Source organism: Streptomyces sp. NPDC086989, assembly GCF_044745505.1.
Classification (GTDB): domain Bacteria; phylum Actinomycetota; class Actinomycetes; order Streptomycetales; family Streptomycetaceae; genus Streptomyces.
The window spans coordinates 225,360-318,408 of record NZ_JBIVAL010000010.1; the positions used below are offsets into that span (position 1 = coordinate 225,360).

At 72.3% G+C, this 93,049-nt stretch carries 88 protein-coding genes and 7 tRNA genes (1 of these 95 running past the window's edge); 66 read left to right on the top strand and 29 right to left on the bottom strand.

The window, feature by feature from the left end:
• The 3 genes from ACIPK4_RS25110 to ACIPK4_RS25120 all read left to right on the top strand — a co-directional run.
• On the top strand, positions 1-375 hold the 3' portion of the coding sequence (locus tag ACIPK4_RS25110; protein WP_402316078.1) for a TetR/AcrR family transcriptional regulator. Its footprint begins 177 nt before the window's first position; 375 of the gene's 552 nt are visible here — the last part of the coding sequence; its start codon lies beyond the left edge, outside the window; its stop codon occupies positions 373-375.
• Positions 372-1,937 carry an MFS transporter gene (locus ACIPK4_RS25115; protein ID WP_402316079.1) on the top strand — a complete coding sequence of 522 codons (1,566 nt, stop codon included), beginning with the start codon at positions 372-374 and terminating at the stop codon, positions 1,935-1,937. Before ACIPK4_RS25110 ends, ACIPK4_RS25115 begins: the two co-directional genes overlap by 4 nt.
• 69 nt (positions 1,938-2,006) lie before the next feature.
• A complete protein-coding gene (locus tag ACIPK4_RS25120) occupies positions 2,007-3,482 on the top strand; it encodes a membrane-associated oxidoreductase (protein WP_402316080.1) in 1,476 nt (491 codons plus the stop codon).
• A 9-nt stretch (positions 3,483-3,491) separates the two neighbouring features.
• Here ACIPK4_RS25120 and ACIPK4_RS25125 read toward each other — a convergent pair whose 3' ends face one another.
• Positions 3,492-4,121, bottom strand: a complete 630-nt coding sequence (locus tag ACIPK4_RS25125) for a lysophospholipid acyltransferase family protein (RefSeq protein ID WP_385186817.1) — start codon at positions 4,119-4,121, stop codon at positions 3,492-3,494.
• Between the two features lie 302 nt (positions 4,122-4,423).
• On the opposite strand from ACIPK4_RS25125, the gene ACIPK4_RS25130 reads away from it, so the two are divergent.
• The 3 genes from ACIPK4_RS25130 to ACIPK4_RS25140 all read left to right on the top strand — a co-directional run bounded on the left by ACIPK4_RS25130 (position 4,424) and on the right by ACIPK4_RS25140 (position 6,850).
• Positions 4,424-5,629, top strand: a complete 1,206-nt coding sequence (locus ACIPK4_RS25130; RefSeq protein WP_402316082.1) for a glycerophosphodiester phosphodiesterase — start codon at positions 4,424-4,426, stop codon at positions 5,627-5,629.
• A 137-nt stretch (positions 5,630-5,766) separates the two neighbouring features.
• On the top strand, positions 5,767-6,306 hold the full coding sequence (locus tag ACIPK4_RS25135; RefSeq protein WP_402316288.1) for an RNA polymerase sigma factor: 540 nt from the start codon (positions 5,767-5,769) through the stop codon (positions 6,304-6,306).
• A gap of 37 nt (positions 6,307-6,343) precedes the next feature.
• On the top strand, positions 6,344-6,850 hold the full coding sequence (locus ACIPK4_RS25140) for a GNAT family N-acetyltransferase (RefSeq protein ID WP_054226132.1): 507 nt from the start codon (positions 6,344-6,346) through the stop codon (positions 6,848-6,850).
• 55 nt (positions 6,851-6,905) lie between these two features.
• Here ACIPK4_RS25140 and ACIPK4_RS25145 read toward each other — a convergent pair whose 3' ends face one another.
• Both ACIPK4_RS25145 and ACIPK4_RS25150 read right to left on the bottom strand, forming a co-directional pair.
• Entirely contained in the window at positions 6,906-7,325 is a 420-nt protein-coding gene (locus ACIPK4_RS25145) for a hypothetical protein (protein WP_402316085.1), read from the bottom strand.
• Positions 7,318-7,686: a hypothetical protein gene (locus ACIPK4_RS25150; protein ID WP_402316087.1), complete on the bottom strand. Its 369-nt coding sequence runs from the start codon at positions 7,684-7,686 to the stop codon at positions 7,318-7,320. The genes ACIPK4_RS25145 and ACIPK4_RS25150 overlap by 8 nt, the downstream gene beginning before the upstream one ends.
• 611 nt (positions 7,687-8,297) lie before the next feature.
• Between ACIPK4_RS25150 and ACIPK4_RS25155 the strand changes: the two genes are divergently transcribed.
• From ACIPK4_RS25155 to ACIPK4_RS25190, 8 genes are all read left to right on the top strand, one after another.
• On the top strand, positions 8,298-9,344 hold the full coding sequence (locus tag ACIPK4_RS25155) for an ATP-binding cassette domain-containing protein (RefSeq protein ID WP_054226135.1): 1,047 nt from the start codon (positions 8,298-8,300) through the stop codon (positions 9,342-9,344).
• Positions 9,341-10,009: a methionine ABC transporter permease gene (locus ACIPK4_RS25160; RefSeq protein WP_402316089.1), complete on the top strand. Its 669-nt coding sequence runs from the start codon at positions 9,341-9,343 to the stop codon at positions 10,007-10,009. The genes ACIPK4_RS25155 and ACIPK4_RS25160 overlap by 4 nt, the downstream gene beginning before the upstream one ends.
• A 120-nt stretch (positions 10,010-10,129) precedes the next feature.
• Positions 10,130-10,993: a MetQ/NlpA family ABC transporter substrate-binding protein gene (locus ACIPK4_RS25165; RefSeq protein ID WP_402316091.1), complete on the top strand. Its 864-nt coding sequence runs from the start codon at positions 10,130-10,132 to the stop codon at positions 10,991-10,993.
• 154 nt (positions 10,994-11,147) lie between these two features.
• Positions 11,148-11,870: a GNAT family N-acetyltransferase gene (locus ACIPK4_RS25170; protein ID WP_402316093.1), complete on the top strand. Its 723-nt coding sequence runs from the start codon at positions 11,148-11,150 to the stop codon at positions 11,868-11,870.
• 79 nt (positions 11,871-11,949) lie between these two features.
• Complete coding sequence (gene cbiE, locus ACIPK4_RS25175; protein WP_376202633.1) at positions 11,950-13,164, top strand: precorrin-6y C5,15-methyltransferase (decarboxylating) subunit CbiE; 1,215 nt, start codon at positions 11,950-11,952, stop codon at positions 13,162-13,164.
• 288 nt (positions 13,165-13,452) lie between these two features.
• On the top strand, positions 13,453-16,689 hold the full coding sequence (cobT, locus tag ACIPK4_RS25180) for a nicotinate-nucleotide--dimethylbenzimidazole phosphoribosyltransferase (protein ID WP_402316096.1): 3,237 nt from the start codon (positions 13,453-13,455) through the stop codon (positions 16,687-16,689).
• Between the two features lie 161 nt (positions 16,690-16,850).
• On the top strand, positions 16,851-18,068 hold the full coding sequence (cobA, locus tag ACIPK4_RS25185; RefSeq protein WP_376205282.1) for a uroporphyrinogen-III C-methyltransferase: 1,218 nt from the start codon (positions 16,851-16,853) through the stop codon (positions 18,066-18,068).
• 58 nt (positions 18,069-18,126) lie between these two features.
• Complete coding sequence (locus ACIPK4_RS25190; RefSeq protein ID WP_054223519.1) at positions 18,127-18,972, top strand: RNA methyltransferase; 846 nt, start codon at positions 18,127-18,129, stop codon at positions 18,970-18,972.
• Here ACIPK4_RS25190 and ACIPK4_RS25195 read toward each other — a convergent pair.
• The gene (locus ACIPK4_RS25195) at positions 18,969-20,219 is read right to left on the bottom strand and encodes a serine/threonine-protein kinase (RefSeq protein ID WP_402316098.1); all 1,251 of its coding nucleotides are present in this window, start codon (positions 20,217-20,219) and stop codon (positions 18,969-18,971) included. The genes ACIPK4_RS25190 and ACIPK4_RS25195 overlap by 4 nt on opposite strands.
• A 558-nt stretch (positions 20,220-20,777) precedes the next feature.
• On the opposite strand from ACIPK4_RS25195, the gene ACIPK4_RS25200 reads away from it, so the two are divergent.
• The 3 genes from ACIPK4_RS25200 (at position 20,778) to ACIPK4_RS25210 (ending at position 22,704) form a co-directional block, all read left to right on the top strand.
• Positions 20,778-20,963: a hypothetical protein gene (locus tag ACIPK4_RS25200; protein WP_030157329.1), complete on the top strand. Its 186-nt coding sequence runs from the start codon at positions 20,778-20,780 to the stop codon at positions 20,961-20,963.
• 200 nt (positions 20,964-21,163) lie between these two features.
• Positions 21,164-22,330 (top strand): phosphotransferase family protein, encoded by a 1,167-nt coding sequence (locus ACIPK4_RS25205; protein ID WP_402316100.1) that lies wholly within the window; start codon positions 21,164-21,166, stop codon positions 22,328-22,330.
• A gap of 65 nt (positions 22,331-22,395) precedes the next feature.
• Entirely contained in the window at positions 22,396-22,704 is a 309-nt protein-coding gene (locus ACIPK4_RS25210) for a zf-TFIIB domain-containing protein (protein ID WP_402316102.1), read from the top strand.
• 125 nt (positions 22,705-22,829) lie between these two features.
• Here the strand turns inward: ACIPK4_RS25210 and ACIPK4_RS25215 are convergent.
• The 5 genes from ACIPK4_RS25215 to ACIPK4_RS25235 form a co-directional block, all read right to left on the bottom strand.
• Positions 22,830-22,904, bottom strand: a tRNA-Val gene (locus ACIPK4_RS25215).
• A 39-nt stretch (positions 22,905-22,943) separates the two neighbouring features.
• A tRNA-Val gene (locus ACIPK4_RS25220) sits at positions 22,944-23,015 on the bottom strand.
• A gap of 19 nt (positions 23,016-23,034) precedes the next feature.
• A tRNA-Val gene (locus tag ACIPK4_RS25225) sits at positions 23,035-23,106 on the bottom strand.
• Between the two features lies 1 nt (position 23,107).
• Positions 23,108-23,181: transfer RNA gene (locus tag ACIPK4_RS25230), tRNA-Cys, on the bottom strand.
• Between the two features lie 40 nt (positions 23,182-23,221).
• Positions 23,222-23,294: transfer RNA gene (locus ACIPK4_RS25235), tRNA-Gly, on the bottom strand.
• Positions 23,295-23,474: 180 nt separating this feature from the next.
• Between ACIPK4_RS25235 and ACIPK4_RS25240 the strand changes: the two genes are divergently transcribed.
• From ACIPK4_RS25240 to ACIPK4_RS25250, 3 genes are all read left to right on the top strand, one after another.
• On the top strand, positions 23,475-24,530 hold the full coding sequence (locus tag ACIPK4_RS25240; protein WP_402316104.1) for a chorismate-binding protein: 1,056 nt from the start codon (positions 23,475-23,477) through the stop codon (positions 24,528-24,530).
• 16 nt (positions 24,531-24,546) lie between these two features.
• On the top strand, positions 24,547-25,368 hold the full coding sequence (locus ACIPK4_RS25245) for an aminotransferase class IV (protein ID WP_402316106.1): 822 nt from the start codon (positions 24,547-24,549) through the stop codon (positions 25,366-25,368).
• Positions 25,369-25,445: 77 nt separating this feature from the next.
• Positions 25,446-26,270 carry a GNAT family N-acetyltransferase gene (locus tag ACIPK4_RS25250; protein WP_402316109.1) on the top strand — a complete coding sequence of 275 codons (825 nt, stop codon included), beginning with the start codon at positions 25,446-25,448 and terminating at the stop codon, positions 26,268-26,270.
• A gap of 30 nt (positions 26,271-26,300) precedes the next feature.
• Here ACIPK4_RS25250 and ACIPK4_RS25255 read toward each other — a convergent pair whose 3' ends face one another.
• Entirely contained in the window at positions 26,301-26,810 is a 510-nt protein-coding gene (locus ACIPK4_RS25255) for a DsbA family protein (protein WP_402316112.1), read from the bottom strand.
• 180 nt (positions 26,811-26,990) lie between these two features.
• Between ACIPK4_RS25255 and ACIPK4_RS25260 the strand changes: the two genes are divergently transcribed.
• Together ACIPK4_RS25260 and ACIPK4_RS25265 are read left to right on the top strand one after the other, a co-directional pair.
• Positions 26,991-27,449 carry a hypothetical protein gene (locus ACIPK4_RS25260; RefSeq protein WP_402316115.1) on the top strand — a complete coding sequence of 153 codons (459 nt, stop codon included), beginning with the start codon at positions 26,991-26,993 and terminating at the stop codon, positions 27,447-27,449.
• A 109-nt stretch (positions 27,450-27,558) separates the two neighbouring features.
• On the top strand, positions 27,559-27,738 hold the full coding sequence (locus ACIPK4_RS25265) for a hypothetical protein (RefSeq protein ID WP_082410120.1): 180 nt from the start codon (positions 27,559-27,561) through the stop codon (positions 27,736-27,738).
• Here the strand turns inward: ACIPK4_RS25265 and ACIPK4_RS25270 are convergent.
• Together ACIPK4_RS25270 and ACIPK4_RS25275 are read right to left on the bottom strand one after the other, a co-directional pair.
• A complete protein-coding gene (locus tag ACIPK4_RS25270; RefSeq protein ID WP_054220667.1) occupies positions 27,679-28,299 on the bottom strand; it encodes a CGNR zinc finger domain-containing protein in 621 nt (206 codons plus the stop codon). The genes ACIPK4_RS25265 and ACIPK4_RS25270 overlap by 60 nt on opposite strands.
• 265 nt (positions 28,300-28,564) lie before the next feature.
• The gene (locus tag ACIPK4_RS25275) at positions 28,565-28,978 is read right to left on the bottom strand and encodes an SsgA family sporulation/cell division regulator (RefSeq protein ID WP_030011909.1); all 414 of its coding nucleotides are present in this window, start codon (positions 28,976-28,978) and stop codon (positions 28,565-28,567) included.
• Positions 28,979-29,155: 177 nt separating this feature from the next.
• Here ACIPK4_RS25275 and ACIPK4_RS25280 point away from each other — a divergent pair, with 177 nt between their 5' ends.
• Complete coding sequence (locus tag ACIPK4_RS25280; RefSeq protein ID WP_402316119.1) at positions 29,156-29,614, top strand: TIGR02611 family protein; 459 nt, start codon at positions 29,156-29,158, stop codon at positions 29,612-29,614.
• Between the two features lie 57 nt (positions 29,615-29,671).
• Positions 29,672-29,743: transfer RNA gene (locus ACIPK4_RS25285), tRNA-Val, on the top strand.
• Between the two features lie 65 nt (positions 29,744-29,808).
• Here ACIPK4_RS25285 and ACIPK4_RS25290 read toward each other — a convergent pair.
• Positions 29,809-32,157: an SCO7613 C-terminal domain-containing membrane protein gene (locus ACIPK4_RS25290; RefSeq protein ID WP_402316121.1), complete on the bottom strand. Its 2,349-nt coding sequence runs from the start codon at positions 32,155-32,157 to the stop codon at positions 29,809-29,811.
• 154 nt (positions 32,158-32,311) lie between these two features.
• Here ACIPK4_RS25290 and ACIPK4_RS25295 point away from each other — a divergent pair, with 154 nt between their 5' ends.
• Positions 32,312-32,800, top strand: coding sequence for an SRPBCC family protein (locus tag ACIPK4_RS25295; protein WP_402316123.1), 489 nt, complete (start codon positions 32,312-32,314; stop codon positions 32,798-32,800).
• Between the two features lie 39 nt (positions 32,801-32,839).
• Positions 32,840-32,911: transfer RNA gene (locus ACIPK4_RS25300), tRNA-Val, on the top strand.
• Between the two features lie 61 nt (positions 32,912-32,972).
• Here ACIPK4_RS25300 and ACIPK4_RS25305 read toward each other — a convergent pair.
• Entirely contained in the window at positions 32,973-33,698 is a 726-nt protein-coding gene (locus ACIPK4_RS25305; RefSeq protein ID WP_054220664.1) for a 3'-5' exonuclease, read from the bottom strand.
• A 222-nt stretch (positions 33,699-33,920) separates the two neighbouring features.
• Between ACIPK4_RS25305 and ACIPK4_RS25310 the strand changes: the two genes are divergently transcribed.
• Complete coding sequence (locus tag ACIPK4_RS25310) at positions 33,921-34,511, top strand: DUF4365 domain-containing protein (protein WP_054220663.1); 591 nt, start codon at positions 33,921-33,923, stop codon at positions 34,509-34,511.
• Positions 34,511-35,755: a hypothetical protein gene (locus ACIPK4_RS25315; protein ID WP_402316125.1), complete on the top strand. Its 1,245-nt coding sequence runs from the start codon at positions 34,511-34,513 to the stop codon at positions 35,753-35,755. Before ACIPK4_RS25310 ends, ACIPK4_RS25315 begins: the two co-directional genes overlap by 1 nt.
• A 20-nt stretch (positions 35,756-35,775) precedes the next feature.
• Here the strand turns inward: ACIPK4_RS25315 and ACIPK4_RS25320 are convergent, their stop codons facing one another.
• The 4 genes from ACIPK4_RS25320 to ACIPK4_RS25335 form a co-directional block, all read right to left on the bottom strand.
• Entirely contained in the window at positions 35,776-36,981 is a 1,206-nt protein-coding gene (locus ACIPK4_RS25320; protein WP_402316127.1) for an MAB_1171c family putative transporter, read from the bottom strand.
• Positions 36,982-36,983: 2 nt separating this feature from the next.
• A complete protein-coding gene (locus ACIPK4_RS25325) occupies positions 36,984-37,535 on the bottom strand; it encodes a hypothetical protein (protein WP_054220661.1) in 552 nt (183 codons plus the stop codon).
• Between the two features lie 90 nt (positions 37,536-37,625).
• Positions 37,626-38,132, bottom strand: coding sequence for a hypothetical protein (locus ACIPK4_RS25330; RefSeq protein ID WP_402316130.1), 507 nt, complete (start codon positions 38,130-38,132; stop codon positions 37,626-37,628).
• A gap of 183 nt (positions 38,133-38,315) precedes the next feature.
• Positions 38,316-38,834 (bottom strand): hypothetical protein, encoded by a 519-nt coding sequence (locus ACIPK4_RS25335; protein WP_402316132.1) that lies wholly within the window; start codon positions 38,832-38,834, stop codon positions 38,316-38,318.
• 384 nt (positions 38,835-39,218) lie between these two features.
• On the opposite strand from ACIPK4_RS25335, the gene thrS reads away from it, so the two are divergent.
• Entirely contained in the window at positions 39,219-41,195 is a 1,977-nt protein-coding gene (gene thrS, locus ACIPK4_RS25340) for a threonine--tRNA ligase (RefSeq protein ID WP_402316135.1), read from the top strand.
• Between the two features lie 14 nt (positions 41,196-41,209).
• On the opposite strand, the gene ACIPK4_RS25345 is transcribed toward thrS, so the two are convergent.
• Complete coding sequence (locus tag ACIPK4_RS25345; RefSeq protein ID WP_402316138.1) at positions 41,210-41,899, bottom strand: potassium channel family protein; 690 nt, start codon at positions 41,897-41,899, stop codon at positions 41,210-41,212.
• A gap of 67 nt (positions 41,900-41,966) precedes the next feature.
• On the opposite strand from ACIPK4_RS25345, the gene ACIPK4_RS25350 reads away from it, so the two are divergent.
• Positions 41,967-42,527, top strand: coding sequence for an HIT domain-containing protein (locus ACIPK4_RS25350; protein ID WP_054220657.1), 561 nt, complete (start codon positions 41,967-41,969; stop codon positions 42,525-42,527).
• Between the two features lie 59 nt (positions 42,528-42,586).
• Here the strand turns inward: ACIPK4_RS25350 and ACIPK4_RS25355 are convergent, their stop codons facing one another.
• Together ACIPK4_RS25355 and ACIPK4_RS25360 are read right to left on the bottom strand one after the other, a co-directional pair.
• Positions 42,587-44,254: a hypothetical protein gene (locus ACIPK4_RS25355; protein WP_402316141.1), complete on the bottom strand. Its 1,668-nt coding sequence runs from the start codon at positions 44,252-44,254 to the stop codon at positions 42,587-42,589.
• A 138-nt stretch (positions 44,255-44,392) separates the two neighbouring features.
• On the bottom strand, positions 44,393-46,588 hold the full coding sequence (locus tag ACIPK4_RS25360; protein WP_402316144.1) for an elongation factor G-like protein EF-G2: 2,196 nt from the start codon (positions 46,586-46,588) through the stop codon (positions 44,393-44,395).
• Positions 46,589-46,830: 242 nt separating this feature from the next.
• Between ACIPK4_RS25360 and pgsA the strand changes: the two genes are divergently transcribed.
• The 15 genes from pgsA to ACIPK4_RS25435 all read left to right on the top strand — a co-directional run bounded on the left by pgsA (position 46,831) and on the right by ACIPK4_RS25435 (position 62,383).
• Positions 46,831-47,496, top strand: coding sequence for a phosphatidylinositol phosphate synthase (gene pgsA, locus ACIPK4_RS25365; protein WP_402316147.1), 666 nt, complete (start codon positions 46,831-46,833; stop codon positions 47,494-47,496).
• On the top strand, positions 47,496-48,401 hold the full coding sequence (locus ACIPK4_RS25370) for a phosphatidylinositol mannoside acyltransferase (RefSeq protein WP_402316149.1): 906 nt from the start codon (positions 47,496-47,498) through the stop codon (positions 48,399-48,401). Before pgsA ends, ACIPK4_RS25370 begins: the two co-directional genes overlap by 1 nt.
• Entirely contained in the window at positions 48,398-49,567 is a 1,170-nt protein-coding gene (locus tag ACIPK4_RS25375) for a glycosyltransferase family 4 protein (protein WP_402316152.1), read from the top strand. The genes ACIPK4_RS25370 and ACIPK4_RS25375 overlap by 4 nt, the downstream gene beginning before the upstream one ends.
• Positions 49,568-49,806: 239 nt before the next feature.
• Entirely contained in the window at positions 49,807-50,346 is a 540-nt protein-coding gene (locus tag ACIPK4_RS25380) for a hypothetical protein (protein ID WP_054224200.1), read from the top strand.
• 293 nt (positions 50,347-50,639) lie between these two features.
• Positions 50,640-51,557, top strand: a complete 918-nt coding sequence (gene pdxS, locus ACIPK4_RS25385) for a pyridoxal 5'-phosphate synthase lyase subunit PdxS (RefSeq protein WP_054224199.1) — start codon at positions 50,640-50,642, stop codon at positions 51,555-51,557.
• Between the two features lie 6 nt (positions 51,558-51,563).
• The gene (gene pdxT / locus ACIPK4_RS25390; protein ID WP_054224198.1) at positions 51,564-52,154 is read left to right on the top strand and encodes a pyridoxal 5'-phosphate synthase glutaminase subunit PdxT; all 591 of its coding nucleotides are present in this window, start codon (positions 51,564-51,566) and stop codon (positions 52,152-52,154) included.
• Positions 52,155-52,211: 57 nt separating this feature from the next.
• Entirely contained in the window at positions 52,212-52,964 is a 753-nt protein-coding gene (locus ACIPK4_RS25395) for a YebC/PmpR family DNA-binding transcriptional regulator (RefSeq protein WP_054224197.1), read from the top strand.
• Between the two features lie 108 nt (positions 52,965-53,072).
• Positions 53,073-53,603, top strand: a complete 531-nt coding sequence (gene ruvC / locus ACIPK4_RS25400) for a crossover junction endodeoxyribonuclease RuvC (protein WP_054224791.1) — start codon at positions 53,073-53,075, stop codon at positions 53,601-53,603.
• A complete protein-coding gene (gene ruvA, locus ACIPK4_RS25405; protein WP_402316158.1) occupies positions 53,600-54,220 on the top strand; it encodes a Holliday junction branch migration protein RuvA in 621 nt (206 codons plus the stop codon). The genes ruvC and ruvA overlap by 4 nt, the downstream gene beginning before the upstream one ends.
• Before the next feature lie 225 nt (positions 54,221-54,445).
• Positions 54,446-55,507, top strand: coding sequence for a Holliday junction branch migration DNA helicase RuvB (ruvB, locus tag ACIPK4_RS25410; protein WP_402316160.1), 1,062 nt, complete (start codon positions 54,446-54,448; stop codon positions 55,505-55,507).
• A gap of 163 nt (positions 55,508-55,670) precedes the next feature.
• On the top strand, positions 55,671-56,183 hold the full coding sequence (yajC, locus tag ACIPK4_RS25415) for a preprotein translocase subunit YajC (protein ID WP_402316163.1): 513 nt from the start codon (positions 55,671-55,673) through the stop codon (positions 56,181-56,183).
• Between the two features lie 153 nt (positions 56,184-56,336).
• On the top strand, positions 56,337-58,118 hold the full coding sequence (gene secD, locus ACIPK4_RS25420; RefSeq protein ID WP_402316166.1) for a protein translocase subunit SecD: 1,782 nt from the start codon (positions 56,337-56,339) through the stop codon (positions 58,116-58,118).
• A gap of 3 nt (positions 58,119-58,121) precedes the next feature.
• The gene (secF, locus tag ACIPK4_RS25425) at positions 58,122-59,180 is read left to right on the top strand and encodes a protein translocase subunit SecF (RefSeq protein WP_402316169.1); all 1,059 of its coding nucleotides are present in this window, start codon (positions 58,122-58,124) and stop codon (positions 59,178-59,180) included.
• Positions 59,181-59,245: 65 nt separating this feature from the next.
• Entirely contained in the window at positions 59,246-59,728 is a 483-nt protein-coding gene (locus ACIPK4_RS25430; protein ID WP_402316290.1) for an adenine phosphoribosyltransferase, read from the top strand.
• Positions 59,729-59,929: 201 nt separating this feature from the next.
• Complete coding sequence (locus tag ACIPK4_RS25435; protein ID WP_402316172.1) at positions 59,930-62,383, top strand: RelA/SpoT family protein; 2,454 nt, start codon at positions 59,930-59,932, stop codon at positions 62,381-62,383.
• A gap of 78 nt (positions 62,384-62,461) precedes the next feature.
• On the opposite strand, the gene ACIPK4_RS25440 is transcribed toward ACIPK4_RS25435, so the two are convergent.
• Positions 62,462-63,691, bottom strand: a complete 1,230-nt coding sequence (locus ACIPK4_RS25440; RefSeq protein ID WP_402316175.1) for a DUF349 domain-containing protein — start codon at positions 63,689-63,691, stop codon at positions 62,462-62,464.
• 190 nt (positions 63,692-63,881) lie between these two features.
• Complete coding sequence (locus ACIPK4_RS25445) at positions 63,882-64,664, bottom strand: peptidylprolyl isomerase (protein ID WP_402316178.1); 783 nt, start codon at positions 64,662-64,664, stop codon at positions 63,882-63,884.
• 164 nt (positions 64,665-64,828) lie between these two features.
• On the opposite strand from ACIPK4_RS25445, the gene ACIPK4_RS25450 reads away from it, so the two are divergent.
• Positions 64,829-65,539, top strand: coding sequence for an MBL fold metallo-hydrolase (locus ACIPK4_RS25450; protein WP_054227626.1), 711 nt, complete (start codon positions 64,829-64,831; stop codon positions 65,537-65,539).
• 10 nt (positions 65,540-65,549) lie between these two features.
• Positions 65,550-66,809 (top strand): histidine--tRNA ligase, encoded by a 1,260-nt coding sequence (gene hisS, locus ACIPK4_RS25455; protein WP_402316182.1) that lies wholly within the window; start codon positions 65,550-65,552, stop codon positions 66,807-66,809.
• A gap of 63 nt (positions 66,810-66,872) precedes the next feature.
• Here the strand turns inward: hisS and ACIPK4_RS25460 are convergent, their stop codons facing one another.
• The 4 genes from ACIPK4_RS25460 to ACIPK4_RS25475 are packed head-to-tail and all read right to left on the bottom strand — an operon-like array spanning position 66,873 to position 70,453.
• A complete protein-coding gene (locus ACIPK4_RS25460) occupies positions 66,873-67,502 on the bottom strand; it encodes a response regulator transcription factor (protein ID WP_054227628.1) in 630 nt (209 codons plus the stop codon).
• Positions 67,503-67,515: 13 nt separating this feature from the next.
• Positions 67,516-68,766, bottom strand: a complete 1,251-nt coding sequence (locus ACIPK4_RS25465) for a sensor histidine kinase (protein WP_402316185.1) — start codon at positions 68,764-68,766, stop codon at positions 67,516-67,518.
• The gene (locus ACIPK4_RS25470; protein WP_402316188.1) at positions 68,724-69,575 is read right to left on the bottom strand and encodes an ABC transporter permease; all 852 of its coding nucleotides are present in this window, start codon (positions 69,573-69,575) and stop codon (positions 68,724-68,726) included. The genes ACIPK4_RS25465 and ACIPK4_RS25470 overlap by 43 nt, the downstream gene beginning before the upstream one ends.
• Positions 69,572-70,453: an ABC transporter ATP-binding protein gene (locus ACIPK4_RS25475; RefSeq protein WP_402316191.1), complete on the bottom strand. Its 882-nt coding sequence runs from the start codon at positions 70,451-70,453 to the stop codon at positions 69,572-69,574. The genes ACIPK4_RS25470 and ACIPK4_RS25475 overlap by 4 nt, the downstream gene beginning before the upstream one ends.
• Before the next feature lie 137 nt (positions 70,454-70,590).
• Here ACIPK4_RS25475 and ACIPK4_RS25480 point away from each other — a divergent pair, with 137 nt between their 5' ends.
• Together ACIPK4_RS25480 and ACIPK4_RS25485 are read left to right on the top strand one after the other, a co-directional pair.
• Complete coding sequence (locus ACIPK4_RS25480) at positions 70,591-71,205, top strand: vitamin K epoxide reductase family protein (RefSeq protein WP_402316194.1); 615 nt, start codon at positions 70,591-70,593, stop codon at positions 71,203-71,205.
• 74 nt (positions 71,206-71,279) lie between these two features.
• Positions 71,280-72,650, top strand: a complete 1,371-nt coding sequence (locus tag ACIPK4_RS25485; protein WP_376204720.1) for a replication-associated recombination protein A — start codon at positions 71,280-71,282, stop codon at positions 72,648-72,650.
• Positions 72,651-72,713: 63 nt separating this feature from the next.
• Here ACIPK4_RS25485 and ACIPK4_RS25490 read toward each other — a convergent pair whose 3' ends face one another.
• Positions 72,714-73,367 carry a DUF2470 domain-containing protein gene (locus ACIPK4_RS25490; RefSeq protein ID WP_402316197.1) on the bottom strand — a complete coding sequence of 218 codons (654 nt, stop codon included), beginning with the start codon at positions 73,365-73,367 and terminating at the stop codon, positions 72,714-72,716.
• Between the two features lie 295 nt (positions 73,368-73,662).
• Here ACIPK4_RS25490 and rpsD point away from each other — a divergent pair, with 295 nt between their 5' ends.
• Positions 73,663-74,274, top strand: coding sequence for a 30S ribosomal protein S4 (gene rpsD, locus ACIPK4_RS25495; protein WP_030294564.1), 612 nt, complete (start codon positions 73,663-73,665; stop codon positions 74,272-74,274).
• A 27-nt stretch (positions 74,275-74,301) separates the two neighbouring features.
• Here the strand turns inward: rpsD and ACIPK4_RS25500 are convergent, their stop codons facing one another.
• The gene (locus ACIPK4_RS25500; protein WP_402316200.1) at positions 74,302-76,566 is read right to left on the bottom strand and encodes an ATP-binding protein; all 2,265 of its coding nucleotides are present in this window, start codon (positions 76,564-76,566) and stop codon (positions 74,302-74,304) included.
• A gap of 147 nt (positions 76,567-76,713) precedes the next feature.
• Here ACIPK4_RS25500 and ACIPK4_RS25505 point away from each other — a divergent pair, with 147 nt between their 5' ends.
• The 16 genes from ACIPK4_RS25505 (at position 76,714) to nusB (ending at position 92,842) form a co-directional block, all read left to right on the top strand.
• Positions 76,714-77,145: a DUF948 domain-containing protein gene (locus ACIPK4_RS25505; protein ID WP_402316203.1), complete on the top strand. Its 432-nt coding sequence runs from the start codon at positions 76,714-76,716 to the stop codon at positions 77,143-77,145.
• Between the two features lie 8 nt (positions 77,146-77,153).
• The gene (locus tag ACIPK4_RS25510) at positions 77,154-77,495 is read left to right on the top strand and encodes a DUF6167 family protein (RefSeq protein WP_054227637.1); all 342 of its coding nucleotides are present in this window, start codon (positions 77,154-77,156) and stop codon (positions 77,493-77,495) included.
• Positions 77,495-80,164, top strand: coding sequence for an alanine--tRNA ligase (gene alaS / locus ACIPK4_RS25515; RefSeq protein ID WP_402316206.1), 2,670 nt, complete (start codon positions 77,495-77,497; stop codon positions 80,162-80,164). Before ACIPK4_RS25510 ends, alaS begins: the two co-directional genes overlap by 1 nt.
• Before the next feature lie 2 nt (positions 80,165-80,166).
• Entirely contained in the window at positions 80,167-80,637 is a 471-nt protein-coding gene (gene ruvX / locus ACIPK4_RS25520; protein WP_030028999.1) for a Holliday junction resolvase RuvX, read from the top strand.
• 128 nt (positions 80,638-80,765) lie between these two features.
• A complete protein-coding gene (gene mltG, locus ACIPK4_RS25525) occupies positions 80,766-82,508 on the top strand; it encodes an endolytic transglycosylase MltG (protein ID WP_402316210.1) in 1,743 nt (580 codons plus the stop codon).
• The gene (locus ACIPK4_RS25530) at positions 82,505-83,329 is read left to right on the top strand and encodes a shikimate dehydrogenase (protein WP_054227640.1); all 825 of its coding nucleotides are present in this window, start codon (positions 82,505-82,507) and stop codon (positions 83,327-83,329) included. The genes mltG and ACIPK4_RS25530 overlap by 4 nt, the downstream gene beginning before the upstream one ends.
• Positions 83,330-83,552: 223 nt before the next feature.
• A complete protein-coding gene (gene aroC, locus ACIPK4_RS25535) occupies positions 83,553-84,737 on the top strand; it encodes a chorismate synthase (RefSeq protein ID WP_402316213.1) in 1,185 nt (394 codons plus the stop codon).
• Complete coding sequence (locus tag ACIPK4_RS25540) at positions 84,734-85,252, top strand: shikimate kinase (protein ID WP_402316216.1); 519 nt, start codon at positions 84,734-84,736, stop codon at positions 85,250-85,252. The genes aroC and ACIPK4_RS25540 overlap by 4 nt, the downstream gene beginning before the upstream one ends.
• Complete coding sequence (gene aroB / locus ACIPK4_RS25545; protein ID WP_054227617.1) at positions 85,249-86,340, top strand: 3-dehydroquinate synthase; 1,092 nt, start codon at positions 85,249-85,251, stop codon at positions 86,338-86,340. Before ACIPK4_RS25540 ends, aroB begins: the two co-directional genes overlap by 4 nt.
• Positions 86,337-86,777, top strand: coding sequence for a type II 3-dehydroquinate dehydratase (gene aroQ / locus ACIPK4_RS25550; RefSeq protein ID WP_402316219.1), 441 nt, complete (start codon positions 86,337-86,339; stop codon positions 86,775-86,777). The genes aroB and aroQ overlap by 4 nt, the downstream gene beginning before the upstream one ends.
• An 80-nt stretch (positions 86,778-86,857) precedes the next feature.
• Positions 86,858-87,616 carry an AAA family ATPase gene (locus ACIPK4_RS25555; RefSeq protein WP_402316222.1) on the top strand — a complete coding sequence of 253 codons (759 nt, stop codon included), beginning with the start codon at positions 86,858-86,860 and terminating at the stop codon, positions 87,614-87,616.
• A gap of 143 nt (positions 87,617-87,759) precedes the next feature.
• Positions 87,760-88,110: a VOC family protein gene (locus tag ACIPK4_RS25560; protein ID WP_107096164.1), complete on the top strand. Its 351-nt coding sequence runs from the start codon at positions 87,760-87,762 to the stop codon at positions 88,108-88,110.
• A gap of 78 nt (positions 88,111-88,188) precedes the next feature.
• The gene (locus ACIPK4_RS25565) at positions 88,189-90,561 is read left to right on the top strand and encodes an ATP-binding cassette domain-containing protein (protein WP_402316225.1); all 2,373 of its coding nucleotides are present in this window, start codon (positions 88,189-88,191) and stop codon (positions 90,559-90,561) included.
• A gap of 111 nt (positions 90,562-90,672) precedes the next feature.
• The gene (locus tag ACIPK4_RS25570) at positions 90,673-91,782 is read left to right on the top strand and encodes an aminopeptidase P family protein (protein ID WP_402316228.1); all 1,110 of its coding nucleotides are present in this window, start codon (positions 90,673-90,675) and stop codon (positions 91,780-91,782) included.
• Between the two features lie 59 nt (positions 91,783-91,841).
• Positions 91,842-92,408 (top strand): elongation factor P, encoded by a 567-nt coding sequence (efp, locus tag ACIPK4_RS25575; protein WP_048477874.1) that lies wholly within the window; start codon positions 91,842-91,844, stop codon positions 92,406-92,408.
• A gap of 2 nt (positions 92,409-92,410) precedes the next feature.
• A complete protein-coding gene (gene nusB, locus ACIPK4_RS25580) occupies positions 92,411-92,842 on the top strand; it encodes a transcription antitermination factor NusB (protein WP_054227611.1) in 432 nt (143 codons plus the stop codon).
• Positions 92,843-93,049: the final 207 nt, after the last annotated feature.

Consider the following 93,049-nt stretch of genomic DNA (forward strand, 5'->3'; position numbering starts at 1 on the left):
TTCGAAGCGGCCTTCGACAAGGCCCGCCTCGACGAGGGAACCGCCGTCGAGGCGCTGCGCCGGCTGGTCGCCGAGGCCGAGCGGGACGCCCAGCTGCTGGCCTTCCTCGTCACCGAGAACCAGCTCTTCGAGGGCGACCAGGTCAACGAGGGATGGGCCCGGCTCGACGCCCGCGTCAGCGCGCTCTTCCGGCGCGGCCAGGCGGAGGGTGACATCCGGATCGACCTGAGCCCCGCCTGGCTCACCGAGGCCCTCTACGGCCTCATCGGCACCTGCGCCTGGGCCGTCATGGACGGCCGGGTCGCCGCGAAGGACTTCCAATACATGATCATCGAGCTGCTGCTCGGTGGCGCACGACGGAGCGTGGAGAAATGAGCCGCAACGAACAGCTGACCCGGGAGAAGGGGACGGAGGCGATCAGGGGTACGTCGGGCGGCGGGAGCAGGGGGCGCTGGCTGGCGCTCTCCGTGCTCGTCCTGGCCGTCCTGCTGGTCGCGGTGGACGCCACCGTGCTCGGTCTCGCCACACCCTCCCTCAGTGAGGACCTCAAGCCGTCCGGCACCCAGCTGCTGTGGATCGGCGACATCTACTCGTTCGTCATCGCCGGCCTGCTCGTCTCCATGGGCTCCCTCGGCGACCGCATCGGCCGCAAGAAGCTGCTCCTGGTCGGCGCGACCGCCTTCGGCGCCGTCTCCGTCCTCAACGCCTACGCCACCAGCCCCGAGATGATGATCGTGGCCCGGGCCCTGCTCGGCGTGGCCGGCGCGACGCTGATGCCGTCGACGCTCGCGCTGATCCGGAACATATTCCACGACGCCAGGGAGCGCAGCCTCGCCATCGGCATCTGGGGCGCCACCGCCTCGGCCGGCGCGGCCATCGGGCCCGTCGTCGGCGGAGCCCTGCTCCAGCACTTCTGGTGGGGCTCGGTCTTCCTCATCAACCTGCCCGTCATGATCGCACTGGTCCTCGTCGGCATCAAGCTGCTGCCCGAGTCGAAGAACCCGGTCGCCGGCCCCTGGGACCTGGTCAGCGTCGCCCTCTCGCTCGTCGGTGTCATCGGCGTCGTCTACGCCGTCAAGGAAGTCGCCACCCACGGCGTGACGTGGGGCGTCTGCGCCGCCGCGGCTCTCGGCGCCGCGTGCCTGTACGCCTTCGTCCGCCGTCAGTTCCGCCTGCCGTCGCCGCTGCTCGACATGCGGCTCTTCAAGCACCGCGGCTTCTCCGGAGCGGTCCTCGCCGACCTGCTGACCGTCTTCGGCCTCTCCGGCCTCGTCTTCTTCCTCTCCCAGTTCCTCCAGCTCGTCCAGGGCCGCGACCCCCTGGAGGCGGGACTGGCCGAACTGCCCGCCGCCGTCGGCGCGGTGGTCACCGGACTGGTCGCCGGCCGGTACGCCCGCCGGTACTCGGTACGGTCGATCGTGACCGGCGGCCTCGCGTCCATCGGGCTCGCCCTGGGCGCACTGACCCTGATCCACAAGGAGAGCGGCTACCCGCTGCTGGGCGTGGCCCTGCTGGTCGTCGGTCTCGGCGCCGGCTTCTCCTTCACCGTCACCGCCGACGTGATCCTCTCCAGCGTCCCCAAGGAGCAGGCCGGTTCGGCCTCGGCCGTCTCCGAGACCGCGTACGAACTCGGCGCCGCCCTCGGCATCGCCCTGCTCGGCTCCATCGTCACCGGCGTCTACCAGGGCTTCACCGCCCCGGCTTCGGTCCCCGCACCGGTCGCCGACGCCGCGCACGAATCGCTGGGCGGCGCCGTCGAAGCCGCGAAGGCCGTGGACCCGGCGACCGCGCAGACCATGGTCGCCGCCGCCCAGGACGCCTTCGTGGACGGCCTGCGGTTCGCCTCCGGCGTCGGCGCGGCCGTCCTGCTGGCCACGGCGGCCGTCGCCTGGTTCCTGCTCAGGGGGCAGAGGCTCCAGGACGGCGCCACGCACTGACGCACCGCCAGGGAGGGGTGTTCCGCACGCAGTTGACACCACGTCGGCGTGCGGGACACCATCCCGGCGATGGAGATCACCGAACTGACCCCGGCCGAGCGCCGCGTATGGGAAGCCTTTCCGCGCGGCGAGGGCGTCGACTTCCGGGAACATCCCGAGGACAGCTCGGTGGACGGGGCCGACTGGGGCCCGGAGCGCACCGTACGGGCGGACGTGCTGCGCGCCCTGCTGCTGGGCGCGGGCACCGCCGAGGAGGGCCGGGTCGCCGGGCTCAAGATCAAGGGTGCCCGGATCACCGGCGACCTCGACCTCAGGTACGCGGCCGTCGACCATCCCATACGCCTGCGCGACTGCTGGTTCGAGCGCAAGCCCCTGCTGTACGGGTCCCGGCTGAAGGCGCTCGTCCTCGGCTACTCCACCCTCCCGGGCCTCACCGCCGCCACGATGCGCGTCGAGGTGGTCCTGCGGCTCTCCTGCTGCCGGATCACCGGCCCCGTCCGGCTCCAGGGCGCCAAGGTGGACGGCGGCCTCTTCCTCCAGGGGGCGGTGATCGGGCCGGTGACGGGCGACGAGGCGGAGGAGCCGCCGCTCCAGCTCAACCACATCGAGATCGGCACCGACATCATCGCCAACGACCTGACGGTCCACGGCCAGATGCGGCTGAACGGCGCCACCGTGGGCGGACAGGTCCAGCTCGACGGGGCCCGCCTGGTCACCCCCGGCGGCATAGCCCTGCACGCCGAGACGCTGACCGTCGGAACCGACCTGCGCGCGCACCGGCTGCACGCCCGCGGCATGGTCAACCTCACCGGCTCCCGCATACCCGGCCAGGCCAATCTCTCCCGCGCCGATCTCGCCAACCCCGGCGGAACCGCACTGCGCGCCTCCAGCTCCGCCATCGGCGAGCTGTGGCTGCGCCGCTGTCCACCGATCCGGGGCGACGTGAACCTGCGCCGGTCCACCTTCGACCTGCTCCACGTCGAACCCGGCTCCTGGCCCGAGCGGATCGCCATCGACGGCCTCACCTACCGCACCCTCGCCCCGCACCTGCCGCCACAGGAGCGGCTGCCCGCGCTGGAGCGGGAGGAGTCGGGTTACCTGCCCTACGCGTACGAGCAGCTCGGCGCGGCCTACCGCACGGTGGGCGACGAGGCGGGGGCCCGCACGGTGCAGCTCGCCAAGCTGCGCCGGCACCGGAGCACCCTGCCCCGGCACGCCAGGGCCTGGGGGCTGCTCCAGGACGCCACCGTCGGCTATGGCTTCCGGCCGCTGCGGGCCGCGGGCTGGCTGGCGGCGCTGCTGCTGACCGGCTCGATCGCGTACGGCCTGCACCCGCCGAGGGAGCTCAAGGCCGGGGAGGCGCCGGAGTTCAATCCGGTGTTCTACACGATCGACCTGATGCTGCCGATCGTCGGCTTCGGCCAGGAGGGCGCCTTCGCGCCGGACGGCTGGTACCAGTGGCTGTCGTACGTGCTGATCGTGACCGGCTGGATCCTCGCCACGACGACCGCGGCGGGCGTCAGCCGGTCACTCCAACGGCAGTAGCAGCCGCAGCTACGCGGCCTTCGCCTTGGTGGCGTACATGTCCACGTACTCCTGGCCCGAGAGCCGCATGACCTCGGCCATCACCGAGTCGGTGACGGCGCGCAGCACGTAGCGGTCGCGGTCCATGCCCTCGTAGCGCGAGAACTCCATCGGCTCGCCGAAGCGGACGGTGACCCGGCCCGGGCGCGGCATGCCCGCGCCGCCCGGCTGGAGCTTGTCGGTGCCGATCATCGCGAAGGGGACCACCGGGGCGCCGGTCATCAGGGTCAGGCGGGCGATGCCGGTACGGCCGCGGTAGAGGCGGCCGTCGGGGGAGCGGGTGCCCTCCGGGTAGATCCCGAAGATCTTGCCCTCCTCCAGGATGCGGCGGCCCGTCATCAGGGCGGCGACGCCGCCGTTGGCGCCGTCACGGTCGACCGGGATCATGCCGGCCCCGGTGAAGAACCACGCCATGGCGCGGCCCTTGACGCCCTTGCCCGTCACGTACTCGTCCTTGCCGATGAAGTGCACCGTCCGGTCGCACACCAGCGGGAGGATCATGGAGTCGATGAAGGTGAGGTGGTTGCCCGCCAGGATCACCGGTCCGGTGCCCGGAATGTTCTCGATGCCCTCCACACGGGTGCGGAACATCATGCGCATGACCGGCCCGACAGTGGCTTTGATGAGCGATGTACGGAACAACGTGAGCCCTCCGGCATCGAAAATCGGGTTTCGCACCACACGGCGGTAGTGCAGGTGAGGACGATACTCGCGGGTCAGCTCCGAGTGCACATCGGGTTCACGAGGTGGATACGCAGTGTTGACGCACGTTTCCGCCATGTTCCCCGCAGGCCCACCCCCGCGCCACCGGCCGCTGCCTACGATCGCCACGCCGGATCGGGCCGCGGGAAGCCGGAGACCCCGGAGACGCCCGGCCCTCTCAGACGACAGGAGTGGCATTCATGACGCAGGGTGGGGCAGCACGGCGTACGGTCCTCGGCGCGGCCGTCATGGCAGCGGGCGGCGGCATCGCCGGGCTCTCGGCGGGATCCGCCTCGGCCGCGCAGACGGCACCGGCGGCGGGCGCCGCGGACCCGGCCGAGGCGGCGTACGCGGCCGACTTGCGCCACGGCGGCGGCTACCGGGACCTGCCCGTGCCGCTGGTCATCGGCCACCGCGGGGCCTGCGGCTACCGGCCCGAGCACACCCTCGGCTCGTACGAGCTCGCCCTCGACCTGGGTGCGGACGTCGTCGAGCAGGACCTGGTGCCCACCAAGGACGGCCACCTGGTGTGCCGCCACGAGAACGAGATAGGCGGCACCACCGACGTCGCCGACCACCCCGGGTTCGCCGCCCGCCGTACGACCAAGACGGTCGACGGCGTCGCGGTCACGGGCTGGTTCACCGAGGACTTCACCCTCGCCGAGCTGAAGACCCTGCGGGCGAAGGAGCGCATTCCCGCGGTCCGCCAGCGCAACACCCTCTACGACGGCCGGTGGGACGTGCCCACGTTCGAGGAGGTGCTGCGCTGGGCCGACCGGGAGGGCAGGCGGCGCGGCAGGCGCATCTGGCTGCACGTCGAGACCAAGCACCCCACCTACTTCCGGGCCCTGGGCCTGGGCCTGGAGGAGCCCCTCGCCAAGCTGCTGCGCCGCTACGGCCGGGACGGGCGCAACGCCCCGCTGTTCCTCCAGTCGTTCGAGCCCTCCAGCATCCAGCGGCTCTCCCGGCTGGTCTCCGCGCCCCGCGTGGTCCTGCTGGCCGCCGCGGGCACCCGGCCCTGGGACTTCGAACAGGCCAAGGACCCGCGGACGGTGACGGACCTGGTCAAGCCCGAGGGCCTGAAGTGGATCGCCGGGTTCGCCCAGGGCATCGGCCCCACCATGGACCTCATCCTGCCGCGCGACGCGGCCGGCAGGCTCGGCGCCCCGACCACGCTGGTCAAGGACGCCCACGCCAACGGGCTGGTGCTGCACCCCTACACCGCGCGCAACGAGAACACCTTCCTGCCGGCCGAGTACCGCAGGGGCGCCGACCCGACCGCGTACGGAGACGCCTTCGGCGCGTTCAGGACGTACTTCGAACAGGGCATCGACGGCATCTTCACGGACAACGCCGACACCGGACTGCTCGCGGCCGAGGCCTTCCGCCCGGGCCGCGGCCGGTAGCCGGCTCGCGGCCGGCGGGGAGCGTCTTTCGGACAGGTTCCGCACGCCACCCGTCAACAGATAAGCGGAATATCACGTACGAGTGGGCTGTGCCGGGCAGGGAAACCGCCGGGCACGGCCCGCGCGTCCCGCCCGGCATGGACCTGCTGAAGGACTCCGACCTCCTGAACGAACTGGGCCCGCTGCTCTCCGCCGAGGCGGCCGCGGAGGCCCCGGGCACCGGAGTGGAGGCCGCCGACCTGGAACAAGCCGTCTGGGTCAGGCTGCTGGAACACGACCCCGCCCCCGCCGAGCCGGCACGCTGGCTGCGCCGGGCCGTGCGCGCGGAGGCCCGGCTCGCCCGCCGCCGCGCCCGCCGCGAGATCCCGTACGGCCACCGCCATCACGTCGAGGACGGATCCCGGCCCGGGCGCGCGGGCGCCGGACCCGAAGACGCCCTGCTGCACGGGGAGGAGAACCGGGCCCTCCGATCGGCCGTCGCCCGATTGCCGGGACGGTGCCCGGAGCTGATGAGGGCACTTCTTTCGCCCAGGGACCTCACCTACCGTGAAATCGCAGGAGAGTTGGGTATCTCACAAGGAAGTTTGGGGCCCGTGCGTTCCCGATGCCTGGGATGTCTGCGCAGAATGCTCGCGTCAGAGGTTGCGGCTCCTCGCCTTCGGGGAAGGGAGCGGTAGACCAACGGGCTACCAGGTGAGCGGGAGGCATGCGCACATGGGCATGAGCGTGACCATTTCGGCGGCAGCTGCCGGGGACACAGAGCAGATCCTCAAACTGCAGTACCTGGCGTTCCAGCGCGAGGCCGAGCTGTACGGCAACTACCTCATCCAGCCGCTCACCCAGACCCTCGACTCCCTCAAGGCCGAGCTGGAGTCGGACACGGTGCTCGTGGCCCGGCTCGGCGACGAAGTGGTCGGCACCGTGCGCGGCAGCGTCGACGAGGACGGCACCGGCAAGATCGCCAAGCTCTGCGTCCACCCGCGCCTGCAGGGGCACGGGCTCGGCGCCCGGCTGCTGCGCGCCGTCGAGGAGGCCCTCGCCGGCCACGGCGAGACCACCCGCTTCCGGCTGCACACCGGCCACAAGAGCGAGTCCAACCTGCGCCTCTACCGCAAGGCCGGCTACGTACAGGTCGGCGGCCGCACCGCTTCCGACGGCGTACGCCTGGTGATCCTGGAGAAGGAGGCCACCGACGCGGCCGACTTCGCCGTCAGTGCCTGAAGCCTGCGCGTGAAGCCTGCGCGTGAAGCCTGCGCGTGTGGCCCTGCCCTGACGCTCAGCGCCTGGCGCGCAGCCAGAGCATCCCGGTGACCGGCAGGATCACCGGGATGAACAGGTAGCCCATCCCGAAGTCCGACCACACGGTGGCGTCCGGGAAGGCCTCCGGGCGCACCAGCGTCCAGGTGCCCACGGCCAGTACGCCGGCCAGCTCGGCGGCGCAGCAGATCCGCGCCGCCCTGCGGGCCGTCTCCCCGCCGCGCACCAGCGAGTACGTGATGAAGGCATAGACCAGGGCCGCCGCGGCGGACAGCGCGTACGCCAGCGGCGCCCGGTCGAACTCGGTGGAGATCTGGTAGACCGAGCGCGACAGTGCGCCCACCACCATCACCCCGTACAGCCAGACCAGCAGCAGCCCCGGCCCGGAGACCAGCCGCCTGCGTTCCCCCGGCGTGGGGGTGGTCGTCGTGTCAGGCACCGGGGGTCCCCCAGATGTCGTAGAGGCGCACTTCCAGCACGGCGAGGACGACCGCACCCGCGGCCACCGTCACCGAGCCCCACTTGGTGCGCTCGGTCAAAGAGAGCAGTCCGGCGGCCGGGACGGCGGCGAAGGCGCCGATCAGGTAGGCCACGAAGATCACCGAACCCTCGTCGGCCTTCTCGCCCCGGCCCAGCTGCACCAGCCCGATCACCAGCTGGGCCAGCGCGAGCACGCTCACCACGGTCATGCCGATGAAGTGCCAGTCCTTGGTCGGCTGGTCCCGCCAGGCGGCGAATGCGCACCAGGCGGCGAGGGCGAGTGCGGTCGCGCCGAGGGCGGCCGTCAGGGCGTCGAACATGCAGCGAGGGTATTACGGGCCGAAAGGCCCGATGCCCTCACCCCTGGCCCCGGGTCCCGCCGCGGCGGGCGGCGCCCCGGCGCGCCGTCCGCCGGGCCGTGGTCTTGACCACAGCCCGCCCCGCCGCGAGGGGCCCCCGCGGCCCCGGCCGCACCGGCCCCTCGCGGCGGTGTCCGTGCAGGTCAGCCAGGGCCGGGCCGTGATGTCGGCGGGCGTCCCGGTGTGACCGGGGCTGTCCGGTATGCGGCCGGAATCCGTCCGCTATGCGGACAGTTTTGATCGGTGAAGGGATACGTCTGCTTTACTTGGGCCCATGACCACGACGAGCAGCCGCACCCTTGCGACCGAGGCGACCACGACGCCCGGTGCTCGTTGTATGTGTCGAATGTGCGCCTTCTGAGGGCCCCTCTCCTGAGTCTCGCGCCCCGAAGCGAGACCGGCCGAGCCCGTCCGCCCCACCGCTGCACAGCAGTACGGACCGGATCGCTCCCTGCCCCGCGCATGCGTGAGAACCGCCGATAAATCCCGGTTCGCCCCGTATCGCGTCCCCAGATGTTTGCCCCGTGCCCGGCAGCCCGCTGCGCCGCGCACTCGACAGCGACGGAAATCCTGTGATCACCACATCGGGCCTCACGAAGGTCTACCAGTCCCGTGGCCGCGAGGTCACCGCCCTGGACGGCGTCGATCTGCACGTCCGCGAGGGCGAGGTCTACGGAGTCATCGGCCAGAGCGGCGCCGGAAAGTCCTCCCTGATCCGCTGCGTGAACCTGCTGGAGCGCCCCACCACCGGCACGGTCACCGTCGACGGCGTCGACCTCACCGCGCTGGCCGGCCGCGGCCGCCGCGCCGGCAAGGAACTCCGCGAGGCCCGCAGCCGCATCGGCATGGTCTTCCAGCACTTCAACCTGCTGTCCTCGCGCACCGTCCAGGGCAACGTCGAACTGCCCCTGGAGATCCTCGGCGTCTCCGGCCGCGAGCGCTCCCGCAAGGCCCTCGAACTCCTCGACCTCGTCGGTCTCGCCGACAAGGCCAAGGCCTACCCCGGACAGCTCTCCGGCGGCCAGAAGCAGCGCGTCGGCATCGCCCGCGCCCTGGCCGGCGACCCCAAGGTGCTCCTCTCCGACGAGGCCACCAGCGCCCTGGACCCCGAGACCACCCGCTCGATCCTCCAGCTGCTGCGCGACCTCAACCAGCAGCTCGGCCTGACCGTCCTGCTCATCACCCACGAGATGGACGTCGTCAAGACCGTCTGCGACTCGGCCGCCCTCATGAAGCAGGGCCGGATCATCGAGTCCGGCACCGTCGCCGAACTGCTCGCCACCCCCGGCTCCGAGCTCGCCGGCGAACTCTTCCCCGTCAGCGGCGCCGCCACCGGCCCCGACCGCACGGTCATCGACGTCACCTTCCACGGCGACGCCGCGACCCAGCCGGTCATCTCCCAGCTGTCGCGGACGTACAACATCGACATCTCGATCCTCGGCGCCGCGATGGACACCGTCGCGGGACGCCAGATCGGCCGCATGCGCATCGAGCTGCCGGGCCGCTACGAGGACAACGTCGTGCCGGTGGGCTTCCTGCGCGAGCAGGGCCTCCAGGTCGACGTCGTCGACGAGATCGACAACGAGCTGGCCGAACTGGTCAAGGACGGTGCCCGATGACCTGGTCCGAGATGCAGCCCCTGCTCACCCAGGGCACGTACGACACCCTCTACATGGTGCTGTGGTCCACGCTGGTGACCGTTCTCGGCGGACTGCCCCTCGGCATCCTCCTCGTCCTCACCGACAAGGGCGGCCTGCTGCAGAACCGGCCGCTCAACAAGGTCCTCGGCGTGATCGTGAACATAGGCCGCTCATTGCCGTTCATCATCCTGCTGATCGCCCTGATCCCGGTCACGACCGCCGTCGTCGGCACCTTCATCGGCCCCACCGCCATGATCGTCCCGCTCGCCATCGGCGCCATCCCCTTCTTCGCCCGCCTCGTCGAGACGGCCGTCCGCGAGGTGGACCACGGCCTGATCGAGGCCGTCGAGTCGATGGGCGGCGGGGTCCCCACCCTGGTCGGCAAGGTGCTCCTCCCGCAGGCCCTGCCCTCCCTGGTCGCCGCCGTCACCACCACCCTGATCACGCTGATCGGCTACTCCGCCATGGCCGGCGCGGTCGGCGGCGAAGGCCTCGGCTCCAAGGCCATCACCTACGGCTTCCAGCGCTTCGAGACCGGCTTCATGCTCGCCACCGTCGTGGTCCTGATCGCCGTCGTCACGGTGATCCAGCTGATCGGCGACGGCGCGGTACGCCTCCTCGCCCGCCGCGGCCGGACCACCTGAGGCCCGCGGGCCCCACCGGATTTCCCCACCCCAGAAAGCCCGCACTTGTCGTGCTTGGGCCACCACCCGCAAGAACCGCGCACGACCTGCGCACTTGCACCGCAATGAAAGGCACTCTTCGTGCGTAAGAACATCAAGGTCACCGCCTTCGCCGCCGCCTCCGCCGCGCTCGCCCTCGGCCTCACCGCCTGCGGCAGCTCCTCGGACCCGTCCTCCACCAAGGCCGACGGCGGCAAGGCCGACGAGAGCAAGCCCCTCGTCATCGCGGCCTCCCCGAGCCCGCACGCCGACGTCCTCAACTTCGTGAAGGACAAGCTCGCGGCCAAGGAGGGCCTCAAGCTGGAGGTGAAGGAGTTCACGGACTACGTGCTCCCCAACACCGCCACCGAGCAGGGCCAGGTCGACGGCAACTACTTCCAGCACAAGCCGTACCTCGACGACTTCAACAAGAAGAACGGCACCCACATCGTGCCCGTCGTGAACGTGCACCTGGAGCCCCTCGGCCTCTACTCCAAGAAGGTCAAGGCCCTCACCGACCTCAAGGCCGGCCAGACCGTCGCCGTCCCCAACGACACCACCAACGAGGGCCGCGCGCTCCAGCTGCTCGCCGCGAACAACCTGATCACCCTCAAGGAAGGCGTCGGCACCAGCGCCAAGCTGTCGGACATCACCGACAAGAAGGGCCTGGAGTTCAAGGAGCTGGAGGCCGCCACGGTCCCGCGCGCCCTGAACGACGTGGACGCCGCGGTCATCAACGGCAACTACGCCCTGGAGGCCAAGCTCTCGCCCGCCAAGGACGCGCTCGTCCTGGAGAAGGCCGAGGGCAACCCGTACGCCAACTTCCTCGCGGTGAAGGCCGGCCACGAGAAGGACCCGCGGATCGAGAAGCTCGCCAAGCTCCTGAACTCCGACGAGGTCAAGAAGTTCATCGAGGACAAGTACCAGGGCTCGATCGTCCCGGCCTTCGGCACCCCGCAGGCCTGATCCCCATCCCGCTGTCCGGCCCCGTACCGCCCGCCGGGCGTACGGGGCCGAACGCTGCCCGCTTCCGGGCAACCCGGCCGCCACATCCCCCCGTCGATGCTGCATGCTGTGCCTACGGCCCGCACAAAGGTCCAGCAACGGCATGGAGCTGCGCATGACTACCACCTTCCCGGACGTCACCATCAGCACGGACCGGCTGGTGCTGCGCCCCTTCGACGGGGAGGACGTCACCGCGCTCGCCGAGATGATGAACGACGAGCACGTCACCGCCTGGACCTCCGCACCGCACCCCTACACCCACGCCGACGCCCACGCCTGGGCCACCCGGCACTCCCACGCGGAGCGCACCGAGGGCAGGGGCATCGTCTTCGCCGTCGCCGAGTTCCTCACCCAGCGCCTCGTCGGCATCGTGCACCTCCGCAACACCAACTGGCGCACCCTCAGCACCGAGGTCGGCTACGTCACCGCCCCCTGGGCCCGCGGCGAGGGCTACGCCAGCGAGTCCGTGCTCGCCGTCGCCCAATGGCTCTTCCGTGACCAGGGCTTCGAACGCCTCGAACTGCGCACCGCCGCCGACAACACCGCCTCCCAGCAAGTGGCCCAGAAGATCGGCTGCATCAGCGAGGGCGTCCTGCGCAACGCGTGGCTGGTACGGACCCAGAACCCCGACGGCTCCTGGGCGGACACCCGCACCGACCTCATCGTCTGGAGCCTCCTCCCCGAGGACATGGAGGACATGGAGGACATGGGCGACGCGGACGGCTACAACGGCCACGACGCGTACGGCCGGGACGGCTACGGCCGGGACGGCTACGGATACGGCCGCGGAGCACAGGCGGGCGCCGGTGGCTACGCCGTCGGCGCCGACTGGAGCTGACCCGATGACCAGGTAGTCTCACCGTGCCCGCCCCCGCCGGCGAAGCTCCGCCCGCCCCCACACCAGGAGACTGACGACGATGGCCGACCGGGTCACGGTGATCGGCTGGGACGGCTCGCCCCTGACCGCGGCCGCCCGGTCCGCGCTCTCCGCCGCCACCCTCGTGGCCGGCGCCGGACACCACCTCGCACTCCCCGAGGTCCCGCCCACCGCCGAACGCATCCGCCTGGGCAGCCTCGGCCTCGCCGCCCGCCGCATCGCCGGCCACCGCGGCACCGCCGTCGTCTTCGCCGACGGCGACCCCGGCTTCTTCGGCGCCGTACGCACCCTGCGCGCCCCGGAGCACGGCCTGGAGGTCGAGGTCGTCCCCGCCGTGTCCTCCGTCGCCGCCGCCTTCGCCCGCGCCGGCATGCCCTGGGACGACGCCCAGGTCGTCGTCGCCCACCCCCGCACGCTGCGCCGCGCCGTCAACGTCTGCCGCGCCCACCCCAAGGTCGCCGTCCTCACCTCGCCCGGCGCCGGCCCCGCCGAACTCGCCCTGCTGCTCGGGGGGGTCCACCGCACCTTCGTCATCTGCGAGGAGCTCGGCACCGCCCGAGAACAGGTGAGCGTCCTGACCTCCGACCGGGTCGCCGACCACAGCTGGCGCGACCCCAACGTCGTGATCGTCATCGGCGGACAGGCCTCCGCCGCCACCCCCTCCGCAGCCGCCGAACCGGCATGGCTCCTCGGTCAGACCCCCGCCCAGAGCGGCCCCCGTGGCTGGGCCCGCCCCGCGCCCGGCACCGGTGAGGGGGAGTCGGCGCAGCTGCGCGCAGCCCAGCTCGCCCGGCTCGGCCCGCGCACCGGCGACCTCGTCTGGGACATCGGCACCGGCTCCGGAGCCCTCGCCGTGGAAGCCGCCGCGTTCGGCGCGGCCGTCATCGCCGTCGACGCCGACCCACGGGCCTGCGAGCGGGCAACCGCCGCCGCCCGCGAGCGGGGCGTACAGCTCCAAGTCGTCGCGGGCCGCGCGCCGCACGTGCTGGAGGACCTCCCCGAACCCGACGTCGTCCGCGTCGGCGGCGGGGGAGCCGAGGTGGCCCGGGCGGTCGCCGACCGCCGCCCCGAACGGATCGTCAGCCACGCCTCCACTCGCGACGAGGCGGAGGCGATCGGACGTGCGCTCACCGAGGGCGGCTACACCGTCGAGTGCGCGCTCCTCCAGTCGGTGGGCCTGGACACCCGTACGTGGGGTGAACAGGACCGTTCCGTCGTCTTCCTCCTGGCAGCCGAACGCCCCGTGAACCGCTGACGCGGAGGCCGGGGTAGGCTGGCCGATCGTCGTACCGACCTGGCCGTGCTGCCCCGGTTTGACCTGGGGTGACGGCACCGCGAGACGCGCGACGTGGCGCAGTCCACAGCGGACCGTGGCGGTAATGGCCGCCATGGTCGCGAACGGGCGCGACAATGCTTACGGGTTGTCGCGCGGGGTGTGCGGAGACGGACACGCCGCCCGGCAGCCCCGCACGGCAAAGCCGCCCGGCGGCCTCGTGGGGGGCCGGGCGATCGAAGAGGCAAAACCGATGGGCGAGGGGTACGCATGACTGACACCGGCCAGGTACCGGGCGAGGGTCTCCCGGACAATGCGGGCATGGTGGATCAGCAGGGCATTCCCGCTCCGGTCCAGCATCCGGCGCCCGTCCAGGGCGGCTACGCCTTCCAGGACCTCGTGGACGACCCGGCCGAGCCGGAGGACGAGGAACTGCTGCTGATGCCGAGCGGCCAGGGCGCGTGGAGCGACCCGCAGGTCGTCCCGCCGGCGCCGGCCTTCCCCGTCGAGACCTCCTACGGCGACGCGCCCTACGCCGAGTACCCCGAGGCGCCGGCCGCCTACGCCGAGCCCGCCCACCCCGGATTCCCCGACGCCGCCTACGCCGACTCCTCGTACAGCGCCGGCGCGCACGAGGCCGGCGGCCGCGACTCCGGCGCGCTCGACCTCGGCGGCCTCGTGGTCCCCCCGCCCGCGGCCGCCCCGGTGGCCGCGCCCGCCGCCCCGGCCGCGGCCCCGCGCCGCCCCCTGCACATGGGCCCGCCCGTGCCCGAGGCCACCGGCGGCGTCGTACGCTCCCTCGCCGACCGGGGCCCGGCCGCCGCTCCGGCGGCGCCGGTCATGCCCGTCGCGGCCGCGGTGAGCGCGCCCGTGGCCCCGGCGGCTGCCGCGGCGCCGGCCGCCGAGGCGCCGGTTCCGGTCCAGGTGGCCGGACCGCCGACCCTCGGTCCCGAGTACCTGGACGTCCCGAGTCCCGAGGCCGCCGCCGCGTCGGCCGCGCAGCAGCCCGGCGGGATCCCGCCGCAGGCCGGTGCGCCGTGGCCCGCGGAGCCGGTGCCCGTGGCCGCTCCCGAGCCGGTGGTCGCCCCCGAGCCCGTGGCGGCCCCGCAGCCCGTGGCCGCCTCCGAGCCCGTCGCGGTCCCCGGGGCACCGGTGGGCGCCGAAGCCCCCGCCGCCCCGCAGGTCCCGCAGCCGGAGCCCGCCCCGGAGCCGGTCGCGGCACCGGTCGCGGAGCCGGAGCCGGCCGCCGTGGTGGAGCCCGAGCCCGCCGTCCCCGCCGCCCCGGAGCCGGTCGTGGCCGACGCCGTGCCCGTCGAGGCCGTGCCCGTCGAGGCCCCGGCGGTGGAAGCGCCCGTGGTCGCCGCCGGGCCCGACCCCGTCGCGGAGGCCGTGGCGGTGCAGGCCGCGGCCGCCGAGCCGCAGCCCGAGGCCGCGCCCGCGGACGCGGCGGTCCAGGCCCCCGAGACCCCCGAAGCGCCCGCCGCGGCGGAGCCCGCCGCCGTGGCCGTGGAGCAGGCCGCCCCCGAGGCCCCCGCGGCCCCGGTCGCCCCGGAACCCGCACCGGAAGCGGCGGAACCCGTCGCCGACGCCGTGATCGTCCGTCCCGAGGCCGAGGCCGCGCCCCTGCCGGCGACCGAGCCCGAGGCCGCGCCCGTCGCCGCTCCGGTGGCCGACGAGGTGGCCGTCGAGACGCCCGGGCAGGCGCCCGAGCCCGCCGCCGAGGCCGCTCCCGAACCCGAGGCCGCCTCCGAGCCCGTCCCGGAGCCCTCCCCGGGCGAGGCGGCCCCCGCGTACGCCGACGCCGAGCGCGAGGCCGTCCTGCGCGTCATGCGCGAGCGCCGCGACATCCGCAACGGCTTCCGCACCGACCCCATCCCGCACGAGGTGCTGCTCCGCGTCCTGGAGGCCGCGCACCACGCGCCCAGCGTGGGCCACTCCCAGCCCTGGGACTTCGTCGTCATCCGCTCGGCGGAGACCCGCCGGACGATGCACGAGCTCGCCCAGCGCCAGCGCGAGGCCTACGCGAAGTCGCTGCCCAAGGGGCGGGCGAAGCAGTTCAAGGAACTCAAGATCGAGGCCATCCTCGACACCCCGGTGAACATCGTGGTCACCGCCGATCCCACCCGCGGCGGCCGCCACACCCTCGGCCGGCACACCCAGCCGCAGATGGCCCCGTACTCCTCGGCCCTCGCGGTCGAGAACCTCTGGCTCGCCGCCCGCGCCGAGGGCCTCGGCGTCGGCTGGGTCAGCTTCTTCGACGAGCGCGAGATGGTCCGCGAGCTCGGCCTGCCGGAACACCTCGAAGTCGTCGCCTACCTGTGCGTCGGCTACGTCGACGAGTTCCCCGAGGAGCCCGAGCTGGCCCAGGCCGGCTGGTCGAAGCGCCGGCCGCTGGCGTGGGTCGTGCACGAGGAGACGTACGGGCGCCGCGCGCTGCCCGGCGAGGAGCCGCACGACCTGCTCTCGGAGACGGTCGCCAGCATCCGCCCGCTCGACGCGAAGGCGCTGGGCGAGGCGTGGGAGCGCCAGAAGCGCATGACCAAGCCCGCCGGGGCGCTGGGCATGCTCGAAATCATCTCCGCCCAGCTCAGCGGTCTCTCCCGGGTCTGCCCGCCGCCGATCCCCGAGCCGGCCGCAGTCGCGATCTTCGCCGGCGACCACGGCGTGCACGCCCAGGGCGTCACCCCGTGGCCCCAGGAGGTCACCACGCAGATGGTCGCCAACTTCCTGGGCGGCGGAGCGGTCTGCAACGCGTTCGCCAACCAGGTGGGCGCGGAGGTCTGCGTCATCGACGTCGGCGTCGCGGGCGAGCTCCCGGCCACCCCGGGCCTGCTCCCGCGCAAGGTCCGCCCCGGCACGGCCGACCTCTCCACCGGCCCGGCGATGACCCGCGAAGAGGCCGTCGCCGCCATCGAGGTGGGCATCGAGACGGCCCGCGACCTGGTCGCCGCGGGGAACAAGGCCCTCCTCACCGGCGAGATGGGCATCGCCAACACGACGGTCTCCGCGGCCCTCATCTCGGTCTTCACCGGGGTCGACCCGGCGGAGGTCACCGGCCGCGGCACCGGCATCAACGACGAGACGCACGCCCGCAAGGTCGAGGTCGTGCGCCGCGCGCTGGAGCTGCACCAGCCGGATCCGGCCGACCCGGTCGGCGTCCTCGCGGCCATCGGCGGCCTGGAGCACGCGGCGATCGTCGGCCTCCTGCTGGGCGGGGCCTCGCTCCGTACACCGGTCATCCTGGACGGCGTCAGCGCGGGCGCGGCGGCCCTGGTCGCCCGCGCCATCGCCCCCGAATCGCTGTCGGCGTGCATCGCCGGCCACCGCAGTGCGGAGCCGGGACACGTCGCGGCCCTGAACAAGCTCGGCCTGCGACCGCTCGTGGACCTCGACCTGCGCCTGGGCGAGGGCACGGGCGCCCTGCTGGCCCTCCCGCTGGTCCAGAGCGCGGCCCGCGCGATGCACGAGGTCGCCACCTTCGACTCCGCCGGAGTCACCGAGAAGTGAGCCGGAGGCGGGGACGGGGGCGGCCGTCGCTCGGCGGCCGCCCCTGACCCTCCCCACCGCGTCGTATCGTTGACCCGGACAGCGAAACCGCACGTCAGTAGCAGACAAGCCGCTCCAGCGCAGCAGCGGCAAGGACCCGCCGCACCAGGAGCCCACCCGCCATGGCACACCCGGCACACCCCGCCTACCCCGTAGGACTCCGCCTCGCCGGCCGCCGCGTCGTCGTCATCGGCGGCGGTCAGGTCGCCCAGCGCCGGCTGCCCGCGCTCGTCGCGGCCGGCGCCGACGTCCTGCTGATCTCGCCGTCCGCGACGCCCTCCGTGGACGCCATGGCGGAGACGGGCGAGATCCGCTGGGAGCGCCGCCGCTACCAGGACGGCGACCTGGACGGTGCCTGGTACGCGCTGATCGCCACCCGGGACCGGGCCGCCAACGACGCCGCCTCCGCCGAGGCCGAGGCCCGCCGGGTCTGGTGCGTGCGCGCCGACGACGCCGATGCGGCCACCGCGTGGACGCCGGCCACCGGGCGCGTCGAGGGCGTGACCGTCGCCGTCCTCAGCGGCAACGACCCGCGCCGTTCCGCCGCCGTGCGCGACGCCGTCGTGGAGGGGCTGCGTGACGGCTCCCTGACGGCCGCCCGCCCGCACACCCCCGGCGTCGCCCTCGTCGGCGGCGGTCCCGGCGACCCCGACCTGATCACCGTCCGCGGGCGCCGTCTCCTCGCCGAGGCCGACGTGGTCATCGCCGACCGGCTCGGCCCGCGCGACCTGCTCGACGAACTCCCGCCGCACGTCGAGGTCATCGACGCCGCGAAGATCCCGTACGGCCGCTACATGGCCCAGGAGGCCATCAACAACGCCCTGATCGAGCACGCGAAGGCCGGGAAGGCCGTCGTCCGTCTCAAGGGCGGCGACCCCTACGTCTTCGGCCGCGGCATGGAGGAGCTCCACGCCCTCGCCGAGGCGGGCATCGCCTGCACCGTCGTACCCGGCATCTCCAGCTCCATCTCGGTGCCGAGCGCCGCCGGCATCCCGGTCACCCACCGCGGTGTGGCGCACGAGTTCACCGTGGTCAGCGGCCACGTCGGCCCGGACGACCCGCGTTCCCTGGTGGACTGGGCCGCCCTCGCACGGCTCACCGGCACCCTGGTGATCCTGATGGGCGTCGACAAGATCGGCCTGATCGCCGAGGCCCTGGTCCGGCACGGCCGCTCCGCGGACACCCCGGTCGCGGTCGTCCAGGAGGGCACCACCGCCACCCAGCGCCGGGTGGACGCCACCCTCGCGACCGTCGGCGAGACCGTACGGGCGGAGGAGATCCGTCCGCCCGCGGTCATCGTGATCGGCGAGGTCGTCAACGCGGGCACCCCCGCCGCCTGAAACACCCGCGCCCGGCACGGCCGTTGGCACCACACCCCGGACAAGGCAGTATCACCCTGTGGCTGATCTCATCACCGTCGAAGACCCCGACGACCCGCGCCTGCGCGACTACACGGGCCTGACCGACGTCGAACTCCGGCGCCGGCGCGAGCCCGAGGAGGGCCTCTTCATCGCCGAGGGCGAGAAGGTCATCAGACGCGCCAAGGACGCCGGGTACGAGATGCGCTCGATGCTGCTCTCCGCGAAGTGGGTCGACGTCATGCGCGACGTCATCGACGAGCTCCCGGCCCCGGTCTACGCCGTCACCCCGGAGCTCGCCGAACGCGTCACCGGCTACCACGTGCACCGCGGCGCCCTCGCCTCCATGCAGCGCAAGCCGCTGCCCGCGGCCGCCGAACTGCTCGCGGGGGAGGGGACCGGGCACCGGATCGCCGTCTTCGAGGGCTTCGTCGACCACGCCAACCTGGGCGCCGCGTTCCGCAGTGCCGCCGCCCTCGGCATCAGCGCGATACTGCTCTCCCCGGACTGCGCGGACCCGCTCTACCGGCGCGCCATCAAGGTCTCGATGGGGTCCGTCTTCTCGGTCCCGTACGCACGCCTGGACCAGTGGCCCGCCGACCTGGAGAAGGTCCGCGAGGCGGGCTACCGGATCCTGGCGATGACGCCGAGCGAGAAGGCCACACCGCTGGACCAGGTCCCGCCGGAGCGCTTCGAACGCTCCGCGATCATGCTCGGCTCCGAGGGGCACGGCCTGTCCACGTACGCGCTGCGCGCCGCCGACGAGTGGGTGCGGATCCCGATGGCCGAGGGGATCGACTCCCTGAACGTGGCCGCGGCCTCGGCGGTGGCCTTCTACGCCACCCGCCCGCCCCGCAGCCCGCTCCCGGACCTTCCGGAGATCTAGATCTTCTGGGCGGCCGCGATGCCCAGTGCGACGATCAGCGTCACCACGACGAACACGATCAGCCGCTGCCGCATCAGCCGGGGGTCCGGCCGGGAGGGGCGGCGCCCCGCCCCCGTCGTACGCGGGGCCTGGCGGCCGCCGGTACGTCCCGCCGTCGGCCGGGAGGACGGGCCGCCCGGGTTCCGCGAGGACGAAGGGCGGGCGTGCGGACCGCTGTGCGGGCCCTTGCCCGCCCCGGCCTGGCCGCCGTGCCCGTGACCGCCGTGGCCGTGACCCTGGTCCGGTGCGTGGGGCGTGGGCGTGCCGCCCGTACGGCGCTCCGTGCGCTGGTCCGCGTACGCGTCGGCCCGCTCCGCCGGCCGCCCGGCGGGCCGCTCGACCCGCGCCCGCTGGGCCGGCGGGCGGCCGTCGGACAGCCCCTGCGCCTCGCGGGCCGCGATCTCCTTCAGCCGCATCGACAGCTGGAGCGTGCTGGGCCGCTCCTCGGGGTCCTTGGCCAGGCAGGCCTGTACGAGCGGCGCCAGCGCGTCCGGGACACCGACCAGATGCGGCTCCTCGTGCACCACCCGGTACAGCATGACCTCGGAACTGCCGTGCCCGAAGGGCGAGTCGGCGGTCGCCGCGTAGGCCAGGGTGGCTCCCAGCGCGAAGACGTCCGTGGCCGGGGTGACCGCGGCCCCCCGCACCTGCTCGGGAGCGAGGAAGCCGGGGGAGCCGACGGCCGTACCCACATGGGTGAGAGTGCTCGCCCCGGTCGCCCATGCGATCCCGAAGTCGATGATCCGCGGGCCCTTGGGGGACAGAAGAATGTTCGAGGGCTTGAGATCGCGGTGGACGACCCCCGCCTCGTGCACGGCGACCAGCCCCTCGGAGAGCGCGGCGCCGATCGCGGCGATCTGCGCGGCCGTGAGGGGGCCCTCCTCGGCCACCTTGTCGTGCAGGGACGGGCCGGGCACGTACTGCGTGGCGAACCACGGGCGCTCCGCCTCCAGGTCCGCGGCCACGAGGCGCGCGGTGCACCCGCCGCGGATCCGCCGGGCGGCGGACACCTCGCGCGCGAAGCGCGAGCGGAACTCCTGGTCCTCGGCCAGATCCGGCCGGATCACCTTCAGCGCGACACGCTGTCCGCGCCGGTCCGATCCCAGGTAGACCACGCCCATACCGCCGGCACCGAGCCGTCGGTGCAGCCTGAATGAGCCGACGACACGCGGGTCCTCGCGCCGGAGCCGCATCATCGCCATGTCCACCCCGCTGCCCGGTCGTCCTGTTGACGTGCCACAGCTTACGGACCATCCGCCACGAGCGCTCAGAGGCCGCGCCCTCGCCGGAGGATTCGATCGTCAGTGCGGCACAACCCACTTGAGGGTTCCTCACCCGCACGGACCCCTGCCCGCAAGGCACTTGTCGGTTCGGCCAAAAGGCCCTCGGCTCAAGGGGATTGGGGCGCCTGCGCGGGTGGTGCGCCGGGCACGCGGAGGGCGGGGGCGCGTGCGCCGGGCGGGCGCGCGGGGTGGATCTTGTGCGTACCCCGTCGGCCGACACGCATGCGCGGGGGGTGACGGAAGTGAGCGAACTCACTACCCTCCGGTCATCCCCTCCGGGAAGACCCCCAGGACGGGTGAGCGGTCTCCACCCAGGGGAGTACGTGCGGGGTGGTCCCGTCATCCTCCCGGAGGCCTGCCAAGCGGTACGAGGGCAGGACGCCAGGGGCCCTGCGCACACCTAGTGTTGAAGACAAGCGGCGGGTGGCGCACTCGTCCCCCGAGGTCACGAGCCCGCCGCTGCCAACCGACAGGGAGAGGGTCATGGCGGACATCACGCGGCACGGACGCAAGGCATTCGCGTTCAACGGCCATGAGTCCGGCACCCGCCATCCACTGGTGGCCGCGGCCATGGTGCTCCCCCTGGCCGCCCTCCTGCTCTTCCTCTTCGGAGGATTCGACCAGGTGGCGGCACAGGCGTCGTCCGTGGGCGTGATGCTGGGGCGCTGAGCGGCGCCCCGGGCCCGGGAGAGCGGCCCGGGCCGGGACATCGGCCTGTCGAACCCCGTGGGGACGGGGGCGCGACGGACGGCAGGAGAAGGGTGTTGCCCGTCCGACTGGGGAGTCGGACGGGCAACACCCTTTTTCATGCCGTCCCGCAGCTGCGTAACCTGCTCCCGAGACGCCAGTGAGGGGAGCCGCGGAGCCCGATGAACCAGGAGCCACTGCCCGCCGCCCTCGCGGCGTACGCCGGCGCGGGGCGGCACGACACCCCGTACGAGCTGCTCGCGGAGCGGGAGGACGGCACCGTCGTGCGCTGCGGCGACGTCGTCGCCAAGGCGCACGCCGGGGACAGCGACCGCGCGGGCCTCGCCGTGCGCATGCGCATCGCCGCGGACGAGGCGCTGGCCGGGGTGTTGCTGGCCCCACTGCGCCCCGAGGTCGGCTTCCTCGGCGGCCGCCCCGTGTCCCTCTGGCCGTACGGGGTCCCGGTCGACCCGGAGCGCCCCGGGGACGCCCCCTGGGAGGCGGCGGGGCGACTGCTGGCGGCCCTGCACCAGGTGCCGGTGCACCGGCTTCCGGGCCCGGTCCCGCCGATGCGCGGCCCCGCCAAACTGGCCCGCGCCCTGCGCCGGCTCGACCGGGCGACGGCACCTGACCGGGCGACGGCACCTGACCGGGCGACGGCACCTGACCGGGCCGGTGGTCGCGGCCCGACGGCCGGGGGAGCCGCCTCGGCGGCAGCTGCCTCCGCATCCGCATCCGCCGCCGCGTCCGCCACCGCCGATGGGGCCGCCCCGGCCGCCGGCGGGCCCGCCGGGGCCCGGGGCGCCGCGGGGACGACGCGTACCGGGCCCGCCCTCGTCCCCGGCCCCGCAGAGGGCCGCCCGGCCGGCGACCTCGTCCGGGCCGCCGCGCGGACCCTGCCCGCCTGGGTGCGGGGGGAGGCGCCGGCGCCCCGGGGTGGGGCGTTGTGCCACGGGGACCTGCACCTCGGGCAGTTGGTGCGGGGCCCCGGCCCCGACGGGGGCTGGCGGCTCATCGACGTCGACGACCTCGGCATCGGGACCCCCGCCTGGGATCTGGCCCGGCCCGCCGCCTGGTACGCCGCCGGCCTGCTCGACACCGGCACCTGGGTCACCTTCCTCGACTCCTATCGCGCCGACGGCGGGCCCGCGGCCGGGCCGCCCGGCTCCGACCCCTGGCCGGAACTGGACCTCGCGGCCCGGGCCCTGACCGTGCAGACCGCGGCCCTCGCCCTGGCCAAATCGGTGGAAAACCACCGCCGACTCGACGACGTGGAACGGCTGATGGTGGAATCCTGTGCCCGAATTGCGTCCCTCCCGCCCGACTTGGAGGCGCACGCTCCGTCGTAGGGTGAGCTTCACGCCACCGGGCACGCGTCCGGTGGCGAAGCAGACGGCGAGGAGTTGATCCGGTCATGCAGTGTCCGAAGTGTCACGCGATGATGCACACCTACAACCGCAACGGCGTCCAGATCGAGCAGTGCAGCGGCTGCCGCGGCATCTTCCTGGACTACGGCGAGCTGGAGGCGCTGACCCGCATGGAGTCCCAGTACACCGCCGGACAGTACGGCCAGGTCCCGCCGCCGGCGGCGCCCCCGGCCCCGTACCCGGTCCAGCACGCCGCCCCCGCGCCCGTCTGGGGCGCCCCGCACCACGGCGGCCACGGGCACGGTCACCACGGTCACCACAAGGGCGGCTTCGCCCGGATGCTCTTCTCTTCCTGAGGCGTCCCGGGGCCCCACCCGCCGGGGCCCCACCCGCCGGCGCCCCACCCGCCGCGGCCCAGCCCACGTCGCGGCGCCGTACAAACGCAGAAGCCCCGACCGTCGAGACGGCCGGGGCTTCCGGGTGGTGCGCGATACTGGGATTGAACCAGTGACCTCTTCCGTGTCAGGGAAGCGCTCTCCCGCTGAGCTAATCGCGCGGGACCGCGGTCGAAACCGCAGATGGTGCGTGTACTGCGTGCGCGATACTGGGATTGAACCAGTGACCTCTTCCGTGTCAGGGAAGCGCTCTCCCGCTGAGCTAATCGCGCGGGGATCCTTGCGGATCAGTGGACGATACTGGGATTGAACCAGTGACCTCTTCCGTGTCAGGGAAGCGCTCTCCCGCTGAGCTAATCGTCCTTGGAGGTGGAGACGGGATTTGAACCCGTGTAGACGGCTTTGCAGGCCGTTGCCTCGCCTCTCGGCCACTCCACCATGGAGCTGCAGGGGTTCTCGGGAAGATTCCCCCACTTCGAGCGGACGACGAGACTCGAACTCGCGACATCCACCTTGGCAAGGTGGTGCTCTACCAACTGAGCTACGTCCGCAGGTCACCGTGTTCGCTCCGGGGTTTTTCCCCTTCGCTCCCTGGCGACGTGTTGAACTCTAGCGGATTACCGGGCCAGCTCAAAAACGCGTTTCCGCAGCGTGCTGCCGCTCGATCACCACCGGTCACCCGGCGGTCACCTCACCGGCGCCGCGGCGTCACCGGTCATAGACTCGCAGCCGTGCACGACCTGCTCCCCCTGGCCCGCTTCGGCGGCCTCCTCGCGACCGACCTCCGAGACGTCACCAGCGACCCCAGCGCCCTCGACTCGACGGGCTTCTGGGCGGTGTCCGCAGACTTCGAGGGGCGGCTGGTCTGCGCCCGCTTCGGAGACGTACGCCCCGACCCCGTCCCGGCGCCCGTCGCCGGAGCCTGGCGCGGGCCCGCCGCCGACCGGTGGTCCTCCTCCCTGGACCGCGCCGCCTACACGTCCGGCGTACGGCGCATCCGCGAGCACATCGCAGCGGGCGAGGTCTACCAGGCCAACCTCTGCCGCGTGATGTCCGCACCGCTGCCCGACCCGGACCGCGCCGACGTCGACGCCCTCACGGCGCTGCTCGCGCGCGGCAACCCGGCCCCGTATGCAGGAACGATTCGTCTCCCGGCTCACGGCGTCGAGATCGCCACCGCGTCCCCCGAGCTGTACCTGCGCCGGACCGGCCGCCACGTGGAGTCCGGCCCCATCAAGGGCACGGGCCGCACCGCCGCCGACCTCCTGCCCAAGGACCACGCCGAGAACGTGATGATCGTGGACCTCGTGCGCAACGACCTCGGCCGGGTCTGCTCCACCGGCTCCGTTGCCGTCCCGGAGCTGTGCGCCGTCGAGGAGCACCCCGGGCTCGTCCACCTCGTCTCCACCGTCACCGGCGAACTCGCCGACGGGGCGGGCTGGCCCGAGCTGCTCGCCGCGACCTTCCCGCCCGGCTCCGTCACCGGCGCGCCCAAGTCCTCCGCCCTGCGGATCATCGAGGCCCTGGAGACCGCCCCCCGCGGCCCCTACTGCGGGGGCATCGGCTGGGTCGACGCCGACCGCGGCACCGCCGAGCTCGCCGTCGGCATCCGCACCTTCTGGATCGACCGCCAGGGCCCGGGCGGCGCGCGCCTGCTCTTCGGCACCGGCGCCGGCATCACCTGGGGCTCCGACCCCGAACGCGAATGGGCCGAGACCGAACTGAAGGCCGCCCGCCTGCTCCGGGTAGCGTCGGGAGCCCATGAGGTGACCGGTACCCCTGGGTGAACGGAGGGATCGTACGGTGAGGATCTGGCTCGACGGCGCGCTGCGGGACGCCGACAGCGCGCAGGTGTCCGTGTTCGACCACGGGCTGACCGTGGGCGACGGCGTGTTCGAGACGCTGAAGGCGGAGCGCGGTACGGCCTTCGCCCTCACCCGCCACGTGGACCGGCTGACCCGCTCGGCCCGGGGTCTCGGACTGCCCGACCCCGACGCGGACGAGGTGCGCCGGGCCTGCGCGGCCGTGCTGGAGGCCAACCCGGTGCCGCTCGGCCGGCTGCGCATCACGTACACCGGCGGGATCTCCCCGCTCGGTTCCGACCGCGGGGACAACGGGCCCACGCTGGTCGTGGCCGTCGGCGAGACCACCCGCAGGCCGGACACCACCGCCGTGATCACCGTCCCCTGGGTCCGCAACGAGCGCTCCGCCGTGGCCGGGCTGAAGACCACCTCGTACGCCGAGAACGTCGTCGCGCTGGCCGCCGCCGCCCGCGCCGGGGCCTCCGAGGCCCTGTTCGCCAACACCGTCGGGCGGCTCTGCGAGGGCACCGGCTCCAACGTCTTCGTGGTCCTCGACGGCGAGCTGCACACCCCGCCCGTGTCCTCCGGCTGCCTCGCCGGGATCACCCGTGCCCTGGTGGTGGAGTGGGCCGGGGCCAAGGAGACCGACCTGCCCTTCGAGGCGCTGGAGCAGGCCGAGGAGATCTTCCTGACCTCCACCCTGCGTGACGTGCAGGCCGTCCACCGGGTCGACGGGCGCACGACGGCGGGGGCTCCCGGGCCGGTCACGGCCGAGGCGATGCGGATCTTCGACGCGCACGCCGGAGCCGACCTGGACCCGTGAGGCGCGAGGGGGCCGGCAGCCGAACCGCCCGTTAAATGCCTGTCGCAGGGACCCGCGGGACGGGTAGAACTCGATCGATGACCACCACCCTGCGGCCGAGCGGGCCGCTTCAGCAGAGCACCGGGGGCGCGCGGTCGCGCCCGTACGAGATCCGCGTCAACAGCAGGCGCGTCGGCGCGCTGCTCGCCGCCTGCGACACGCCCTTCGGGCCGACCGTCGGCGAGATCCGCGACCTCACCGTCGACGAGCCGGACCGGCGGCGGGGGCGCGCCACGGTCGGGGCGCTCGCGGCCGAGGAGGTGCTGCGCGGCTGGGGCTGCCGCCGCGTGCGGGTCTCCGTACCCGTCGCGTCGGCGGGCGGACTGCGGATGGCGCAGGCGCTCGGGTACACCGAGTACAGCCGCAACATGGCCAAGGACCTCCCCGCGGAGCCGCCCGAGCTCCGCGAGGGGGTCGTCGGACGCCCCATGACGGAGGCCGAGTACGAGGTCTGGCTCGTCCGGGCGATCGACGGCTACGCAGAGGACTGGACCAGCCGCGGTCTGTCCGAGGAGGCGGCCCGGGCCAAGTCGGTGGCCGACCACGAACGCCAGCTGCCGCACGGACTGGCCACCGAGGGCGTCGCCCTCCTCGTCCTGGAGGCGGGGGGCGTCCCGGTGGGCCACGTGTGGGTGGCGCCGGTGGGGGAGGGCGCGTACGTCTTCGACGTCGCGGTCGCCGAGGAGCACCGCGGCCGGGGCCACGGCCGGGACCTGATGCTGCTCGCCGAACGCGCGGCCCTCGCCGGGGGCCACCGCGTCCTCGGACTCCACGTCTTCGCCGGCAACACCCCGGCCCTGCGGCTGTACGAATCCCTCGGCTACCGGACGACCGACGTCAACTACACCAAGGAACTCCTCTAGGGCTGTCCCTCGCCCGACGGAGCTCAGCCGTCAGGGCTGACCGGCGTCGGCGGCGAGGAGGCGGTCGGCGATCTCCTCGATGCGGGCGCGCAGGCCCTCCTGGCTCTTGCCGCCGTCGAGGCGTTCGCCGTCGATCACGTACGTCGGGGTGCCGGTCACGCCGATGGCCTTGCCCTCGGCCTGGTCGGCGTCGACGATCAGGATGTGCCGGCCGTCGATCAGTGCGGTGTCGAACTCCTCTGCGTCGAGCCCGAGTTCACGGGCCGCATCCAGCAGGACGGCCTCGCCGCGCTCGCCGAGCTCCGCGGTGCGGGCCAGGACGGCCTCCACGTACGGCCAACCCTGCCCCTGCTCGGCGGCCTCCTCGGCGGCCTGCGCCGCGGCGAAGGAGTGCTTGTGCTTCTCCAGCGGGAAGTGGCGCAGCCGGATGTCCAGGCGGTCGCCGTAGCGGGCCCGCAGGGCGCGTACGTCGTCCAGGGCGCGGTGGCAGTCCGGGCACTGGAGTTCGCACCAGACGTCGAGGATCACGGAATCGGTCATGCGACCAGTGTCCCAGCCGCGGGGCGCAGCCACCGAAACGCACCCCTGACCCATCCCCGGGGAGGAGGCGCGACCCCGAATTCTCCCCGAGACGGGCCCCGGATCCCCCGTGGACATGGCCCGTACGGCGCCGCCCGGTGCAGGATGGAAGGGACGGAACGCCCACCCCTGGAGGACCGCATGCTTGCCGAGACCATCTGTTCCGCGGTGTCCGCGGCGGGCCTGGGGATCGCCGCGGTGGCCGCGTACCGCAGGCGTTTCCTCACCGCCACACGGATCACGGCGTACGCGCTGGTGCCGGTCGCCCTGGTGCTGACGGGCCTCGTGGAGTGGGTGTCCGGGATCGTGTTCAACCCGGCCGTCTGGGCGGGCTTCGGGCTGCTCGGCCTGTCGTGGGTGCTGTTCATGACCACGCGGGCCGTCGAGCGGCGCGGCGTCGGCGCGGCGGAGAGGTCCGCGAAGCCGGCCGAGGCAGCCAAGGGCGGCCGGCGGCGGGAAGCCGTGGCCCCGGCCGCGTCCGCCCCCTCACTGGGCGCGGGCGCCCGTCCGCAGCCGGCCTCCCGGCCGGGCGCCGCGCCCGCCACTCCTGCGGATGACTTCTCCGACATCGAAGCGATTCTGAAGAAGCACGGCATCTGAGGTCCGGCCCGGCCTTCGCCGCGGGCCTGACAAGAAGGAGTGAACTCCCGCGCGGACGCTGGCGTGTTGAGGGGGCGATGCGGGTGCGCTGCGCCATCATCGCCCCGACATGCTCGACACATCGCAGGGTGAGCCGCCGGTTCGCGCGCCGGCCCCGGACCCCGCCCCCGTTGCCGAGGAGCCGCGAGGCTGCCTCTTCGCGCTCTCGCAGCCGCCCCTGATGATCTTCCTAGGGGTGATCGGCACCCTGCTGCTGCTGGCCGCCGTGCACGACCTCTTCCTGCTCTGACGGCCCCGCGTCGGCCTCCTTGCGCCGGGCCCGGTACGCCGCCACGTGCAGCCGGTTCCCGCAGGTCCGGCTGTCGCAGTAGCGCCGCGAGCGATTGCGGGACAGGTCCACGAAGGCCCGTCGGCAGTCGGGTGCCTCGCAGCGGCGCAGGCGTTCCTGTTCGCCGGAGACCACGATGAAGGCCAGCGCCATGCCGCCGTCGGCCGCGAGGTGGTCGCCCAGCGAGGCGCCCGGCGCGAAGTAGTGGACGTGCCAGTCGTAGCCGTCGTGGTCGGTCAGCTGCGGGGTGGTTCCCGCGGTCGCCACCAGCTCGTTGATCAGGCCGGCCGCGGTCCGCGGATTGGGTGCCCCGAAGACCTGGGCGAATTTGCCGCGGACGGTGCGCACCCCGGCGAGGTCGCGGGCGCCGAGCTCGCCGACGTCGCTGATCTCGTACTCGCGTACGAATTCACGCAGCGAGCCGATGTCCGCCAGACCGTCGGGCTGCTCCGCCTCGGCCGCGGTGTTCACCAGCGCGACGACGACGTCGAGCGCGCGACGGGTGTCGTGGGGAATCTGCACGGGGGTCGCTCCCTGGGGGCCGGGCCTGCGGCGACGGACCGGTGCCGCCGATGGGGGCCGACTCTAGCCGCCCCCGGGCGGTACCGGGAGGCACCCCTGTGGCGACTGCGTCACGCACGCCGGCGCCGTCCACGCGGACGGCTTCCGCGGGAACAGCGCCGGCACTGCCGTATGTGGTTTTTGTCCAGCCCGCACCGTCGCCCCGAGTCGGACGGTGCGGAGTGGCCCCCGGCGCAGGCCGGGAGGTGCTCCCTGAGGGCCTGGTTCAGCTTTCGGCCAGGATGTGGGAGAGCTCTTTGTCGAGGTCGAAGTGCCGGTGTTCGGTCCCGGGCGGAACCGCGGCATCCGTCCGCTTGAGGAACGACTCGAGTGCGCGGGCGGGTGCTTCGAGGAGTGCTTCTCCCTCCGGTGAGCTCAGGGCGATGCACACGACGCCCTGACCGTGGCTGCGGGACGGCCAGACGCGGACGTCTCCGGTTCCGGTGGGCCGGTGGAGGCCCTCAGCGAGGAGGTCTCGGGCGAATACCCACTCGACCGTCTCCTCGGCGCCGGTGTGGAAGGTGGCGTGCACGGCGTAGGGATCGGCCGTGTCATACCGCAGGCCCGCCGGGACAGGCAGTGAGGACTCGCTCGACACAACGAGGCGCAGGTGCAGCTCGCAGCTGACCGTGGTGTTCATAAGCGCCAGGGCCTTTCGCTCAGTGTGCGCTCGGGGATTCGCACGTCGGCGAAATCGACATGCCACCTACGGTGCCGTTGTAAACCCCTCTGACCGTTTTGCGGACCTCTGGGTCCCTCGGACGGCGGATCCAAAGCTCCATTCACGTGTGCTTCCGGCTCCGGTAGATTCGGTGCCATGAATACGGGGAGTGACCGAGGGACCCAAGAGTCCGCAGCAGAGTCCGCAGCCGACGGCACGACCGAGCACACCACGCAAGAGGCGCCGCACGTATCGAAGGCTCCCGCCTTCATCAAGTCGCGCCGCACCCTGCACCTCAGCTGGCAGGTGGGCGTCTTCATCGTCGGCCTCGCCGTCATCGGCGCCGGCGTCGCCATGCTCGTCCTGCCCGGCCCCGGCTGGGTCGCGATCTTCGCGGGCCTGGCGATCTGGGCCACCGAGTTCGCCTGGGCGTCGCTCGTGCTGCGCTGGACCAAGCGGAAGGTCACCGAGGCCGCGCAGAAGGCCCTGGACCCCAAGGTCCGCCGCCGCAACATCATCCTCACCAGCGTCGGGCTCGCGATCGCCGGCGCGCTGATCGGCTTCTACCTGTGGAAGTACGGCCTCACGATGCCCTGGCACCTCAAGGACCAGTGATGGTCGGGTGATGGTCGGGAACCACCGCTGACATGGGGTAATGTTTGCGGTGCGTCCGGGCGATTAGCTCAGTGGGAGAGCACTTCGTTCACACCGAAGGGGTCACTGGTTCGAACCCAGTATCGCCCACCCGGACCAAGGGCCCGGAGACTTCACCGTCTCCGGGCCCTTGGCGTTCCGGCCCGCCCCGGCCGTCACCCGAGCCGGCCGAGGGCCGCCCGCAGCCGCCGCGCGTCCCGCAGCCGCTTCTCGTACGTCGCCCCCACCACCAGGAGCAGCAGGCCCGCCACCGCCGGCGGCAGCCAGCGCGGCAGCGCGTCCACGACCTGGACCACGTACGGGGCCAGCTCGTGCACGGCCACCGCCGCCAGGGTGGCGCCCCCGAGCAGCAGCGGGGCCTGGAGCCGCCGGTGCGCGCCCAGCAGGGTCACCGCCAGCGCCGCGAGCCCCAGCAGCAGCGGCCGCAGCCAGTGCGCGTCGCCCCAGGCCGCGATCAGGCTCGGCAGCAGGGTCGCGCCCAGCCCCGGCCCGTACGCCGTCCACGACGAGGCCCCGGCGTCCCGGCGACGGCGCAGGAAGCCCACCGCGAGCGCCGGCGCCGTCACCGGCAGCGTGTAGGCCTCCGGCACCTCCACCCCCGACAGCGACAGCCGGAGCCACGTCGCCGCCACGAACAGGACGCCGGCCGCCCAGCCGAGCCCGCGCCGCTCCGCCCGCACCGCCGCGCCCGCGCAGACCACCCCGGCCAGCGCGCACACCAACGCCGCCAGGGCCGGCTCCCGGGCCGCCAGGAGCAGCGCCACCCCGCCGGCCACGGCCGCCGCGACCTCCGCCGCGAGCCGCACCCGGCCCAGCCGCGGCCCGGCCGCCGCCACCGCCGCCGGGACCGTCAGCAGCGGCAACGCCCACCAGGCCACCGCGAGCCCCCACAGCGCCCCCAGAGCCACCGCCACGGCCGCCGCGTAGCCGACGGCCAGCGCGGCCGCGCCGGACCTCAGGGGCCGGGCGGCGCGCCCGTACGCGGCCACCCCCGCACAGCCAGCACCCAGCAGCCCGAACACCGCGAACGTGGCCGTACGGCCGTCCAGCGCCGCCACCGACAGGTCCAGCGACCCCGCCGCCGCGCACACCGCGGCCGCGTACCCCGGGGCGCCCCCGATCCGCAGCGCCCACACCACGGTCGCCGCCGTCACCGCCAGCTGGGCCGCGAGCACCACCGCCACCGGCAGTCCCGACAGCAGCGGCGCCGAGAACAGCCCCGCCCAGCCGAGCACCACCGCGACCACGCCCGGCTCCGGCCGTGGCAGCACCCGCGCCAGCCACCCGGCGGCGCCCGCCGCGACCAGCAGCGTCACCGCGGCCGCCGGGCCCGCCCCGTACGTCTCGCGGGGCGGGGTCGTCGCCGCCCACACCTCGCCCAGCACCCGGGCCCGCAGCACCAGCGAGCCGAGCGCGACCGCCAGCGCCGACAGCGCCGCCAGCGCGGCCACCCCCGCCCCGGCCCGGACCAGGCCCCGGCGGACCGCCGCGGGGAGCGCGGTCGCCCGTACCGCCGCCAGCAGCGGCAGCGCCAGCAGCAGGAACACCACCACCGTCCACTCCCGCGGCAGCACCGGCCGGACCGGGCCGCCGAGCGCCGCCACCCCCGCAAGAGCGCCGACGACCGCGGCCGCCATCGCCGAAGGCTCACGCCAGGCCACCGCGACGCCCAGCGCCGCGCAGCCCGCGAGCAGCACGGCCGGACCCGCCGCCGCGGCCGCCGAACCGGCCGAGGCCGTCTCGGACAGACCCGTCAGCAGCGCCCCCGCCGCCAGAGCCGCCGCCGCGGCCGCCGCCGGGCCGGACACCGCAGTCCGGGCGCGGACCCCCGGCACCAGCAGCACGAGCCCCGCGTCCAGGGCCGCCGTCGCCAGCACCGCCCAGCCCAGGCCCACCGGACCCGCCGCCGAGGCCACCGCCGCCAGCGGCAGCGGGAGCTGGGCCGCCAGCACCGCCGCCGGCAGCGGGACCACCAGCCCCGGCAGTGCCCGGGCGTACCCCGCCCACAGCGCCGCCAGCACGGCCGCCGCCCCCGCCGCGTACGCGGTGGCGTCCACCCCCGTTGCGGACACCGCGTACACCGCGTACGCGTCCAGCACCGTCAGCAGCAGCCCCACCGCCGCCACCGACTCGGCCGTCGACCGCAGCCCGCGGCGCAGCAGCAGCGCCGGAGCGCCCAGCGCGGCCGCCGTCACCACGGCCAGCACCGCGCTGCGTCCGGCGATCCCCAAGGACCCCCAGCTGACCAGCGTGAACGCCAGCGCGGCCACCGCGAGCAGCACCGCGCCCAGCGTCAGCAGCACGTTCTGCGCACCCGGCGCAGAGGCCTCCTTCGGGCGTGCGGGCGCCCCCGGCCCCCAGGCGTGCGGTGCCGGCAGCCGCAGCAGCCAGTCCCGCCGGGCCAGCAAATACCGGCGCCGGGCGTCGAGTTGGGCCAGTTCCCGGTCGATGAGGGCCAGCTCATGGCCGGGCGGCAGCGGTGGGACGGGTGGTGGAGATGCCATGCTCCGGAGTGTGGTGCCCGTCACGCCGTCAGGACATGGGTGTGCGTACTCAGATCCTGCTGAGTACGCACGGGTGCGCACTGGTGGCCCGCACGGACGGGTGGATTTGGGGGAGCCGGCCCCGCCCCGGGAGCCGCCGGTCCAGACTGGACCCATGGACCACAGCCGCCTGGACCGCTGGAACCACTACCGCTTCCGCAGCGTGTGGGACCTGGACGCCCCGCCCGCGCGGGTCTACTCCGCACTGGAGCGGACCGGCGACTACCCCCGGTGGTGGCCCCAGGTCCGCGCGGTCGAGCAGATCGACGGTCACAGCGGCACCCTGCACATCCGCTCCGTCCTCCCCTACGAGATCCGGATGACCGCCACCGAACTGCTCCGCGATCCCCGCCGGGGCCTCCTGGAGGCGGCCCTGCACGGCGACGTCGAAGGCTGGGCGCGGTGGACCGTACGGGCCCGCCGGGGAGCCGGCCGGCCCGGGACGCGGGTCCTGTACGAACAGGAGGTCGAAGTGCGCAGGCCCCTGCTGCGGCGCCTCGCCGTGCCCGCGCGGGCCGCGTTCCGGCTCAACCACGCCCTCATGATGCGCGCCGGACGGCACGCCCTGGCGGCCCGGCTGCAGGCCCCGGCGGAAGCGGTTTGAACCAGACCCCGTGCCTCTTGTATTGTTCAACCCGTTCCCGGGCGATTAGCTCAGCGGGAGAGCACTTCGTTCACACCGAAGGGGTCACTGGTTCGATCCCAGTATCGCCCACCGGGTCAGGCCGGTCCGTCTCACGACGGACCGGCCTTCCGCACGTCCGGGGCCCCTTGCCCTACGCCGCCGCCGGCAGCTCCGGCCGCAGCGGCCAGTGCGGATCCACCGCTTCCGGCGTCCCCTGCCGCGCGAACCACGCCTGCAGGCCGCGCGCCTGCGCCGCGTGCCACACCGCCTGCAGGGTGTGCAGCTCCGCCGGGGTCAGCCGCTCCAGCCGCGCCGCGAACCTGCGCCCCACCGCCCGGACTACCTCCAGCGAGGCCAGCGCGTCCGCCGCCGCGTCGTGCGCGCCCTCCAGCTCTATCCCGTAGTGCGCGCACAGGTCCGTCAGCGTCCGGCGGCCCTTGCGGTACCGGTCCAGGTGCTTGTCCAGCACCCGCGGATCCAGCACCGTCAGCGGCCGGTTGTCCAGGTAGCGCGCCAGCGTCGACGCCCGGTGCCGGCGCAACTCCCGGTCCAGCAGCGTCAGGTCGAACGGCGCGTTCATCACCACCACCGGGCGCCCCGCCACCTGCTGCTCCCCGAGCGCACGGGCTATCTCCTCCACGACCGGCGCCGGCCAGCGCCCGTTGCGCTGGAGGTGGTCGTCGGTCAGCCCGTGCACCTCCGTGGCGCCCGGAGGCACCGGAATACCGGGATTGACCAGCCAGCGGGTGGAGCGGACGCGGCCGCCCGCACACTCCTGCACGATGAGAGCGGCGGACACGATCCGGTCCTGCTCCACGTCCACCCCGGTCGTCTCCGTGTCGAATGCGGCCAGTGGCCCCTCGTACCAGCGCGTCATGGCGAACTCCTCGTCCCCGATCGGCAGATGGGGCGCCCCCCGGGCACCGCCGCCTCGGAACGTGCCCCCTGCCCGAATCGGTGATACCCGGCCTGTTTGCGCCGTACGCCGTTTGCGGGCCCTCTGCTACGGAGACAACTTCCCTGGGGGACCGCACACATGACCGGTCGTCACCCCGTCCACCCGCATTCGGCAGAGCCCGCAAGGCATGGGGAGCCGGCCATGGCGCTCGCGCAGCCCGAACCGGGCGGGATGCTGCAAGGGCGGACCGGACCGCGGATCGAGCCGCGGACCGGACCGCTGCGCGGCACGCTCGCCACCACCGCCTGCATGGAGACCCTCCAGGTGGGATACCTGCACGCAGTCGCCGCCGCGGCCGGCTGCTCGCTCTCCCAGCCCTTTCCGGACAACGGCATCGACTGGCAGGTCAACCACGGCGCGCCCGAACACGTCGTCGACGACGAGGTCACCATCAAGGTGCAGCTGAAGGCGACCTACCAGACACCGCCGAGACCGGCGGGGCCCACCTTCGCGTTCACGCTCGACAACGAGCACCTGGTGAAGCTGGCCCGCACACCGGTCGCCGTCCACAAGATCCTCGTCGTGATGCTCGTCCCGCGAGAGCGCGACCAGTGGCTCGCCGCCGGCCACGACCGGCTCGACCTGCGGCACTGCTGCTACTGGACCAACCTCGCCGGGCACCCCGTGACCGGCCGGCGCCGGACGACCGTTCGGATCCCGACCACGCGGATCTTCGACGACCGGGCGCTGTGCGAGATCATGACCCGGGTCGGGTCGGGAGGGACACCCTGATGCACTGGCACTCACCGAACCTCGAACCGCTGACGTCCCCGTCCGAGTACGGGGACTTCTCCGACTCGGGGACCCCCGACCCCGCACACGTCGACCCGGCCGTACTGGGAGCCCTGCTGCACCGGCACGGCTGGCAGCGCCGGGGCGGGGCCGCCGGGCGGTACGGACGCTGGACGCCCCCCGCCCCCCACGCGACGGCCGCCGGGGGCACCAGCCTGCTCGTCCCGGAGAGCCGTGCCTTCCCCGACAGCTGCGACCTGCTGGAGGAGGCGCTGGCCGCGCTCTCGCGCAGCGCGCTGCCGTCCGCGCGGGAGGTGCTGTACGGACTGAGCGTGCCCAGCGACGAGATCCGCTGGGAGCGGCGGATCCCCGAGGGCCCCGAGGGCCCGTACGGACCCCGGGGCGCGGCGGCCTGGACCGTACAGGAGCAGCTGCGCTCGGCCGCCCGGCAGCTCCTGCTGGCCGGAGCCCTCGCCGACCGGGCCAGGGCCGGGTACCACGGCGCCCGGCACCGCGGACAGGCCGAGCGCGCGCTGGACGGGGTCCTGGTCGGGCCGGCCCCCGGCGGACGCAGGCTCACCGCGTACGTCCCGGTCGACGGCGGGCGGGGCACCATGACCCGGCTGCACCACGCGCTGCACGCCGCCCGCGAGGCCGTGGACTACCGGCGGGCCACCGGGGGCATGGAGGCCTTCGACGCGGCGGTCGAGGCCGGCGTCAGCCGGGAGCTCGCGGACGCCCTGATCGCACTGGTCCGCGGCTCGGAGGGAGCCCGGATCGCCCTGGCCTGGGCCCCGGCCGCCGGGGTCCCGGCGGGGTGCGCGGCCCGCCCGGAACCCGTGGAGTTCTCCCCGGGGGACCTGCCCGTGCTCCGCGAGGCGGCGGCGCGCTACACCCGGGACGAACCGGCCGTCCCCGTGCGGGTGGCGGGCGCGGTGGTCCGGATGCGGCGCTCGGCCCCCGGCGGCGGGGGCACGATCCGGCTGCGGGTGCTGGCCGGGGCGGAGGTCCCGTACGTACGGGCGGTCCTGGACGAGGAGGCGTACCGGGTGGCGGGGCACGCGCACCTGGCGGGCGTGCCGATCCGGGTCAGCGGCCGGCTCCAGCGCCGGGGCGGCTTCCGCCGGCTGACCGACGCCACCGACGTGACCCCGGTCCCCCTGGACGAGGTCGAGCGGGACCGTCTGATGAAGTCCCTCGACGAGGCCTTCGACCCGACGGACGTCCTCCCGGCGGACGACTGACGCCCGATCGCCGCACCCTCCTAGGGAGTGTCGGGAGCGTCCTCGCCGGCGGGGGCGGGCCCGGCCGGGAGTTCCCCGGCCACGCGCCGGACCCCTGGGGTCGCGTAGGCCTCCGCCACGAGCTCCAGCCAGGTGACCTCGGCATCGAGATCGTCGCCGGCCGGGCCCGTCCCCGGGGGACGGGCGGCGCCGGGCGACGCCTCCCCCGGGACCGTCTGCCGCGCGGCGTACCGCAGGGCCGCCGCCTCCACGGCCGCCTCCAGGGCCGTCCCGGACAGCCCCTGCGCGGTCAGCAGGGTCCGCGCCGCCTCCCGGGTCCGTTCACCGGCGAAGGCGCCGAGGGCCAGGGCGCCGTCGCGGATCTCGATGACGTACCGGTACAGCAGCACGTCGGGGTCCTCGGCGAGGGCGGCCGGCAGCGGCAGCATCACCTCCGGCACCGTCTCGCGCAGCGCCAGCCACAGGGGCCGGATCCTCCTGATCCGCGTCCGGACCCGCCGCACCCGGACCCGCTCGGCCAGACCCGGCCAGGACACGCCCAGGACGAGCAGGAGCACCGAGGACGCCAACAGCACCTGGGTCGTCGCGACCACGGCCGTGCCGGCGAACCATCCCGGAGCCGCCGTGTGCACCAGCAGGTACACCGCGCGGTGGGCCTCGTGGGCGAGCCCGAACAGACTCCCCGCTCCGATCAGGCGCAGGGAGGTGCGCAGCGCACCGGACGCGGCGTGGCCCATGTACCGGAAACACATCACGGCACACACGAGGAGACCCCAGCCGAGGTAGAGCGTGACGATGCCCCAGTAGGCCAGCGACCATCCCGTGGTCGTCTGCGTCAGCAGGTCCTCCTCCCCGTCCGGACGAGGCATCAGGGCGAACACGAGCACCAGGGCCGGGCACGCCGCGGCCAGCCCCCAGACGGGCGCCGACAGCCCGCGCCGGTCGTCCGTGGTCCCGTGGACGAACTCGATCAGACAGGCCGCGGCCCCCAGCGTGAGCAGGTGGACGACCACGTTCGCGACACTGGCGACCCCCAGCAGGTTCTCGATGCAGCGCCGGATTCCGGGCACTCCCGCCGCGACCGCGCCCGTCACCAGCAACAGGGCGCCCCACAGGCACCGTTCGCGCCTGCCGCCCGTGAGGGCGCCACGCGCCATCAGGACGGTGCCCGTCACGGTCGGACAGAGCATGGCCACATCGACGGCCCGTACGGTCGTCATCGTCATCGTCATCGTCCTCGACCCCGTCCGCGCGCCAGGGCGTCGCCGAGCCGGCCGAGCACGCCGGCCTCCCGTGACGAGGCCGTCCGCCGGGCCACCGGGGTGCTCCGGCCGTGACTGCTGATGAGCGTCGCCAGCAGTTCGGCCTCCTGCTCCTCGACAGCGGAGTACGAGGTCCGGCCCCGGGCGAGCATGCTGCTCACCAGCGCGGGGTCCAGATTCGGGAAGAGGCCGGCCAGAACGGCGGATTCGCCGTCCGCCAGCTTTCCGTGACCGAGCAGGATGTGCGCCAGCTCGTGCAGGATGATGTGGGTCCGGTGGACCGGGCTGGTGCCCGGCTCGTAGAAGACGACGTCGGTGTCGGCCAGCCCCAGCCACAGCCCGCACAAGCCCGCGTCGGCACCGGCCGACTCCGGCAGGGGCAGCAGGTGGAGCGCCCGCCCGCGCCGCTCGGCGATCGCCCGGCAGAGATCCTCCACGTCCAGCGGCCGGGCTATCTCCAGTTCATCGAGGATGGCCGTGAAACGGGCATCGACGGCCGACCACTCCTCGGACTCCACACGCCCCCCTCACCACAGCGCACACTGCCGCGGCTGCGGAGCGTGACCCTTTGCGGGAAGGAGTGTATGCAGGTGATCGCCGTCGGGTGGTCAGTCGGGCGGTGCCGCCGGCCCGCCCGGCCGGTCCGCCGTGCCGGCTGCCGTCCGTCCGGCCCGCTCCACGAGCGTGCGCACCAGGTCGAGCCCGTGCGCCGAGGACGCGGCCACGGCGGCGGCCCGCAGGGCCACGGCCTGGACGTCGTTGGACCGCAGGGCATTGAGGAGGCCCAGCTGCGCCATGGTCTGGGCGGCTACGTCGTCGTCGACGAAGTAGGCGGTCGGCACGCCGAAGAACCGGGCGAGGGAGCGGAGCGTCCCGACGGTCGGATTGGGAACCTTGCCGTTCACCAGCATGGAGAGCCGGCCGACGGAGAGCGTCGTGTCACCACCACCGCCGTCATCCTTGATCCCGTCGACCACCTCCTGGAGCGTGTGGCGCCGCCCCAACGGCTGGACATGGGCGAAGAGGTACTCGAGCCGGACGGCGAGCTGCTGCGCCTCGGCAGGATGCTCAGCGGGCGATGCGCCGCCGTCGGCTGTCCGAACGCCGTGGTCCACGGAGGTCACCTCTCACCGGAATCTCTCCTGCGCAGTATCCCGCACGGTGGCCGAACACAGCCCCACGGTGTCCGGTGAGCACCGCGCACACAGAAACGGGCGGCGGACGGGGTCACCCCCCGTCCGCCGCCCGCTCAGCAGTTCCCCCCGGTGTCCGGCTCCCGGATCAGACCGGCTCCCGGATCAGACCGCGAGGGCGATGGCCTCCATCGCCCGGTTCTGCCCGGTGCTGCCGATGGCCACCTCGTAGGCGTAGCCGCTCCAGCCCGTCCAGCCGTAGTTGGAGAAGTGGCCGTTGGCGCTGACACCGGTGCCGGTGCTGATGATGAGGGCCTCGATGTTCAGGCCCTGGCCCGTCGTGCCGACGGTCACGTTCTGGCCGTCTGCGGCACAGACCTTGTTCTGCCAGCCGATGTTCTGGACGTGTGCCTGCAGGCAGAGGCCGCCGGTGCCGGCGGTGGCGACGGTCAGCGCCTCGATGCCGAGGTTCTTGCCGGTGGTGCCGGCCATCGTGCCGTTGCAGACGGTCCCCTGCCAGCCGATGTTCCGGACGTGCGCCTGGTAGCAGATGGCGGTTCCGGAGGCGGCGGCCGCGGCACCGGCCGCGCTGTTGTCCGCGGCGGAGGCGGGAGCTGCGAGAGCCACCGTGCTGCCGACGGTGAGCGCGACGGATGCGAGAACGGTGCCGAGTGCCTTGCGCATGGGACCCCCAGGTGATGAGCGGGCGGCTGCTGCCGTCCCGGTGGGCTCATTCCGTCATGCGCACACCGCTGAGTCAATCTTTATTGAAATCTCACGCCGTTACATCTGGGATGGTTTATGCCAGAAGTCTACTTTTGGGCAAGCGTCTTCAGGCCGCCACGCGGGGCTGATTGGCGGGATTCGCATGCTCTCGTTTCAGTAAAGGTTCATCGTGCGTGAGGAGCACAGAAGGCCCCATCGGACCGGGGCGCCGCCGGGAGGGCTCGGTCATAACCGTTTCGCGGGGGAGGGGGTCGGCTCGGTACGATTCAGGCGCGCGGCATTGGCCCGCGCATCCCTCCGCCAGCCACCGCTGGGAGGGACCCCCAGTGTCAGGAGAGACCGGTGTCAGACGTCCGTGTGATCATCCAACGCGATTCCGAGCGGGACGAGCGCGTGGTGGCCACGGGCACTACGGCGGCCGAGCTCTTCGCCGGTGAGCGCACCATCGTCGCCGCGCGCGTCGCGGGCGAGCTGAAGGACCTCGCGTACGAGGTGAAGGACGGCGAGACCGTCGAGCCGGTGGAGATCTCCTCCGAGGACGGCCTGAACATCCTGCGCCACTCGACCGCGCACGTCATGGCGCAGGCCGTGCAGGAGCTCTTCCCCGAGGCCAAGCTGGGCATCGGCCCGCCGGTCCGGGACGGTTTCTACTACGACTTCGACGTGGCCCGGCCCTTCACCCCGGAGGACCTGAAGGCCATCGAGAAGAAGATGCAGGAGATCCAGAAGCGGGGCCAGCGGTTCGCCCGCCGCGTCGTCACCGACGAGGCGGCCCGCGAGGAACTCGCCGACGAGCCGTACAAGCTGGAGCTCATCGGCATCAAGGGTTCCGCGTCGACCGACGACGGGGCGAACGTCGAGGTGGGCGGCGGCGAGCTGACCATCTACGACAACCTGGACGCCAAGACCGGCGAGCTGTGCTGGAAGGACCTCTGCCGCGGTCCCCACCTGCCCACCACCCGGAACATCCCGGCCTTCAAGCTCATGCGCAACGCGGCCGCCTACTGGCGCGGCAGCGAGAAGAACCCCATGCTCCAGCGCATCTACGGCACCGCGTGGCCGTCGAAGGACGAGCTGAAGGCCCACCTCGACTTCCTCGCCGAGGCCGAGAAGCGCGACCACCGCAAGCTCGGCAACGAGCTGGACCTCTTCTCCGTCCCGGACGAGATCGGCTCCGGCCTGGCCGTCTTCCACCCGCGCGGCGGCATCATCCGCCGCACCATGGAGGACTACTCGCGCCGCCGGCACGAGGAGGAGGGCTACGAGTTCGTCTACTCCCCGCACGCCACCAAGGGCGCCCTCTTCGAGAAGAGCGGCCACCTGGACTGGTACGCGGAGGGCATGTACCCCCCCATGCAGCTCGACGGTGGTACCGACTACTACCTCAAGCCCATGAACTGCCCGATGCACAACCTGATCTTCGACGCGCGCGGCCGCTCCTACCGTGAGCTCCCGCTGCGCCTGTTCGAGTTCGGCACCGTGTACCGGTACGAGAAGTCGGGCGTGGTCCACGGCCTGACCCGGGCCCGCGGCTTCACCCAGGACGACGCGCACATCTACTGCACCCGTGAGCAGATGGCCGACGAGCTCGACCGGACCCTCACCTTCGTGCTGAACCTGCTGCGCGACTACGGCCTGACCGACTTCTACCTGGAGCTCTCCACCAAGGACCCGGAGAAGTTCGTCGGCTCGGACGAGGTCTGGGAGGAGGCCACCGCGGTCCTCCAGCAGGTCGCCGAGAAGCAGGGCCTCCCGCTGACCCCTGACCCGGGCGGCGCGGCCTTCTACGGGCCGAAGATCTCCGTGCAGGCGCGCGACGCCATCGGCCGCACCTGGCAGATGTCGACCGTGCAGCTCGACTTCAACCTGCCGGAGCGCTTTAACCTGGAGTACACCGCCTCCGACGGCTCCCGCCAGCGCCCGGTGATGATCCACCGCGCCCTGTTCGGCTCGATCGAGCGGTTCTTCGCCGTGCTGCTGGAGCACTACGCGGGCGCCATGCCGCCGTGGCTGGCCCCCGTCCAGGCGGTCGGCATCCCGATCGGTGACGGGCACGTCGAGTACCTGCAGGAGTTCGCCGCCGCGGCGAAGAAGAAGGGCCTGCGGGTCGAGGTGGACGCCTCGTCCGACCGCATGCAGAAGAAGATCCGCAACCACCAGAAGCTCAAGGTCCCGTTCATGATCATCGTCGGTGACGAGGACATGGCCGCGGGCACCGTCTCCTTCCGCTACCGCGACGGTTCGCAGGAGAACGGCATCGCCAAGGACGAGGCCCTGGCCAAGCTGGCCAAGGTCGTCGAGGACCGCGTCCAGGTCTGACCGGCGCAGCCTGGTCAGTGAGGGGCCCCCGGGGGACTTTCGTCCCCCGGGGGCCCCTCGTCGTCGTCCCGTCGGAAGATCTGGATCAGCCAGGACGAGAAGGAACCCGTGACCGCCCCCAGCAGACCCAGCCCGAAGATCATCAGGGTGGTCGCGATCAGCCGCCCCACCGCGGTCACGGGCGCCACGTCGCCGTAGCCGACCGTCGTCAGCGTCTGGACCACGCACCACACCGAGTCCCCGAACGTCTGGATCGGGGACTGCGGGTCCCGCCGCTCGGAGTCGTACAGGCCCAGCGAGCCGGAGAAGCCGAGCAGCAGCGACGAGAGGCCGGCGTACGTGATCACGCGCGGGTACAGGCCGCGGCGCGGGCGGTCCCGTCTCCTGGCCATGACCGCGTCGTGGACCTTGACCATGCGCAGCGCCCGCAGCGTCGGCAGGAGGACGATCACGGTGTCCAGCCAGTGGCGGCGGATGAACCGCAGCGGCCGCTGGCGGCTCAGCACGAGGCGCACCACGTAGTCCACGATGAAGCAGAGCCAGGTCAGCACGACGGTGATCGCGGCGATGTCGCGCCAGAGGGAGTGGGCGTGGGCGAGCACGCGGACCGCGTACCCGGCGAGGAAGACGAGCGAGAGGTAGAAGAGCGGGATCTCGGTACGGCGCTCCCAGGCGACGTCGGGGGTCTCGGCTTCACCGTGCATGGGCCCAGCATCGCGGCCGGGGTGCCGGTCTTCGCCCCGGCGACACGCCCTCCGGGGGCAAGGTCATATGCTGCATCCCATGACGACTGAGCCGGAGCAGCAGATCGGTGTGGGCACGCAGGACGCGTTCCAGCGTCTGTGGACGCCCCACCGGATGGCGTACATCCAGGGGGAGAACAAGCCGACCGGTCCGGAGGCCGGGGACGGCTGTCCCTTCTGCGGGATCCCGGAGATGTCCGACCAGGACGGCCTGGTCGTGGCCCGGGGCCGGCACGTGTACGCCGTGCTGAACCTGTACCCGTACAACGGCGGCCACCTGATGGTGGTCCCGTACCGGCACGTCGCCGACTACACGGACCTCGACGAGGCCGAGACGGCCGAGCTGGCCGACCTCACGAAGCGGGCCATGATCGCGCTGCGCAAGGCGTCCGGGGCGCACGGGTTCAACATCGGCATGAACCAGGGCGCGGCCGCCGGGGCCGGTATCGCGGCACACCTGCACCAGCACATCGTGCCCCGCTGGGGCGGGGACACGAACTTCATGCCGGTCGTCGGCCACACGAAGGTGCTGCCCCAACTGCTCGCGGACACCCGCCAGATGCTCGCGGACGCCTGGCCCACCGACTAGCAGGCGCAGGACTCCCGGGCCGCGCACCGGCCCGGGAGCCGCCGGCCGCGAGCCGCCAGCTAGGCGTCGTACACGTCCGCCTTGCGCGGGGCGGCGTCCTGGACGAGCCCGCTGACGATCGACGAGCGGTTGTTGAAGCGTTCGGTGTCGGCGCCGTTCTCCTCCAGGACCCGCAGTGCCGCCGCGTGCACCGCCCGCAGGACCGGGGTCGCGGCGCGCATGGCGTCGTCGGCCATGAAGCGGTGGCGCCAGGGCTGGCCCGCCCAGACGTGACGCAGACCGAAGGGCTCGGGCAGGATCAGCTTGCCGCCGAAGAAGTCGAGGATCGGCGGGAACCAGGTCAGCGGGGCCCGTACGGAGAGACGGACCACTTCCTGGGCGTCCACCAGCGGCAGGGGCCGCTCGACGGTCTCCCAGAACCGGATGGACTTCGGCACCTCGACCTTGGGGGCCACCGACTTGCTGGTGAACAGGCCGTGCACCGGTCCGAGCGCGTGGCCGGTCACCTCGACGCGCAGCGTCTTGTAGAGCACGGTCACCGTCACCAGCATGGTGATCACCAACTGGCCGTCCCAGAGCGGGTACTGGATGCCGAGGTAGTGCCGGTTGCCGCCGCTGAACTGCTGCTCGTTGCAGATCCGGGTGATCTCGTGCGGCTTGACGAGGAAGGTGTCCACGTCCGCGCCGGTCGGGCGGGCCACCTCCGCGGCGCCTTCGCCGACCGGTGTGACGATCCAGTGCTGGATCGAGGCGGGTGGCAGGCCGCCGGTGTGCAGCGGGCCGCGCTCCAGCTTGCGCAGTTCGGTGTCGATGGCCCGGATCACGTCCCAGCTGCGGAACGGGTGGATCTCCATGCCCTCGGTCCTGGGCGCGAGCTCCTCGGCCATCTGCCAGCTGCCCCAGCGGGTGCCCATGCCGAGGATGCCCTTGGGCCCGGCGTAGAAGACGGCGTTGCTGCGGTCCTCGGCCGTCAGTTTGGCGAGCGAGTGCCGCAGGTCCTCCCGGGCCTTCTCATCGGGGTTGCCGGGCACCGCCTCGGGGATCTTGGCGCCGATGCCGCTGCCCGCCAGCAGTCCGTCCCACCGGGAGCGCATGTCTTCGGCGGTGGCCTCGCAGATCCGGCGGGCGACGAGCCAGCCCACGGCCGGGACGATGATCATGCCGCGCAGGTAGAGGCCGAGGAAGCCGGTGAACGGCAGCCGGAACATGAGGACCGCCGCGACGACGGCGACGCCGACCAGGAGCAGGGTGCCCAGCCAGGACGAGCGCTTGCCGTCGCCCTTGGCCAGCGTCTTGCGGAGCTGGAACAACCCCAGCCACAGCAGTAGGCCCGGCAGGAAGAGCACGCCGGCGACGAGCATGATCAGGCGGAGCTTGCGGTCGCGCTCCTTGCGGATGCGGGACGCGGCCAGGCAGTGCTCCACGACGGTCTGCGGATCGAGGCCGAAGGACTGGATGAGCGGTTTGCGGCCGGCGCCGAGCGTGCGGGCCTCGACGGCCCGGCAGAACGCCTCACCCAGGTTGGGCTCGAACAACGAGATCTTCGGGGGCTTGACCGTCGACTTGTGGTACTCGTTGTCCGCCTTGAGGATCTCCGACAGCTTGGTGTCGCTGCCGCCGTCCCGGTACGCGGCCGAGGCGAGGGCGTTGGTCGCCGCGGTCTGCCCGCCCGCCCCCTGGAGGGGAACCTGTGCCCCGGGCCTGAAGTCGAATCCGTCGTCCGCCACCGTTGCCCCCATCGCTGTGCGTCGTGCTCGTTTGCCGCGCAGATGAGCCTATCGGCGTATCTCTTCCCATGGTCATGGGACAGGGAAATGCCGCCCACCGCAAGCGGCTTGGGTGGGCGGCTCCTGGCGCTGTGTCAATCAGGTTCCCTTCCCGGCCTGTTCCCGCACCTTTTCGGCGATCTGGGGCGGCATGGGTTCGTGGCGGGCGTAGGCGCGGGTGAACCGGCCCGTGCCGTGCGAGACCGAGCGCAGTTCGACGGCGTACCGGCCGATCTCGATCTCGGGGATCTCGGCGCGGATCTGTGTGCGGCCGGGGCCCGCCTGTTCGGTGCCGACGACGCGGCCGCGGCGGCCCGCGAGATCGCTCATGACGGGGCCGACGTACTCGTCGGGGACGAGGACGGCGAGCTCGGCGACCGGTTCGAGGAGGTGAATGCGGGCGTCGGCGGCGGCTTCGCGCAGGGCGAGCGCGCCTGCGGTCTGGAAGGCGGCGTCGGAGGAGTCCACCGAGTGCGCCTTGCCGTCGACGAGGGTGATGCGCACGTCGACCAGCGGATATCCGGCCGCGACCCCGCGGGCGGCCTGGGCCCGTACGCCCTTCTCGACGGACGGGATGAACTGGCGGGGCACGGCGCCGCCGACGACCTTGTCGACGAACTCGATGCCGCTGCCGGGCGGGAGCGGTTCGACCTCGATCTCGCAGATCGCGAACTGGCCGTGGCCGCCGGACTGTTTGACGTGGCGGCCGCGGCCGGCGGCGGCGGAGCCGAAGGTCTCGCGCAGGCTCACCTTGTGCGGGACGGGGTCGACCTGGACCCCGTAGCGGGTGCGCAGCCGTTCGAGGGCGACGTCCTGGTGGGCCTCGCCGAGGCACCACAGGACGACCTGGTGGGTGTGCGGGTTCTGCTCCAGCCGCATCGTGGGGTCCTCGGCGACGAGCCGGGCCAGGCCCTGGGAGAGCTTGTCCTCGTCGGCCTTGCTGTGGGCCTCGATGGCGAGGGGGAGCAGCGGGTCGGGCATCGGCCAGGGTTCCATGAGCAGGGGCCGGTCCTTGGCCGAGAGGGTGTCGCCGGTCTCGGCGCGGGTGAGCTTGGCCACGCAGGCGAGGTCGCCGGCGATGACCTGGGTGAGGGTGCGCTGCTGTTTGCCGAAGGGGGAGGTGAGGGCGCCGATCCGTTCGTCGACGTCGTGGTCCTCGTGCCCGCGGTCGGCCAGTCCGTGGCCGCTGACGTGCACGGTCTCCTCCGGGCGCAGGGTGCCGGAGAACACGCGGACGAGGGAGACCCGGCCGACGTACGGGTCGGAGGAGGTCTTGACGACCTCGGCGACGAGCGGCCCGTCGGGGTCGCAGGTGACGGCCGGGCGGTCCGCGCCGTCCGGGGCGGTGACGGGGACGGCGGCGCGCTCCAGGGGAGTGGGGAAACCGCCCGTGACCAGTTCCAGGAGCTCGACGGTGCCCAGGCCCTGGCGGGCTCCGTCGGCGGCGGGGGCGGCCATCAGGACGGGGTGGAAGGTGCCGCGGGCCACGGCGCGCTCCAGGTCGTCGACGAGGGTCTTGACGTCGATGTCCTCGCCGCCGAGGTAGCGGTCCATGAGGCTCTCGTCCTCGCTCTCCGCGATGATCCCCTCGATGAGGCGGGAGCGGGCGTCGGAGATGAGGGCGAGCTCGTCGGGCTCGGGGTCGCGCTCCACGCGCTCCCCGGAGGTGTAGTCGTACACGCGCCGGGAGAGCAGGCCGAGGAGCCCGGCGACGGGGGCGTGCCCGTCCTGGCCGCGGGGCCCGTACAGCGGCAGGTAGAGGGGGATGACGGCGTCCGGGTCCTCGGCCCCGAAGAACTCTCCGCACACGGTCGTCATCTGCGCGTAGTCGGCGCGGGCTGCCTCCAGATGGGTGATGACGATGGCGCGGGGCATGCCGACGGCCGCGCATTCGTCCCAGACCATGCGGGTGGCGCCGTCGATGCCGTCGGAGGAGGAGACGACGAAGAGGGCCGCGTCCGCGGCGCGCAGGCCGGCCCTGAGCTCGCCGACGAAGTCGGCGTATCCCGGGGTGTCCAGGAGGTTGATCTTGATCCCGCCCCATTCGACGGGGACGAGGGACAGCTGTACGGACCGCTGCTGCCGGTGTTCGATGTCGTCGTAGTCCGAGACGGCGGTGCCGTCCTCGACCCGGCCCGCCCGGTTGACGGCGCCGGCCGTCAGGGCGAGGGCCTCGACCAGGGTGGTCTTGCCGGCTCCGGTGTGGCCGACCAGCACGACGTTCCGTACGGACGACGGCCGGTCGACCGTCGGTGCCCTGCCGGCGGCTCCGGCTTGGTGTGATGTGGCTCCCATGGCGCTCGTGCCTCCCGGTGTGACGGTGAGGAGGTTGATCGGGGTCCTTCGAGCTTTGCACCGGCGTCACACTGCGTCCATACGTAGTACCCGGCGCCGTCCGGAGCGTGACACGGGCATGGACCGGCGGCCGACTGGCGCGAACCGGTGGGTGCGCGGCATGGCGGGCCCGGGGCCCTGGCTACGATGGGCCAGCCGGTGGCCGTTGGGGCCGTGCGGCACAGCGACCCTCCGGGAAGGCCATGCTGAACAAGTACGCGCGTGCATTCTTCACGCGTGTTCTCACGCCATTCGCCGCTTTTCTCCTCCGGCGGGGGGTGAGCCCGGACGCGGTCACCCTGATCGGCACGGCCGGAGTGGTGGCGGGAGCGCTGGTCTTCTTCCCCCGGGGTGAGTTCTTCTGGGGCACCATCACGATCACCCTGTTCGTCTTCTCCGACCTGGTGGACGGGAACATGGCCCGGCAGGCGGGCGTCTCCAGCCGCTGGGGCGCCTTCCTCGACTCCACGCTCGACCGGGTGGCCGACGCGGCGATCTTCGGGGGTCTCGCGCTCTGGTACGCGGGCAACGGGAACGACAACGTGCTGTGCGCCGTGGCGATCTTCTGCCTGGCCAGCGGCCAGGTGGTCTCGTACACCAAGGCCCGCGGCGAGTCGATCGGGCTGCCGGTCGCCGTGAACGGGCTCATCGAGCGTGCCGAGCGGCTGGTGATCTCGCTGGTGGCGGCCGGCCTCTCCGGGCTGGTGATCTTCGGGGTGCCCTCGTGGATCGGGGTGCTGCTGCCGGTCGCGCTGTGGATCGTCGCGGTGGGCTCGCTGGTCACGCTGATCCAGCGGGTGGTCACCGTGCGCCGTGAGGCTGCCGAGGCCGACGCGGCGGCCGCCGTGGCCGAGGGCGGCGCGGGCTGATGGGCGCGGCACAGGACAGGCTCGTCGACGGCCTGTACGGGCTCGGCTGGGCCGGGGTGAAGAAGCTCCCCGAGCCCGCCGCGGTGGCCCTGGGGCGCCGGATAGCGGACTACACGTGGAAGAAGCGCGGCAAGAGCGTGCTGCGGCTGGAGGCCAACCTGGCCCGCGTCGTCCCGGACGCCGGACCGGAGCGGCTGCGGGAGCTCTCCAAGGCCGGCATGCGCTCGTACATGCGCTACTGGATGGAGTCCTTCCGGCTGCCGGCGATGGACCCGGTGCGCTTCGGCACGGACGTCGAGATCAAGGACGACCACATCCTGCGCGAGGCCGTGGCCTCCGGGCGCGGTGTGATCGTCGCACTGCCGCACCTGGCCAACTGGGACCTCGCCGGCGCCTGGGTCACCGGGCACCTCGGCCTTCCGTTCACCACCGTCGCGGAGCGGCTCAAGCCGGAGTCCCTGTACGACCGCTTCGTCGCCTACCGGGAGAGCCTGGGCATGGAGGTGCTGCCGCACAACGGCCCCTCCTCCTTCGGGACCCTCGCCCGCCGGCTCCGCTCCGGCGGGCTGATCTGCCTGGTCGCCGACCGCGACCTGTCGGCGTCCGGGGTCCGGGTGGACTTCTTCGGCTCGGCGGCGCGCATGCCGGCCGGACCGGCGCTGCTGGCCCAGCAGACGGGCGCGGCGCTGCTGCCGGTCACCCTGTACTACGGCGAGAGCCCGCAGCTGCACGGGCGGATCCACCCCGAGGTCCCGGTCCCGCGGACCGGTACCCGCACCGAGAAGACCGCCGCCATGACCCAGGCGATGGCCGACGCCTTCGCCCAGGGGATCGCCGAGCACCCGGAGGACTGGCACATGCTGCAGCGGCTGTGGCTGGACGACCTGGAGGAGCGCTCCGCGTGAAGATCGGCATTGTCTGCCCCTACTCCTGGGACGTGCCGGGCGGCGTCCAGTTCCACATCCGGGACCTCGCGGAGCACCTGATCCGCCTCGGCCACGAGGTGTCGGTGCTGGCCCCGGCGGACGACGAGACGCCGCTGCCGCCGTACGTGGTCTCGGCGGGGCGGGCGGTGCCGGTGCCGTACAACGGGTCGGTGGCCCGGCTGAACTTCGGCTTCCTGTCGGCGGCCCGGGTGCGGCGCTGGCTGCACGACGGCGTCTTCGACGTGATCCACATCCACGAGCCGGCCTCGCCCTCGCTGGGGCTGCTGTCCTGCTGGGCGGCCCAGGGACCGATCGTGGCCACCTTCCACACCTCGAACCCCCGCTCGCGGGCCATGATCGCCGCGTACCCGATCCTCCAGCCGGCCCTGGAGAAGATCAGCGCGCGGATCGCGGTGAGCGAGTACGCGCGCCGCACGCTCGTGGAGCACCTCGGCGGGGACGCCGTGGTCATCCCCAACGGCGTCGACGTCGACTTCTTCGCCAAGGCCGAGCCGAACCCCGCATGGTCCGGGCAGACCCTCGGCTTCATCGGCCGGATCGACGAGCCCCGCAAGGGTCTGCCCGTGCTGATGGCGGCCTTCCCCAAGATCGTGGAAGCCTGCCCGGACGTACGGCTCCTCGTGGCCGGCCGCGGCGACGAGGAGGAGGCCGTGGCCTCCCTGCCCGCCGGCCTGCGCGCCCGGGTCGAGTTCCTCGGCATGGTCTCCGACGAGGACAAGGCGCGGCTGCTGCGCAGCGTCGACGTGTACGTGGCCCCCAACACGGGCGGCGAGAGCTTCGGCATCATCCTCGTCGAGGCGCTCTCGGCGGGAGCGGCGGTACTGGCCTCCGACCTGGACGCGTTCGCGCAGGTCCTGGACCAGGGCGCGGCGGGCGAGCTGTTCGCCAACGAGGACGCGGACGCGCTGGCCGCGGGCGCGGTGGCCCTGCTGCGCGATCCGCGGCGGCGCGAGGAACTCGGCATCCGCGGCTCCGCCCACGTACGCCGCTTCGACTGGTCCACGGTCGGGGCGGACATCCTGGCGGTCTACGAGACGGTGACGGACGGCGCGGCGGCGGTGGCGACGGACGAACGGGTCAGCCTGCGGACCCGCCTGGGCCTCACCAGGGACCCGTCGGCCTGACACGGCCCCTGGGCTCGGCGCCTGACCCGGGACCCGTCGCCCTCACACGGCCGCCCGGGCCCGCGGCATCTCACCGGAACCCATCGGCCTGACACGGCCTCCCGGGCCCCCGGCGCCTCACCCCGGCCGGGGGACCGCGTCACGCCAACCGGCGCCTCACCCGGCCCCGGGCGCGTCCCGAGGGCGGGGCTCCTCCCCGCGCCCCGGCGGCCGGGGATTCGCGGGTAGAGTCGCGGGCCGTGATCGAAACCCTTGTCTGGACCGCCCTGGCGCTCGGCGTCATCGGGGTCTACCTCAGCTGGACCGCCGGACGGCTGGACCGGCTGCACTCGCGGATGGACGCCGCCCGCGCCGCCCTCGACGCGCAGCTCGTCCGGCGCGCCTCGGTGGTGCTCGAAGTGGCCACCTCCGGAGTGCTCGACCCCGCCTCCTCGATCGTCCTGTACGAGGCCGCCCACGGCGCCCGCCAGGCCGAGGAGGAGCACCGCGAGGTCGCCGAGAGCGAGCTCAGCCAGGCGCTGCGCGCGGTGTTCTCCGACGCCGCCCAGGTGGAGGCGCTCAAGGCCGCGCCCGGCGGCGAGGCGGCCGCCGAGGAGCTGGCCGCGGCCGTCCGCCGGGTGCCCATGGCGCGGCGGTTCCTCAACGACGCCGTCCGGGCCGCCCGCGCGCTGCGGCGGCACCGCAAGGTCCGCTGGTTCCGGCTGGCCGGCCACGCCCCGTTCCCGCTCGCCTTCGAAATGGACGACGAGCCTCCAGTGGATCTTGCCGACCGGCCCTGAGGGCTGTCCCGTGATCCCCGGTGGATCAGCGCGCGGCGTCGGATGCGGTGCGTCGCAAGGCGGAGGGGCGTCCGCATACTGGGCGTATCCGGGCGTTCCGACAACGCGGCGAGGTGCCGTAGCCGGCGTCGCGCGCCCGCCGGGGATTGCGGGCCAGCCCTTAGTTGTACCCAATGGCCAATTCGGAAGGAGCCACCGGCTCCTCATTGGCCCTTGCGGTGGACTGGTCCGGGACGGTTTCCTCGGCGGAGTACCACCGCAGCACCCGTCTTCCCTTCGAGTGAGGTCAATCCGTGAGCACGCTTCCCTCCACCCCGCAGGCCACCGAGTCCGCGATCGGCACCTCCCGCGTCAAGCGCGGCATGGCCGAGCAGCTCAAGGGCGGTGTGATCATGGACGTGGTCAACGCCGAGCAGGCCAAGATCGCCGAGGACGCCGGCGCCGTGGCCGTCATGGCCCTGGAGCGGGTTCCCGCCGACATCCGCAAGGACGGCGGCGTCGCGCGCATGTCGGACCCGAACATGATCGAAGAGATCATCGGCGCCGTCTCCATCCCGGTCATGGCCAAGTCCCGCATCGGCCACTTCGTCGAGGCCCAGGTCCTGCAGTCCCTCGGCGTCGACTACATCGACGAGTCCGAGGTCCTGACCCCGGCCGACGAGGTCAACCACTCCGACAAGTGGGCGTTCACCACCCCCTTCGTCTGCGGTGCCACCAACCTGGGCGAGGCCCTGCGCCGCATCGCCGAGGGCGCGGCCATGATCCGCTCCAAGGGCGAGGCCGGCACCGGCAACGTCGTCGAGGCCGTTCGCCACCTGCGCCAGATCAAGAACGAGATCGCCCGCCTGCGCGGCTACGACAACAACGAGCTGTTCGCCGCCGCCAAGGAGCTGCGCGCCCCGTACGAGCTCGTCAAGGAGGTCGCCGAGCTCGGCAAGCTCCCGGTCGTGCTGTTCTCCGCCGGTGGCGTCGCCACCCCGGCCGACGCCGCGCTGATGCGCCAGCTCGGCGCCGAGGGCGTCTTCGTCGGCTCCGGCATCTTCAAGTCGGGCGACCCGGCCAAGCGCGCCGCCGCCATCGTGAAGGCCACCACCTTCTACGACGACCCGAAGGTCATCGCGGACGCCTCCCGCAACCTGGGCGAGGCCATGGTCGGCATCAACTGCGACACCCTGCCCGAGGCCGAGCGCTACGCCAACCGCGGCTGGTAAGCACTCATGACCACCCCAGTGATCGGTGTCCTGGCCCTCCAGGGCGACGTACGGGAGCACCTGATCGCCCTGGCCGCGGCGGACGCCGTGGCCAGGCCGGTCCGGCGCCCCGAGGAGCTCGCCGAGGTCGACGCCCTGGTGATCCCCGGCGGCGAGTCCACGACCATGTCGAAGCTCGCCGTGCTGTTCGGCATGCTGGAGCCGCTGCGCGAGCGCGTGAAGGCCGGCATGCCCGTCTACGGCACCTGCGCCGGCATGATCATGCTCGCCGACAAGCTGCTCGACGGCCGTGACGACCAGGAGACGCTCGGCGGCATCGACATGATCGTCCGCCGCAACGCCTTCGGCCGCCAGAACGAGTCCTTCGAAGCGAAGATCGACTTCGCCGGCATAGACGGCGGCCCGGTCGAGGGCGTCTTCATCCGCGCCCCGTGGGTCGAGTCGGTCGGCGCCTCGGCCGAGGTGCTCGCCTCGTACGACGGCCACACGGTCGCCGTCCGCCAGGGCAACGTCCTCGCCACCTCGTTCCACCCCGAGCTGACCGGCGACGACCGCGTCCACGCGTACTTCGTCGACATGGTGCGCGCGGGGCTGTAATCAGGTCCCGGTAGGATCTGAGAGGAACACTGTTGGTGACGCGAAGGAGACAGGCGGATGTCCGGCCACTCTAAATGGGCTACGACGAAGCACAAGAAGGCCGTGATCGATGCCAAGCGCGGCAAGCTCTTCGCGAAGCTGATCAAGAACATCGAGGTCGCGGCGCGTATGGGCGGCGCCGACATCGACGGCAACCCGACGCTCTTCGACGCCGTTCAGAAGGCCAAGAAGCAGTCGGTCCCGAACAAGAACATCGACTCCGCGGTCAAGCGCGGCGGCGGCCTCGAGGCCGGCGGCGCCGACTACGAGACGATCATGTACGAAGGCTACGGCCCGAACGGCGTCGCGGTGCTCATCGAGTGCCTCACCGACAACCGCAACCGCGCCGCCTCCGACGTCCGCGTCGCCATGACCCGCAACGGCGGCTCGATGGCCGACCCGGGCTCGGTCTCGTACCTGTTCAACCGCAAGGGCGTCATCCTGCTGCCCAAGGCGGAGCTGTCCGAGGACGACGTCCTCGGCGCGGTCCTCGAGGCCGGCGCCGAAGAGGTCAACGACAACGGCGACACCTGGGAGATCATCAGCGAGGCCACCGACCTCGTCGCGGTCCGCACCGCGCTCCAGGAGGCCGGCATCGACTACGACTCGGCCGACTCCAGCTTCGTCCCCACCATGCAGGTCGAGCTGGACGAGGACGGCGCGCGCAAGATCTTCAAGCTGATCGACGCGCTGGAGGACAGCGACGACGTGCAGAACGTCTTCGCCAACTTCGACGTCTCCGACGAGGTCATGGAGAAGGTCGACGCCTGATCGGGCATCAGCGGCGGGCCGACGGGGACACACCCCGTCGGCCCGCCGCTTTGTCAGTGCCACCGGTTAGCCTGCACGCACCGGCTGTCGAAGGAGGGGGTGGATGGGGTGCGCGTACTCGGCGTGGACCCGGGGCTGACCCGGTGCGGTGTCGGCGTGGTCGAGGGCGTCGCCGGACGAGCCCTCACCATGGTCGGCGTGGGGGTCGTACGGACGCCCGCGGACGCGGAGTTGGGGCACCGGCTCGTCGCGATCGAGGCGGGCATCGAGCAGTGGCTCGACGAGCACCGGCCCCAAATCGTCGCCGTGGAGCGGGTGTTCAGCCAGCACAACGTCAGCACGGTGATGGGAACCGCCCAGGCCAGTGCCGTTGCCATGCTGTGTGCCGCCCGCCGCGGAATACCGGTCGCCCTGCACACCCCCAGTGAGGTCAAGGCCGCCGTCACCGGCTCCGGCCGGGCCGACAAGGCGCAGGTCGGGGCCATGGTGACCCGGTTGCTGCGGCTCTCCGCCCCGCCCAAGCCGGCCGATGCCGCGGACGCCCTCGCCCTGGCCATCTGCCACATCTGGCGGGCCCCCGCCCAGAACCGCCTCCAGCAGGCGGTCGCCCTGCACGCCTCGAAAGGCCGCCCCTCATGATCGCCTTCGTCAGCGGCCCGGTCGCCGCGCTCGCCCCCACCCTGGCCGTGATCGAGGTCGGGGGAGTGGGCATGGCCGTGCAGTGCACGCCCACGACCATCGCCGGCCTGCGGATGGGGGAGACGGCCCGGCTGGCCACCTCCCTGGTCGTCCGGGAGGACTCGCTGACGCTGTACGGCTTCGCCGACGACGACGAGCGGCAGGTCTTCGAACTGCTCCAGACCGCGAGCGGGGTCGGGCCGCGGCTCGCCCAGGCGATGCTCGGAGTGCACAGTCCGGACGCGCTGCGGCTGGCCGTCTCCACGGGTGACGAGAAGGCCCTGACGGCGGTGCCCGGCATCGGCAAGAAGGGCGCACAGAAGCTGTTGCTGGAGCTCAAGGACAAGCTGGGCGCTCCGCTGGTCGGGGCGCAGCGCGCCCCCGCGTCCACGGGGCCCGCCCCGTGGACCGAGCAGCTCGCCGCGGCGCTGATCGGGCTGGGCTACGCCTCCCGGGAGGCGGACGAGGCCGTCTCGGCGGTGACGCCGCAGGCGGAGGCGGCCATCGCCGCCGGTGGCAGCGCCCCGGTCCCGCAACTCCTGCGCGCCGCCCTCCAGACCCTGAACCGCACCCGCTGACGGGGCTGCCGGGTGCCGCCGCGGGCAGCGGCGGCACCCGGCGCCCCGACGTTCCGGCCCCGGCCACCGCCGGGAGGCGCCCGGAGGGCTCCGCCCGGGCCGTACGGGCGCCGTGCGGCCCTCGCCGCGCACGCCGCCGCGCACGTCGGCGGGCGGGGCCCGGGCGGCGCCTGTGACGGGGACCCGGACCGACCACCGCAACGACGCAGAAGGCAGACTGACAGCGTGAACTGGGATGACGAGAGCGACGACCGGATCGTGGCGGCGGCCGCCGACGGCGAGGACACCGCCGTAGAAGCGGCCCTGCGGCCCAAGGACCTCGGCGAGTTCGTCGGCCAGGAGAAGGTCCGCCAGCAGCTGGACCTCGTCCTCAAGGCGGCCCGCCAGCGCGGGGCCACCGCCGACCACGTCCTGCTCTCCGGCGCTCCCGGCCTCGGCAAGACCACCCTGTCCATGATCATCGCCGCCGAGATGGGCGCGCCGATCCGGATCACCTCCGGCCCCGCGATCCAGCACGCCGGCGACCTCGCCGCGATCCTCTCCTCCCTCCAGGAGGGCGAGGTCCTCTTCCTCGACGAGATCCACCGCATGTCCCGGCCCGCCGAGGAGATGCTGTACATGGCCATGGAGGACTTCCGGGTCGACGTGATCGTCGGCAAGGGGCCCGGGGCCACCGCCATCCCGCTGGAGCTGCCGCCGTTCACCCTCGTCGGGGCGACGACCCGGGCCGGCCTGCTGCCGCCGCCGCTGCGCGACCGCTTCGGTTTCACCGGGCACATGGAGTTCTACGCCCCCGAGGAGCTGGAACGCGTCATCCACCGCTCTGCCCGCCTCCTCGACGTGGAGATCGACCCGGCCGGCGCCGCCGAGATCGCCGGCCGCTCCCGCGGCACCCCGCGCATCGCCAACCGGCTGCTACGCCGCGTACGCGACTACGCGCAGGTCAGGGCCGACGGGGTGATCACCCGGGAGGTGGCCGGCACCGCCCTCCAGGTGTACGAGGTCGACGCACGCGGACTCGACCGGCTGGACCGGGCCGTGCTCGAAGCCCTGCTCAAGCTGTTCGGCGGCGGTCCCGTCGGGCTGTCGACCCTCGCCGTCGCCGTCGGCGAGGAGCGGGAGACCGTGGAGGAGGTGGCGGAGCCGTTCCTGGTGCGGGAGGGGCTGCTCGCCCGGACCCCCAGGGGCCGGGTCGCGACCCCTGCCGCATGGGCTCACCTGGGGCTCGTCCCGCCGCAGCACGCCAGCAGTGGATCAAGCGGACAACAGGGCTTGTTCGGGGCCTGACGGCGCGGAGGTTCGACCGGTCAGGAACTGCGGTGCCATGCTGGGCGTTGTTCCATCGGTGCGGACTCGCCTAGACTCCGCCGATGCCGACCCTTCAGGTCGGCATGCCCACCCCCGTAGAAAAGGCCGTCTCCCGTGCGGTCGTGCGAAGGATCTCCGTCCCGTGAATCTCGTGACACTCCTCCCGTTCATCGTGCTCATCGGGGCGATGTTCCTGATGACCCGTTCCGCGAAGAAGAAGCAGCAGGCGGCCGCGCAGATGCGTGACCACATGACGCCCGGTACCGGTGTCCGCACCATCGGCGGCATGTACGCCACGGTGAAGGAGATCGGCGAGGACACCGTCACCCTCGAGGTGGCCCCCGGTGTCCACGCGATCTACGCGAAGAACTCCATCGGTGCCGTTCTGGAAGACGCGGAGTACAACCGAATCGTCCACGGCGCCGGTGATGATCTGACGATCGACACGCCGGTCGTCCCGGACGACGCCTCCTCGCTCACTCTGGACAAGGGTGACGAGGCCGACGCCCCGAAGCTCGACCTGGGCAAGAAGGACGAGCCCAAGGCCGACGAGCCCAAGGCCGACGAGCCGAAGGCGACCGAGGCCAAGGCCGACGACGCGGACGAGGCGGAGCCCAAGGACGGCAAGGGCGACGGCGAGGCCGGCGCGAAGTAGCGCGCGGCCGGGGACCGGGCAGACGTCCGACCGGCGGCCGCCGCGGTCCCCGTCAGTGACACTTCTGCGGGGGGCAGGGGTCCCCACCACACATTTCGTGGCCGTCCGCGCGCTGACCCGGCGCAGGACGGTTGGACAGGGAGATACGACAAGGTGGCAGCACCGAAGAAGGGCCGGCGGCCCACGGGGGCTCAGGGGAGGCCGGGGCGCGCCCTGGCGATCATCCTGATCGCAATGGTGGCGCTCACCGCGGGGATGTTCCTCACGAAGCAGACGACTCCCCGCCTCGGCATCGACCTCGCGGGCGGTACGAGCATCACGCTCAAGGCCAAGAGCGAGCCCGGCAAGCCGGACGCGATCAACGAGACCAACATGAACACGGCGGTCGGCATCATCGAGCGCCGCGTCAACGGTCTCGGCGTGTCGGAGGCCGAGGTCCAGACGCAGGGCCGCGACCACATCATCGTGAACATCCCCAAGGGGACGAACGAGAAGCAGGCCCGCGAGCAGGTCGGTACCACCGCCCAGCTGTACTTCCGCCCGGTCCTGGCCTTCGCCGACGGCGCCCCGGCGGCCCCCGCGGCCACGCCGAGCCCCTCCGCGAGCAGCTCCGGCGCCCCGAAGGCCGAAGGCGGCACCAAGCCCAGCGCCCAGGCCACCCCGTCGTCCAGCGCCACTTCCCAGGGCCGTGTGCTCAGCGAGGCCCTCAAGGCCCCTGGTGCCACCGCCTCTCCCTCGCCCTCGGCGAGCGAGTCGAAGAAGGCAGACGACAAGGCTCCGGCCCCGAGCCCGACCCCGTCGGGCGTCGAGGCGGCCGCCGCCGACCTCCAGGCGAAGTTCGCCGCCCTGGACTGCACCAACGAGGCGCAGCGCGCCGCGGCGGGCAAGGGCGCCAAGCCCGAGGACCCGACGCTGGCCTGTGGCAAGCGCGGCGACACCTGGGGCAAGTGGATCCTCGGTCCCGCCGGTGTCGCCGGCACGGACGTCAAGGACGCCAAGGGTGTCATCGACTCCCGGCGCGGCCAGTGGATCGTCACGATGCAGTTCACCGACAAGGGCGCCGACAAGTTCGCCAAGATCACCGGTGAGCTCGCCACCAAGCAGATGCCGCAGAACCAGTTCGCGATCGTGCTCGACGGCGAGGTCGTCTCCGACCCCTCCGTCAGCCAGGCGCTGACCGGCGGCAACGCCGAGATCTCCGGCGGCTTCAACCAGCAGTCCGCGCAGGACCTGGGCAACATGCTCTCGTACGGCGCCCTGCCGCTCTCCTTCAGCGAGGACAGCGTCACCACCGTCACCGCCGCGCTCGGCGGCGAGCAGCTGAAGGCCGGCCTGATCGCCGGCGCCATCGGCCTCATCCTCGTGGTGATCTACCTGCTCGTGTACTACCGGGGCCTGGCCTTCATCGCCATCGTCAGCCTCCTGGTGTCCGCGATCCTCACGTACACGATCATGGCGCTGCTCGGAAAGGGCATCGGCTTCGCGCTGAACCTGCCCGCCGTCTGCGGTGCGATCGTCGCGATCGGCATCACGGCGGACTCGTTCATCGTGTACTTCGAGCGCATCCGCGACGAGATCCGCGAGGGCCGCACGCTGCGCCCCGCCGTGGAGCGGGCCTGGCCGCGCGCCCGGCGCACCATCCTGGTGTCGGACTTCGTGTCGTTCCTGGCCGCCGCGGTGCTCTTCATCGTCACCGTCGGCAAGGTGCAGGGCTTCGCCTTCACCCTGGGTCTGACGACCCTGCTCGACGTGGTCGTGGTGTTCCTGTTCACCAAGCCGATCATGACGCTGATGGCCCGCACGAAGTTCTTCTCCAGCGGTCACCCCTGGTCCGGACTGGACCCGAAGCGGCTCGGCGCCAAGCCCCCGCTGCGCCGGTCGCGCCGCACCGGCACCGGTTCCGTCACCGCTCCCGTCGACGTAAAGGAGGCGTGAGAGATGTCGAAGCTGGGAGATCTCGGCGCCAAGCTGTACCGCGGTGAGGTCGGCTACGACTTCGTCGGCAAGCGCTTCATCTGGTACGGCGTTTCCATCCTGATCACCATCACGGCGGTCGTGGCCCTGGCCGTCCAGGGCCTCAACATGGGCATCGAGTTCAAGGGCGGTGCCGTCTTCACCACCCCGAAGACGGCCGTCTCCGTCGCCGCGGCGACCACGGGCGCGGAGAAGGCCTCGGGCCACGACGCGATCGTCCAGGAGCTCGGCACCGGCGGCCTGCGCATCCAGATCTCGGGTCTGGACACGGGCGACGCGGCGGGCGTCAAGAAGCAGCTCGCCACCGACCTCAAGGTCAACGAGGCCGACATCAACGCGGACCTGGTCGGCCCCAGCTGGGGCGACCAGATCGCGAACAAGGCCTGGACCGGCCTCGGCATCTTCATGATCCTCGTGGTGATCTACCTCGCCATCGCCTTCGAGTGGCGGATGGCGGTCGCCGCGCTGATCGCCCTGATCCACGACCTCACGATCACCGTCGGCGTGTACGCGCTGGTCGGCTTCGAGGTCACGCCGGGCACCGTGATCGGTCTGCTGACGATCCTCGGTTACTCCCTCTACGACACCGTCGTCGTCTTCGACGGTCTGAAGGAGGGCTCGAAGGACATCACCAAGCAGACCCGGTACACGTTCAGCGAGATCGCCAACCGCAGCATCAACGGCACCCTGGTCCGCTCGATCAACACCACCGTCGTGGCGCTGCTCCCGGTCGGGGCCCTGCTCTTCATCGGCGGCGGCCTCCTGGACGCCGGCATGCTGAACGACATCTCGCTGTCGCTGTTCGTCGGCCTCGCGGCCGGTGCGTACTCCTCGATCTTCATCGCGACCCCGCTGGTCGTGGACCTCAAGGAGCGCGAGCCGGCGATGAAGGCCCTGAAGAAGCGGGTGCTCGCCAAGCGCGCGGCCGCCGCGGCGAAGGGCGAGTCCCCGGAGGACGAGGGCCGCGAGGCCGAGTCCGCCCCGCAGGTCGTGGCCCAGGGCCGGGCGGGACGGCGCCGGTGAGCCCGCTGTCCCCCGAGGTGCGCGAGCTGCTGCTCAGCCGGATCAAGGACGTACCGGACTACCCGATGTCGGGCGTGATGTTCAAGGACATCACCCCGCTGCTGGCCGACCCGAAGGCCTTCGGGGCCCTGACGGACACGCTGGTGGAGCTGGCCGGGCAGTACGGCGCGACGAAGATCGTCGGGCTGGAGGCGCGCGGGTTCATCCTCGCGGCGCCGGTGGCGGTCCAGGCGGGCATCGGCTTCGTGCCCGTGCGCAAGGCCGGAAAGCTGCCGGGCGCCACGCTCGCGCAGTCGTACGAGCTGGAGTACGGCACCGCGGAGATCGAGGTCCACGCCGAGGACCTGGCGCCCGGTGACCGGATCATGGTCATCGACGACGTCCTGGCCACCGGCGGCACCGCCGAAGCCTCGCTCTCGCTGATCCGGCGCGCCGGTGCGGAGGTCGCCGGCGTGGCGGTCCTGATGGAGCTGTCGTTCCTGCCGGGCCGCGAGCGGCTGGCCGGCGCCCTTGCGGGCGCCCCGCTGGACGCACTCATCGTCGTCTGACGACGCCCTCCACGAAGCGGCGGCCGTCCGGGATCCCCGGGCGGCCGCCGCTTCGCATGTCCGGGAACGACCGCCCCGTCCGTGTGGTGGGCGGGGAGAACGGGCCGACGCAACCCTCGCTACCATGGGATGTCCGGACCTGACCGGGGCACCGGATCCTCCCCCGGACTCCGTCCCGGAGGGACCCCCAGAGGAGCGCTCTTGCCAGACGAGGTCCAGCCAATCTCCGCCGCGCAGCCCGACCCGCAGGCCGAGCGGGCCGCAGCGGCCCCCGCCACGCCCCCGCCGGCTCCGCCCGCGAAGCCGGCGCCCGCGAAGCCCGCGCCCGGCAAGCCGGCGCCCGGGAAGTCGGCGGGGTCCTCCAACCGCGTGCGCGCCCGGCTCGCCCGCCTCGGTGTCCAGCGTTCCAACCCGTACAACCCGGTCCTGGAACCCCTGCTCCGGATAGTCCGCAGCAACGACCCGAAGATCGAGACGGCGACGCTGCGCCAGATCGAGCAGGCGTACCAGGTCGCCGAGCGCTGGCACCGTGGCCAGAAGCGCAAGAGCGGCGACCCGTACATCACCCACCCGCTCGCGGTGACCACCATCCTCGCCGAGCTCGGCATGGACCCGGCCACCCTGATGGCGGGACTGCTGCACGACACGGTCGAGGACACCGAGTACGGGCTGGAGGACCTGCGCCGCGACTTCGGCGACGCCGTCGCCCTGCTCGTCGACGGCGTCACCAAGCTCGACCGGGTCAAGTTCGGCGAGGCCGCGCAGGCCGAGACCGTCCGCAAGATGGTCGTGGCGATGGCCAAGGACCCGCGCGTCCTGGTCATCAAGCTCGCCGACCGCCTGCACAACATGCGCACCATGCGCTACCTCAAGCGGGAGAAGCAGGAGAAGAAGGCCCGCGAGACCCTGGAGATCTACGCCCCGCTGGCGCACCGGCTGGGCATGAACACGATCAAGTGGGAGCTCGAAGACCTCGCCTTCGCCATCCTCTACCCGAAGATGTACGACGAGATCGTCCGCCTCGTCGCCGAGCGGGCACCCAAGCGCGACGAGTACCTCACCATCGTCACCGACGAGGTGCAGACCGATCTCCGCGCCGCCCGCATCAAGGCCACCGTCACCGGCCGGCCCAAGCACTACTACAGCGTCTACCAGAAGATGATCGTCCGCGGCCGTGACTTCGCGGAGATCTACGACCTGGTGGGCATCCGCGTCCTCGTCGACACCGTCCGCGACTGCTACGCGGCCCTCGGCACGGTGCACGCGCGCTGGAACCCGGTCCCCGGCCGGTTCAAGGACTACATCGCGATGCCCAAGTTCAACATGTACCAGTCGCTCCACACGACGGTCATCGGACCCAGCGGCAAGCCCGTCGAACTCCAGATCCGCACCTTCGACATGCACCGCCGTGCCGAGTACGGCATCGCCGCGCACTGGAAGTACAAGCAGCAGACCGTCGCCGGGACCTCCAAGGTCCGCACCGACGTCCCGCAGGCCGCCAAGGGCAGCGCCGGCCAGGACACCGTCAACGACATGGCCTGGCTGCGCCAGCTGCTCGACTGGCAGAAGGAGACCGAGGACCCGGGCGAGTTCCTCGACTCGCTGCGCTTCGACCTCTCCCGCAACGAGGTCTTCGTCTTCACGCCCAAGGGCGACGTCATCGCGCTGCCCGCCGGTGCCACCCCCGTGGACTTCGCGTACGCCGTCCACACCGAGGTCGGCCACCGGACCATAGGCGCACGCGTCAACGGCCGTCTCGTCCCGCTCGAATCGACGCTGGACAACGGCGACCTGGTCGAGGTCTTCACGTCCAAGGCCGAAGGCGCCGGCCCCTCCCGTGACTGGCTCGGCTTCGTCAAGTCCCCCCGCGCCCGCAACAAGATCCGCGCCTGGTTCTCCAAGGAGCGCCGCGAGGAGGCCATCGAGCACGGCAAGGACGCCATCGCGCGGGCCATGCGCAAGCAGAACCTGCCGATCCAGCGCATCCTCACCGGCGACTCGCTCGTCACGCTCGCGCACGAGATGCGCTACCCCGACATCTCCTCCCTCTACGCGGCGATCGGCGAGGGCCACGTGGCCGCGCAGGGCGTCGTGCAGAAGCTGGTGCAGGCCCTCGGCGGCGAGGAGGCCGCCAACGAGGACATCGAGGAGAGCGTCCCGCCGTCCCGCGCCCGCGGCAAGCGGCGCGGCAACGCCGACCCCGGAGTCGTCGTCAAGGGCGTCGAGGACGTCTGGGTCAAGCTGGCCCGCTGCTGCACCCCGGTCCCCGGCGACCCGATCATCGGCTTCGTCACCCGCGGCAGCGGCGTATCGGTTCACCGCGCCGACTGCGTCAACGTGGACTCCCTCTCCCAGCAGCCCGAGCGGATGCTGGAAGTCGAATGGGCGCCGACCCAGTCCTCGGTCTTCCTGGTCGCCATCCAGGTCGAGGCGCTGGACCGGTCCCGGCTGCTGTCGGACGTCACCCGGGTCCTGTCGGACCAGCACGTGAACATCCTCTCCGCGGCCGTCCAGACCTCCCGCGACCGCGTGGCCACCTCCCGCTTCACCTTCGAGATGGGCGACCCCAAGCACCTGGGACACGTCCTGAAGGCCGTACGCGGCGTCGAGGGCGTCTACGACGTCTACCGCGTCACCTCGGCCCGCCGGCCGTAACCGAGCGCGCGGACGGCACGGACGAGGGCCCCGGTACGCAATGCCGTACCGGGGCCCTCGTCCGTCAACCGGCGGTCATCAGCCGCCGAACTCCTCCAGGCCCTTCAGCGCCTGGTCGAGCAGGGCCTGGCGGCCCTCCAGCTCGCGGGCCAGCTTGTCGGCCTTCGCGTTGTTGCCCGCAGCACGGGCCGCGTCGATCTGCTCACGCAGCTTGTCCACCGCCGCCTGGAGCTGACCCGTCAGGCCGGCCGCACGCGCCCGGGCCTCCGGGTTCGTACGACGCCACTCGCCCTCCTCGGCCTCCTGGATCGCCCGCTCCACCGCGTGCATCCGGCCCTCGACCTTCGGCCGGGCGTCGCGCGGTACGTGGCCGATGGCCTCCCAGCGCTCGTTGATCGAGCGGAACGCGGCCCGGGCCGCCTTCAGGTCCGTCACCGGAACGAGCTTCTCGGCCTCCTCGGCCAGCTCCTCCTTCAGCTTCAGGTTCTCGACCTGCTCGGCGTCGCGCTCCGCGAACACCTCGCCACGCGCCGCGAAGAACACGTCCTGCGCACCGCGGAAGCGGTTCCACAGATCGTCCTCGGCCTCGCGCTGCGCCCGGCCCGCCGCCTTCCAGTCCGCCATCAGCTCGCGGTAGCGGGCGGCCGTCGGACCCCAGTCGGTCGACTTCGACAGCGACTCGGCCTCCGCGACCAGCCTCTCCTTGACCTTGCGGGCGTCCTCGCGCTGCGCGTCGAGCGAGGCGAAGTGCGCCTTGCGGCGCTTGGAGAAGGCGGACCGGGCGTGCGAGAAGCGGTGCCACAGCTCGTCGTCCGACTTGCGGTCCAGCCGCGGCAGACCCTTCCACGTGTCCACCAGGGCACGCAGCCGCTCGCCCGCACTGCGCCACTGGTCGCTCTGCGCCAGCTGCTCGGCCTCGGCCACCAGCGCGTCCTTGGCCGCACGGGCCTCGTCCGTCTGCTTGGCCTTGGCGACCTTGCGCTCCTCGCGCCGCGAGTCCACGGTCGCGACCAGCTTGTCCAGCCGGACGCGCAGGGCGTCGAGGTCGCCCACGGCGTGGTGCTCCTCCACCTGCGTGCGCAGGTGGTCGATGGCCGTCTGCGCGTCCTTGGCGGACAGATCGGTGGTCCGCACCCGTCGTTCGAGGAGGCCGATCTCGACCACCAGGCCCTCGTACTTGCGCTCGAAGTAGGCCAGGGCCTCCTCAGGGGTGCCCGCCTGCCACGAGCCGACGACCTTCTCGCCCTCGGCAGTACGCACGTACACGGTGCCCGTCTCGTCGACGCGGCCCCACGGGTCGCTGCTCACAGCGCCTCCTCCACCTGATGCCTGCGAGGGGTTCACCCCCTGGGCATCGTCCACAGTTTCCTGGGGCGGGCAGCGCCCGCCCTGCACAACGCCAACATAGGCGACCGCCGGGCCGGCTGTCCGCATCCCGCACGACGGAATATCGCCGTACGGGCAGGACGCCGGCCGCGCCCGAGGCCGCCGGAACCCGTCAGTTCCGGGTGACGGCGCCCTTCTGGACGGTCACCGGGGTCTTCGGGGCCCCGTCCTGGCCGCCATCGGCCGTACCGGCCTTGGCCACTTCCTCGAGCGCCTTCAGACCCGCCGCGTCGATCTTGCCGAACGGCGTGTACGACGGGGCCAGCGGGCTGTCCTTGTAGACCAGGAAGAACTGGCTGCCGCCGCTGTGCGGCTGGCCGGTGTTGGCCATCGCCACCGTGCCCGCCGGGTAGATCACCTGGCCCTGCTCGTTCGGCTTGCCCAGCGAGTCGAGGTTCTCGTCCGCGATGGTGTAGCCGGGGCCGCCCATGCCCGTGCCCTCCGGGTCACCGCACTGCAGCACGAAGATCCCCGACGTGGTCAGCCGGTGGCACTTGGTGTTGTCGAAGAAGCCCTTGTCCGCCAGCGACTTGAACGAGTTGACGGTCTCCGGCGTCTTCGCCGCGTCCATCTCGAACTTGATCTCGCCCGCGCTGGTCTTCAGGTCGAACGTGTACTTCGCGTTCTTGTCGATCGCCATCGCCGGCGAGGGCGACTGCTTCGGCGAGGGCGCCGCCGACGGGTTCGCCGCCGGGTCCGCCGCCCGGTCCTTCTTGTCCTTGTCGAACACGCCGCCGACGACGAGGCCCACCAGCGTCGCGACCACCACGGCCACCGCGGCCCCGATCACCGCCGCACGCTGCCGCGCCTTGCGCCGGGCCTCGGCCCGGCGCTTCTGCTGGCGCTCGTACTTCTCCCTGGCGAGCTGTCGCCGCCGCTGATCGCTCGTGACCACCGGGTCGTCTCCTTGTACGTGTCTGGCACCGCTGTCCGGTCTCGGTTAGGCCGTACCGTATATGGGTTCGCTGTGTAACGAGCGGCGCCGGTAGGCTCTGAGCAGCAGCATTCCGACACACGGCCGCTGCCGAAGCTCCCGCCGGACGACGATTGAGGACGAACGTGCTGATTGCCGGGTTCCCCGCCGGGGCCTGGGGGACCAACTGTTACGTGGTCGCCCCCGCCGCCGGTGAGGAGTGCGTCATCATCGACCCGGGCCACCAGGCCACCCGGGGCGTCGAGGAGACGCTGAAGAAGCATCGACTGAAGCCCGTCGCCGTCGTCCTCACCCACGGCCACATCGACCACGTGGCCTCGGTGGTCCCGGTGTGCGGAGCCCACGACGTCCCCGCCTGGATCCACCCCGAGGACCGCTTCATGATGAGCGACCCGGAGAAGGCGCTGGGCCGCTCCCTGGGCGCGCAGCTGATGGGCGAGCTCACCGTCGGGGAGCCTTCCGACGTCAAGGAGCTCACCGACGGCACGAAGCTGGCGCTGGCCGGCATGGAGCTCACCGTGTCGCACGCGCCCGGGCATACCAGGGGGTCGGTGACCTTCGGGATGCCCGAGGCGGGGGACGTCCCCCCGCTGCTGTTCTCGGGCGACCTGCTCTTCGCCGGCTCCATCGGCCGTACCGACTTCCCGGGCGGCAGCCACGCCGACATGCTCGAGTCGCTGGCCCGCGTGTGCCTGCCGCTCGACGACGCGACCGTGGTGCTGCCCGGTCACAACGAGCACACGACCATTGGCCGTGAGCGCGCCACCAACCCGTACCTGCGGCAGGTGGCCGCCGGCCTCGGAGACGGCTTCACGTCTCCACGACGAGGAATGTGACGAGAGTTTCGTGAGCACCTTCAAGGCCCCCAAGGGCACGTACGACCTCATCCCGCCGTACTCGGCGAAGTACCTGGCCGTCCGGGACGCGATCTCCGGCCCCCTGCGGCTGTCCGGCTACGGGTACGTCGAGACGCCCGGCTTCGAGGACGTCGACCTGTTCGCCCGCGGTGTCGGAGAGTCCACCGACATCGTGACCAAGGAGATGTACACCCTCACGACGAAGGGCGGGGCCAACCTCGCGCTCCGTCCCGAAGGCACCGCGTCCGTGCTGCGCGCGGCGCTGGAGGCGAACCTCCACAAGGCCGGCGGCCTGCCGGTGAAGCTCTGGTACTCGGGTTCGTACTACCGCTACGAACGCCCGCAGAAGGGCCGCTACAGGCACTTCTCGCAGGTCGGCGCCGAGGCGATCGGGGCCGAGGACCCGGCGCTGGACGCCGAGCTGATCATCCTGGCCGACCAGGCGTACCGCTCGCTGGGCCTGCGCAACTTCCGGATCCTGCTCAACTCGCTCGGCGACAAGGAGTGCCGCCCGGTGTACCGGGAGGCGCTCCAGGGTTTCCTGCGCGGGCTGGACCTGGACGAGGAGACCGTCCGCCGGGCCGAGATCAACCCGCTGCGCGTCCTCGACGACAAGCGGGCCGAGGTGCAGAAGCAGCTCGTCGGCGCGCCGATGCTGCGGGACTACCTGTGCGACGCGTGCAAGGCGTACCACGAGGAGGTGCGGGCGCTGATCACGGCGGCCGGAGTCGCCTTCGAGGACGACGAGAAGCTCGTGCGCGGCCTGGACTACTACACGCGGACGACGTTCGAGTTCGTCCACGACGGTCTGGGCTCGCAGTCCGCGGTCGGCGGCGGCGGCCGCTACGACGGCCTGTCCGAGATGATCGGCGGGCCGGCGCTGCCCTCGGTGGGCTGGGCGCTGGGCGTGGACCGTACGGTGCTGGCGCTGGAGGCGGAGGGCGTCGAGCTGGACATCCCGCCGACGACGTCCGTGTTCGCGGTGGCGCTGGGCGAGGCCAAGCCGGTGCTGTTCGGTCTGGTGACCGAACTGCGGCAGGCGGGTGTCGCGGCGGACATCTCCTACGGCGGCAAGGGCCTCAAGGGCGCCATGAAGGACGCCAACCGTTCCGGCGCCCGCTTCGCGATCGTCGCGGGCGACCGCGACCTCGCCGAGGGCGTGGTCCAGCTGAAGGACATGGAGTCCGGGGAGCAGGGCCCGGTCGCCGTGGCGGACGTGGTCGAGGTCCTGCGGACCAAGCTGGCCTGACGGCCGGCGACCGGTGTTCCCGGTGGGGCCGGAGGCGCTCGGCGCACTCCGGCCCCACCGGCGTCAGAGCAGGTCGTGCCGCATGGCCGTGGTCACCGCCGCCGTGCGGTCGGTGACCTCCAGCTTTCCGAAGATGCGCAGCAGGTGCGTCTTGACCGTCGACTCCGCCACGAACAGGCGGCGGCCGATCTCCGCGTTCGTCGCCCCCTCGGAGACGAGCCGCAGGACCGCGACCTCACGGTCCGACAGGCGCGGACGCTCCGGGCGGGTGCGCAGCCGGTCGACCAGACGGCCCGCCACCGACGGGGCCAGGACCGTCTCGCCGCGCACCGCCGCGCGGACGGCCTCGGCCAGTTCCGCCCGGGCCATGTCCTTGAGCAGGTAGCCCGCGGCCCCGGCCTCCACCGCCCGCAGGATGTCCCGGTCGTTCTCGTACGTCGTGAGGACCACCACCCGCACCGGCAGTCCGGCCGCGCTGATCCGTGCGATGGACTCGACGCCGTCGCCGCCCGGCATCCGCAGGTCCATCAGGATCAGGTCCAGGCCGCCGGGGACCAGCTCCGCGGCCAGCGCCTCGGCCTGCGGGCCGTTCGAGGCCTCGGCGACGACCTCCAGGTCGGGCTCCGCGCTGAGCATGCCGCGCAGGCCCTCCCGTACCACCGGGTGGTCGTCGGCCAGCAGGATGCGGATCATGTCGTACGGCTCCTCAGCGGATCGGGAGGGTCACGGTGACGGTGGTGCCGGTGGCGGCGCCGGCCCCCGCGGCGCTGTCGACGGCCGCCGTGCCGCCGACCTCCGCCGCGCGGGCGCGCAGGCCCCGCAGTCCGTAACCGGACACGGGGGCCGACGGGTCGAAGCCCTGCCCGGTGTCCCGGACCGTGACGGTCAGTTCGCCGCCACCGTAGGCCAGGGACACCGCACAGCGCGCCCCGGGCCCTGCGTGCTTCGCGGCGTTCGACAGCGCTTCCTGGCAGGACCGCAGGGCCACCACCTCCAGCGCCGCGGCCAGCGGCCGGACCGCCCCGCTCACCGACACCGCCGCCGGCGGGTGCCGGCGGGCCGCGAGGCGGCGTACCGCGTCCGGCAGGGAGCCGGCGTCGAGGTCGGCGGGCGCGCCGCCGGCCACCAGGGCCCGGGCCTCGGCCAGGTTCTGCCGGGCGGTGGCGGCCATCAGCTCCAGGTGCCGGTGGGCCTGCGCGGGATCCGTGTCCAGCTCGGACTGCACGGCCTGGACCAGCATCAGCAGGCTCGTGAAGCCCTGGGCGAGGGTGTCGTGGATCTCGCGGGACATGCGTTCCCTTTCGGCGTGGGCGCCCTGTGCGGCGGAGAGCCGGGCCACCTCCCCCCGGCTGGCGTCGAGTTCGGCGATCAGCGAGGCACGCTCCTGGCTCTGCTCGATGATCCGGATGATCCAGGCGCCGAAGAACGAGGAGAAGGCGAAGGTGACGAACGAGCCGACCGCGTTCACGAAGACGACGTGGCCCTCCGGCCGCCACAGCAGGGCCCAGCCGGCCACCGGCAGCAGCGACACCACCGCCATCGCGCCGACCGCCCGGCGCAGCGGCAGCAGCATGAAGCAGTGCGGGGCGAGCGCGAACGTGATCAGCCGGGTCTCGCCCACCAGGAACGCGGCGGGCAGGAACAGGGCCAGCAGCACGCCCAGGTAGCGCAGCGACAGCGCAGGTTCGGAGCCGGGGTCCTTCACGAGCAGGGGCCGGCCGGCCCACGCGTACCAGGGGATCAGCAGCGTGAGCAGGGCGGCGGCGGGAAGCCGGTACGACAGCGGCGGGAAGTCCGCGCCCAGGACGAAGGCGGCCGTCGCGGTCCACACGACGCCGAAGTAGAGGTCCCACGGCCCGAACGCCCGGTCCCAGACATGGGTCTCGCGCGCTCCGGCCGTCCTGGTGAAACCGTTCAGCCGTCGCGGCGGTTCTTCCACTTGAAGGTCAGCAGACACAGGACCAATCCTCCGACGACCCAGCCCCCCAGGACCAGGGCGACCTTCCCGTACTCCCAGCTTCCGGCCTGTTCCAGGACGGAGGCGGACTCCGGCAGGAACACCCCGCGCAGCCCCTGGCACATCCACTTGAGCGGGAACAGCGCCCCGATGTCGAGCAGCCAGTCCGGGATCGCGTTCACCGGGATGAAGACGCCGGAGATGAACTGGAGGATCAGGAACGGCAGGACGACCACCGAGCTGGCGCTCTTCCCGGACTTGGGCAGGCTGCTGATCGCGATGCCGAGCAGGGCGCAGCCGGTCAGCCCGAGGGCGAAGATCCAGCCGAAGGTGAACCACTTGGACGCCGAGGCCGGCAGGCCGAGGTCGAACAGGGTGGAGCCGACGAGCAGCAGGATCGCGGTCTCGGCGACGCCGGTGGCCAGGACCATCCAGACCTTGCCGAGGAAGTACGCGGCCGGCGGCATCGGGGTCCCGCGCAGCCGGCGCAGCACCTTCTCGTCGCGTTCGACGGCGATCGAGATCCCGAGCGACTGGAAGCTGGTGGACATGATGCCCGCGGCGACCATGCCCGCCGCGTACAGCTGGGAGGCGGTGACCCCGGTGTTCTCCACGCTGTCGCTGAAGATCGAGGCGAAGAGGGCGAGGAAGACGATCGGGAAGGCGAAGGTGAAGATCATCGCATCGCGCTGGCGGACGAACTGCTTGATCTCCAGCGCCCCGCGGCTCAGTCCCAGGCTCCAGGCGCCGGGCAAAGCCCTCGTGGCAGCGGCGGTCCGGCCGGCGGTGGTGGTGGCGGTCGTGCTCATCGTGCGTCCTCCGGCTGCGGTGCGGGCGTGGGTACGAGCTGACCCGTGAGGCGCAGGTACACGTCCTCCAGGGTGGGGCGGCCGATCCGCAGCCCGGGGATCTCGCCCTCGAATCGGGCCATGAGCTCGGCGACCGTACGGGTGGGGGTCTCGGTGGCGATGCTCTGCGGGGTGCCGTCGGCCCCGGTCCACTCGACGGTGGCGCCGGTGCCGAACCGGGTGCGCAGCTCGGCCGGTTCGCCCTCGGCGACGACCCTGCCGCTCGCGATGACCGCGAGCCGGTCGGCGAGGGCCTCGGCCTCCTCCAGGTAGTGCGTGGTGAGCACGATGGTGGTGCCCTCGCCGGCGAGCAGCCGGATCAGGTCCCAGAACTGGCGGCGCGCCGCCGGGTCGAAGCCGGTCGTCGGCTCGTCGAGGAGCAGCAGTTCGGGGTCGCCGATGACGCCGAGCGCCACGTCGAGCCGGCGCCGCTGGCCGCCGGAGAGGCCCTTCACGCGCTGGTCCCGCTTCTGCTCCAGTCCGACCAGGGCGATGACCTCGGCCGGGTCGCGCGGGGCCGGGTAATAGCGGGCGAAGTGCTCGACCGTCTCCCGTACCGTCAGTTCCGCGGGCGCCGACTCGTCCTGCCAGACGATCCCGACGCGCGAGCGCCAGGCCCGCCCGCCGGTGGCCGGGTCCGCGCCGAGCACGCTGACCTCGCCGCCGTCCCGTTCCCGGTGGCCCTGCAGGATCTCCACCGTGGTGCTCTTGCCGGCTCCGTTGGGCCCGAGGAGTCCGAAGACCTCTCCCTGCCGGATCGTCAGGTCCAGTCCGTCCACTGCGGTGACCTCGCCGTACTGCTTGCGAAGCCCCCGTACCTCCACCGCGTTCTGTGTCATGTCCCAGATGGTGTGGCGGAACCCGCCCTACCGGTCCCCCCGTGCGGTCGTCCTTATGTCCATCGAACGGTGGACACACAGGTCCGTACGGCACAATGGCCGGTGCTTGTTGACCTTGCAGATGTGGAGCGGGCGGTATGACGACACGAAGTACGGACGCAGACACCGCTCCGCGGACGGTCGGTGCGAGCCGGGCGCTGGCGCTGCTGCTGGTGATCACGGGCGCCGCGGGACTGCTCGCGGCCTGGGTGATCACGATCGACAAGTTCAAGCTGCTCGAAGACCCGAACTTCACGCCGGGCTGCAGCCTGAACCCGATCGTCTCCTGCGGCAACATCATGAAGAGCGAGCAGGCGTCCGTGTTCGGCTTCCCGAACCCGATGCTGGGTCTGGTCGCCTACGGCATCGTGATCTGCGTCGGCATGAGCGTGCTGGCCGGGGCCCGGTTCCGGCCCTGGTACTGGCTGACCTTCAACGCCGGGACGCTGTTCGGCGTCGGCTTCTGCACCTGGCTGATGTACCAGTCGCTGTACAACATCAACTCGCTGTGCCTGTGGTGCTGCATGGCGTGGGTCGCCACGATCTTCATGTTCTGGTACGTCACCGCCCACAACGTGCGGCAGGGCCTGCTGCCCGCCCCCGGGTGGCTGCGCTCCTTCCTGGACGAGTTCACGTGGGTGCTGCCCGTGCTGCACGTCGGGATCATCGGCATGCTGATCCTGACCCGCTGGTGGGACTTCTGGACTTCCTGAGCCGCCATGGGGGACCGGCCGCGGGCGATCCGGGCCCGCGGCCCGCTGTCGGTGGACTCGCATAGGCTTCCCGTGTGGAACCAGACCTGTTCACCGCCGCTGCCGAAGACCGCCAGGAGAAGGACCCGGCGAGCTCCCCGCTTGCCGTGCGGATGCGCCCCCGCACCCTGGACGAGGTCGTCGGCCAGCAGCACCTGCTGAAGCCCGGCTCGCCCCTGCGGCGGCTGGTCGGGGACGGGGCGGGCGGCCCGGCCGGAGCCTCGTCGGTGATCCTGTGGGGCCCGCCGGGCATCGGCAAGACCACCCTCGCGTACGTGGTGAGCCAGGCGACGCAGAAGCGGTTCGTGGAGCTGTCCGCGATCACGGCGGGCGTGAAGGAAGTACGCGCCGTCATCGAGGGCGCCAAGCGGGCGGCCGGCGGATACGGGAAGGACACGGTCCTCTTCCTCGACGAGATCCACCGCTTCAGCAAGGCCCAGCAGGACTCGCTGCTCCCCGCCGTCGAGAACCGCTGGGTGACGCTGATCGCGGCGACCACGGAGAACCCGTACTTCTCGATCATCTCCCCGCTGCTGTCGCGGTCGCTGCTGCTCACCCTGGAACCGCTGACCGACGAGGACCTCAGCGCGCTGATGCGGCGGGCGCTGACCGAGGAGCGCGGCCTCGGCGGCGCCGTCTCCCTCCCGGCGGACGCTGAGGCGCACCTGCTGCGGATCGCGGGCGGCGATGCCCGGCGGGCGCTGACGGCACTGGAGGCAGGTGCCGGTTCGGCGATCGCGAAGGGCGAGTCCGAGATCACCCTCCAGACGGTGGAGGAGGCCGTCGACCGGGCCGCGGTGAAGTACGACCGGGACGGCGACCAGCACTACGACGTGGCGAGCGCCCTGATCAAGTCCATCCGCGGTTCGGACGTGGACGCCGCCCTGCACTACCTGGCGCGGATGATCGAAGCGGGGGAGGACCCGCGGTTCATCGCCCGCCGCCTGATGATCTCGGCCAGCGAGGACATCGGGCTGGCGGACCCCACGGCCCTGCCGCTCGCGGTCGCCGCTGCCCAGGCGGTGGCGATGATCGGCTTCCCGGAGGCGGCGCTGACGTTGTCGCACGCCACGATCGCCCTCGCCCTGGCCCCGAAGTCGAACACCGCGACGACCGCGATCGGCGCCGCGCTCGCGGACGTCCGGGCGGGCCTGGCCGGTCCCGTGCCCACGCATCTGCGGGACGGGCACTACAAGGGGGCGGCGAAGCTGGGCCACGCGGTGGGCTACGTGTACCCGCACGACGTACCGGGCGCGATCGCCGCCCAGCAGTACGCCCCCGACGCGGTGCACGGGAAGCGGTACTACGAGCCCACGCGCTACGGCGCGGAGGCCCGCTACGCGGACGTGGTGGAAAAGGTCCGCGAGCGGCTGCGCGGCGGTGGTTCCAGCCCGTCCGGCGCCTGAGGACCGGAGCCTGAGGACCGGAGCCCGGGGGCAGCCCCGGCTCGTCGGCTGCCCGGCGGGCGGTCAGCCGCCGGCGGCGGCGGCGAACAGGGTGTGCATCGCCCGGCGCAGGTCGCACACGTCGCGGACCGGAGCCGGGAAGTCGAAGCGGGCGTCGAAGGGGGAGCCCTCGCCCGTGAAGCGGACCCGCAGGCCCAGGCGGTCCAGCGCGAGCGGGACCGCGGTGACGGCGGCGCCCTCCCGCGGGCCGAGCAGCGCGCACAGGTCCGCGATCCGGTCGCGGTGCGCGGCGGCCAGGTGCTGGAGGAGTTCCGTCTCGTGGTCCGCCATCGGATCCGGCTCGGCCGCGGCCAGGTCGTCGGGGTCCACGTGTTCGGCGCCCCACAGGTCGTCCACCGAGATCTCGCCGACCTCCAGGCGCAGCATCACGTACGAGGGCGGCCCGTGCAGCCCGAGCAGTTCGCCCACCGGCCGGCGCGCGGCCAGCAGCGCCGCGCAGGCGGCGCGGTCGTCGCCGCGCACCCGGGTCAGCCATCCGGCCAGCCACGCACGGCCTCGGATACGATGGGGCACGGACACCGGCGCCACATCCGTGATCTGGATCACGGCCGTGAGGTCGTCGTCCTGGGCGTAAGCGGCCGCCCTGGCGGCCGCGGATTCCCCTGACACCAGGAGAATCACGTCCCCGTCCGGGGTGACGGTCCGCGCGACCGGCATCCCTGTCCCGCACTCCGGCTGGTCATGAGACCCCACCTGGTCGAAAGCACCCGGCAGTGTGAGGGATACTGAGGCGTTGGACTCTACGAGGGTTCGTACGCGTTCGGCTCCGGTGAGCTGCCGAACGCCTTCCCTGGGACGCGGCTGACCTTGCTTATCGTCGGCGCAAGCGGATTCTGTTTCGTCTGAATCCGAACTGCGCTGCGCACTGGGCAGGGGGATCCCATGTGGTCGAGACATTACGTCCTCCTCGATAAGGTAAGCCTCACCTAACTTACATGGAGGTAGGTTCCCCGTGAACCAGAAGCGACCCAAGGTCAAGAAGTCGCGTGCCCTCGGCATTGCGCTGACCCCGAAGGCCGTCAAGTACTTCGAGGCCCGCCCCTACCCGCCGGGCGAGCACGGCCGTGGCCGCAAGCAGAACTCGGACTACAAGGTCCGCCTGCTGGAGAAGCAGCGTCTGCGCGCTCAGTACGACATCTCTGAGCGTCAGATGGCCCGCGCGTACGACCGCGCCAAGAAGGCCGAGGGCAAGACGGGCGAGGCGCTGGTCGTCGAGCTCGAGCGTCGCCTCGACGCCCTGGTCCTGCGTTCGGGCATCGCCCGGACCATCTACCAGGCTCGCCAGATGGTCGTTCACGGCCACATCGAGGTCAACGGTGGCAAGGTCGACAAGCCGTCGTTCCGTGTCCGTCCGGACGACGTCATCACCGTGCGCGAGCGCAGCCGCGAGAAGGTTCCGTTCCAGGTTGCCCGTGAGGGTGGCTACGCAGGCGAGGGCGAGACCCCGCGCTACCTGCAGGTCAACCTGAAGGCCCTGGCCTTCCGCCTGGACCGCGACCCGAACCGCAAGGAAATCCCGGTCATCTGCGACGAGCAGCTCGTCGTCGAGTACTACGCCCGCTGATCCAGCGGACGTAGCCTCACAGGCTGGTCAGCCCGCCGGTTCCCCCTTGGGGGAGCCGGCGGGCTTCCTGCTGTCCGGGCGGCCCACCGCGCCGGCCGTCCCCGCCGTGCCCTTCGTCCCCGCAGTGCCCGTCGTGACGCCGGCCTCGACCGTCCTCCCCGCCTCCCCGGTCCGGGGCCTGGGCAGCGGCTCCGGCGCCGCCGGCACCGGCTCGGGTCCCCGCAGCGCCCGCTCGACCAGTTCGTCCAGGGACAGCGCCCGGCCGTGCCGCGCACACGCCTCGTACCGCTCCGCGCCCAGCACCTCGCCCGCCCGCTCCCGGCACATCAGCCGCGGGGCGTTGAAGTACGCCGAGCCGAACAGCTGCAGGCCCACCCCGTCCCACATGGGCTCCGCCGCGCCCTGGAGCACCGCCGCCTCGGCCGGATGCCCCTCGGCCGCAGTGACCAGGGCCAGCAGCTCCACCGCCAGCACGAGCCCGACCAGGTCGCGGAAGACGTGGTTGACCGTCACGCACTCCGTCAGCAGCAGCCGCGCCCCGGCCGTGTCCCCCGCGTCCAGGGCCGCGAACGCGAGGACGTAGAGGGCGTACGCCTTCGTCCAGCGCTCCCCGTGTTCCTCACAGATGTCCCGGACCTCCCGGCACAGCGACAGCGCACCCGCCAGGTCCCCCTGGAAGGCCAGCGCCATCGCCAGCTCCACCTGGCACATCAGCACGTTGCTGTTCAGCTCCCCGGTCTCCCGGTACTGCTCCAGCGCCGCGCCCAGCAGCTCCCCCGCCCGCGCCATGTCGTCGGAGACCAGCGCCAGGCAGCCCAGCCGGTGCACCGCGTACGCCGACGCCACCGCGTTCCCGCTCCGCGCCGCCGCGTCCCGGCACTCGTACAGGGCGCTCATCGAGGCGACCCTGTCGCCCTGAAGGGCCGCCACGTAGCCCAGCACCCACAGCGCCTTCAGCCGCGACCCCACGTGCTCCGACGCGGACGCACCGGGCTCCAGCGACCGGTCCAGCCAGTACCGGCCCTCGGTGAGCCGGCCGCAGCCGGCCCAGTAGAACCACAGCGTCCCCGCCAGGTACTGCCCCAGGTGGAGCTCGTCCGGCTCGTCCAGGCAGCACTCCAGGGCCAGCCGCAGATTCGGCAGCTCGGCCTCCACCAGCGCCGCCATCTCCTGCTGACGCGGGCTGAACCAGTCCAGCTCGCACCAGGTCGCCAGCCCCGTGTACCAGTCCCGGTGGCGCCGCCGCAGCCGCGATGCGTCGCCGAGCGACTCCAGCCACCCCGCCCCGTACGTGCGCACCGTCTCCAGCATCCGGTAGCGCACCCCGGCCGCCGTCTCCTCCCGGGCCAGCAGGGACTGGGCCAGCAGCTCACCGAGCACGTCCGGCACGGACCCCACCGGCAGGTCGGGCCCCGCGCACACGTACTCGGCGGCATCGAGGTCGAAGTGCCCGGCGAACACCGACAGCCGCGCCCACAGCAGCCGCTCCTGCGCCGTGCACAGCTCGTGGCTCCAGCCGATCGCCGTCCGCAGCGCCCGGTGCCGGGGCAGGACCCCGCGCGCCGTGCCCGTCAGCAGCGCGAACCGGTCCTCCAGCCGCGTCAGCACCTGCTCCGGGGACAGCGACCGCAGCCGCCCCGCCGCCAGCTCCAGCGCCAGCGGGATCCCGTCGAGGCGGGCGCACAGCTCCACCAGCGCGGCCCGGTTGGCTGCGGTCACGGTGAAGCCCGGATCGGCGTCCGAGGCCCGGTCGGCCAGCAGTTCCAGTGCCTCGTCGGGGCCCGGCGGGGCCAGCGGGAAGGTCCTCTCCCCGCGAAGGTCCAGCGGCCGCCGCCCGGCGGCCAGCACCCGCAGGCCGGGGGAGCGCAGCAGCAGCTCCCGCACCAGCTCCGCGGTCTCGTCGACGAGCTGCTCGTACCCGTCGACGACGAGCAGCAGCCGTCGCTCGGCCAGGTGCTCGGCCAGGACGGTCCGGGGCGGCCGCGTGGTGTGGTCGGTGAGCCCGAGCGATTCGGCCAGGGTGGGTTCGAGCAGCGCCGGATCGCGCACGCAGGAGAGCTCGGCCAGCCACACTCCGTCGCAGTGGCGTTCCTGCGCCCTCTCGGCGGCCTCCCGGGCCACCGCCAGGGCCAGCCGGGATTTTCCGACCCCGCCCACACCGGTCACGGTGACCAGTCGCGAGGCCTCCAGCAGCCTCCCCACCTCGGTGAGTTCCGCACCCCGCCCGACGAAGCGGCTCAGCTCCGAGGGAAGATTGCCGCAGGTCCCTCGTCGATCAGACCTCTGTCGCATGGGACACGGAGGGTACTGGTCCGGATGCGCCGCGTACAAGGCGGCTCCGCCCGGCTCCGAATTGCGGTACGGCGCTGGATCTCCGGCGCGATAGGGTCGGAGAACGACTTTTCCCCGTAATGATCAACAGGCAGAGAGCGGTGCAACGTGTCCGGTGGAGAGGTGGCCGGGATCCTCGTGGCCGTCTTCTGGGCCATCCTGGTCTCCTTCCTCGCCGTGGTGCTGGTGAGGCTGGCCCAGGTGCTCAAGGCGACCACCAAGCTGGTGGCCGACGTGACCGACCAGGCCGTCCCGCTGCTGGCGGACGCCTCCACCACCGTCCGCTCCGCGCGCACCCAGCTCGACCGGGTCGACGCCATCGCGAGCGACGTCCAGGAGGTCACCTCGAACGCCTCCGCACTGTCCTCCACCGTGGCCTCCACCTTCGGCGGGCCGCTGGTCAAGGTCGCGGCCTTCGGCTACGGAGTCCGCAAGGCCCTGGGCAAAACCACGGAAGAGGCGCCGCGGAAGGCGTCCCGACGTACCGTGATCGTTGGCCGTACGGTGCCGGCCGCCCGGCGCCGGAAGCAGAAGGGCTGAAACCTCCGATGTTCCGCCGAGCCTTCTGGTTCACCGCCGGCGCAGCCGCCGGCGTGTGGGCCACCACCAAGGTCAACCGCCAGCTCAAGAAGCTGACACCGGAGAGCCTCGCCGCCCAGGCCGCCGACAAGGCCGTGGAGGCGGGCCACCGCCTCAAGGACTTCGCCCTCGACGTGAAGGCGGGAATGTCGCAGCGCGAGGACGAGCTGAACGATGCACTGGGACTGCACCAGGACCCCGACCGGCCCGACAACGTCACCGCCCTCCCCGGGCCGCGGCGGATGCGGGCCATCCAGCACCACAAGACCACCCACCAGAATTTTTCGTACGACCGGAATGAGGACCACTGATGGAGTCGGCTGAAATCCGCCGCCGCTGGCTGAGCTTCTTCGAGGAGCGCGGTCATGCCGTTGTCCCTTCGGCGTCGCTCATCGCGGACGACCCGACTCTGCTGCTGGTCAACGCGGGCATGGTCCCGTTCAAGCCGTACTTCCTCGGCGAGACCAAGCCCCCGGCCCCCCGGGCCACCAGCGTGCAGAAGTGCGTCCGTACGCCGGACATCGAAGAGGTCGGCAAGACCACCCGCCACGGCACGTTCTTCCAGATGTGCGGCAACTTCTCCTTCGGCGACTACTTCAAGGAAGGCGCCATCAAGTACGCCTGGGAGCTGCTCACCAGCTCCGTGGCGGACGGCGGCTACGGCCTGGAGCCGGAGAAGCTCTGGATCACCGTCTACCTCGACGACGACGAGGCCGAGACGATCTGGCGCGACGTGATCGGCGTCCCCGCCGAGCGCATCCAGCGCCTGGGCAAGAAGGACAACTTCTGGTCCATGGGCGTCCCCGGTCCCTGCGGCCCGTGCTCGGAGATCAACTACGACCGCGGCCCCGAGTTCGGCGTCGAGGGCGGCCCCGCCGTCAACGACGAGCGCTACGTGGAGATCTGGAACCTGGTCTTCATGCAGTACGAGCGCGGCGCCGGCGACGGGAAGGAGGACTTCCCGATCCTCGGCGACCTGCCGTCGAAGAACATCGACACCGGCCTCGGCCTCGAACGCCTCGCGATGATCCTGCAGGGCGTGCAGAACATGTACGAGACCGACACCCTGCGCGTCGTCATGGACAAGGCCACTGAGCTGACCGGCGTGCAGTACGGCGCCGCCCAGAACACCGACGTGTCGATGCGCGTGGTCGCCGACCACATCCGCACCTCCGTCATGCTCATCGGCGACGGCGTCACCCCCGGCAACGAGGGCCGCGGCTACGTGCTGCGCCGCATCATGCGCCGCGCCATCCGCAACATGCGCCTCATGGGCGCCACCGGCCCGGTCGTCCAGGACCTCGTCGACGTCGTGATCAACACGATGGGGCAGCAGTACCCGGAGCTGGTCACCGACCGCAAGCGCATCGAGACCGTCGCGCTCGCCGAGGAGGCCGCCTTCCTCAAGGCCGTCAAGGGCGGCACGAACATCCTCGACACCGCCGTGACCGAGACCAAGGCCGCCGGCGGCACGGTCCTCTCCGGTGACAAGGCGTTCCTGCTCCACGACACCTGGGGCTTCCCGATCGACCTCACCCTGGAGATGGCCGCCGAACAGGGCCTCTCCGTGGACGAGCCCGGATTCCGCCGGCTGATGCAGGAGCAGCGCGACCGGGCCAAGGCCGACGCCAAGGCCAAGAAGACCGGCCACGCCGACGTCTCCTCGTACCGCGAGATCGCCGACAGCGCCGGCGCCACCGAGTTCACCGGCTACGCCACCAACCAGGGCGAGTCCACCATCGTCGGCCTGCTGGTCAACGGCGTCTCCGCGCCGGCCGCCTCCGAGGGCGACGACGTCGAGGTCGTCCTCGACCGCACGCCCTTCTACGCCGAGGGCGGCGGCCAGCTCGCCGACCAGGGCCGCATCAAGCTCGACTCGGGCGCCGTCATCGTCGTCCGCGACGTGCAGCAGCCCGTCCCGGGCGTCTCCGTGCACAAGGGCTCCGTCCAGGTCGGCGAGGTGACGGTGGGCGCCTCCGCGTACGCCGCCATCGACGTCAACCGCCGCCGGGCCATCGCCCGCGCCCACTCGGCCACGCACCTGACCCACCAGGCGCTGCGCGACGCCCTCGGCCCGACGGCCGCCCAGGCCGGCTCCGAGAACTCTCCCGGCCGCTTCCGCTTCGACTTCGGCTCGCCGAACGCCGTCCCCGGCACGGTCCTCACCGACGTCGAGCAGAAGATCAACGACGTGCTCTCCCGTGAGCTGGACGTCACCGCCGAGATCATGAGCATCGACGAGGCGAAGAAGCAGGGCGCCATCGCCGAGTTCGGCGAGAAGTACGGCGAGCGCGTGCGCGTCGTGACCATCGGCGACTTCTCGAAGGAGCTGTGCGGCGGCACGCACGTCGCCAACACCGCCCAGCTCGGCCTGGTCAAGCTGCTCGGCGAGTCCTCCATCGGCTCCGGCGTGCGCCGCGTCGAGGCCCTCGTCGGCGTGGACGCGTACAACTTCCTCGCCAAGGAGCACACGGTCGTCGCCCAGCTCCAGGAGCTGGTCAAGGGCCGTCCCGAGGAGCTGCCGGAGAAGATCGCCTCCATGCTCGGCAAGCTGAAGGACGCCGAGAAGGAGATCGAGAAGTTCCGCGCGGAGAAGGTCCTCCAGGCCGCCGCCGGCCTCGCCGCGGGCGCCCAGGACATCCGTGGCGTCGCCCTCGTCGTCGGCACCGTCCCGGACGGCACCGGCGCCGACGACCTGCGCAAGCTGGTCCTCGACGTCCGCGGCCGCATCCAGGGCGACCGGCCGGCCGTCGTGGCCCTCTTCACCACGGCGAACGACCGCCCGCTGACCGTCATCGCCACCAACGAGGCCGCCCGCGAGCGCGGTCTCAAGGCCGGTGACCTGGTCCGCACCGCCGCCAAGACCCTCGGCGGCGGCGGTGGCGGCAAGCCGGACGTCGCCCAGGGCGGCGGCCAGAACCCGGCCGCCGTCCCGGACGCCATCGCCGCGGTCGAGCGCCTCGTCGTCGAGACGGTCTGACCATGACGCTGCGCCGTGGCCGCCGTCTGGCCATCGATGTCGGGGACGCCCGGATCGGGGTCGCCTCCTGCGACCCCGACGGGGTGCTGGCCACGCCGGTGGAAACCGTTCCCGGCCGGGACATCCCCTTCGCCCACCGGCGGCTGCGGCAGCTCGTCGAGGAGTACGAACCCCTGGAGGTCGTGGTCGGCCTGCCCCGCTCGCTCAGCGGGCGGGAAGGGCCGGCCGCGGCCAAGGTGCGCGCCTTCGCGAACGAACTCGCCAAGGGCATCAAGCCGGTGACGGTCCGTCTGGTGGACGAGCGGATGACCACGGTCACCGCCGCGCAGGGGCTTCGGGCCTCGGGAAGGAACGCCAAGAAGGGCCGTTCGGTGATCGACCAGGCGGCCGCGGTGGTGATCCTTCAGAACGCTCTTGAGACCGAACGGGTATCAGGTAATCCGCCCGGTGAGTGCGTCGAAGTGGTTGTCTGATCGCGATACGGTAACGTTCCGCGCGATGCGACGGCATTCGAACAAGTCGTCGTCCACCACTTCAGAGGCGGAACCGGGTGCCGCGGCGGACAGGGCCGTTGCCTCCGTCTCGCGGCTCTAGGGGATCGATGACTGAGTATGGCCGGGGCCGTGGCCCCGAACCGTGGCACCCGGAGGACCCGCTGTACGGGGACCAGGGGTGGACCGGGCACGAGGCCCAGCAGGCTCAGATGCCCTTTGCCGGCGGCCCGCAGCAGCAGTACCCGCAGGAGCCGCAGTACCAGCAGCAGCCCCAGCAGCCGCATCAGTACCAGCAGGACCCGCAGAACGGGCAGTACCAGCAGGACCCGCAGTACCAGCAGCAGTACGTGCAGCAGGGCCAGTACCCGCAGCAGCAGGGCTATGTCCCGCAGCAGCCCCACCAGGCCCAGCAGCAGCTCCAGCAGCCGCAGCAGCCGGTGTACGACGGCCAGGGCTGGGACACCGGCCAGAACCAGTACGCCGCCGTCCCGCAGGCCGACCCGTACATCGGCGCGGACCCCTACGCCCAGCAGCCCGTCGGCGGGTACCCGGGCGAGGCCCCCGACCTCTACGGCACGGCCGAGGCCTACCCGCCGCCGCAGCCCCCGGGCCGGCGCCACCTCGTCACCGAGGAGGAGCCGGAGCCGGAGTACGCCGAGGAAGCGGCCGAGGAGACCTCGTCGATCCTGCCCGGCGGCGAGGACGACGACGGCGACGAGCCGAACGGCGCCGGGCGCCGCGGCCGCCCCAAGGGCAAGCCCAAGAGCCGCAACGGCGCGGCCTGCCTGATCGCGGCCGTGGTGATCATGGCCGTCCTCGGCGGTGGCGGCTACTACGGCTACGACTACCTCAAGTCCAAGTTCACCACCGGCGAGGACTACGCCGGTGAGGGCGAGGGCTCGGTCTCCGTCGACATCCCCAAGGGCACCGGCCTCGGTGAGATGGGCCGCATCCTCAAGGCGCACGGCGTCGTCAAGAGCGCCGACGCGTTCGTCGCCGCCGCCAAGGCCAACCCCAAGGGCGGCGCCATCCAGGCAGGCTCCTACACCCTGAAGGAGCACATGTCGGGCAAGGCGGCCGTCGACATGATGGTGGGCGGCGCCGGGGTCAACGCACTGGACGTCATCCCCGGCTGGAAGAACGCCCAGGTCTACAAGGCCATCGACGACAAGCTCAAGCTCAAGGAGGGCACGACCAAGGACGTCGCCGCCAAGGAGGCGAAGAACCTCGGTCTGCCCGACTGGGCCAACAACAACAAGGACATCAAGGACCCGCTGGAGGGCTTCCTCTACCCGGCCCGCTACGACCTCAGCAAGGACGCGACCCCCGAGTCGATGCTCAAGCAGATGGTGGCCAAGTCCAACGAGGCCTACGCCGGCGCCGACCTCAAGGGCCAGGCGGCCAAGCTGGGCCTGGCCAACCCGCTCCAGCTCGTCACCGTCGCGAGCCTCGTCCAGGCCGAGGGCAAGTACCAGCACGACTTCGACAAGATCTCCCGGGTCGTCTACAACCGTCTCAAGCCGGGCAACACCGAGACGTACGGTCTGCTCGACTTCGACTCCACGGTCAACTACATCAAGGGTTCGAGCACCCTGGACGTCGGTTCCGTCAACGACCTCCGCAAGATCGACGACCCGTACAACACCTACAAGATCAAGGGCCTCCCGGCCGGCCCGATCGGCAACCCGGGCCCCGACGCCCTCAAATCGGCGATGAACCCGGCCACCGGCCCGTGGTACTACTTCGTGTCGGTGAACGAGAACGAGACGCTCTTCGCCGTGACGAACGAAGAGCACAACAGGAACCGCCAGCGGTACGAAGAGGAACGGAAGAAGGCAGCAGGGCAGTGATACGCGCAGCCGTGCTCGGTTCACCGATCGAGCACTCCCTCTCGCCGGTGCTGCACCGCGCCGCCTACCAGGAGCTCGGCCTCGACGACTGGTCGTACGACCGCTTCGAGATAGACGAGGCCGCACTCCCGAAGTTCGTCGCCGGCCTCGGCCCCGAGTGGGCCGGGCTGTCGCTGACGATGCCGCTCAAGCGGGCGATCATCCCGCTGCTCGACGGCATCAGCGACACCGCCGCCTCGGTCGAGGCGGTCAACACGGTCGTCCTGACCCGGGACGGCCGCCGTCTCGGTGACAACACCGACATCCCCGGGATCGTCTCCGCGCTCCACGAGCGCGGCGTCGACGAGGTGGACAGCGCCACCATCCTCGGCGCCGGGGCCACCGCCTCCTCCGCGCTGGCCGCACTCGCCCGGACCTGCACCGGCGAGGTCACGGTGTACGTGCGCTCCAAGGCCCGCGCCGACGAGATGCAGGAGTGGGGCGAGCGCCTCGGCGTCGCCGTCCGCACGGCCGACTGGACGGACGCGGCCGAGGGGCTCGGCGCACCGCTGGTCATCGCGACCACCCCGGCACGCGCCACGGACTGGCTGGCGGACCACGTACCGGCCGGCGGCGCGGGCACCCTGTTCGACGTCCTGTACGACCCCTGGCCGACCGCCCTCGCGGCCGCCTGGTCGCAGCACGGCGGCCGGCTCCTCGGGGGCCTGGACCTCCTCGTCCACCAGGCGGTGCTCCAGGTCGAGCAGATGACCGGCCGCCACACCGCGCCGCTGGCGGCCATGCGGGCCGCCGGCGAGGCCGCGCTGCGCACCCGCCACTGATCCCGCCCGCCGATCCCCGCCGGCACACCTGATGCACTGAGCGGGCCGATCTTGCTCGCGTACCGTGCCACCCGCCAGGGTGACCCCGGGTGCACCGCCGTCCGCCAGCTGGACCGGAGGGCGGCGCACCGGCCCGGACGTGGGAGGATCGGGTGTGGCGGGTCCGGGCGCCGAGCACCCGGCCGCGCCGCCGCAGTACCAGGCGCGAGCATGAGGAGCATCGTTGAGCAGGTTGCGTTGGCTGACCGCGGGAGAGTCGCACGGACCGGCACTGGTCGCGACGCTGGAGGGTCTTCCCGCCGGCGTTCCGGTCACCACCGAGCTGGTGGCGGATCATCTGGCCCGGCGCCGGCTCGGCTATGGCCGCGGTGCCCGGATGAAGTTCGAGCAGGACGAGGTCACGTTCCTGGGCGGTGTGCGGCACGGCCTGACGCAGGGTTCTCCGGTGGCGGTCATGATCGGGAACACCGAGTGGCCGAAGTGGGAGACGGTGATGTCGGCGGACCCGGTCGATCCGTCGCTGCTCAAGGACACCGGCCGCAATGCGCCGCTGACGCGTCCGCGGCCGGGCCACGCCGATCTGGCGGGTATGCAGAAGTACGGTTTCGAGGAGGCACGGCCGATCCTGGAGCGGGCGAGCGCCCGTGAGACGGCCGCCCGTGTGGCGCTGGGTGCGGTCGCGCGTTCCTTCATCAAGGAGGTCGCGGGGATCGAGATCGTCTCGCACGTGGTGGAGCTGGCCTCGGCCAGGGCCCCGTACGGGGTGTACCCGACGCCGGGGGATGTGGAGCGGCTGGACGCGGATCCGGTGCGCTGCCTGGATGCGGACGCGTCGAAGGCGATGGTCGCGGAGATCGACCAGGCCCACAAGGACGGCGACACCCTTGGTGGTGTGGTCGAGGTCCTGGCGTATGGGGTGCCGGTCGGCCTCGGTTCCCACGTCCACTGGGACCGCCGCCTCGACGCGCGTCTCGCGGCCGCGTTGATGGGCATTCAGGCGATCAAGGGTGTGGAGGTGGGTGACGGTTTCGACCTGGCGCGGGTGCCGGGTTCGCAGGCGCACGACGAGATCGTCGCCACTCCTGAGGGCATCAGGCGGACCTCGGGCCGCTCCGGCGGTACGGAGGGCGGTCTGAGCACGGGTGAGCTGCTGCGGGTGCGGGCCGCGATGAAGCCGATCGCGACCGTCCCGAAGGCGCTCGCCACGGTGGACGTGGCCACGGGTGAGGCGGCCGCGGCGCACCACCAGCGTTCCGACGTCTGCGCGGTTCCGGCGGCGGGGATCGTCGCCGAGGCGATGGTGGCCCTGGTCCTCGCGGACGCGGTCGTGGAGAAGTTCGGCGGCGACTCCGTGGCCGAAACCCGCCGCAACGTCCGCTCGTACCTCGACAACCTGCAGATCCGGTGACGGGCGGACCACTGGTCGTCCTCGTCGGGCCCATGGGCTCCGGCAAGTCCACGGTGGGGGCGCTGCTCGCCGAGCGGCTCGGCGTCCCCTACCGGGACACCGACGCCGACATCGTCGCGGCCCAGGGCCGCGAGATCTCGGACCTCTTCGTCGACGAGGGCGAGCCGTACTTCCGTGAGCTGGAGCGGCAGGCGGTCTCCGCCGCGCTCTGCGAGCACACGGGCGTCCTCGCCCTCGGCGGCGGCGCCGTCCTCGACGCGGGCACCCGGGAGCTGCTGTCCGGGCTGCCCGTCGCCTATCTGTCGATGGACGTCGAGGAAGCCGTCCGGCGCGTCGGCCTGGGCGCCGCGCGCCCGCTGCTCGCCGTCAACCCGCGCCGCCAGTGGCGCGAGCTGATGGAGGCCCGCCGCCCCCTGTACACCGAAGTCGCGCGCGTCGTCGTGACCACCGACGACCGCACCCCCGAAGAGGTCGCCCAGGCGGTCCTCGACGCTCTGGAGTTGAAGGACGTATGACAGACCAGGTGACGCGGATCCAGGTCGGCGCCAGCGCCGGACACGACGCGTACGACGTGCTGGTCGGCCGGCAGCTGCTCGGCGAACTCGGCACGCTGATCGGCACGAAGGCGCAGCGGGTCGCCGTGATCCACCCCGAGGCGCTGGCCTCGACCGGTGAGGCGCTCCGCGACGACCTGGCCGAGCAGGGCTACGAGGCGATCGCCATCCAGGTGCCCAACGCCGAGGAGGCCAAGACCGCCGAGGTCGCCGCCTACTGCTGGAAGGCCCTCGGCCAGTCCGGCTTCACCCGCACCGACGTCATCGTCGGCGTCGGCGGCGGCGCCACCACCGACCTCGCGGGCTTCGTCGCGGCCACCTGGCTGCGCGGGGTGCGCTGGATCGCCGTACCGACCACCGTCCTCGCCATGGTCGACGCGGCGGTCGGCGGCAAGACCGGCATCAACACCGCCGAGGGCAAGAACCTCGTCGGCTCCTTCCACCCGCCGGCCGGCGTGCTGTGCGACCTGGCGGCGCTGGACTCGCTGCCGGTCAACGACTACGTCAGCGGCCTCGCGGAGATCATCAAGGCCGGATTCATCTCCGACCCGGTGATCCTCGACCTCATCGAGGCGGACCCGGCGGCGGCCCGCACGCCCGACGGCCCGCACACCGCGGAACTCATCGTGCGCTCCATCCAGGTCAAGGCGGACGTCGTCTCCAGCGACCTGAAGGAATCGGGTCTGCGGGAGATCCTCAACTACGGGCACACCCTCGCCCACGCCATCGAGAAGAACGAGCGCTACAAGTGGCGGCACGGCGCCGCCGTGTCCGTCGGCATGGTCTTCGCCGCCGAGCTCGGCCGGCTCGCGGGCCGCCTCGACGACGCGACGGCCGACCGGCACCGGGAGATCCTGGCCGCCGTGGGACTGCCGCTGACCTACCGCGGCGACCAGTGGCCCAAGCTGCTCCAGACCATGCAGGTCGACAAGAAGTCCCGCGGCAACCTGCTGCGCTTCATCGTCCTCGACGGGCTGGGCAAGCCCACCGTCCTGGAGGGCCCCGACCCGGCCCACCTGATCGCCGCGTACGGCGAGGTGTCCGCGTGAGCCGCAAGGTGCTCGTCCTGAACGGCCCGAACCTGGGCCGGCTCGGGTCGCGCGAGCCCGACGTGTACGGGGCCACCTCGTACACCGGGCTCGTCCAGACCTGCCGCACCCTGGGCGAGGAACTCGGCTTCGACGTCGAGGTCCGCGAGACCAACGACGAGGGCGAGCTCGTGCGCTGGCTGCACGAGGCGGCGGACGGCAAGACCCCGGTCGTGATCAACCCGGGTGCCTTCACGCACTACTCGTACGCCATGCGGGACGCGGCGGCGCAGCGCACCGCGCCGCTGATCGAGGTGCACATCTCCAACCCGTACGCCCGCGAGGAGTTCCGGCACACCTCGGTCATCGCCTCCGTGGCGACCGGGACCGTGGCGGGCTTCGGCATCGGCTCGTACCGGCTGGCGCTGCGCGCGCTGGCGGACGAAGTCACGCTCTGACGGTGCTGGTGGGAGGCCCCGCCCCCGTGGTCATATAACGTTCTCGCATCAGTGGGTGGAACGAGACGGAGTGGCAGCGGATGCAGCAAGGAGTAGGGGGCGGTAGCGCGGGGTGGGGGCAGCCGGGGCATCATCCGGCCCTGCCCCCGCAGCCGCCGATATCTCCTGCACAGGGGTGGCCGGTGTCGGCGCCGGTACCGCAGGCCGCGCCACCGCAGGCACCGCCGCCCGGCCCCGACACCACGGGGCACATTCCGCTGCCGCCCGCCGTGTCCGGCACCGGCGGCGCCACACTCGCCGTGCTGCTGATCGGCCCGGCGGGCGCCGGCAAGACCACGGTGGCCCGGCACTGGGCGAGCACCCGGCCCGTGCCGACCGCGCACGTGAGCCTGGACGACGTCCGCGAGTGGGTGTGCTCGGGCTTCGCCGACCCGCAGGCAGGCTGGAACGACCACTCCGAGGCCCAGTACCGCCTGGCCCGCCGCACCTGCGGCTTCGCCGCCCGCAACTTCCTGGCCAACGGGATCTCCTGCATCCTCGACGACGCCGTCTTCCCCGACCGGCCCGTGGTCGGCCTGGGCGGGTGGAAGCGCCACGTCGGCCCCGCGCTGCTGCCCGTCGTCCTCCTGCCCGGCCTGGAGATCGTCCTGGAGCGCAACGCCGCCCGCTCAGGGAACCGGCGCCTCTCGGACGAGGAGGTCGCCCGCATCCACGGCCGGATGGCGGGCTGGTACGGCTCCGGCCTGCCGATCATCGACAACTCCGACCTGGACGTGGAGGCCACCTCCCGGGCCCTGGACGAAGCCCTCGCCCGCACCCTCGGCACCCCCGCCTTCTAGGTCGTGTCGTCAAGGTCCCGTCCGGCCGGCGGGACCGGTCAGGATCGGAGAAGCGCGTCAGGAGGTGGCGCGACTAGCGTGATCGGCATGGACAGAGGGGCCGCCCGAAGGCGGCTCCCGGCCCCCTCACCCCAGGAGTGACCATGTCTTCCACCCCCGGCATCAAGACCGTTCTGCACCCCGTCTCCGACCTGGCCGCCGCCAAGGACGTCTACACCGCGCTGCTCGGCGTGAAGCCGCAGACCGACGAGCCGTACTACGTCGGCTACGAGGCCGGCGGCCAGAGCATCGGCCTCGTCCCCGGCGGCGCCGCGCAGGGCATGACCTCGCCGGTGGCCTACTGGCACGTCCCGGACATCGAGGCCAAGCTGGCCGAGGTGACCGCCGCGGGCGCCACCGTGAAGGACGCGGCGCACGACGTCGGCGGCGGGCGCCTCGTGGCCACCTTCACCGACCCCGACGGCAACGTCCTCGGGCTTCTCCAGGACAGCTGAGCACCTCTCCCGCGAAGCTGGTCGGATCGACCAGGCCCCGCAACCGACGAACGACGAACGACGGACGACGGAGACACGATGAGCATGGCCAGGCCCGCGCTGCACGATGCCGACAGCCACGACCTGATCCGCGTGCACGGCGCGCGCGTGAACAACCTCAAGGACGTCAGCATCGAAATCCCGAAGCGCCGCCTGACGGTGTTCACCGGCGTCTCCGGCTCCGGCAAGAGCTCGCTGGTGTTCGACACCATCGCCGCCGAGTCGCAACGGCTGATCAACGAGACGTACAGCGCCTTCGTCCAGGGCTTCATGCCGACCCTGGCCCGGCCCGAAGTCGACGTGCTCGAAGGCCTGACCACCGTGATCACCGTCGACCAGCAGCGGATGGGCGGCGACCCGCGCTCGACCGTCGGCACCGCCACCGACGTCAACGCCATGCTGCGCATCCTCTTCAGCCGCCTCGGCACGCCCCACATCGGCTCGGCCAAGGCGTTCTCCTTCAACGTCGCATCGATCAGCGGCGCCGGCGCGGTCACCGTCCGGCGCGGCGGCGAGGAGGTCAAGGAGCGGCGCAGCTTCAGCATCACCGGCGGCATGTGCCCGCGCTGCGAAGGCCGCGGCGCCGTCACCGACATCGACCTGACCCAGCTCTACGACGACACCAAATCGCTGAACGAGGGCGCGTTCACGATCCCCGGTTACACCGGGGGCGGCTGGAACTCCCGCCTCTACATCGAGTCGGGCTTCTTCGACCCGGACAAGCCGATCTGCAAGTTCACCAAGAGGGAATTGCAGGACCTCCTCCACCGCGAGCCGACCCGCATGAAGATCGCGGGCATCAACATGACGTACGAGGGCCTCATCCCGCGCGTCCAGAAGTCGATGCTCTCCAAGGACACCGAGTCCATGCAGCCGCACATCCGGGCCTTCGTGGAGCGGGCGGTCACCTTCACCACCTGCCCCGACTGCGCGGGCACCCGCCTCAACGAGGGCGCGCGCTCCTCGAAGATCAGGCACAAGAACATCGCCGACCTGTGCGCGATGGAGGTCCGCGACCTGGCCGAATGGATCCGCGGCCTCGACGAGCCCTCGGTGGCGCCGCTGCTCGCGACGCTCCTGGGAACCCTCGACTCGTTCGTGGAGATCGGCCTCGGCTACCTCTCCCTCGACCGGCCGTCGGGCACGCTGTCCGGAGGTGAGGCACAGCGCGTCAAGATGATCCGGCACCTCGGCTCCTCGCTCACCGATGTCACCTACGTCTTCGACGAGCCCACCACCGGCCTGCACCCCCATGACATCCAGCGCATGAACAACCTGCTGCTGCGGCTGCGCGACAAGGGCAACACGGTGCTCGTCGTGGAACACAAGCCGGAGACCATCGCGATCGCCGACCACGTCGTCGACCTCGGCCCCGGCGCCGGCGCGGGCGGCGGCACCGTCTGCTTCGAGGGCACCGTCGAAGGGCTGCGCACCGGCGGCACCATCACCGGACGGCACTTCGACGACCGGGCCAAGGTCAAGGAGACGGTGCGCAAGCCCACCGGCACGCTGGAGATCCGCGGGGCCACGGCCCACAACCTCCGCAACGTCGACGTCGACATCCCGCTCGGCGTCCTCGCCGTCGTCACCGGCGTCGCGGGTTCCGGCAAGAGCTCCCTCGTGCACGGTTCGATCCCCGGCGGCGCGGGCGTGGTCTCGGTCGACCAGGGAGCGATCAAGGGGTCCCGGCGCAGCAACCCGGCGACGTACACCGGACTGCTCGACCCGATCCGCAAGGCGTTCGCGAAGGCCAACGGCGTCAAGCCGGCGCTGTTCAGCGCCAACTCCGAGGGCGCCTGCCCCACCTGCAACGGCGCCGGCGTCATCTACACCGACCTGGCGATGATGGCCGGGGTCGCCTCCACCTGCGAGGAGTGCGAGGGCAGGCGGTTCGACGCCTCGGTTCTCGACTACCACTTCGGCGGCCGTGACATCAGCGAGGTGCTCGCGATGTCCGTGACCGAGGCCGAGCAGTTCTTCGGCCCGGGCGAAGGACACCTGCCGGCCGCCCACCGCATCGTCGGACGTCTCGCCGACGTCGGCCTCGGCTACCTCACCATCGGCCAGCCGCTCACCACGCTCTCCGGCGGCGAGCGGCAGCGGCTCAAGCTGGCGACCCACATGGCCGAGAAGGGCGGCGTCTACGTGCTCGACGAGCCCACGGCCGGACTGCACCTCGCCGACGTCGAGCAGCTGCTCGGCCTCCTCGACCGGCTGGTCGACTCCGGCAAGTCGGTCATCGTCGTCGAACACCACCAGGCGGTCATGGCGCACGCCGACTGGATCATCGACCTGGGGCCCGGCGCGGGCCACGACGGCGGCCGGATCGTCTTCGAGGGCACCCCCGCAGAGCTGGTCGCCGACCGCTCCACGCGCACCGGCGAGCACCTTTCGGCGTACGTCGGCGGGTGACCGGATCCGGGTCCCGGAGCGGGGGCCGGCGGCGTCGAGCGCCGTCGCCCCCGCCCACGTACGGGTGTGCTCACCAGGCCGGATGCGCGGTGCGCTCGTAGGCTCGAAGACATGTCAGACGTGTACGCGGCCCGCAGGGGCCTGCTCCGTGACCGCTGTGCCGCCGCCGGGAACGCCGCCGCACTGATCACGCGTCCGGCGAACGTCCGCTACCTCGCCGGGGCGTCCCCGCAGGGCGCCGTCCTGCTCGTCGGACCGGGCGGCGAGGACCTGCTCTTCACCATCGGCCCGCCCACCGGCGATGCGGGCGAGGGGCGCCTGGACGAACAGCTCAGGCTCTTCGTGCTGGACGGCCCCGGCAGCGACGCCGCCGTGGCGGCCGGGGACATGGCCGGCTCGCTGCGCGCCGAGTCGCTGGCCGTCGAGGAACACCACCTCACCGTCGCCCGCCACCGGGCCCTGGGCTCCGTCGCCCCCCGGACCCGGCTCGCCGACCTGGGGACCGCCGTGGAGCAGCAGCGCCTCGTCAAGGACGAGGAGGAGATCGCCTGCCTGCGGATCGCCGCGGAGATCGCCGACCAGGCGCTCGGCGAGCTGCTGGAATCGATCCTGGTGGGCCGGACCGAACGCCACCTCGCCCTGGAACTGGAGCGCCGCCTCGTCGACCACGGCGCCGACGGGCCGGCCTTCCCGACCTCCGTGGGCACCGGGCCGAACTCCGGCCGCTCCCGGCACCGGCCCTCCGACCGCCGCGTGGAGGAGGGCGACTTCCTCTCCGTCTGCCTCGGCGCCAACTACCGCGGCTACCGGTGCGAGATCGGCCGGACCTTCGTGATCGGCACCAGCCCGGCCGACTGGCAGGTCGAGCTCTACGATCTCGTCTTCGCGGCCCAGCGGGCGGGCCGCGAGGCGCTGCTACCCGGTGCGGCGTACCGCGAAGTCGACCGTGCCGCGCGCTCCGTACTGGGTTCCGCAGGGCACGGTGAGGCCCTCGCTCCGTCGACCGGACACGGTGTCGGCCTCGAAATCGACGAGGACCCGCAGCTTGCACCTACGGCAATGGGTAAACTGGACGCTTGCGTGCCGGTCACCGTCGAACCGGGGGTTCACCTCCCGGGCCGTGGAGGTGTCCGGATCGATGACACGCTCGTCGTACGCCCCGAGGCGGACGGCGGTCCCGAGCTACTCACCATTACGACCAAGGAGCTGCTCGCGCTCTAGTCCGCCGTGGCGGACTGTGCGCGCACCCGTGGTCTTCCAGTGCAGGAGATTCCGCAACCGTGGCTTCCACGAACGACCTCAAGAACGGCATGGTGCTCAAGCTCGACGGTGGCCAGCTCTGGTCCGTCGTCGAGTTCCAGCACGTCAAGCCCGGCAAGGGCCCGGCCTTCGTGCGCACCAAGCTCAAGCACGTGCTCTCCGGCAAGGTCGTCGACAAGACGTTCAACGCCGGCACGAAGGTCGAGACGGCCACCATCGACCGCCGTGACATGCAGTTCTCGTACATGGACGGCGAGTACTTCGTGTTCATGGACATGCAGACCTACGACCAGCTGATGGTCGACAAGAAGGCCGTCGGCGACGCCGCCAACTTCCTCATCGAGGGCTTCACCGCCTCCGTCGCCCAGCACGAGGGCGAGGTGCTCTACGTCGAGCTCCCGGCCGCGGTCGAGCTCGTCATCGAGCACACCGACCCGGGCGTCCAGGGCGACCGCTCCACCGGCGGCACCAAGCCCGCGCGCCTGGAGACGGGCCACGAGATCCAGGTCCCGCTGTTCGTGACCACGGGCGAGAAGATCAAGGTCGACACCCGCACCAGCGACTACCTCGGCCGGGTGAACAGCTAACCGTGGCTGCCCGCAGCAACGCGCGCAAGCGCGCCTTCCAGATCCTGTTCGAGGCCGACCAGCGCGGGGTGCCCGTGCGCGAGGTCCTCGCGGACTGGATCCGCCACGCGCGGTCGGACGACCGGCAGCCGCCCGTCAGCGCCTTCACGATGGACCTCGTCGAGGGTTACGCCGACAAGGTGAACCGCATCGACGACCTGATCATCACGTACGCAGTGGACTGGGAACTCGACCGGATGCCGGTCGCGGACCGGAACATCCTGCGGCTCGGTGCCTACGAGCTGATCTGGGTGGACGACACCCCGGATGCCGTGGCCATCGACGAGGCCGTCCAGCTGGCCAAGGAGTTCTCGACGGACGAGTCCCCCTCGTTCGTGAACGGGCTGCTGGCCCGTTTCAAGGACCTGAAGCCGAGCCTGCGGCGGGGCGAGTAGCCCCGGTCGGCTCGGCGAGAACGGAGGGCCCGCAGCGCACACGCGCTGCGGGCCCTCCGTCCGTTTCCCCGGCGGACACGCGAAAACCGGCGTGGGGGGGGGGGGGGGGGGGGGGCCCCCGCCCCCCCCCCCCGGGGGGGGGGGGGGGGGGGGCGGGGGCCCGGGCACGAGGTGGGGGAGGTGGGCCCCCCCCGCCGCGCCCCCCGC

What these genes read in the sequence shown, in the direction of transcription:
- ACIPK4_RS25510 (WP_054227637.1), top strand. Translation starts at nt 77,154, where the DNA reads ATGTTCCGCCGAGCCTTCTGGTTCACCGCCGGCGCAGCCGCCGGCGTG.
- ACIPK4_RS25475 (WP_402316191.1), bottom strand. Translation starts at nt 70,453, where the DNA reads ATGACACAGAACGCGGTGGAGGTACGGGGGCTTCGCAAGCAGTACGGC.
- ACIPK4_RS25255 (WP_402316112.1), bottom strand. Translation starts at nt 26,810, where the DNA reads ATGACCGATTCCGTGATCCTCGACGTCTGGTGCGAACTCCAGTGCCCG.
- ACIPK4_RS25470 (WP_402316188.1), bottom strand. Translation starts at nt 69,575, where the DNA reads ATGAGCACGACCGCCACCACCACCGCCGGCCGGACCGCCGCTGCCACG.
- alaS (WP_402316206.1), top strand. Translation starts at nt 77,495, where the DNA reads ATGGAGTCGGCTGAAATCCGCCGCCGCTGGCTGAGCTTCTTCGAGGAG.
- ACIPK4_RS25490 (WP_402316197.1), bottom strand. Translation starts at nt 73,367, where the DNA reads ATGCCGGTCGCGCGGACCGTCACCCCGGACGGGGACGTGATTCTCCTG.
- ACIPK4_RS25200 (WP_030157329.1), top strand. Translation starts at nt 20,778, where the DNA reads ATGGCGGACATCACGCGGCACGGACGCAAGGCATTCGCGTTCAACGGC.
- ACIPK4_RS25125 (WP_385186817.1), bottom strand. Translation starts at nt 4,121, where the DNA reads ATGCGCATGATGTTCCGCACCCGTGTGGAGGGCATCGAGAACATTCCG.
- ACIPK4_RS25135 (WP_402316288.1), top strand. Translation starts at nt 5,767, where the DNA reads ATGGACCTGCTGAAGGACTCCGACCTCCTGAACGAACTGGGCCCGCTG.
- ACIPK4_RS25275 (WP_030011909.1), bottom strand. Translation starts at nt 28,978, where the DNA reads ATGAACACCACGGTCAGCTGCGAGCTGCACCTGCGCCTCGTTGTGTCG.
- ACIPK4_RS25260 (WP_402316115.1), top strand. Translation starts at nt 26,991, where the DNA reads ATGCTTGCCGAGACCATCTGTTCCGCGGTGTCCGCGGCGGGCCTGGGG.
- ACIPK4_RS25130 (WP_402316082.1), top strand. Translation starts at nt 4,424, where the DNA reads ATGACGCAGGGTGGGGCAGCACGGCGTACGGTCCTCGGCGCGGCCGTC.
- ruvA (WP_402316158.1), top strand. Translation starts at nt 53,600, where the DNA reads ATGATCGCCTTCGTCAGCGGCCCGGTCGCCGCGCTCGCCCCCACCCTG.
- ACIPK4_RS25290 (WP_402316121.1), bottom strand. Translation starts at nt 32,157, where the DNA reads ATGGCATCTCCACCACCCGTCCCACCGCTGCCGCCCGGCCATGAGCTG.
- pdxT (WP_054224198.1), top strand. Translation starts at nt 51,564, where the DNA reads ATGACCACCCCAGTGATCGGTGTCCTGGCCCTCCAGGGCGACGTACGG.
- ACIPK4_RS25170 (WP_402316093.1), top strand. Translation starts at nt 11,148, where the DNA reads ATGACTACCACCTTCCCGGACGTCACCATCAGCACGGACCGGCTGGTG.
- ACIPK4_RS25150 (WP_402316087.1), bottom strand. Translation starts at nt 7,686, where the DNA reads ATGTTCGACGCCCTGACGGCCGCCCTCGGCGCGACCGCACTCGCCCTC.
- secF (WP_402316169.1), top strand. Translation starts at nt 58,122, where the DNA reads ATGTCGAAGCTGGGAGATCTCGGCGCCAAGCTGTACCGCGGTGAGGTC.
- mltG (WP_402316210.1), top strand. Translation starts at nt 80,766, where the DNA reads ATGACTGAGTATGGCCGGGGCCGTGGCCCCGAACCGTGGCACCCGGAG.
- ACIPK4_RS25555 (WP_402316222.1), top strand. Translation starts at nt 86,858, where the DNA reads ATGCAGCAAGGAGTAGGGGGCGGTAGCGCGGGGTGGGGGCAGCCGGGG.
- ACIPK4_RS25310 (WP_054220663.1), top strand. Translation starts at nt 33,921, where the DNA reads ATGGCGCTCGCGCAGCCCGAACCGGGCGGGATGCTGCAAGGGCGGACC.
- ACIPK4_RS25430 (WP_402316290.1), top strand. Translation starts at nt 59,246, where the DNA reads ATGTCGGGCGTGATGTTCAAGGACATCACCCCGCTGCTGGCCGACCCG.
- ACIPK4_RS25345 (WP_402316138.1), bottom strand. Translation starts at nt 41,899, where the DNA reads ATGCACGGTGAAGCCGAGACCCCCGACGTCGCCTGGGAGCGCCGTACC.
- ACIPK4_RS25370 (WP_402316149.1), top strand. Translation starts at nt 47,496, where the DNA reads ATGGGCGCGGCACAGGACAGGCTCGTCGACGGCCTGTACGGGCTCGGC.
- ACIPK4_RS25115 (WP_402316079.1), top strand. Translation starts at nt 372, where the DNA reads ATGAGCCGCAACGAACAGCTGACCCGGGAGAAGGGGACGGAGGCGATC.
- ACIPK4_RS25570 (WP_402316228.1), top strand. Translation starts at nt 90,673, where the DNA reads ATGTCAGACGTGTACGCGGCCCGCAGGGGCCTGCTCCGTGACCGCTGT.
- ACIPK4_RS25205 (WP_402316100.1), top strand. Translation starts at nt 21,164, where the DNA reads ATGAACCAGGAGCCACTGCCCGCCGCCCTCGCGGCGTACGCCGGCGCG.
- ACIPK4_RS25280 (WP_402316119.1), top strand. Translation starts at nt 29,156, where the DNA reads ATGAATACGGGGAGTGACCGAGGGACCCAAGAGTCCGCAGCAGAGTCC.
- ACIPK4_RS25140 (WP_054226132.1), top strand. Translation starts at nt 6,344, where the DNA reads ATGGGCATGAGCGTGACCATTTCGGCGGCAGCTGCCGGGGACACAGAG.
- ACIPK4_RS25360 (WP_402316144.1), bottom strand. Translation starts at nt 46,588, where the DNA reads ATGGGAGCCACATCACACCAAGCCGGAGCCGCCGGCAGGGCACCGACG.
- pgsA (WP_402316147.1), top strand. Translation starts at nt 46,831, where the DNA reads ATGCTGAACAAGTACGCGCGTGCATTCTTCACGCGTGTTCTCACGCCA.
- ACIPK4_RS25565 (WP_402316225.1), top strand. Translation starts at nt 88,189, where the DNA reads ATGAGCATGGCCAGGCCCGCGCTGCACGATGCCGACAGCCACGACCTG.
- cobA (WP_376205282.1), top strand. Translation starts at nt 16,851, where the DNA reads ATGGCACACCCGGCACACCCCGCCTACCCCGTAGGACTCCGCCTCGCC.
- ACIPK4_RS25295 (WP_402316123.1), top strand. Translation starts at nt 32,312, where the DNA reads ATGGACCACAGCCGCCTGGACCGCTGGAACCACTACCGCTTCCGCAGC.
- ACIPK4_RS25315 (WP_402316125.1), top strand. Translation starts at nt 34,511, where the DNA reads ATGCACTGGCACTCACCGAACCTCGAACCGCTGACGTCCCCGTCCGAG.
- ACIPK4_RS25335 (WP_402316132.1), bottom strand. Translation starts at nt 38,834, where the DNA reads ATGCGCAAGGCACTCGGCACCGTTCTCGCATCCGTCGCGCTCACCGTC.
- ACIPK4_RS25350 (WP_054220657.1), top strand. Translation starts at nt 41,967, where the DNA reads ATGCTGCATCCCATGACGACTGAGCCGGAGCAGCAGATCGGTGTGGGC.
- ACIPK4_RS25210 (WP_402316102.1), top strand. Translation starts at nt 22,396, where the DNA reads ATGCAGTGTCCGAAGTGTCACGCGATGATGCACACCTACAACCGCAAC.
- ACIPK4_RS25250 (WP_402316109.1), top strand. Translation starts at nt 25,446, where the DNA reads ATGACCACCACCCTGCGGCCGAGCGGGCCGCTTCAGCAGAGCACCGGG.
- aroB (WP_054227617.1), top strand. Translation starts at nt 85,249, where the DNA reads ATGACAGACCAGGTGACGCGGATCCAGGTCGGCGCCAGCGCCGGACAC.
- ACIPK4_RS25460 (WP_054227628.1), bottom strand. Translation starts at nt 67,502, where the DNA reads ATGATCCGCATCCTGCTGGCCGACGACCACCCGGTGGTACGGGAGGGC.
- ACIPK4_RS25305 (WP_054220664.1), bottom strand. Translation starts at nt 33,698, where the DNA reads ATGACGCGCTGGTACGAGGGGCCACTGGCCGCATTCGACACGGAGACG.
- ACIPK4_RS25320 (WP_402316127.1), bottom strand. Translation starts at nt 36,981, where the DNA reads ATGACGATGACGACCGTACGGGCCGTCGATGTGGCCATGCTCTGTCCG.
- ACIPK4_RS25395 (WP_054224197.1), top strand. Translation starts at nt 52,212, where the DNA reads ATGTCCGGCCACTCTAAATGGGCTACGACGAAGCACAAGAAGGCCGTG.
- ACIPK4_RS25480 (WP_402316194.1), top strand. Translation starts at nt 70,591, where the DNA reads ATGACGACACGAAGTACGGACGCAGACACCGCTCCGCGGACGGTCGGT.
- cbiE (WP_376202633.1), top strand. Translation starts at nt 11,950, where the DNA reads ATGGCCGACCGGGTCACGGTGATCGGCTGGGACGGCTCGCCCCTGACC.
- ACIPK4_RS25560 (WP_107096164.1), top strand. Translation starts at nt 87,760, where the DNA reads ATGTCTTCCACCCCCGGCATCAAGACCGTTCTGCACCCCGTCTCCGAC.
- ACIPK4_RS25160 (WP_402316089.1), top strand. Translation starts at nt 9,341, where the DNA reads ATGACCTGGTCCGAGATGCAGCCCCTGCTCACCCAGGGCACGTACGAC.
- ACIPK4_RS25265 (WP_082410120.1), top strand. Translation starts at nt 27,559, where the DNA reads ATGCTCGACACATCGCAGGGTGAGCCGCCGGTTCGCGCGCCGGCCCCG.
- ACIPK4_RS25500 (WP_402316200.1), bottom strand. Translation starts at nt 76,566, where the DNA reads ATGCGACAGAGGTCTGATCGACGAGGGACCTGCGGCAATCTTCCCTCG.
- cobT (WP_402316096.1), top strand. Translation starts at nt 13,453, where the DNA reads ATGACTGACACCGGCCAGGTACCGGGCGAGGGTCTCCCGGACAATGCG.
- ruvX (WP_030028999.1), top strand. Translation starts at nt 80,167, where the DNA reads ATGACGCTGCGCCGTGGCCGCCGTCTGGCCATCGATGTCGGGGACGCC.
- ACIPK4_RS25120 (WP_402316080.1), top strand. Translation starts at nt 2,007, where the DNA reads ATGGAGATCACCGAACTGACCCCGGCCGAGCGCCGCGTATGGGAAGCC.